At 72.7% G+C, this 112,553-nt stretch carries 109 protein-coding genes, 2 tRNA genes, 1 pseudogene and 1 riboswitch (2 of these 113 cut by a window edge); of the genes and pseudogenes, 87 read left to right on the forward strand and 25 right to left on the reverse strand.

Translation table 11 applies throughout. From position 1 onward, the window contains the following. The 3 genes from cysK to ACFQQL_RS08715 all read right to left on the reverse strand — a co-directional run. Nucleotides 1-777 carry the 5' portion of a cysteine synthase A gene (gene cysK / locus ACFQQL_RS08705; protein ID WP_382393289.1) on the reverse strand. Its footprint begins 159 nt before the window's first position, so the window shows 777 of its 936 coding nt (coding positions 1-777); the start codon lies at nt 775-777; its stop codon lies beyond the left edge, outside the window. A 92-nt stretch (nt 778-869) separates the two neighbouring features. Continuing rightward, on the reverse strand, nt 870-1,904 hold the full coding sequence (locus tag ACFQQL_RS08710; RefSeq protein WP_382393291.1) for a DUF1648 domain-containing protein: 1,035 nt from the start codon (nt 1,902-1,904) through the stop codon (nt 870-872). After that, on the reverse strand, nt 1,901-2,266 hold the full coding sequence (locus tag ACFQQL_RS08715; protein ID WP_382393293.1) for a GntR family transcriptional regulator: 366 nt from the start codon (nt 2,264-2,266) through the stop codon (nt 1,901-1,903). The genes ACFQQL_RS08710 and ACFQQL_RS08715 overlap by 4 nt, the downstream gene beginning before the upstream one ends. Nucleotides 2,267-2,347: 81 nt before the next feature. Continuing rightward, nucleotides 2,348-2,411, forward strand: a riboswitch (guanidine-III (ykkC-III) riboswitch). An 11-nt stretch (nt 2,412-2,422) separates the two neighbouring features. Between ACFQQL_RS08715 and ACFQQL_RS08720 the strand changes: the two genes are divergently transcribed. From ACFQQL_RS08720 to ACFQQL_RS08790, 15 genes are all read left to right on the forward strand, one after another. Continuing rightward, nucleotides 2,423-2,737, forward strand: a complete 315-nt coding sequence (locus tag ACFQQL_RS08720; RefSeq protein ID WP_382393295.1) for a DMT family transporter — start codon at nt 2,423-2,425, stop codon at nt 2,735-2,737. 149 nt (nt 2,738-2,886) lie between these two features. Continuing rightward, nucleotides 2,887-3,054, forward strand: a complete 168-nt coding sequence (gene rpmF / locus ACFQQL_RS08725; RefSeq protein ID WP_382393297.1) for a 50S ribosomal protein L32 — start codon at nt 2,887-2,889, stop codon at nt 3,052-3,054. Between the two features lie 101 nt (nt 3,055-3,155). Then, a tRNA-Gly gene (locus ACFQQL_RS08730) sits at nt 3,156-3,226 on the forward strand. A gap of 114 nt (nt 3,227-3,340) precedes the next feature. Then, a tRNA-Pro gene (locus ACFQQL_RS08735) sits at nt 3,341-3,417 on the forward strand. A 205-nt stretch (nt 3,418-3,622) separates the two neighbouring features. Next, the gene (locus tag ACFQQL_RS08740; RefSeq protein WP_382393299.1) at nt 3,623-4,054 is read left to right on the forward strand and encodes a protein-tyrosine phosphatase family protein; all 432 of its coding nucleotides are present in this window, start codon (nt 3,623-3,625) and stop codon (nt 4,052-4,054) included. A 157-nt stretch (nt 4,055-4,211) separates the two neighbouring features. After that, nucleotides 4,212-5,573 (forward strand): extracellular solute-binding protein, encoded by a 1,362-nt coding sequence (locus ACFQQL_RS08745; protein ID WP_382393301.1) that lies wholly within the window; start codon nt 4,212-4,214, stop codon nt 5,571-5,573. Between the two features lie 16 nt (nt 5,574-5,589). Beyond that, on the forward strand, nt 5,590-6,534 hold the full coding sequence (locus ACFQQL_RS08750; protein WP_382393303.1) for a carbohydrate ABC transporter permease: 945 nt from the start codon (nt 5,590-5,592) through the stop codon (nt 6,532-6,534). Beyond that, complete coding sequence (locus tag ACFQQL_RS08755; protein WP_382393305.1) at nt 6,531-7,442, forward strand: carbohydrate ABC transporter permease; 912 nt, start codon at nt 6,531-6,533, stop codon at nt 7,440-7,442. Before ACFQQL_RS08750 ends, ACFQQL_RS08755 begins: the two co-directional genes overlap by 4 nt. A gap of 43 nt (nt 7,443-7,485) precedes the next feature. Beyond that, nucleotides 7,486-9,006 (forward strand): arabinosylfuranosidase ArfA, encoded by a 1,521-nt coding sequence (gene arfA, locus ACFQQL_RS08760; RefSeq protein WP_382393307.1) that lies wholly within the window; start codon nt 7,486-7,488, stop codon nt 9,004-9,006. Between the two features lie 74 nt (nt 9,007-9,080). After that, nucleotides 9,081-10,091 carry a LacI family DNA-binding transcriptional regulator gene (locus ACFQQL_RS08765; RefSeq protein ID WP_382393309.1) on the forward strand — a complete coding sequence of 337 codons (1,011 nt, stop codon included), beginning with the start codon at nt 9,081-9,083 and terminating at the stop codon, nt 10,089-10,091. 122 nt (nt 10,092-10,213) lie between these two features. Continuing rightward, nucleotides 10,214-11,692 (forward strand): trigger factor, encoded by a 1,479-nt coding sequence (tig, locus tag ACFQQL_RS08770; RefSeq protein WP_382393311.1) that lies wholly within the window; start codon nt 10,214-10,216, stop codon nt 11,690-11,692. A gap of 337 nt (nt 11,693-12,029) precedes the next feature. Beyond that, nucleotides 12,030-12,653: an ATP-dependent Clp protease proteolytic subunit gene (locus tag ACFQQL_RS08775; protein WP_382393814.1), complete on the forward strand. Its 624-nt coding sequence runs from the start codon at nt 12,030-12,032 to the stop codon at nt 12,651-12,653. Between the two features lie 35 nt (nt 12,654-12,688). Beyond that, the gene (locus ACFQQL_RS08780; protein WP_382393313.1) at nt 12,689-13,369 is read left to right on the forward strand and encodes an ATP-dependent Clp protease proteolytic subunit; all 681 of its coding nucleotides are present in this window, start codon (nt 12,689-12,691) and stop codon (nt 13,367-13,369) included. A 107-nt stretch (nt 13,370-13,476) separates the two neighbouring features. Continuing rightward, nucleotides 13,477-14,748 (forward strand): ATP-dependent Clp protease ATP-binding subunit ClpX, encoded by a 1,272-nt coding sequence (gene clpX / locus ACFQQL_RS08785; RefSeq protein ID WP_382393315.1) that lies wholly within the window; start codon nt 13,477-13,479, stop codon nt 14,746-14,748. A gap of 117 nt (nt 14,749-14,865) precedes the next feature. Then, entirely contained in the window at nt 14,866-16,044 is a 1,179-nt protein-coding gene (locus tag ACFQQL_RS08790) for a baeRF2 domain-containing protein (protein ID WP_382393317.1), read from the forward strand. Nucleotides 16,045-16,060: 16 nt separating this feature from the next. On the opposite strand, the gene ACFQQL_RS08795 is transcribed toward ACFQQL_RS08790, so the two are convergent. Beyond that, a complete protein-coding gene (locus ACFQQL_RS08795) occupies nt 16,061-17,029 on the reverse strand; it encodes an SDR family oxidoreductase (protein WP_382393319.1) in 969 nt (322 codons plus the stop codon). Nucleotides 17,030-17,046: 17 nt separating this feature from the next. Beyond that, nucleotides 17,047-17,235, reverse strand: coding sequence for a hypothetical protein (locus ACFQQL_RS08800; RefSeq protein ID WP_382393321.1), 189 nt, complete (start codon nt 17,233-17,235; stop codon nt 17,047-17,049). On the opposite strand from ACFQQL_RS08800, the gene ACFQQL_RS08805 reads away from it, so the two are divergent. Beyond that, nucleotides 17,234-17,578 (forward strand): chorismate mutase, encoded by a 345-nt coding sequence (locus ACFQQL_RS08805; protein ID WP_382393323.1) that lies wholly within the window; start codon nt 17,234-17,236, stop codon nt 17,576-17,578. The two genes, ACFQQL_RS08800 and ACFQQL_RS08805, sit on opposite strands and share 2 nt — an antisense overlap. On the opposite strand, the gene ACFQQL_RS08810 is transcribed toward ACFQQL_RS08805, so the two are convergent. The 4 genes from ACFQQL_RS08810 to ACFQQL_RS08825 all read right to left on the reverse strand — a co-directional run bounded on the left by ACFQQL_RS08810 (nt 17,575) and on the right by ACFQQL_RS08825 (nt 23,985). After that, on the reverse strand, nt 17,575-18,930 hold the full coding sequence (locus ACFQQL_RS08810; RefSeq protein WP_382393325.1) for an LssY C-terminal domain-containing protein: 1,356 nt from the start codon (nt 18,928-18,930) through the stop codon (nt 17,575-17,577). The two genes, ACFQQL_RS08805 and ACFQQL_RS08810, sit on opposite strands and share 4 nt — an antisense overlap. A 104-nt stretch (nt 18,931-19,034) precedes the next feature. Beyond that, complete coding sequence (locus ACFQQL_RS08815) at nt 19,035-20,387, reverse strand: amidohydrolase family protein (RefSeq protein WP_382393327.1); 1,353 nt, start codon at nt 20,385-20,387, stop codon at nt 19,035-19,037. Nucleotides 20,388-20,573: 186 nt separating this feature from the next. Next, on the reverse strand, nt 20,574-23,264 hold the full coding sequence (gene valS / locus ACFQQL_RS08820; RefSeq protein WP_382393329.1) for a valine--tRNA ligase: 2,691 nt from the start codon (nt 23,262-23,264) through the stop codon (nt 20,574-20,576). Between the two features lie 121 nt (nt 23,265-23,385). Continuing rightward, nucleotides 23,386-23,985, reverse strand: a complete 600-nt coding sequence (locus ACFQQL_RS08825) for a TetR/AcrR family transcriptional regulator (RefSeq protein ID WP_382393331.1) — start codon at nt 23,983-23,985, stop codon at nt 23,386-23,388. Between the two features lie 120 nt (nt 23,986-24,105). On the opposite strand from ACFQQL_RS08825, the gene ACFQQL_RS08830 reads away from it, so the two are divergent. Then, nucleotides 24,106-24,792, forward strand: coding sequence for a YqeB family protein (locus ACFQQL_RS08830; RefSeq protein WP_382393333.1), 687 nt, complete (start codon nt 24,106-24,108; stop codon nt 24,790-24,792). Between the two features lie 31 nt (nt 24,793-24,823). Here ACFQQL_RS08830 and ACFQQL_RS08835 read toward each other — a convergent pair whose 3' ends face one another. Then, entirely contained in the window at nt 24,824-25,930 is a 1,107-nt protein-coding gene (locus ACFQQL_RS08835; protein ID WP_382393335.1) for a carbohydrate kinase family protein, read from the reverse strand. Between the two features lie 40 nt (nt 25,931-25,970). On the opposite strand from ACFQQL_RS08835, the gene ACFQQL_RS08840 reads away from it, so the two are divergent. From ACFQQL_RS08840 to cofE, 4 genes are all read left to right on the forward strand, one after another. Beyond that, nucleotides 25,971-27,317 (forward strand): family 4 glycosyl hydrolase, encoded by a 1,347-nt coding sequence (locus ACFQQL_RS08840; protein ID WP_382393337.1) that lies wholly within the window; start codon nt 25,971-25,973, stop codon nt 27,315-27,317. Between the two features lie 44 nt (nt 27,318-27,361). Next, nucleotides 27,362-27,763, forward strand: coding sequence for a cupin domain-containing protein (locus ACFQQL_RS08845; protein WP_382393339.1), 402 nt, complete (start codon nt 27,362-27,364; stop codon nt 27,761-27,763). Nucleotides 27,764-27,824: 61 nt separating this feature from the next. Next, a complete protein-coding gene (locus ACFQQL_RS08850; RefSeq protein WP_382393341.1) occupies nt 27,825-28,823 on the forward strand; it encodes a TIGR03557 family F420-dependent LLM class oxidoreductase in 999 nt (332 codons plus the stop codon). After that, on the forward strand, nt 28,820-29,605 hold the full coding sequence (gene cofE, locus ACFQQL_RS08855; protein WP_382393343.1) for a coenzyme F420-0:L-glutamate ligase: 786 nt from the start codon (nt 28,820-28,822) through the stop codon (nt 29,603-29,605). The genes ACFQQL_RS08850 and cofE overlap by 4 nt, the downstream gene beginning before the upstream one ends. Before the next feature lie 31 nt (nt 29,606-29,636). Here cofE and ACFQQL_RS08860 read toward each other — a convergent pair whose 3' ends face one another. From ACFQQL_RS08860 to proC, 5 genes are all read right to left on the reverse strand, one after another. Then, nucleotides 29,637-30,473 carry an ABC transporter ATP-binding protein gene (locus ACFQQL_RS08860; RefSeq protein WP_382393345.1) on the reverse strand — a complete coding sequence of 279 codons (837 nt, stop codon included), beginning with the start codon at nt 30,471-30,473 and terminating at the stop codon, nt 29,637-29,639. Further along, a complete protein-coding gene (locus tag ACFQQL_RS08865) occupies nt 30,470-31,513 on the reverse strand; it encodes an iron chelate uptake ABC transporter family permease subunit (protein WP_382393347.1) in 1,044 nt (347 codons plus the stop codon). Before ACFQQL_RS08865 ends, ACFQQL_RS08860 begins: the two co-directional genes overlap by 4 nt. Beyond that, nucleotides 31,510-32,529: a putative F420-0 ABC transporter substrate-binding protein gene (locus ACFQQL_RS08870; protein ID WP_382393349.1), complete on the reverse strand. Its 1,020-nt coding sequence runs from the start codon at nt 32,527-32,529 to the stop codon at nt 31,510-31,512. The genes ACFQQL_RS08865 and ACFQQL_RS08870 overlap by 4 nt, the downstream gene beginning before the upstream one ends. A gap of 148 nt (nt 32,530-32,677) precedes the next feature. Continuing rightward, on the reverse strand, nt 32,678-33,913 hold the full coding sequence (locus ACFQQL_RS08875; RefSeq protein WP_382393816.1) for an endonuclease/exonuclease/phosphatase family protein: 1,236 nt from the start codon (nt 33,911-33,913) through the stop codon (nt 32,678-32,680). Nucleotides 33,914-33,987: 74 nt separating this feature from the next. After that, on the reverse strand, nt 33,988-34,794 hold the full coding sequence (gene proC / locus ACFQQL_RS08880) for a pyrroline-5-carboxylate reductase (protein ID WP_382393350.1): 807 nt from the start codon (nt 34,792-34,794) through the stop codon (nt 33,988-33,990). Nucleotides 34,795-34,864: 70 nt separating this feature from the next. Here proC and ACFQQL_RS08885 point away from each other — a divergent pair, with 70 nt between their 5' ends. Then, nucleotides 34,865-35,635 (forward strand): SDR family oxidoreductase, encoded by a 771-nt coding sequence (locus ACFQQL_RS08885; RefSeq protein WP_382393352.1) that lies wholly within the window; start codon nt 34,865-34,867, stop codon nt 35,633-35,635. 27 nt (nt 35,636-35,662) lie between these two features. On the opposite strand, the gene ACFQQL_RS08890 is transcribed toward ACFQQL_RS08885, so the two are convergent. The 4 genes from ACFQQL_RS08890 to ACFQQL_RS08905 all read right to left on the reverse strand — a co-directional run bounded on the left by ACFQQL_RS08890 (nt 35,663) and on the right by ACFQQL_RS08905 (nt 38,917). Continuing rightward, the gene (locus ACFQQL_RS08890) at nt 35,663-36,613 is read right to left on the reverse strand and encodes an AEC family transporter (RefSeq protein WP_382393354.1); all 951 of its coding nucleotides are present in this window, start codon (nt 36,611-36,613) and stop codon (nt 35,663-35,665) included. Then, a complete protein-coding gene (locus ACFQQL_RS08895; RefSeq protein WP_382393356.1) occupies nt 36,610-37,140 on the reverse strand; it encodes a CGNR zinc finger domain-containing protein in 531 nt (176 codons plus the stop codon). The genes ACFQQL_RS08890 and ACFQQL_RS08895 overlap by 4 nt, the downstream gene beginning before the upstream one ends. Then, nucleotides 37,137-38,057, reverse strand: coding sequence for a ketopantoate reductase family protein (locus ACFQQL_RS08900; RefSeq protein WP_382393358.1), 921 nt, complete (start codon nt 38,055-38,057; stop codon nt 37,137-37,139). The genes ACFQQL_RS08895 and ACFQQL_RS08900 overlap by 4 nt, the downstream gene beginning before the upstream one ends. Nucleotides 38,058-38,158: 101 nt before the next feature. Beyond that, entirely contained in the window at nt 38,159-38,917 is a 759-nt protein-coding gene (locus ACFQQL_RS08905) for a PepSY domain-containing protein (protein WP_382393360.1), read from the reverse strand. A 369-nt stretch (nt 38,918-39,286) separates the two neighbouring features. On the opposite strand from ACFQQL_RS08905, the gene ileS reads away from it, so the two are divergent. The 6 genes and pseudogenes from ileS to ACFQQL_RS08935 all read left to right on the forward strand — a co-directional run bounded on the left by ileS (nt 39,287) and on the right by ACFQQL_RS08935 (nt 47,194). Continuing rightward, the gene (gene ileS, locus ACFQQL_RS08910) at nt 39,287-42,595 is read left to right on the forward strand and encodes an isoleucine--tRNA ligase (protein WP_382393362.1); all 3,309 of its coding nucleotides are present in this window, start codon (nt 39,287-39,289) and stop codon (nt 42,593-42,595) included. Continuing rightward, entirely contained in the window at nt 42,592-43,983 is a 1,392-nt protein-coding gene (locus ACFQQL_RS08915) for a bifunctional folylpolyglutamate synthase/dihydrofolate synthase (RefSeq protein ID WP_382393364.1), read from the forward strand. The genes ileS and ACFQQL_RS08915 overlap by 4 nt, the downstream gene beginning before the upstream one ends. 133 nt (nt 43,984-44,116) lie before the next feature. Then, nucleotides 44,117-45,078: pseudogene (locus ACFQQL_RS08920) on the forward strand (NAD(P)-dependent oxidoreductase). Further along, nucleotides 45,071-46,114, forward strand: coding sequence for a D-alanine--(R)-lactate ligase (gene vanA / locus ACFQQL_RS08925; protein ID WP_382393366.1), 1,044 nt, complete (start codon nt 45,071-45,073; stop codon nt 46,112-46,114). The pseudogene ACFQQL_RS08920 and the gene vanA overlap by 8 nt, the downstream one beginning before the upstream one ends. After that, nucleotides 46,111-46,716, forward strand: a complete 606-nt coding sequence (gene vanX / locus ACFQQL_RS08930) for a D-Ala-D-Ala dipeptidase VanX (protein WP_382393368.1) — start codon at nt 46,111-46,113, stop codon at nt 46,714-46,716. Before vanA ends, vanX begins: the two co-directional genes overlap by 4 nt. A gap of 43 nt (nt 46,717-46,759) precedes the next feature. Next, the gene (locus tag ACFQQL_RS08935; RefSeq protein WP_382393370.1) at nt 46,760-47,194 is read left to right on the forward strand and encodes a GNAT family N-acetyltransferase; all 435 of its coding nucleotides are present in this window, start codon (nt 46,760-46,762) and stop codon (nt 47,192-47,194) included. Nucleotides 47,195-47,203: 9 nt separating this feature from the next. Here the strand turns inward: ACFQQL_RS08935 and ACFQQL_RS08940 are convergent, their stop codons facing one another. Next, nucleotides 47,204-48,325 (reverse strand): sensor histidine kinase, encoded by a 1,122-nt coding sequence (locus ACFQQL_RS08940; RefSeq protein ID WP_382393372.1) that lies wholly within the window; start codon nt 48,323-48,325, stop codon nt 47,204-47,206. Beyond that, on the reverse strand, nt 48,318-48,998 hold the full coding sequence (locus tag ACFQQL_RS08945) for a response regulator transcription factor (protein WP_382393374.1): 681 nt from the start codon (nt 48,996-48,998) through the stop codon (nt 48,318-48,320). Before ACFQQL_RS08945 ends, ACFQQL_RS08940 begins: the two co-directional genes overlap by 8 nt. A gap of 85 nt (nt 48,999-49,083) precedes the next feature. Here ACFQQL_RS08945 and ACFQQL_RS08950 point away from each other — a divergent pair, with 85 nt between their 5' ends. The 32 genes from ACFQQL_RS08950 to ACFQQL_RS09110 all read left to right on the forward strand — a co-directional run bounded on the left by ACFQQL_RS08950 (nt 49,084) and on the right by ACFQQL_RS09110 (nt 80,101). Further along, on the forward strand, nt 49,084-49,698 hold the full coding sequence (locus ACFQQL_RS08950) for a M15 family metallopeptidase (RefSeq protein WP_382393376.1): 615 nt from the start codon (nt 49,084-49,086) through the stop codon (nt 49,696-49,698). A gap of 133 nt (nt 49,699-49,831) precedes the next feature. Further along, nucleotides 49,832-50,833, forward strand: a complete 1,002-nt coding sequence (dhaK, locus tag ACFQQL_RS08955) for a dihydroxyacetone kinase subunit DhaK (protein ID WP_382393378.1) — start codon at nt 49,832-49,834, stop codon at nt 50,831-50,833. 98 nt (nt 50,834-50,931) lie between these two features. Beyond that, nucleotides 50,932-51,570 (forward strand): dihydroxyacetone kinase subunit DhaL, encoded by a 639-nt coding sequence (gene dhaL, locus ACFQQL_RS08960; RefSeq protein WP_382393380.1) that lies wholly within the window; start codon nt 50,932-50,934, stop codon nt 51,568-51,570. Next, nucleotides 51,570-52,319 carry a dihydroxyacetone kinase phosphoryl donor subunit DhaM gene (dhaM, locus tag ACFQQL_RS08965; protein WP_382393382.1) on the forward strand — a complete coding sequence of 250 codons (750 nt, stop codon included), beginning with the start codon at nt 51,570-51,572 and terminating at the stop codon, nt 52,317-52,319. The genes dhaL and dhaM overlap by 1 nt, the downstream gene beginning before the upstream one ends. A 120-nt stretch (nt 52,320-52,439) precedes the next feature. Then, the gene (locus ACFQQL_RS08970; protein WP_382393384.1) at nt 52,440-52,871 is read left to right on the forward strand and encodes a DUF4233 domain-containing protein; all 432 of its coding nucleotides are present in this window, start codon (nt 52,440-52,442) and stop codon (nt 52,869-52,871) included. 11 nt (nt 52,872-52,882) lie between these two features. Continuing rightward, nucleotides 52,883-53,311 carry a nucleoside-diphosphate kinase gene (gene ndk / locus ACFQQL_RS08975; protein ID WP_382393386.1) on the forward strand — a complete coding sequence of 143 codons (429 nt, stop codon included), beginning with the start codon at nt 52,883-52,885 and terminating at the stop codon, nt 53,309-53,311. Nucleotides 53,312-53,380: 69 nt separating this feature from the next. Then, on the forward strand, nt 53,381-56,932 hold the full coding sequence (gene smc, locus ACFQQL_RS08980; RefSeq protein ID WP_382393388.1) for a chromosome segregation protein SMC: 3,552 nt from the start codon (nt 53,381-53,383) through the stop codon (nt 56,930-56,932). Nucleotides 56,933-57,115: 183 nt separating this feature from the next. After that, nucleotides 57,116-57,421 carry a hypothetical protein gene (locus tag ACFQQL_RS08985; RefSeq protein ID WP_382393390.1) on the forward strand — a complete coding sequence of 102 codons (306 nt, stop codon included), beginning with the start codon at nt 57,116-57,118 and terminating at the stop codon, nt 57,419-57,421. Nucleotides 57,422-57,491: 70 nt separating this feature from the next. After that, nucleotides 57,492-58,634 (forward strand): signal recognition particle-docking protein FtsY, encoded by a 1,143-nt coding sequence (gene ftsY / locus ACFQQL_RS08990; protein ID WP_382393392.1) that lies wholly within the window; start codon nt 57,492-57,494, stop codon nt 58,632-58,634. 192 nt (nt 58,635-58,826) lie between these two features. After that, a complete protein-coding gene (locus tag ACFQQL_RS08995; RefSeq protein ID WP_382393394.1) occupies nt 58,827-60,104 on the forward strand; it encodes an ammonium transporter in 1,278 nt (425 codons plus the stop codon). Next, complete coding sequence (locus ACFQQL_RS09000; protein ID WP_382393396.1) at nt 60,101-60,439, forward strand: P-II family nitrogen regulator; 339 nt, start codon at nt 60,101-60,103, stop codon at nt 60,437-60,439. Before ACFQQL_RS08995 ends, ACFQQL_RS09000 begins: the two co-directional genes overlap by 4 nt. Next, nucleotides 60,436-62,283 (forward strand): [protein-PII] uridylyltransferase family protein, encoded by a 1,848-nt coding sequence (locus ACFQQL_RS09005; protein WP_382393398.1) that lies wholly within the window; start codon nt 60,436-60,438, stop codon nt 62,281-62,283. Before ACFQQL_RS09000 ends, ACFQQL_RS09005 begins: the two co-directional genes overlap by 4 nt. Before the next feature lie 39 nt (nt 62,284-62,322). After that, nucleotides 62,323-63,897 carry a signal recognition particle protein gene (ffh, locus tag ACFQQL_RS09010; protein WP_382393400.1) on the forward strand — a complete coding sequence of 525 codons (1,575 nt, stop codon included), beginning with the start codon at nt 62,323-62,325 and terminating at the stop codon, nt 63,895-63,897. Beyond that, nucleotides 63,894-64,985 carry an amidohydrolase family protein gene (locus tag ACFQQL_RS09015; RefSeq protein WP_465253998.1) on the forward strand — a complete coding sequence of 364 codons (1,092 nt, stop codon included), beginning with the start codon at nt 63,894-63,896 and terminating at the stop codon, nt 64,983-64,985. The genes ffh and ACFQQL_RS09015 overlap by 4 nt, the downstream gene beginning before the upstream one ends. Before the next feature lie 182 nt (nt 64,986-65,167). Next, nucleotides 65,168-65,527, forward strand: a complete 360-nt coding sequence (locus ACFQQL_RS09020) for a GntR family transcriptional regulator (protein WP_382393402.1) — start codon at nt 65,168-65,170, stop codon at nt 65,525-65,527. Further along, a complete protein-coding gene (locus ACFQQL_RS09025) occupies nt 65,524-66,432 on the forward strand; it encodes an ABC transporter ATP-binding protein (protein ID WP_382393404.1) in 909 nt (302 codons plus the stop codon). The genes ACFQQL_RS09020 and ACFQQL_RS09025 overlap by 4 nt, the downstream gene beginning before the upstream one ends. Then, nucleotides 66,429-67,208 (forward strand): hypothetical protein, encoded by a 780-nt coding sequence (locus tag ACFQQL_RS09030; protein ID WP_382393406.1) that lies wholly within the window; start codon nt 66,429-66,431, stop codon nt 67,206-67,208. The genes ACFQQL_RS09025 and ACFQQL_RS09030 overlap by 4 nt, the downstream gene beginning before the upstream one ends. Before the next feature lie 14 nt (nt 67,209-67,222). Beyond that, nucleotides 67,223-68,155 (forward strand): ABC transporter ATP-binding protein, encoded by a 933-nt coding sequence (locus ACFQQL_RS09035; RefSeq protein ID WP_382393408.1) that lies wholly within the window; start codon nt 67,223-67,225, stop codon nt 68,153-68,155. After that, nucleotides 68,152-68,949: an ABC transporter permease gene (locus tag ACFQQL_RS09040; protein WP_382393410.1), complete on the forward strand. Its 798-nt coding sequence runs from the start codon at nt 68,152-68,154 to the stop codon at nt 68,947-68,949. The genes ACFQQL_RS09035 and ACFQQL_RS09040 overlap by 4 nt, the downstream gene beginning before the upstream one ends. Before the next feature lie 232 nt (nt 68,950-69,181). Then, nucleotides 69,182-69,667, forward strand: coding sequence for a 30S ribosomal protein S16 (gene rpsP / locus ACFQQL_RS09045; protein WP_382393412.1), 486 nt, complete (start codon nt 69,182-69,184; stop codon nt 69,665-69,667). A 1-nt stretch (nt 69,668) separates the two neighbouring features. Next, on the forward strand, nt 69,669-69,908 hold the full coding sequence (locus ACFQQL_RS09050; RefSeq protein ID WP_382393414.1) for an RNA-binding protein: 240 nt from the start codon (nt 69,669-69,671) through the stop codon (nt 69,906-69,908). Between the two features lies 1 nt (nt 69,909). Next, nucleotides 69,910-70,512 (forward strand): ribosome maturation factor RimM, encoded by a 603-nt coding sequence (gene rimM, locus ACFQQL_RS09055; protein WP_382393416.1) that lies wholly within the window; start codon nt 69,910-69,912, stop codon nt 70,510-70,512. A 1-nt stretch (nt 70,513) separates the two neighbouring features. Next, nucleotides 70,514-71,893, forward strand: a complete 1,380-nt coding sequence (gene trmD, locus ACFQQL_RS19170) for a tRNA (guanosine(37)-N1)-methyltransferase TrmD (RefSeq protein WP_465253999.1) — start codon at nt 70,514-70,516, stop codon at nt 71,891-71,893. A 215-nt stretch (nt 71,894-72,108) separates the two neighbouring features. Next, nucleotides 72,109-72,465, forward strand: coding sequence for a 50S ribosomal protein L19 (gene rplS, locus ACFQQL_RS09070; RefSeq protein WP_382393418.1), 357 nt, complete (start codon nt 72,109-72,111; stop codon nt 72,463-72,465). A gap of 144 nt (nt 72,466-72,609) precedes the next feature. Continuing rightward, entirely contained in the window at nt 72,610-73,377 is a 768-nt protein-coding gene (lepB, locus tag ACFQQL_RS09075) for a signal peptidase I (protein ID WP_382393420.1), read from the forward strand. After that, nucleotides 73,374-74,240: a ribonuclease HII gene (locus tag ACFQQL_RS09080; RefSeq protein WP_382393422.1), complete on the forward strand. Its 867-nt coding sequence runs from the start codon at nt 73,374-73,376 to the stop codon at nt 74,238-74,240. The genes lepB and ACFQQL_RS09080 overlap by 4 nt, the downstream gene beginning before the upstream one ends. A gap of 46 nt (nt 74,241-74,286) precedes the next feature. After that, nucleotides 74,287-74,589, forward strand: a complete 303-nt coding sequence (locus ACFQQL_RS09085) for a DUF2469 domain-containing protein (RefSeq protein ID WP_382393424.1) — start codon at nt 74,287-74,289, stop codon at nt 74,587-74,589. A gap of 141 nt (nt 74,590-74,730) precedes the next feature. Continuing rightward, nucleotides 74,731-75,093, forward strand: a complete 363-nt coding sequence (locus tag ACFQQL_RS09090) for a YraN family protein (RefSeq protein ID WP_382393426.1) — start codon at nt 74,731-74,733, stop codon at nt 75,091-75,093. Beyond that, entirely contained in the window at nt 75,094-76,638 is a 1,545-nt protein-coding gene (locus ACFQQL_RS09095) for a YifB family Mg chelatase-like AAA ATPase (protein WP_382393428.1), read from the forward strand. Continuing rightward, nucleotides 76,631-77,776: a DNA-processing protein DprA gene (gene dprA, locus ACFQQL_RS09100; RefSeq protein WP_382393430.1), complete on the forward strand. Its 1,146-nt coding sequence runs from the start codon at nt 76,631-76,633 to the stop codon at nt 77,774-77,776. The genes ACFQQL_RS09095 and dprA overlap by 8 nt, the downstream gene beginning before the upstream one ends. A 103-nt stretch (nt 77,777-77,879) precedes the next feature. Continuing rightward, the gene (locus ACFQQL_RS09105) at nt 77,880-79,082 is read left to right on the forward strand and encodes a glycerophosphodiester phosphodiesterase family protein (protein WP_382393432.1); all 1,203 of its coding nucleotides are present in this window, start codon (nt 77,880-77,882) and stop codon (nt 79,080-79,082) included. A 68-nt stretch (nt 79,083-79,150) separates the two neighbouring features. Then, nucleotides 79,151-80,101 (forward strand): tyrosine recombinase XerC, encoded by a 951-nt coding sequence (locus ACFQQL_RS09110; RefSeq protein WP_382393434.1) that lies wholly within the window; start codon nt 79,151-79,153, stop codon nt 80,099-80,101. A 6-nt stretch (nt 80,102-80,107) separates the two neighbouring features. Here ACFQQL_RS09110 and ACFQQL_RS09115 read toward each other — a convergent pair whose 3' ends face one another. Beyond that, the gene (locus ACFQQL_RS09115) at nt 80,108-80,770 is read right to left on the reverse strand and encodes a YdeI/OmpD-associated family protein (RefSeq protein WP_382393436.1); all 663 of its coding nucleotides are present in this window, start codon (nt 80,768-80,770) and stop codon (nt 80,108-80,110) included. A gap of 34 nt (nt 80,771-80,804) precedes the next feature. Beyond that, the gene (locus tag ACFQQL_RS09120) at nt 80,805-81,494 is read right to left on the reverse strand and encodes a murein hydrolase activator EnvC family protein (protein ID WP_465254000.1); all 690 of its coding nucleotides are present in this window, start codon (nt 81,492-81,494) and stop codon (nt 80,805-80,807) included. Nucleotides 81,495-81,872: 378 nt separating this feature from the next. On the opposite strand from ACFQQL_RS09120, the gene rpsB reads away from it, so the two are divergent. The 10 genes from rpsB to ACFQQL_RS09170 all read left to right on the forward strand — a co-directional run bounded on the left by rpsB (nt 81,873) and on the right by ACFQQL_RS09170 (nt 91,749). Beyond that, nucleotides 81,873-82,949 (forward strand): 30S ribosomal protein S2, encoded by a 1,077-nt coding sequence (gene rpsB / locus ACFQQL_RS09125; RefSeq protein WP_382393440.1) that lies wholly within the window; start codon nt 81,873-81,875, stop codon nt 82,947-82,949. Nucleotides 82,950-82,980: 31 nt separating this feature from the next. After that, a complete protein-coding gene (tsf, locus tag ACFQQL_RS09130; protein ID WP_382393442.1) occupies nt 82,981-83,820 on the forward strand; it encodes a translation elongation factor Ts in 840 nt (279 codons plus the stop codon). Between the two features lie 98 nt (nt 83,821-83,918). Then, nucleotides 83,919-84,683 (forward strand): UMP kinase, encoded by a 765-nt coding sequence (gene pyrH / locus ACFQQL_RS09135; protein WP_382393444.1) that lies wholly within the window; start codon nt 83,919-83,921, stop codon nt 84,681-84,683. Continuing rightward, nucleotides 84,680-85,237, forward strand: coding sequence for a ribosome recycling factor (gene frr, locus ACFQQL_RS09140; protein ID WP_382393446.1), 558 nt, complete (start codon nt 84,680-84,682; stop codon nt 85,235-85,237). Before pyrH ends, frr begins: the two co-directional genes overlap by 4 nt. Before the next feature lie 12 nt (nt 85,238-85,249). Beyond that, nucleotides 85,250-86,176: a phosphatidate cytidylyltransferase gene (locus tag ACFQQL_RS09145; protein WP_382393448.1), complete on the forward strand. Its 927-nt coding sequence runs from the start codon at nt 85,250-85,252 to the stop codon at nt 86,174-86,176. A gap of 103 nt (nt 86,177-86,279) precedes the next feature. Further along, nucleotides 86,280-86,918, forward strand: coding sequence for a cell division protein DivIVA (locus tag ACFQQL_RS09150; protein WP_382393450.1), 639 nt, complete (start codon nt 86,280-86,282; stop codon nt 86,916-86,918). 19 nt (nt 86,919-86,937) lie between these two features. Beyond that, entirely contained in the window at nt 86,938-88,143 is a 1,206-nt protein-coding gene (dxr, locus tag ACFQQL_RS09155) for a 1-deoxy-D-xylulose-5-phosphate reductoisomerase (RefSeq protein WP_382393452.1), read from the forward strand. A gap of 117 nt (nt 88,144-88,260) precedes the next feature. Beyond that, nucleotides 88,261-89,577: a M50 family metallopeptidase gene (locus tag ACFQQL_RS09160; protein WP_382393454.1), complete on the forward strand. Its 1,317-nt coding sequence runs from the start codon at nt 88,261-88,263 to the stop codon at nt 89,575-89,577. 142 nt (nt 89,578-89,719) lie between these two features. Continuing rightward, the gene (ispG, locus tag ACFQQL_RS09165) at nt 89,720-90,877 is read left to right on the forward strand and encodes a flavodoxin-dependent (E)-4-hydroxy-3-methylbut-2-enyl-diphosphate synthase (RefSeq protein ID WP_382393822.1); all 1,158 of its coding nucleotides are present in this window, start codon (nt 89,720-89,722) and stop codon (nt 90,875-90,877) included. Nucleotides 90,878-90,885: 8 nt separating this feature from the next. Then, entirely contained in the window at nt 90,886-91,749 is an 864-nt protein-coding gene (locus tag ACFQQL_RS09170) for a GNAT family N-acetyltransferase (protein ID WP_382393456.1), read from the forward strand. Nucleotides 91,750-91,759: 10 nt separating this feature from the next. Here ACFQQL_RS09170 and ACFQQL_RS09175 read toward each other — a convergent pair whose 3' ends face one another. Beyond that, nucleotides 91,760-92,620 (reverse strand): Fpg/Nei family DNA glycosylase, encoded by an 861-nt coding sequence (locus ACFQQL_RS09175; RefSeq protein ID WP_382393458.1) that lies wholly within the window; start codon nt 92,618-92,620, stop codon nt 91,760-91,762. A gap of 87 nt (nt 92,621-92,707) precedes the next feature. Here ACFQQL_RS09175 and ACFQQL_RS09180 point away from each other — a divergent pair, with 87 nt between their 5' ends. From ACFQQL_RS09180 to ACFQQL_RS09200, 5 genes are all read left to right on the forward strand, one after another. Next, nucleotides 92,708-93,130 carry a hypothetical protein gene (locus ACFQQL_RS09180; protein ID WP_382393460.1) on the forward strand — a complete coding sequence of 141 codons (423 nt, stop codon included), beginning with the start codon at nt 92,708-92,710 and terminating at the stop codon, nt 93,128-93,130. A gap of 115 nt (nt 93,131-93,245) precedes the next feature. Next, a complete protein-coding gene (locus tag ACFQQL_RS09185; protein WP_382393462.1) occupies nt 93,246-93,893 on the forward strand; it encodes an RNA polymerase sigma factor in 648 nt (215 codons plus the stop codon). Next, nucleotides 93,890-95,074 carry a serine/threonine-protein kinase gene (locus ACFQQL_RS09190; protein WP_382393464.1) on the forward strand — a complete coding sequence of 395 codons (1,185 nt, stop codon included), beginning with the start codon at nt 93,890-93,892 and terminating at the stop codon, nt 95,072-95,074. The genes ACFQQL_RS09185 and ACFQQL_RS09190 overlap by 4 nt, the downstream gene beginning before the upstream one ends. A 459-nt stretch (nt 95,075-95,533) precedes the next feature. Then, nucleotides 95,534-95,989: a hypothetical protein gene (locus tag ACFQQL_RS09195; protein ID WP_382393466.1), complete on the forward strand. Its 456-nt coding sequence runs from the start codon at nt 95,534-95,536 to the stop codon at nt 95,987-95,989. 52 nt (nt 95,990-96,041) lie between these two features. Further along, nucleotides 96,042-97,817, forward strand: a complete 1,776-nt coding sequence (locus ACFQQL_RS09200) for a proline--tRNA ligase (RefSeq protein ID WP_465254001.1) — start codon at nt 96,042-96,044, stop codon at nt 97,815-97,817. A 220-nt stretch (nt 97,818-98,037) separates the two neighbouring features. Here the strand turns inward: ACFQQL_RS09200 and ACFQQL_RS09205 are convergent, their stop codons facing one another. After that, nucleotides 98,038-99,063 (reverse strand): DUF4439 domain-containing protein, encoded by a 1,026-nt coding sequence (locus ACFQQL_RS09205; RefSeq protein ID WP_382393468.1) that lies wholly within the window; start codon nt 99,061-99,063, stop codon nt 98,038-98,040. A gap of 83 nt (nt 99,064-99,146) precedes the next feature. On the opposite strand from ACFQQL_RS09205, the gene ACFQQL_RS09210 reads away from it, so the two are divergent. From ACFQQL_RS09210 to ACFQQL_RS09265, 12 genes are all read left to right on the forward strand, one after another. Further along, nucleotides 99,147-99,632: a ribosome maturation factor RimP gene (locus ACFQQL_RS09210; protein WP_382393470.1), complete on the forward strand. Its 486-nt coding sequence runs from the start codon at nt 99,147-99,149 to the stop codon at nt 99,630-99,632. Nucleotides 99,633-99,640: 8 nt separating this feature from the next. Next, nucleotides 99,641-100,672: a transcription termination factor NusA gene (nusA, locus tag ACFQQL_RS09215; RefSeq protein ID WP_382393826.1), complete on the forward strand. Its 1,032-nt coding sequence runs from the start codon at nt 99,641-99,643 to the stop codon at nt 100,670-100,672. Nucleotides 100,673-100,701: 29 nt separating this feature from the next. Next, the gene (locus tag ACFQQL_RS09220) at nt 100,702-101,067 is read left to right on the forward strand and encodes a YlxR family protein (RefSeq protein ID WP_382393472.1); all 366 of its coding nucleotides are present in this window, start codon (nt 100,702-100,704) and stop codon (nt 101,065-101,067) included. 50 nt (nt 101,068-101,117) lie between these two features. Beyond that, the gene (gene infB, locus ACFQQL_RS09225; protein WP_465254002.1) at nt 101,118-103,961 is read left to right on the forward strand and encodes a translation initiation factor IF-2; all 2,844 of its coding nucleotides are present in this window, start codon (nt 101,118-101,120) and stop codon (nt 103,959-103,961) included. Nucleotides 103,962-104,141: 180 nt separating this feature from the next. Then, a complete protein-coding gene (gene rbfA, locus ACFQQL_RS09230) occupies nt 104,142-104,621 on the forward strand; it encodes a 30S ribosome-binding factor RbfA (protein ID WP_382393476.1) in 480 nt (159 codons plus the stop codon). Then, nucleotides 104,618-105,589 (forward strand): tRNA pseudouridine(55) synthase TruB, encoded by a 972-nt coding sequence (truB, locus tag ACFQQL_RS09235; RefSeq protein ID WP_382393478.1) that lies wholly within the window; start codon nt 104,618-104,620, stop codon nt 105,587-105,589. The genes rbfA and truB overlap by 4 nt, the downstream gene beginning before the upstream one ends. A gap of 58 nt (nt 105,590-105,647) precedes the next feature. Further along, a complete protein-coding gene (locus ACFQQL_RS09240; RefSeq protein ID WP_382393480.1) occupies nt 105,648-106,307 on the forward strand; it encodes a TetR/AcrR family transcriptional regulator in 660 nt (219 codons plus the stop codon). Further along, nucleotides 106,304-107,425, forward strand: a complete 1,122-nt coding sequence (locus ACFQQL_RS09245) for an acyltransferase family protein (RefSeq protein ID WP_382393482.1) — start codon at nt 106,304-106,306, stop codon at nt 107,423-107,425. Before ACFQQL_RS09240 ends, ACFQQL_RS09245 begins: the two co-directional genes overlap by 4 nt. A 135-nt stretch (nt 107,426-107,560) precedes the next feature. After that, on the forward strand, nt 107,561-109,036 hold the full coding sequence (locus ACFQQL_RS09250) for a NupC/NupG family nucleoside CNT transporter (protein WP_465254035.1): 1,476 nt from the start codon (nt 107,561-107,563) through the stop codon (nt 109,034-109,036). 60 nt (nt 109,037-109,096) lie between these two features. Continuing rightward, nucleotides 109,097-110,110 (forward strand): bifunctional riboflavin kinase/FAD synthetase, encoded by a 1,014-nt coding sequence (locus ACFQQL_RS09255; RefSeq protein WP_382393486.1) that lies wholly within the window; start codon nt 109,097-109,099, stop codon nt 110,108-110,110. Nucleotides 110,111-110,276: 166 nt separating this feature from the next. Next, a complete protein-coding gene (rpsO, locus tag ACFQQL_RS09260; protein ID WP_382393488.1) occupies nt 110,277-110,546 on the forward strand; it encodes a 30S ribosomal protein S15 in 270 nt (89 codons plus the stop codon). A 218-nt stretch (nt 110,547-110,764) separates the two neighbouring features. Then, nucleotides 110,765-112,553: the 5' portion of a polyribonucleotide nucleotidyltransferase gene (locus ACFQQL_RS09265; protein WP_382393490.1), read on the forward strand. It continues 569 nt past the right edge of the window; only the first 1,789 of its 2,358 coding nucleotides appear in the window; it begins with the start codon at nt 110,765-110,767; its stop codon lies off the right edge, out of view.

The following is a 112,553-nucleotide window of genomic DNA, read 5'->3' on the forward strand; positions in this document are numbered from 1 at the left end:
CTCGGTGGCGGCGCGCCGCGCCCACTGGACGGCGGTCTCGGCGTCGACGTCGAGCACCTCGTCGTAGATCGACGTGTCGAGGATCTCCGGCACGAAGTTCGCACCGATGCCCTGGATCTTGTGCGGGCCGGGGTCGCCGCCGTTGAGGATGGGAGACTCGGCCGGTTCGACGGCGAACATCTTCACCTCGGGCTTGCGCTCCTTGAGCACCTGGCCCACCCCGGTGATGGTGCCGCCGGTGCCGATGCCCGACACGACGGCGTCGACCGCCCCGTCGGTGTCCGTCCAGATCTCCTCGGCCGTGGTCTCCCGGTGGATCTTCGGGTTCGCCTCGTTCGCGAACTGGCGGGCCAGCACAGCCCCCTCACGCTCGGCGGCGATCTCGTCCGCCTTCTGCACGGCGCCCTTCATGCCGAGCGCCGGGTCGGTCAGGACGAGCTCCGCGCCGAACGCGCGCAGGAGGGTCCGGCGCTCCTTCGACATGGACGACGGCATGGTCAGCACCACGGAGTAGCCGCGGGCCGCACCGACCATCGCCAGCGCGATGCCGGTGTTGCCGGACGTCGCCTCCACGATCGTGCCGCCGGGGGGCAGCTCGCCCGAGGCCTCGGCGGCGTCCACGATGGAGACGCCGATCCGGTCCTTGACCGAGCTGGCCGGGTTGTAGAACTCGAGCTTCGCGAGGACCGTCGCACCCGCCCCGTCGGTGATCTTGTTCAGGCGCACCAGGGGGGTGCGGCCGATGAGCTGGGTGACGTCGTCGTAGATCGTGGCCATGTGTCCCGTCCTCGAGAGTTTCTTGAAGCGTCAACAAACAACCCAAGCCTACCGCGCCGACGGGCGCATCGCACCAGGCCGGGGCCCTCGTCTCACGCCGTGTCCGGCCTGGCGCGTGATCGCTCGGCGAAGGTGTTCAGCAGGGCCGCCCCGGTGGCGGCGTCGTCGACGGTGACGACGAGCCGTCGTCCGCCCGTCCGCTCGACGGCGATCGCCTCGCCGGAGCGGATGACGACGCCGACCGTGCCGTCCACCGCGGTCCGCAGGCCCCAGCCGCCGAACTCCCGGAACGGGGAGACCGTCGCCGTCCTCGCCTCGACGACCTCCCGGGCGGGCACGTGCTGACGGGGCCAGCCGAGGGTGCCGCGTGCGGTCAGGCCGGAGGCGTCCACGCGCACCTCCCAGACGAGCATCGTCATCGGGAGGGTCGCGGCCGCCCCCATGATCACCAGCACGAACCAGCCGCCCGAGATCAGCGCGAACCACAGGCTGAGGCCGAGGTACACCGCGGCGAGGACGCCGCCCCAGCGCAGGAACGGACCTGAGGGTGCGACGCGCCGCAGCCACACGGCGCGCTCCTCGTCCTCCAGGTGGGCCCGGGGTGCGGTCGCCGGCAGGGGGCCGGTGGCCGGCCGGTCCGGATCGCGGCCGGCCAGGGCGCCGGCGAGGATGCCGGCCAGGACGGCCACGACGACGCTCAGCGTGAAGCCGCCGTTCGGCACCGGCGTGGCCGCCGGGTCGGTGACGTCGAGCTGGGCGGCGACCAGCGTGACGTGCAGGCCCGCGAAGAAGGACGCCGACCCGGCGGCGAGCCCCAGCAGCATGCGGCGGGTGAACGAGGTCCGGCCGAGGAGCACCGAGCAGAGCCCGAGCACCACCAGGCTGACGCCGCCCATGACGCCGCTCGTCACGAGCATCTCGTGGACGCTGCCGAGGCGGTCGACACGCCCGTCGGCGCCCCAGTGGAGTGCGACCTCCTCGGGCAGGCGCGGGATCCACCGGGCGGTGAGCCCCCACGCCGCGCCGGTGACGAGCACGGGAAGCGCCACCCCGAGCAGCCAGGCGCGGCCGCGATGCGGCGCTCGCCCGTGGGGCTGGCCGGTCGGTGCCGACAGGTTCCGGGTCATCGAGGGCCGTCCTTCTCTGGTCGGTCGATCATGGTCGCGACGGCGGACAGCGGGAGTCCGAGGCGCCTGGCCTCCCTGCGCACCTGCTCGACGGCCCGGCCGAGCGGCTCGTACCGCTCCGCGGCGTGGGCGGTCACGACGGCGCCACGTCCGCGGCGCAGCTCGACCAGGCCTTCGTCGCGCAGCAGCTGGTAGGCGTGCAGCACCGTGTGCTGGTTGATGTCGAGCGAGCGGGCGAGGTCCCGCGCGGAGGGGAGGCGCTCGCCGCGCCGGAGCTCACCGGAGACGACGGCGAGTCGCACCTGAGCCGCCAGCTGCTCGAACAGCGGCCGGGCGGACGACGCGTCGATCCTGAGCAGCACACAGCCATCCTAATTGTTCTAGTGGAATTAGAGCAATGCTGCGTCCGGCGGCGGGTGCCGGGTGCCCGGCTACCCTTGGCCTCAGGATCCGACCGGACCTCCGGACGAGGTGCGCCGTACCCGGCCAGCGACAAGACGGCGCGGGAGGGCTGTGCCATGTCCTGGTTCGTTCTCGTCGTCTCCGGCGTGCTCGAGGCCGTCTGGGCCACCGCGCTCGGCCGGTCCGAGGGCTTCACCCGTGTGGTGCCGAGCGTCGTCTTCGCCGTCGCGCTGCTGCTCAGCATGGGCGGACTGGCCCTCGCCATGCGCGAGCTCCCCACCGGAACGTGCTACGCCGTCTGGGTCGGCATCGGCGCGGCGCTCACGGTGGGGTACGCGATGGTCACCGGTGAGGAGCCCGCATCGGTGCTCAAGGTGCTCCTGGTCCTCGGCATCGTCGGCTGCGTGGTCGGGCTCGAGCTGCTGGACTGAGGGCCGGGCGTGGCGGGCGTCACGTGGGGGTCGGGCGCGGGCAATGTCACACCGCGAGTACACTGCACAGGTTGGCCAGACGGGCCTCCCGCATGGGAAGGTGTACGTCGGCACAGATTCCCACGACGTTACGGAAGGAGCGGCAGGGCATGGCAGTTCCCAAGCGCAAGATGTCCCGCAGCAACACCCGCTCTCGCCGGTCCCAGTGGAAGGCCGAGCTCACCGAGCTCGTCACCGTCCGCGCCCAGGGCCGCGAGGTGAAGGTGCCGCGGCGGCTCGCCAAGGCTTACAAGAAGGGTCTGATCGTCGCCGACTGAGCGACGTCCTCTCGTCAGGAGCCCCTCGCCGTCGGGTGAGGGGCTCCGGCGTCGCAGGGCCGGTGTTCCTCGACCGATAGGATCGACTCGGCACTGCCGCTGCGGGTGTAGCTCAATGGTAGAGCCTCTGCCTTCCAAGCAGATGGTGCGGGTTCGATTCCCGTCACCCGCTCGACACGGACGCCCCGTCCCGCCGAGGACGGGGCGTCCCGCCGTGCAGGGCCTGGCCCGCCGCCGGTCCGCTCGCCCGTAGAATCGACCACTGCGTCGGCGGGTCCGGCGCCGACGGGATGTGGCGCAGCTTGGTAGCGCGTCCGCTTTGGGAGCGGAAGGCCGCGGGTTCAAGTCCCGCCATCCCGACCAGCTCATCCCGTGACCGACCGGCTCACGGCTCGGTGCGCGCGGTCACGGGCCACCGCCGCGCAACCGTGCACGCGACGGCGACCCGCGTCCTCGGACGTCCCGACCCGGCCGGCCCCGGGACCCGGCTCGTGAGTCACACGTGCCGCAACGATCCCGAGCGGTCCGTCCGGCTACGCGGGGTCTGCCGCGGTTCTACCGTGGTGCGGTGAGCACGTGGGACGCGGTGCCCGGCGTCGTCGAGCTGCCGGACGGACGGCGCGTCCGGGGTACCGGCCGTCGGCAGCCGCGCGGCGAGGCGGAACCTCCCGAGTACGCGGTCTACCTCCTCGGCCGCGATCCCGGGCCGCAGCCCTGGCCGCACCGCTGGGTGCGATGGCGGGACTTCGGCCTGCCGGCCTGCGGCGAGGACGCCCTCGCGGCGCTCCGCGAGGCGTACGAGCGGTCCGCCGTCGAACGCGTCGAGATCGCCTGCGACGGCGGAACCGGCAGGACCGGCACGGCGCTCGCCGTGCTCGCGACGATGGGCGGCGTGCCGCCGGGGGAGGCGGTCGCATGGGTGCGTGCGCGCTACCGTCCGCGCGCCGTCGAGACGCCGGCGCAACGGCGCTGGATCCGCCGCGTCGCGGCGCATCACTGACCGCGCCTCGGCGACCGGCCGGCCCTGGTGCGTGGCCGCCCCGAGCCGCGCGTGACGATCGGCGTCCGTTCTCGTTGACCGCTTGCTTACATCGATGTACATTTCGGCGCCAAGGGCCGCTGGAAGCGGCTCCGGTCACGACGACGAAGGGGTCGACATGGACCTGTCAGGCGGACACGGATCTCGCCTCACCCCCGGTGCCCGCGGGGCGCCACCAGGCGTCTCGAGACGCAACTTCCTCCTCGGCGCCGGTGCGCTCGGCGGGACTGCCGCACTCGGTCTGGCCGGCTGTTCGGGGCAGGCCACCGCGGCCTCCGGCACGACCATCGACTTCTGGCACCTGCTCACCGGTCCGGACGGCGCGATCCTGACCGGGATGCTCGACGAGTACATGGCCGACAACCCCGACGTCTCGGTCAACCAGACGGTCCTGGCGTGGGGTGCGCCGTACTACACCAAGCTCTCGATGGCGTCCGTCGGCGGCCGCGCTCCCGACGTCGCCGTCATGCACGTGGCCCGGATGCCCGGCTACGCACCCGGCGGGCTCATGGACAGCTGGGACCTCGACCTCCTCGAGGAGCTCGGCGTGGGGCCGGACACGTTCCCCGAGGCGGTCTGGCAGAAGGGGGTCTACGACGGCGAGGTCAAGGCGATCTCCCTCGACATGCACCCCTTCGTCCTCTTCTACAACACCGACATCGCCGAGCAGGCCGGTGCTCTCGGGTCCGACGGCCTGCTGGAGGGCATCGACACCGAGGAGGGCTTCCGCGACGTCGCGCTCCGCATGGCCGAGGTGACCGGGGGGCACGGCCTCGCCTGGGGCTTCCTGGACGACAACGTCAACCAGTGGCGGATGTTCAACACCTGGTACAGCCAGATGGGTGCCACGATCAACCTGCCCGAGGGCGGGCCGATGGAGATCGACACGGACGCCGCCGTCCGGTCCCTGGAGTGGATCCGTTCCCTCCTCGACGACCAGGTGGCCTCCAGCAGCAACCTGGGCAGTACCGCCATCGCCGAGTTCGGCACCCAGCGGGCGGGAATGTACATGGGCGGTGTCTGGGAGATCGCCAGCTACCGCGACTCCGGGGTGCCGTTCGGGATGCAGATGGTTCCGCCGATCTTCGGCAGGCCGGCCGCCTACTGCGACTCGCACTCCTTCGTGCTGCCGCACCAGTCGAATCCCGATCCCGGCAGACGCCGGGCCGTGCACGAGATGGTGGCCGCAATCCTCAAGGCCTCGGTGCAGTGGGCCGACGCCGGCCACCTTCCGGTCTACCTGCCCGTGCTCGAGAGCCCGGAGTACGCCGCGCTCGACCCGCAGGCGAACTACGCCGAGGCGGCCGACTACGCCGTCTACGACCCGCCGGCCTACTTCACCGGGTCGGGTGCCGACTTCAGCGAGTTCTTCGGCGAGGAGATGCTCCGCGTGCTGACCGGCGCCATCCCGCCGGAGCAGGGCCTGGAGCGCTTCACGAACCGCATCAACCAACTGCTCGCCAAGCCGAGCCCGCTGTGAGGCGGAAGGGATTGCGATGACCACGACAACCGAGCCGCGGGAGCCGGTCGCCAAGGGCGGCACCGTCACCGCGCCTCCGCAGAATCCGAGCCGTCGACCGGACGCCGTGCGCGGCTGGCTCTACATGGCCCCGTTCGCGATCGCGTTCGTCCTGTTCCTCATCTGGCCCACCGTGTACGGGCTGTGGATGAGCTTCACCGGTCGCAGTCTGACGGGAGCGAACGCCGACCCGATCGGCTTCGCGAACTACAGCGAGGCGTTCGCGGACCCGCAGGTCTGGAGCTCGCTGTGGAACACGATCTGGTTCACGATCCTCAGCACGGTCCCGCTGGTGATCCTCCCGCTGCTCTTCGCGGTCCTGGTCAACAGCGGGGTCCGGGGACAGTGGCTGTGGCGGCTGTCCATCTTCATGCCGTACCTGCTGGCCTCCACCGTCATCTCGCAGATCTGGATCTGGCTCTACAACCCGGAGCTGGGCCTCGTCAACGAGGTGCTCCGTTGGTTCGGCGTCGGGTCGATCGCCTGGCTGCAGGACCCGAACACGGCCATGCTCGCCATCGTCATCGCCACGGTGTGGTGGACGATCGGCTTCAACTTCCTGCTGTACCTGTCCGCCCTGCAGGCGATCCCGGACCAGCTGTACGAGGCGGCCGCGCTCGACGGCGCCGGCACGTTCCGGCAGTTCTGGTCCATCACCGTCCCACAGCTGGGACCGACCACCGTGCTGGTGGTCATCCTGCAGATCCTGGCGTCGCTGAAGGTCTTCGACCAGATCTACCAGATGGCCGGCGGCGGTCCGGGCGGCGCCACCCGCCCGATCCTGCAGTACGTCTACGAGGTGGGCTTCACGGGCTACCGGCTCGGCTACGCCTCCGCGATCTCCTACCTGTTCTTCTTCCTCATCATCCTCGTCTCGATCGTCTACATGGTGATCAACAGCCGTAGAGGAGTCCGCTCATGACCACGGCAGCCCCCACCACCGCGATGACGTCCGGGGCGTCGGCCGACCTGCTCGCCGACCGGCGCGTGCCGCAGAACAGGCGGAAGCTCCGGCCGGTCACGGTCGCGGCTTACGTGCTCCTCACGATCATCGCGATCACCTGGCTGATGCCGATCATCTGGGCGGTCATCACCTCGTTCAAGCCGGAGACCGAGGCGGCCGCGTACCCGATCACCATCGTGCCGGAGTCCGGGTTCACCGCCGAGGCCTACCGGGACGTCCTCGTGGCCGGCCTGCTGCCGCGCTGGGCGTTCAACAGCCTGCTCACGTCCGCCGCGATCACCGCGATCACGGTCGTCATCAGCGCGCTCGCCGGCTACGCCCTCTCACGGATGGACTTCCCCGGCCGGCGGATCTCCCTCGCGGTGATCGTCGCCTCGATCCTCATCCCGGCGCAGATCCTCATTGTCCCGCTGTTCCAGCAGATGCTCGACTTCAACCTCGTCGACACCTACTGGGCGATCATCCTCCCGCAGGTGGTCGCGGCACCGATGGTCTTCATCCTCAAGCGGTTCTTCGACGCGATCCCGCACGAGCTGGAGGAGGCGGCGATGATCGACGGCGCGAGCCGGATGCGGATCTTCCTGCAGATCGTCCTGCCGCTGTCCCGTCCGATCCTCGGGGCGGTGTCGATCTTCGTGTTCATCGGCGCCTGGAACAACTTCCTCTGGCCGTTCATCGCGACGAACGACGCGAACATCATGACCCTGCCGGTCGGGCTCCAGACGGTGCTGACCTTCTACGGCATCCAGTACGCCCACGTCATGGCGCAGGCCGTGCTGGCAGCCGTGCCGCTGATCATCGCCTTCCTGTTCTTCCAGCGGCAGATCATCAAGGGCATCGCCACCTCCGGCATCACCGGCACCTGACCGCGCACCACCACCTCCCACCGGTACCCCACGAAGGAGAACCATGCTCACTGCCTCAGCCGTCCTCGACCGCGCCTTCGTCGTGGGCCCGGTACGGCCCCGCACGTTCGGCACGTTCGTCGAGCACCTGGGCCGGTGCGTCTACCAGGGTGTCTACGAACCGACGCACCCGACGGCGGACGAGGCGGGGTTCCGCACCGACGTGCTCGAGCTCGTCCGCGAGCTCGGCACCTCCACGGTGCGCTACCCCGGTGGCAACTTCGTCTCCGGGTACCGGTGGGAGGACGGTGTCGGGCCGGTGGGGCAGCGTCCCGCCCGCCTCGACCTCGCCTGGCACTCGACCGACCCGAACACCTTCGGCGTCGACGAGTTCATGGCGTGGGCGAAGAAGGCGGGCGTCGAGCCGATGATGGCCATCAACCTCGGCACCCGGGGGGTCCAGGAGGCGCTCGACCTGCTCGAGTACTGCAACGTGCCGGGCGGGTCGCACTTCGCGGACATGCGCCGGGCGAACGGCGCCGAGGACCCGTACCGCATCAAGATGTGGTGCCTCGGCAACGAGATGGACGGGCCGTGGCAGATCGGCCACAAGACCGCCCACGAGTACGGGCGGCTCGCCGCCGAGACCGCACGGGCCATGCGCATGATCGACCCCGACCTGGAGCTCGTCGCGTGCGGCTCGTCCAACGCCCACATGCCGACCTTCGGCGAGTGGGAGGCGACCGTGCTGCGGGAGGCCTACGAGCACGTCGACTACATCAGCGCCCACGCCTACTACTACGAGGACGACGGCGACCTGGCCAGCTTCCTGGCCTCCGCCGTCGACATGGACTACTTCGTGGACTCCGTGGCCGCGACGGCGGACTACGTGCGGGCCGCCCGCAAGCAGTCCAAGCGGGTCCACATCTCCTTCGACGAGTGGAACGTCTGGTACCAGCGTCGCGCCGAGTCCCGCCCGCCGACCGGTGACGACTGGCCGGTGGCGCCGGTGCTGCTGGAGGACCGGTACAACGTGGCCGACGCGGTGGTGGTGGGCAACCTCCTGATCTCCCTGCTGCGGCACACCGACCGGGTGCACGCGGCGAGCCTCGCCCAGCTGGTCAACGTCATCGCGCCGATCATGACGGAGAGCTCCGCGGGCACGGCCGGGCGCGCCTGGCGGCAGACCACCTTCCACCCGTTCTCGCTGACCGCGCGCCACGCGACCGGCGAGGTGCTGCAGCCCGCCGTCACCGCACCCCCGGTCTCCACGGCCCGGTTCGGTGACGTCCCCGCCGTCGACCTCGTCGCCACGCGCGAGCCGGAGACCGGCGAGGCGGCGCTCTTCGTCGTCAACCGCTCGACCACCGAGCCGGTCGGGCTGGAGGTCGACGTGCGGTCCCTCGGGTCCGCACGCCTCGTGGAGGCGCTGACGCTCTCGAACCTGGACCACACCTGGCAGGCCAGCGCCGACGACGCCACGTCCGTGCTGCCGCGGCCCAACGGGACGGCCGCGCTGGCCGACGGCGGCCTGAGCGTCGAGCTGCCGCCCGTCTCCTGGACCGTGGTGCGCCTGGCATCCTGACCTGAGCGCGGGCCCCGCCCGGGGGCACGGGGCCCGCACCGGCGAACGCTGGCCCCGGTGAGGAGCATGGTCCCGTGGCCACCACGATGCAGGACGTCGCCCGGCTCGCGGGCGTCTCCGTGAAGACCGTCTCCAACGTGGTCAACGACTACCCGTACGTGCGCCGGGAGACCCGCGAGCGGGTCATGGCGGCGATCAACGAGCTCGGCTACCAGATCAACGCCTCGGCGCGGAACCTGCGCCGCGGCCGGACCGGCATGATCGGGCTCGCCCTGCCGATGCTGTCGCTGCCGTACTTCGCCGAGCTCGCCGAGTCGGTCATCGCCGCCGCCGAGGAGCGCGGTCTCGTCGTCGTCATCGAGCAGACGGGCGCGGACCGGGCGCGGGAGCTCGACGCGCTGCACGGGTCCCGCCGCACGATGACCGACGGGCTGATCTACTCGCCGCTCGCGCTCGGCCCGGAGGACGAGGAGCGGCTGCCGGACAGCCCGCCGCTGGTGCTGCTCGGCGAACGGATCTTCTCCGACCGGGTCGACCACGTGACGATGCGGAACGTCGAGGCGGCGCGGGCCGCGACCGCGTACCTGCTGGGCCTCGGCCGGCGCCGCATCGCCGTGGTCGGGGTGCACCCGGGGGAGCGGGTCGGGTCGGCCGCCCTGCGGGTCCAGGGGTACGAGCAGGCCCTGCAGGATGCCGGCCTGCCGCTGGACCGTGCGCTGTACGGGGAGGTCGGGCCGTGGGGCCGGGCGGCCGGCGCACAGGCCATCGGCAGGCTGCTGGACTCCTCACCCGACGGGCTGCCCGACGCCGTGTTCGGCCTCAACGACACCCTGGCGATCGGTGCCATGCACGAGCTGCAGGTGCGCGGCATCCGCGTCCCGGAGGACGTCGTCGTGATCGGGTTCGACGACATCGAGGAGGCGCAGTACTCCCGGCCGACCCTCACCTCCGTCCACTTCGACCGGGACGAGATCGCCCAGGGCGCGGTCGAGCTGCTCGAGGCGAGGGTCACCGGCCGGGCGCGGGCTCCGCGCCGCGTCGAGGCCGCGTTCCGGATCGCCGAGCGGTCCTCGACCGGCGGGTGAGGAAGATCGCGGCCCTTCCGGCCAGGACCGGCGTGCCCGTGGGCGCCGCCGTGGCCTACGATTGATCGGTCTGTGCGCGCCGCTTCACGGCTGCGCCCCCCTGACCTATGGAGAGCACCACAGTGAAGAGCGCCGTCGAGAACCTCGAGCCGACCCGGGTCAAGCTGACCGTGGAGGTGGGGTACGACGAGCTGAAGCCCAACCTCGACCACGCCTACCAGCACATCGGTGAGCAGGTGAACGTCCCGGGCTTCCGCAAGGGGAAGGTGCCGCCGCGCGTGCTCGAGCAGCGTGTCGGGCGCGCCGCCATCATCGAGCACGCGGTGAACGACGCCGTCCCCGGGCTGTACAGCCGGGCCGTGACCGAGGAGTCGCTGCGGCCGATGGGGCAGCCCGAGATCAACGTGACCGAGCTGCCGAACCTCACCGGCACGGCCGGCGGCCAGCTGGTGTTCACCGCCGAGGTGGATGTCCGGCCGGAGATCGAGCTGCCGGACCTGTCCGGTCTGTCGCTCAGCGTCGACGGCGCGGAGGTCACCGACGCCGACGTGGACGCCAAGCTCGACGAGCTGCGCGAGCGCTTCGGCACCCTCGCCGGCGTCGAGCGCGCGGCGCGGGACGGGGACTTCGTCGTCATCGACCTCAAGGCCACCATCGGCGAGGACGAGGTCGACTCGGTCTCGGGGATCTCCTACCAGGTCGGTGCGGGCACGATGCTCGACGGCCTCGACGAGGCGCTCACCGGGCTCTCCGCGGGGGAGACCACGACCTTCACCGCCCCGCTGGCCGGCGGCGAGCGCGCCGGCGAGGAGGCCGAGGTCACCGTCACCCCGACCGCGGTCAAGGAGCGCGAGCTGCCCGAGGCGGACGACGACTTCGCGCAGATGGCGTCCGAGTTCGACACCATCGAGGAGCTGAAGGACGACCTGCGCGCCCAGGCCGCCAAGGACAAGGGCGCCGACCAGGCCGTCGCGGCCCGCGACGCGCTCCTGGAGAAGTTCCGCACGGACCTGGACATCTCGGTTCCGTCGGGCGTCGTCGACGCGGAGATCGCGCGGCACCTCGAGGCCGAGGGCAAGGAGGCGGACGACGCGCACGGCGAGGAGATCCGCGAGGAGATCACCGGCCTCGTCCGCGACCAGATCCTCCTCGACACGCTCTCCGAGAAGCTCGAGGTCCAGGTCACCCAGAACGAGCTGCTCGAGTACCTCGTGCAGTCGGCCCAGCAGTACGGCATGGAGCCCAACCAGTTCATCCAGGCGGCGTCCCAGACCGGGCAGATCCAGGCGTTCATGGGGGAGATCGCCCGGAACAAGGCGCTCGCCGTCGCGCTGCGCCAGGTGACGGTGACCGACGCCGCGGGCAACGAGCTCGACCTCACCGAGTACATCGGCTCGGACGAGGCGGACCAGGAGGCGGCCGAGGGCGCCGGTGCCGAGGCCGCCGAGGCCGGGTCTGCCGACTCGGGCGAGTCGGCGGACAGCCCGGAGAGCCCGGACAGCCCGGACAGCCCGGACAGCCCTGACTCGCCGGAGTCTGCCGACAGCGCCGACGAGGCCGACGAGAGCGACGAGGACGAGACGGACGCCGAGAAGAAGTAGGCGCCGCACACCCGAGGGCCCGGAACTGTCACGGTTCCGGGCCCTCGTGCGTCCGGGCTCCCGCCACGGCCCGGATCCGCTCTGCTGGTACCTCTGTCGGTACCGGTGCCGCATCGGTCGTGCCGGGGAGAGGGCAGGGGCGCGGTGGCCGACCACGCGCGTCACTCGGGCCGGTCCCGCGCCGCGCTCCGCCCGGGGCAGTGCGCCGTGAGCGAAAAGGGCAGGGTCGGGGGAAGGTCGTGCCGCGCGCGGCGTTAGTGTCGGCAGGACGCACCATCATCAGCCGTGACGGCCGAGGACGCGGGGCCCGGCCACGTAAGGAGCACCAGTGAGCGAAATGCCGCAGGCGAGGACCGAGACCGCCGGCATGAACCTGAACGAGAGCATCTACAACCGGCTGCTGCGCGAGCGGATCATCTGGCTCGGCTCCGAGGTGCGGGACGAGAACTCCAACGCCATCTGCGCCCAGATGATGCTGCTGGCCGCGGAGGACCCGGACAAGGACATCTTCCTGTACATCAACTCCCCGGGCGGCTCCATCACCGCGGGCATGGCGATCTACGACACCATGCAGTTCGTCCAGCCCGACGTCGCGACGGTCGCGATGGGCATGGCGGCCTCGATGGGCCAGTTCCTGCTCTCGTCCGGGGCCAAGGGCAAGCGCTACGCGACGCCGCACGCGCGGGTCATGATGCACCAGCCCTCCGGCGGGATCGGCGGCACGGCGACGGACATCCGCATCAACGCCGAGCTCATCCTGCACATGAAGCGCGTGCTCGCCGAGCTCACGGCCGAGCAGACCGGCAAGACCGTCGAGCAGATCAACCGGGACGCGGACCGCGACCGGTGGTTCACCGCCCCCGAGGCGCTCGAGTACGGCTTCGTCGACCACGTGGTCGAGCACGCCGCCTCGGTGCCCGGCGGCGCCGGGACCACGAGCGACGACAACGACACCAAGTGACCCAGCCGGCCCGAGACCATTCCAGGAGAGCACCGATGAGCACCAACTTCCTCGCCCAGGCCGGTCAGCTGCCGGGCGGCGTGGCGCCCGCCTCGCCGTCGTCCCGCTACGTGCTGCCGCAGTTCGAGGAGCGCACGGCCTACGGCTACAAGCGTCAGGACCCCTACACCAAGCTCTTCGAGGACCGCATCATCTTCCTCGGCGTGCAGGTGGACGACGCCTCGGCCGACGACATCATGGCCCAGCTCCTCGTGCTGGAGAGCCAGGACCCCGACGGCCTGATCACCATGTACATCAACTCGCCCGGCGGCTCCTTCACGGCCATGACGGCGATCTACGACACGATGCAGTACATCAAGCCGCAGATCCAGACCGTGTGCCTCGGCCAGGCCGCGTCCGCCGCGGCCGTGCTGCTCGCGGCCGGCTCGCCGGGCAAGCGGCTCGCGCTGCCGAACGCCCGCGTCATGATCCACCAGCCGTCCATCGAGGGTGGCGGCTACGCGCAGGCCTCGGACATCGAGATCTACGCCGACGAGATGCTGCGGATGCGCTCCTGGCTCGAGGAGACCATCTCCAAGCACTCCGACACGCCGGTGGAGCAGGTCCGTGAGGACATCGAGCGTGACAAGATGCTGACCGCCGAGCAGGCGCAGGAGTACGGGCTTGTGGACCAGGTTCTGGAGTCGCGGAAGGCCCCGGTCCTCACCCAGGCCTGACTCGCCGTCAACAAGAAGCAGGACAGGACCACGCCTCGTGGTGTGGAATGGGAACTGGCCGTCGGAACGTCCGGCGGCTCGCCTAGCGAACGAGACGGTGGTGGAGCGTGGCACGTGGTGAGGGAGCAGACCTGCTCAAGTGCTCGTTCTGCGGCAAGAGCCAGAAGCAGGTCAAGAAGCTCATCGCCGGTCCCGGCGTGTACATCTGCGACGAGTGCATCGACCTGTGCAACGAGATCATCGACGAGGAGCTGGCCGAGGCCAGCGAGCTCGGTCTGGTCGACCTGCCCAAGCCACGCGAGATCTTCGAGTTCCTCGAGGACTACATCGTCGGCCAGGAGCGGGCCAAGCGTGCGCTGGCCGTCGCGGTCTACAACCACTACAAGCGGGTCCAGGCCGCCGAGTCGGGCGAGCGTGACGAGTCGACCGTCGAGATCGCGAAGTCGAACATCCTGCTGATCGGCCCCACCGGCACCGGCAAGACCTATCTCGCCCAGACGCTGGCGAAGATGCTCAACGTGCCCTTCGCCATCGCGGACGCGACCGCGCTGACCGAGGCCGGCTACGTGGGCGAGGATGTCGAGAACATCCTCCTCAAGCTCATCCAGGCCGCCGACTTCGACGTCAAGAAGGCCGAGAAGGGCATCATCTACATCGACGAGATCGACAAGATCGCCCGCAAGAGCGAGAACCCGTCGATCACCCGGGACGTCTCCGGCGAGGGTGTGCAGCAGGCGCTGCTGAAGATCATCGAGGGCACGCAGGCGTCGGTGCCGCCGCAGGGCGGGCGGAAGCACCCGCACCAGGAGTTCCTGCAGATCGACACCACGAACGTGCTGTTCATCGTCGCCGGGGCGTTCGCCGGGCTCGAGGAGATCATCTCCGCGCGCGTCGGCCGCCGCGGCATCGGTTTCGGCGCGCCGCTGCGCTCCGCCGACGACGAGGTGGACCTGTTCTCCGAGGTCCGGCCCGAGGACCTGCACAAGTTCGGCCTCATCCCGGAGTTCGTCGGCCGGCTGCCGGTGGTCGCGACGGTGCCCAAGCTCGACCAGGAGGCGCTGGTCCGGATCCTCACCGAGCCCAAGAACGCCTTCGTCAAGCAGTACGAGCGCATGTTCGAGATCGACGGCGTCGAGCTGGAGTTCACGGACGACGCGCTCGAGGCGATCGCCGACCAGGCCCTGCTGCGCGGCACGGGTGCCCGCGGCCTGCGGGCGATCATGGAGGAGGTGCTCCGCGACGTGATGTTCGAGGTGCCCTCCCGGGACGACGTCGCCCGCGTGGTGGTCAACCGCGAGGTCGTGCTCGAGAACGTCAACCCGACCCTGGTGCCGCGGTCGAAGGCCAAGCGGCGCACCCCTCGCGAGAAGTCCGCCTGACCCCTCGCGTCCCACACCTCCTCGGAGCCTGTCCGTGCCCTGCCTGGCGCGGCGCCCTCGTGCGGTGCACAGTGGACGGACGACGCAGTCCGACCGCAACCCCACGCGAGGTGACCGATGCGACTGGACCGGATCACAGCGGATCTGCCCACCGACGTCCCCGTGACCACCGTCGTGCTGGACGCGACGCGCGAGTCCGAGTCCGGGGTCCAGGCGGTGCTGACGCGGTGGAAGGACGTCCGCCGCGGCCTGGAGGGCCGGATCGACGCGGAGACGCTCGAGGCCGTCGACGAGCAGGTCCGCACGATCAGCAACGCCGCCGGCAAGCACGGACGGGTGATCGTCGCGGGCGGCGGGGCGGTGCTGCTCGACTGCGTGCTGCGTGACCCGCCGCCCGGCGACGAGGCGATCGTCGGCCTCAACGCCCTGGTGCTGGCTCGCGCTGCCGACGAGCACGTGCGCTACCTGCTGGCCGCCGTGGACCGGTCCGGGACCGACGTGACCTTCCACATCTCCCCGACGGCGGCCGTCTCCGACGGCGGAGCGAGCATCGAGGGTGGGCACGACGAGCTGAGCAAGGCCCACGCCGGGGGCCTGTCCCAGCGCCGCTACGAGGCCCGGGCCGAGGACTCCTGGGAGCGCAACGCCGAGGCGGTCGCCGCCGAGCTCGACCGGCTGGTGGCCGAGCACCGCCCGGAGCTGCTCGTCCTCGCCGGGGACGTGCGCGCCCGGGCGCTCGTCGCGGACGAGCTGGGGCATGCGAGCCGGGAGATCCTGGTGACGCTCGAAGGTGGCTCGCGTTCCTCGGGCGCGAAGCAGTCGGCGTTCGCGACGCACCTCGCCGAGACGCTCGCCCAGTACCGTCTCCGGCGACGCGAGCAGGTCCTGGACACCTTCCGCGAGCGGCACGGCCAGGACGGCGACGCGGTGACCGGACGCGACGGGGTCCTGGACGTGCTGCGCCGCGGCCAGGTGGAGGAGCTGGTGGTCACCGAGTCGGTGACCGGCCCGCCGTCCTCCCTGGCCCGGGAGCGTGTGTGGGCCGGCGACCACCCGCTGCAGCTGGGCTCCCACGCCGACGTGGTCGAGATGGGGGCGAGCGCGCCGCACGAGGAACGCCTCGACCTGGCGCTCGGCCGGGCCGCGCTCGCCCAGGGCGCCGGCATCACGGTCGTCGACGACGCCGCGGCCCGGATGGTCGACGGCGTCGGTGCGCTGCTGCGCTGGTCCGACCCGGCGACGCCGGACGAGCAGGTCTTCGCGCTCAGCTCGGACACCCGCCGGCAGAGGCCCTGAGCCGACGCGGTGGGTCTCAGCTGAACCGCTCGATGAGCCGGTCGAACGCCTCGTCGAGGTCGCCGTCCACCCGTCGGCGCGCCGGCTCCGCGAGGTACCAGGCGGCGACCTCGCGGGCCCCGTCGACGAACGGTGTGGTCGCCACCCAACCAGGCACGAGCTGCTTGATCCGGGTGTTGTCGAAGAGCACGGAGTGCGCCTTGTCCCCGACGAGCCCGTCGCCCAGCTGCGGGATCTCGCGGGCGATCACGTCCGACGCCACGTGCACGATCTCGGGCTCGCGGCCGAGCGCCGATCCGAGGAGCCGGGCGATCTGGTCCCAGGTGAGCGACTCGTCGCTGGTGATGTGCACCGCCTGCCCGAGGGCGTGCGGGTTGCCGAGCAGCCCGACGAACGCCGCGGCGAAGTCCCGCGAGTGGGTGAGCGTCCACCAGCTGGTCCCGTCGCCGTGGACGACGATCGGCCGCCCTTCGAGAATGCGCTGGAGCGTCGTCCAACCTCCCTCGAGCGGGATCAGCGACGGTCCGTAGGTGTGGCTCGGCCGCACGATCGTGACCGGGAAGCCCGAGTCGCGGTACGCGGCGACGAGCAGGTCCTCACTGGCGATCTTGTCGCGCGAGTACTGCCAGAACGGGTTGCGCAGCGGGGTCGACTCGACGATCGGGAGCTGCGCGATCGGCTTCTGGTACGCGGACGCGCTGGAGACGTAGAGGTACTGGGCGGTGCGCCCGGCGAAGATCCGGACGTCGTCGGCCGCCTGCCTCGGGGAGAAGCTGCGGAAGTTGGCGACGGCGTCGAACGTCTCGTCGCCGATCGCGGCCTCGATCGATGCCGCGTCCCCGGCGTCGCCGACGAGCCCACGGACGCCGTCGGGCAGGGTGCTACGGCCCCGATTGAGCACCGTCACCTCATGGCCACGTTCGACGGCGAGTGCCGTGACGTAGGAGCTGATGTTGCCGGTGCCGCCGATGAGGAGGATGCGCATGACGTCACGCTAACCGGTCACGCCACACCGTCAGGACGGAGCGCCTCGGTCGTGTCGATCGAGGCCGCCCACGCGGCCAGCCGCTCCCGGATCGTCTCGTGGCAGCTTCCGCAGCCTGTGCCCGCCCGGGTCGCGCCGCCGGCCGAGCTCTCGAAGTGGTCCTCGAGCGCTTCGGCGCCCGAGGCGCCCGTAGGATCGGGGACCATGAGCAGTCCCGGCGCCCACCGCAGCGACGAGCCGGTCGACGTGCCCGACCAGCTCCGCGCCGCACGGCAGACCATCGACAACATCGACGCCGCGCTTGTGCACATGCTCGCCGAGCGGTTCCGATGCACCCAGCAGGTCGGCCACCTCAAGGCCGACCTCGGGCTTCCGCCGTCGGACCCGGAGCGCGAGCAGCGACAGGTGGCGAGGCTGCGGACCCTCGCGCAGGAGGCCGGCCTGGACCCGGTGTTCGCCGAGAAGTTCCTCGGGTTCATCGTCGAGGAGGTCATCCGGCACCACGAGGACATCGCGGCGCGGCGCCCGGGGACGGCCGCCTCGCGCTAGCTGCCCGACGGGGTCTGGCCCCGTGCCTCGCGCCGAAGCGCGCGCTTCGCCTCGACGTAGGTGCGCACCGAGGTCGAGGACAGCGCCAGCAGAGCGAGGATCGCGAGCGACCACAGCCCGAGCAGCGCCGGTTCCTCCCGGATGCCGCTCACGCCCATGACGAGGATGAGGGCCGTGAGCACGAACAGCATCACCGTCCGTGTCCACACCACCCCGAGCGCCGTCGCCAGCGCCAGCGCCGTCAGCGTCAGGACCGTGACCACGATGAGCGCGATGAGGACCGCAGGCCGGGACATGGCGGTCACGAGCGCGGGGCCCTGCTCGGCCTCGACCACCGGCTCGGCGTCCAGGCTGGCCACGATGCCCACGACCGCCGGCCCGATGCTCATCAGCAGGATGAGGGCGCAGCCGAGGATCAGCGAGCTGGGTCGACGTGGCGGCCCGTCGCTCAGATGGGGCTGCGGATCGTTCTGCACGGCGGCCGAGACGTCGACGATGGGCAGGTCACCGTCGGTCTTGATCTGGTCCCCGCCGCCGTTGCGGTGGTGATAGCCGGTGGAGAACTTCTCGATGACCTCGACCGGCACCTCGGGGTGGTGGTGCTCGATCGTGGAGACGATGTAGTTGCGCTCGATGTCGATGTCCGCGTCGATGCGGTGGGTCACCTGCAGAGTGAAGAGCGACAGGCCGACCGACCGGTCGTAGGTGCCGGCGGCCAGCCAGTCGGCCTGGTGACCGCCCGGGAGCAACCATCCCTCCGGCGTACGCCAGAAGCGCACGTGGTGCCGCTGGTGGGGGTTGCCGTCCACCTCCTGCTGGTAGGCGAAGTCGTGGCGGCGCCCGAACAGGTGCAGCGGGCTCACCGGTGCGGTCGGGTAGGACCGCCTCAGCAGGGAGGACACGACCATGCGCCAGGCGCTCCGCGGTGTGATCTCCTCTGCCAGCGACCAGCCCGAGTCCCGCATGACCTGGTGGATGTCCTCCTCGGTGCCCCGGAACCCGAGGTTCACCGGGTCGCCGAGCAGGCCGTCGGACGTGCGCGCCCGGCCGATGAAGTAGTCCGGCACGTAGATCCAGGTGAGGATCCGGTGGACGCGGGGGAGAGCGATGTAGGTGAGCACGACCCAGAACGGGATCCAGTACCACAGACGGCTCAGGCTGAACCCGTCCGCCGCCAGCAGCCACGTGAGCCACACCGAGGCGAGCGAGCCGAAGACGAAGAAGCCGACGTCGAGCATCGTCGAGAGGTAGCGCGGGCGAACCGTGTCCGCGTGCACCTTCGCCGGCGGGTGGTCGTAGACCGGCATGGGCTTGTGCGGCGGCGCCTTCGGCGCGGGCTGGGACGGCGACATCGTTCACATCATGACGGATCGCGGCACACGGGCGTGGCCTCCTGGCCCACCCGTGAGCGTCCGTGCGCCCGGGCGCGGCGCGGGACCGTCAGGCGTCCGGGCCGTCAGGCGCCCGGGTCGTCGGCCAGCAGCAGGTTCTGCGCCAGGGCGTCCCGGTCGATCGTGACACCGTCCTTGAGCACGGCGACGATCGAGCGGTAGCTCTCCGGCGCGGCCAGCGGGTCCGCACCGAGGACCACGAGGTCTGCGGCCTTGCCGGGCGTGACGGTCCCGTACCGGTCGGCCTTCCCGTAGGCCTCGGCGATGTGGGCCGAGGAGGAGCGGAGGATCTCCATGGGGTCCATGCCGCGCTCCCACGCCGCCTGGATCCACAGGAAGTGCCCGCGGCCGATCTGGGTGGGCATGTCCGGGACGTCGTCGGTGAGGAGCCCGGGCCGGAACCCTGCGTGGTTCTTGACCCGCTGGCCGTAGGCGAAGGCGTCCGTGGTGTTCAGGACGCGGGCGCCGCGCTCGACGAAGGCCCGGTTGTTCCGGTCCGCGACCCGGCGGACCGCGGCCTGCTGCGGCTTGTGCTCGTCGAGCCACTCGAGGTACCGCTCCGTCACCATCAGGGACATGCAGGGCAGCTGCCGGTCGACGATCGCCTCGAGCAGCGCCTCGGGGATCGGCGTGGGCCCGGTGATGTCCGGGTGCTGGAGCAGGTCCGCCCCCGCCTGCACCTCCATCCGCAGTGACTCCACGGTGGTGGTGTGCGCCTGGACCAGGAGGCCCTTGTCGTGGCACACCTCGACGATCCTGCGCTGGGCGGCCTCGGAGAAGAGCAGGAACCCTTCTGCACGGTGGTCGGAGGCGGCGTACTTGATGAAGTCGACGCCGGTGGAGTCGATGTAGCGCCCGACGGCCTCGCCGATCTGGTCGACGGTCATCGAGATGAGGTCCGTGCCGCAGCCGACCTCCCAGATCGCGTTGATCCGGTCCTTCGTCTCCGGCTCGAACGTCAGCCCGGTCTTGAAGAAGTCCTCGGACATCGGCCCCTCGAGGCCCAGGATGTTGCCGGCGCAGAAGAAGCGGGCGCCCACACGCTCGCCGGAGTCGATCTTCTCGCGGGCCGCGAGCAGCGGTGCGGCCGGGCCCCAGGTGTCGAAGACCGTGGTCAGGCCGTACTTCAGGGCGATCTCGGCGGCCTCGAGGGCGAGCTCGTCGTAGCGACCCTCGAACTCCAGCAGCGTGTCCGGTGTGCGTGCCGAGACCAGGTGGATGTTCGCGTCCATCAGCCCCGGGATGACCCACGTTCCGCTCAGGTCCCGCACCTCGGCGTCGGCCGGCACCTCGACGGAGGCGCTCGGACCGGCCGCGGCGATCCGGCCGTCCTCGATGAGGACCGTCGCGTCCGGGACCGGGTCGGCCCCGGTGCCGTCGAGAAGGGTCGTGCGGGTCAGAGCCGTGACGGTCGGCATGGGGTCTCCATCTGTGGACGCGGGTGATGTGTCACACAGTCAACACCACGTGCCCGACCGGCGGGTGCGCCCCATCCGCGGCTCAAGACACCACCGTGTCCCGAATGCACCACCGGATCCGGTGGTGCATTCGGGACACCGTGGTGCCCTTGCCGGGCCGGACGCCAGGTACAGCCCGGTCGGGCCCTACCGCCGGGGCTGCGGCTCGTCCAGCTCGCTGTCCACCACCGCGGCGGGCTCCGCGTCACCGGCCGGCACGATCTCCAGATCGCCGCGGATGCGGCCCGCGGCCCGCAGGTCGCCCAACGCCTGCTGCACCTGCGCGACGGACGAGGACGGCAGCGAGAGCCGGACCCGCGCGAACGTGGTCCGCTGGGAGACCTTGGACTCCGACTTGACCTTGCGGAGCGCGGCCAGCGCCGCACCGGTCGCGTGGATCAGCTCGACGTCGCCGTCGCGATCGCCGCCGGCCGGACGCAGCGGCTCCGCCGTCGGCCACGCCGCGCGGTGGACCGAGCCGGTGCGGTACCAGCTCCAGACCTCCTCGGTGGCGAACGGCAGGTACGGGGCGAAGAGCCGTAGGAACGTGTCGACGGCGATGGCCAGCGCGGCACGCGCCGAGGCGGCGTCGGCCTCGGGGACCGTCCCGTCGCGGTTGTAGGCGCGGTCCTTGACGAGCTCGAGGTAGTCGTCGCAGAACGTCCAGAAGTACGTCTCGGTGGTCTCCAGGGCGCGGGTGTGGTCGTACCGCTCGAGGGCCGCCGTGGCGGTCTCGACGACGTCCGCGAGCCCGGCCAGCATCGCCCGGTCGATGGGCGCGGTGACCAGCTCCGGGTCGAGGACCAGGTCGGCGTCGCCGCCCATGGTGAGGGCGAACTTCGAGGCGTTGAGGACCTTGATGGCGAGCCGGCGCCCGATCTTCATCTGGCCGACCTCGAAGGCCGCGTCAGTCCCCAGGCGCGCCGAGGCTGCCCAGTACCGGACAGCGTCGGAGCCGTGCTCCTCCAGCAGCGCCATCGGGGTGACGACGTTGCCCTTCGACTTCGACATCTTCTTGCGGTCCGGGTCGAGGATCCAGCCCGAGATCGCGGCGTGCTTCCAGGGCAGGGCGCCGAACTCGAGGTGCGCGCGAAGCACGGTGGAGAACAGCCAGGTGCGGATGATGTCCTGGGCCTGCGGACGCAGGTCCATCGGGTAGACGCGCTCGAAGAGGTCCTGGTCCCGCAGCCAGCCGCCGGCGATCTGCGGCGAGAGCGACGAGGTGGCCCAGGTGTCCATGATGTCGGCCTCGCCCACGAAGCCGCCGGGCCGGCCGCGCTGGTCCTCGGTGTAGCCGGCGGGGACGTCGATGCTGGGGTCGACCGGCAGCGCGGCCTCGTCCGGGACGATGACGTCGCCGTAGTCGGGCTCCTCGCCGCCCTCCGGGATGCGGTACCAGACCGGGATCGGGACGCCGAAGAACCGCTGCCGGGAGATCAGCCAGTCGCTGTTCAGGCCGTTCACCCAGTTCTCGTAGCGGACCCGCATGAAGTCCGGGTGGAAGTCGAGCTCCTGGCCGCGGGCGATGAGGTTCTCCCGCAGCTCGTTGCCGTTGGCCTCGACATGCGGGCGGCCGCCGTTGCGGATGTACCACTGTCGCGAGGTGACGATCTCCAGCGGCTTGTCGCCCTTCTCGTAGAAGTTCGCCTTGCGCTGGGTGGGCTTCGGCTCGCCGAGCAGGTCCCCGGACTCGGTGAGCCTCTCGACGACGGCGGCGCGCGCCGAGAACGTCGTCTTGCCGGCCATCTCGGCGTACGTGAGCCGTCCGGTGTCCGTGGTGATCCAGTCCGGGACCTCGCGCAGCAGCCGGCCGTCCTTGCCGACGACGGGACGGGTCGGCAGGTCCAGCTCGCGCCACCACACCACGTCCGTGAGGTCACCGAACGTGCAGCACATCGCGATGCCGGCGCCCTTGTCCATCTCGGCGGCCGGGTGCGCGAGGACCGGGAGCTCGACGCCGAAGAGCGGCGAGGTGACGGTCGTGCCGAAGAGCGGCTGGTACCGCTCGTCGTCGGGGTGGGCGATGAGGGCGACGCAGGCGGGCAGCAGCTCCGGGCGCGTCGTCTCGATCGTCACGGTGCCGCCGTCGGGCTTGTGGAACGTGACCTCGTGGAAGTGGCCCGGGTAGTCCCGCGCCTCGAGCTCGGCCTGCGCGACGGCGGTCTGGAAGGTGACGTCCCACAGGCCCGGCGCGGCGGCCTGGTAGGCCTCGCCGCGGGCCAGGTTCCGCAGGAACGCCGTCTGCGCAACGGCCTGGGCGTCCCGCCCGATCGTCTGGTAGTGGTGCGTCCAGTCCACCGACAGGCCCAGGTGGCGCCACAGCGCCTCGAACTGCTGCTCGTCCTCGCGGGTCAGCCGCTCGCACAGCTCGATGAAGTTGCGCCGGCTGACCGGGACCTGGTCGGCCGGCTTGACGGACTTTCCCTCGGTGCCGTCGTGCGGCGGGGTGAAGTCGGGGTCGTAGGGCAGCGACGGGTCGCAGCGGACACCGAAGTAGTTCTGGACGCGCCGCTCGGTGGGCAGGCCGTTGTCGTCCCAGCCCATCGGGTAGAAGACGTGCTTCCCCCGCATGCGCTGGAATCGGGCGACGACGTCGGTGTGGGTGTAGGAGAAGACGTGCCCGACGTGCAGCGACCCGGAGACCGTGGGGGGCGGGGTGTCGATCGAGTAGACCTGCTCGCGGGATGCCGAGCGGTCGAACGCGTAGGTGCGCTCCTGCGTCCACCGCTCCTGCCAACGGTCCTCTAGGCCGTCCAGGCTGACCTTGTCCGGTACCGACGGCGAGGAGAGGGTCTCGGCGTTCGGTGTCCGGGTCTCGATCAGCTGGGTGTCGTCCATGGTCGCCGATTGTTCCAGACACGCCGCACGCCTGGCGTCGGCAATCCGCCGTCGCGGACCGGTGTGGCCGGTGCCACGTCGGGGCGCCCGCCGGCGGGCGCGGACGCACCGGCGTGAGGGCTCACGCGGTGAGGTACGCCCGCACCGTGTGCCGCAGCTGACCGAGGCGAACGCTGGTGTCGCCGTCCTCCTGGAGGGCTCCGTCGAGGTAGACGGCCCCGACCAACGTCGACAGCCATGCCGCCGTATCGGCCGGGTCGAGGTCGGCGCGGGCCTCGCCGGCGTCGACCGCCCGCCGTACCAACGCGGCCATGCCGTCACGTTCGGCGGCGTCGGCCTCCTCGAGGACGACGGCGATCTCGGGGTCCCGGTGCGCCTGGAGCAGGGCCTCGAGCACCAGCTTCGGAACGGCGGGGTGCGCCGCGGCGGGTGCGGCGAGATGGTCGACGAACTCCGTCAGCGCCTCGAGCGGCCGGTCGCTGCGGAGCAGATGCTCGAGGAGGTCGGCCGTCTCGGCGTCGTCGTCGGTCAGCACCGCGACGAAGACCTGCTTCTTGCTGGCGAAGTAGTGGTAGAGGTTGCCCGGGCTGATGCCCGCCGCGCGGCAGATCTGCGCCGTGGTCGTCCGGTCGTAGCCGTGCTCGGCGAAGAGCGCGGCGGCGCTGTCCTGGATGTGCCGGCGCCGGGCGGCGTGCCGTGCGGGGTCGAGCGTCCGGGCCATGATCCTCCTGCCTCGCGCACCTCGCGCCGCCCGTTCGACGAGCTCGAGCATTAATAGATTGAGCGCTCGGTCTTAGGATACGCTGACGTAGAATCGCCCGTCGCAGAAGGGTCGGAGGCCGTGCCCGAGAGCAGCATCACGGTGACGCTGGACAAGCGGCTGGCCCCGGTCTTCGCCGCGGTCGGCGCGGCGCTCGGGCTCGCCTGCTCGCTCGCCGTCGGTCCGGTGGTCGGTTGGCTCCTGCGCACCGTGGACGGCGCCCCCGCCCCGCTGCGGCTGATCGACCAGCTCCCGCTCGTCTGGGCGATGCCGCTGCTGACGGTGGTCGGGCTCGTGGGTGGCTGGATCGTGTTCGGCATCTGGGGCGAGGAGGTCGGCCAGGTGACGGTCGATGCCCAGGACGTGGTGCTGACGAGCGGCAAGCGCCGCGCGACCTATGCGCGCGCGGAGATCGCCGGGATCTTCCTGGACAAGGACGAGCTCGTCCTGCTCGATCACCAGTCGCACGAGCTGTCCCGCACACGTTCGGACAGCGGCCTCGCCGGCCGGCTCGAGAGGGCTTTCGGACAGTTCGGCTACCCGTGGATGGGTACGACCGACCCGCACGACGCCCGGTTCACCACGTGGGTGGACCGCAGCCGGGACCTCGAGCCCCGTGCGCACGAGCTGCTGCGCGGACGGGCGCGGGCCCTGGCGGACAAGCGGCCGGGCGCCGCGGAGGAGGCCCGTGAGGAGCTCATGCGGATGGGCGTCGTCGTCCGGGACCGCGGCGAGGAGCAGGAGTACCGACGGGTCGAGCCGGGCTGAGACGTCGGCAGCACCGTCTCACCGGCCACGCCTAGGTCCGCACGGTGGGCGCTGGGCCCGCCCCTCCGGGGTCGACGTCGGAGAACCGGGCGATCGTGGCGTCCGCCCGGCGCACCCGGGCGAGCGGGTGGCCGGGGATCGCGTCGTCGAGGAACTCGTACCGGTCCGCCGTCTCGCGGGCCGACCGTTCGCCCGTCTGGGCCGCCGCGACCGTGGCGTTCCACCAGTCCGCGATGTCGCCCCAGCCCGGCGCCGCGAGGGAGCCGCCGAAGTGGCGCACGGCCAGGGCCGAGCACAGCACCGCGAACCGTAGGCGCCGCTGCAGGTCCCAGTTGTTCAGCGTGCCGGTGACCAGGGCGGCCGCGAAGACGTCGCCGGCGCCGGTGGCGTCCAGCGCCTGGACGTGCAGAGGGTCCACCCGGACCTCCTCGCCGGAGCCCGAGTCGACCGCGAGGGCGCCCTCGCCGCCCATGGTGACCACGGCGAGCGGGACGTGGCCCGCCAGCACGCGGGCGGCGTCGGAGGCGGTGTCCGTGCGGGTGTAGGCCATCGCCTCGGCGGCGTTCGGCGTGAAGGCGTGGCACCCGTCGAGCAGGGTCAGCCGCGCGGGGTCCCAGCGCTCCGCGGGATCCCAGCCGGCGTCGGCGAAGACGAGGGACCCGGTCTCGCTCACGCGGCGCCACCACGGGTCGGTACCCGGCCCGGTGAGCTCGGCGACGACGGCGCGGGCCGGGCGCGCGGCGTCGACCAGGGTGCCGACCGGCTCCGGGTCGGCGTGCCCGTGACTGACCATGGCGCGGTCGCCGTCCAGGGCGAGGGAGACCGTCACGGAGGTGTGCCAGTGCCGGTACCGCCGGGAGGCGGTGAGGTCCACGCCCTCCTGCTGGCCCAGCACGGACCACAGCCAGTCGGCGTAGGCGTCGTCCCCGAACGCGGCGGCCAGCCCGGTGCTCAGCCCGAGCCGGGACGCCGCGACCGCCAGGTTGGCGATGCCACCCGGTGCGGAGCCCATGCCGTCCGCCCAGACCTCGGTGCCGGCCACGGGACCGTGGTCCAGGCCGGTGAAGACGAGGTCGAAGAAGACAGGTCCGGTGACGAGGAGGTCGAGCTCGGCCGGTGCGTTCGCAGGCACGGTCATGATGGCCACGATCCTGCCATCCGCCAGTACCGTGCTGAAGGTGATTCTGACGATTCTCGGTGGCGGCGGTTTCCGCGTCCCGCTCGTGCACCAGGCAGTCCTCGCGGCGTCGGACCGGGTCGCGGTGGACGAGGTGGTCCTGCACGACGAGGATCCCGGACGCCTCGAGGTGATGACGCACGTCCTGCGCGGGCTCGGCGAGGGCGGGCCGGTGGTGCGGGCGACGACGGACCTGGACGACGCGGTCGCCGGCGCCCACGTGGTGTTCTCCGCGATCCGGGTCGGCGGGACGGCCGGCCGCACGCGCGACGAGCGGGTGGCGCTTGGGGAGGGCGTGCTCGGGCAGGAGACCGTCGGCCCGGGCGGGCTGGCGTACGCGCTGCGCACCGTGCCGGTGGTCGACCACGTGGCCGACCGGATCGCCACGCTCGCGCCGCAGGCCTGGACGATCAGCTTCACGAACCCGGCCTCGATCGTGACCGAGGCGATGCGGGACCGGCTGGGCGAACGGGTGGTCGGAATCTGCGACACGCCCATCTCGCTCGTGCGGCGCGTGCTGCGCGCACTCCGGCGGGACCCGCGGGCCTTCGACTCCGGGCTGGTCGAGGTGGACTACGCGGGCCTGAACCACCTGGGGTGGCTGATGGGTCTGCGCGCCGAGGGTTCCGACCTGCTCGCGGACCTCCTCCGCGACGACGCCGCGCTCGGAAGCCTCGAGGAGGTCCGGCTCATGGGGGCGGACTGGGTGCGCACGCTCGGGGCGGTACCGAACGAGTACCTGTACTACTACGACTTCGCCCGGGAGGCGCTCGCCGGTATCGCCGCCGGCGGACGGACCCGGGGGGAGTTCCTCGACGCGCAGCAGAGCGCCTTCTACACGCGTGCGGCGGCCGAGCCGGGGCGGGCACTGGACCTGTGGCGCGAGACGCTCGCCGAGCGGGAGGCCACGTACATGGCCACCGAGCGGGACACGCAGGACGCGGGGGAGCGGGCGGAGGAGGACCTCGGCGGCGGCTACCACGAGGTCGCCGTGGACCTCATGGCGGCCCTCCTCGGCGGCGAGCAGCACCGGATGATCCTCGACGTGGCGAACACCGGTCCGGACGGCGAGCCGCTGATCGACGGGCTGCCGGGGGACGCGGTCGTCGAGGTGCCGGTGCTCGCCGACGGCGGCGGGATCCGTCCGCTGCCTCCGGCCCGCCCGCTGGCACCGGTGATGCTGGCCCGGGTCCAGGCGGTCAAGGCCTGCGAGCGGCTGCTGATCGAGGCGGCCCGCACCGGCGACCGGGACACGGCATGGCGTGCCTTCGCGGCGCACCCGCTGGTGGACAGCACCGCCGTGGCCCGGCGGCTGGTGGACGCCTACCGCGGGTGCACGCCCGCCTGACGTGCGAGAAGGTGGCCCCAGCAGGTTCCGACGAGGAGGAGCAGATGAGCATCCATCACTGGTCGCCCGACGACGCGAGGGCGACGTCCGACTACCGGCGCGTGCTGTGGACCGGCGAGCACAGCCAGGTGGTCGTCATGACGATCGCCCCGGGTGACGACATCGGTGAGGAGACCCACCCGGACAACGACCAGATCCTCAGCTTCGTCTCCGGCTCCGGCAAGGCCGTGGTCGACGGTGAGGAGCAGTTCGTCGCGGCCGGCGACATCGTGGCCGTCGCCGCGGGGCAGCGGCACAACTTCATCAACGTCGGCAAGAGCCCGCTCGTGCTCTACACGGTCTACGGTCCGGCTCATCACGCCGACGGCGCCGTCCACCCCACCAAGGAGGCGGCCGAGGAGGCCGAGGAGTCCGGCGAGGACGAGCCGCCGGCGTACGCCCGGTGACGTTGCCGGGACTGCCGGCACCGCCCGTGTCGTCAGCCGCCGGACCTGAAAGGATGGCGTCATGACACTGACGATCGGTTATGCCGCCGCCCTCGAGCAGTTCTCCCCGACCGAGGCCGTCGAGTACTCCGCGCTCGCGGAGGAGCACGGGTTCTCGGGCGTGATGGCGGCGGACCACTTCCAGCCGTGGACGCCGACCCAGGGGCAGGCGGCGTTCGTGTGGAACGTGCTGACCGCCGTCGGGGAGCGCACCCGCGGTGACCTCGGGCCGGGAGTCACGGCGCCGACGTTCCGGTGGCACCCGGCCATGGTGGCCCAGGCCTCGGCGACCCTCGCGGCCATGTACCCCGGCCGGCACTGGCTCGGTCTGGGCTCGGGCGAGGCACTCAACGAGCACATCGTCGCCGGGTACTGGCCGGAGGCGCCGGAGCGCATCAACCGGATGTTCGAGGCGATCGACATCATTCGGAAGCTGTTCACGAACTCCCTGGCCGGCAAGGACACGAAGCACGCCGGGCAGTACTACAAGCTGGAGTCGACGCGGCTGTGGACCATGCCCGAGGAGGCTCCGCCGATCCTCGTGGCGACCGGCGGCCCGGTCACCGCTCGCCGGGCCGGCAAGCACGCGGACGGTCTCATCACGGTCGGCGCGCCGCTGGAGAAGATCTCCGGCCTGTTCGAGAAGTTCGCCGACGGGGCCCGTGAGGCGGGCAAGGACCCGGAGGCGATGCCCAAGGTGCTCCAGCTGCACATGTCGTGGGCGCCCACGGACGAGGAGGCCCTGGCGAACGCCATGGACCAGTGGCCCAACGGCGGGATGAAGTTCCCGAAGGCGGACATCCGCTCGCCGTTCGACTTCGCGGCGATGGCCAAGCTGGTCCGCGAGGAGGACTTCGCCGGCCGCATGGTGATCTCCGCCGACCCGGACGAGCACCGCGCGGAGATCCAGCGGTACGTCGACCTCGGGTTCGACCGGATCTACCTGCACAACGTCGGCCGCAACCAGGCGGAGTGGGCCGAGGTCTTCGGTCGCGACGTCCTGTCGAAGCTCAGTCGGTGAGCGGGGACGCAGACGCGGCGGTCGGCACGTCCCTCACCGCCGTCGCACCCGACGGCGTGCCCGTGGTGACGAAGGGTGACGACCTCGCCGCCGTCCTCACCCCGGCGCTCGAGGGCGTCGTGTGGCCGGACGGCACGCGCGGGCTGGCCGAGGGGGACGTCGTGGTGGTCTCCTCCAAGATCGTCTCGAAGGCCGAGGGGCGCCTCGTGGCGGCGCGCGACGAGGCCGAGCGCGAGCGGGTGATCGCGGACGAGACGGTGCGGGTGGTCGCGCAGCGGCCGAAGCCCGACGGCGGGATGCTGCGGATCGTGGAGAACCGGCTCGGCCTGGTCATGGCCGCTGCCGGCGTCGACACCTCGGACGTGCCCGCCGGCACGGCACTGCTGCTGCCGGAGGACCCGGACGCCTCCGCCCGCCGGATCCGCCGTGGCCTGCACGCCCGGACCGGGGTGCGGCCCGGCGTCATCGTCACGGACACCGCCGGCCGGCCCTGGCGCCGTGGTGTGGTGGACATGGCGATCGGGGCCGCCGGGGTGCGCGTGCTGTCCGACATGCGTGGGGCCCGCGACCGGTACGGCCGTGCGCTGCAGACGACCGTCATCGGCGTGGCCGACGAGATCGCGGCGGCTGCGGAGCTCGTCAAGGGCAAGGTCTCCGGCCGTCCGGTGGCGGTGGTACGGGGTATGGGCCACGCCGTCACCGAGGACGACGGCGAGGGTGCCGCGTCGCTGGTCCGCCCGCCTGAGGAGGACATGTTCCGCAAGGGCGTGGACGAGCCGTGACGCCACCGGTCGAGCACATCCCCGGCCCGCGCTAGCGGCCCGCCCGGACCTCCCGGTCCGTCCGGGCCGGAGTCACCGGCATCGCGGCCCCCGGCTCCCGGTCCATGACCAGCAGCTCGTGGTCGCCCGCACTGACACGCCGCGCACGCACCCGGTAGACCTCGCTCACCAGCTCGCCGGTGAGCACCTGCTCCGGCGGTCCCGCGGCCACGGCGCGGCCGGCCGACAGGACGACGACGTGGTCGGCGTAGCGCAGCGCGTGGTTGAGGTCGTGCAGTGCCGCCAGCACGGTGACGCCGTCGTGCCGCAGGTCCCGGGCGAGCGCGAGCACGTCGAGCTGGGCCGCCACGTCGAGATGGTTCGTCGGCTCGTCGAGCAGCAGCAGCCGCGGCTCCTGCGCCAGCGCCCGTGCCAGGTGCACGCGCTGGCGCTCGCCGCCGGACAGCGTCGCGAAGTCCCGGTCCCGCAGCCATGCCGCCCCGGCTCGCTCCAGCGCGGCGTCGACGATCGCCAGGTCGTCCGCGGAGTCGGCGCCCCAACGCGGCCGGTGCGGCGTGCGGCCCAGCAGCACCACGTCGAGCACGCGGCGGGACACGGCGGCCGGCGCGTCCTGCTCCACGAGCGAGATCTGGCGGGCGCGACTCCGGCGCGTCATCCGGACGAGGTCCTCCCCGTCGAGCAGCAGCGCACCGTCCAGGGGCACCGCACCGACGATCGCCCGCAGCACCGTGGACTTGCCCGCCCCGTTCGGCCCGACGAGCGCCGTCACCGACCCGGCCGGTACCTCGGCGTCGACCCCGTCCAGCACCCGCACGCCGCCGAGCCGGACCGCGAGCCCGGCGATCCGCAGCTCGGCCCCGCCCCTCATGCGGCACCTGCCCGACGCCGCAGCAGCAACGCGAAGACCGGCGCACCGACCGCGGCCGTCATGATCCCCACCGGCAGCTCACGGGTCTCGAACAGGCTCCGCGCCCCGGTGTCCGCCAGCAGCAGGAACGACGCCCCGGCCAGCGCGGCCACCGGGAGCAGCCGGTGATGGCGTTCACCGACGACCAGCCGGACCGCGTGCGGCACCACGAGGCCGACGAAGCCGATGGCGCCGGCGACCGACACCAGCACGCCCGTGAGCAGCGCCGACGCCCCCAGCAGCAGCCACCGCGTCCGGGTCACCGCGACGCCGAGCGCCGCGGCCGCGACGTCACCGAACGTGAACGCGTCCAGCGTCCTGGCCTGGAGCAGCAGGAAACCCCCGACGGCCGCGCATGCGGCCAGTGCCACGAACGCCTCGCTCCACACCGCCCCGCCGAGCGAGCCCATGAGCCACGTGAGGATCTCCCGGTAGGAGTCGCCGGTCGAGGACCAGAACAGCACGAAGCTCACGACCGCGGACGCTGCCTGCGCCACGGCCACGCCCGCCAGCACCGTCCGGACCGGGCTCAGCCCGCCGCCGCGCCCGCTGGCGAGTGCGAGGGTGAGCACCAGCGCGCCTAGGCCGCCGAGGAAGGCGGCCAGGGGCAGCGCGGTGCCCAGCCCGAGCACCAGGACGAGCACCGCGCCGACCGACGCGCCCGAGGAGACGCCGAGCAGGTAGGGGTCGGCGAGCGGGTTGCGGGTCAGCGCCTGCATGACCGCCCCGCACAGCGCGAGCCCGGCGCCCACCGCGGCGGCCCCCACCACGCGCGGGGCCCGGCCCTGCCAGACGATCGCGTCGTCGATCCGGCCGAGCGGGTTCGCCGGACACGTCTCGAAGACGGCCCCGCAGACGTGGTGCCAGGCCGAGGTCCACACGCCCAGCACGCCGATGTCCGCCTGCCCGAGCGTGAGGGCCCACCCGGCGAGCAGCACCAACAGGGCGACGAGCATCACCAGGGTGAACCCCAGCGCTGCGGTCGACCGGACGATCCTCACTGCGGCACCTCGGCCAGCTGCGCCGAGAGGTCCGCCGCGGCCGGCACGTTCCGCACGCCGGCCTCGGTCGCCGGGAACGGGATCACCACGTAGCGGCCGTCCTGGACCGCCGAGAGGCGCCGGGTCACCGGGTTCGACTCGAGCATCTCGATCTTGGACTCCGCCGTGTTCCAGGCGGAGTCCACCAGGACGATGACGTCGGGGTCCGCGGACGCGACGGCCTCCCAGCCCATCGACGTCCACGTGTCCGGCACGTCCTCGGCGACGTTCTGCAGCCCGACAGCGTCCATGATCATCTGCGGCGCCCCGATCCCGGCGCCGACGTACGGCACGTCGTTGCCGGAGGAGTACCACAGGGCCGTGCGCCCCTCACCCGTCGGCCGGACGTCCTCGAGCGTCGCCCGCTGCTCCGCGACGAGCCGCTCCGCCGCGTCCACGGAGTCCCCGCCGAGGATCCGGCCCACCTCGGTGATCTCCTCGAAGACGAGGTCGAAGGTCAGCCGTTCCGGCTGGTGATCAGCCTCGCGGCAGGCCGACGGCGAGACGTAGGTCGCGATCCCCAGGTCGTCGAACATCGACCGCTCGCCGGCTCCGTCGCTGCTGAGGTTCGACTCCCACCCGGCGTAGACCAGGTCCGGCTCGAGCTCGAGCACCGCCTCGGCGGAGGGGTTCTGCTCGGCCAGCACCGGAACGTCCTCGGCCTGGCCGGCGAGATCCTCGGGCAGCGGCCCGTCCGAGAACGCCGTGCCCACCAGCCGGTCGCCCGCGCCGAGCGCCAGCACCATCTCGGTGGCGGAGGACTTGATCGTCACGACGCGCTCCGGCGGGGTCTCCAGCGTCGTCTCGACCCCGCACGAGCTCACGGTCTGCGAGTCCTCGCCCGACGGCGCGGCGGACCCCTCCGGCGTCGAGGACGCGGTGCTCGAGGTGCCCGGCCCGTCGACGGCGGTCGCGCCGCACCCGGCCAGCAGGACGGCGGTGAGGAGCGCGAGCGGGGCGGTCCGACGGCAGGGCACGGGTGAACTCCGAGGTCGACAACTGGTGCTGTCGCCGCAGTCACTGCGCTGCAGCCGGGACCGGCAGGTCCAGGTCGGGACCTGCGCACCGGAGACCTCCGGGGCCGAGAGGCAGTCTACGAGGCCGTCGCCGAGCCCGCAGCCGGCGTCAGCGCAGGCCCGGCACGAGCACGTCGACCCAGACCGAACGGTGGTCCGAGGTCGGGAACGGTTGCTCGCCCGTCAGCTCCGACCCCGGCTCGTCGGCCGCCGGCCAGTACACGCCGGAGTCGCGGACCGGCAGGTTCTTCGACGGCAGCACGTAGTCCACCCGCAGGTTGCCCGGTGCCTGGTCGTCGAAGTCGGCCGTGTCCAGGGCCGCCGCGCCGTCGTGCTGGGCGTTCGCGCCACCCTGCAGCTCGGCCGCCTCCACGGCGCCGCTGGAGACCGGTTCCGGGTCACGGACCCGTGGATGGTCGAGCAGCTGGGTGATGGCCTCGTCCACCGAGTCCCCGTCGACGGGGTCGGCGTTGTAGTCGCCGGCGATCACGAAGCGGCTGCCGGGGCGCAGCCCCCCGCGCTCGCCGTCGTCGTCGTAGATGTAGGAGCTCTGGCGTGGTGAGCCGACGTAGTCCGCCCAGAAGCGGATCTCGTCGTGGTTCCGACGCCCGTTGCGGTCCTCGGCGCCGTCGAAGCTCGGGGGGGTCGGGTGTGCGGCGAGGACATGGACGGTCGTGGAGCCGACGCGCACGGGCACGTCCCAGTGGGACTTGCTCGACAGGGGCAGCGCGCCCAGCTCCTCCTCGCTGTACCAGTCACCCGCGGCGGCTGTGGCCGGGTCGTCCGGCAGGAGGGCGCCCGGCATGTCCTGCCAGCGGAAGTCCTGGAAGGTCCGGACCTGCTCCGTGGCGATCGGGTGCCGGGAGAGCACGACCATGCCGTACTGGCCGGGGAACTCGCCGAAGCCGAGGGCGTCGTCCGCCGTCCCGGTCTGGCCGTCGTTGTTGAGGTCGAGGCCCGAGTCCACGCCGGTGTTGACCGGGGCGGAGTACGCGTAGGGGTACTCGATCGGCTCCTCGCCGTGCTGGCTGACCTCGAGGTAGTCGGACCGGAAGAGGTCCACCGCCTGGCCCTCGTCGTCGTGGTCGAACTCGTTCAGGAGCACCACGTCCGGCCGGGTCGTCTGCAGCACCTGGGCGATGTTCGCGGCCTGCTCGTCGTCCGAGCGCAGGTCGCTGACGAGCTGGCCGGGCTGCGCACGGTTGAGCGACACGTTGTACGTCGCGACCCGCAGCGGCGTGCGCCCGCCGTCGCCCGCGGGCGCCGCGGCGGCCGGTGACGCGACGGCGATCGCAGCCGCCCACGCACCCGCAACGGCCACAGCAAGGCCCACGAGACGTCCCATACGCATGTCTCAACCGTAACAACGGCGCGTGACACCAGGAAGGGGATGCGCGTCCGAAACGCGCGGAACGGGCCTCAGGCGAGCTCGCGGTCCCGGTCGATCGCCGCCTGCACGCACCGCGCCACGGCCGCCGAGAAGCCTGCGTCCTCCAGCGCGACGGTGCCCGCGATGGTGGTCCCGCCGGGCGAGGAGACCATGTCCGCGAGCTGGGTCGGGGCCGTGTCCGTCTCCAGCAGGGTCCGGGCGGTGCCGAGAAGCATCTGCGCGGCGATCGAGACCGCCTGCGCCTTCGGCATGCCGTTCTTCACGGCCGCGCGCGCGAGGGCCTCGACGAACAGCGCCGACCACGCCGGCGCCGACCCGGCCACCGCCGCGTAGGCCGGGAAGAGGCGCTCCGGCAGCACCGTGGCGGCACCGACCGACTCGAACAGCGCGACGACGGACCGGACCTGGTCCTCGGTGGTCGCCGCGTTGCCACACACCGCGGCCATCCCCGCCCCGACCAGCGCGTTGACGTTCGGCATCACCCGCACGACCGCCTGGCCGTCCGGCAGCAGCGACTCGAGCGTCGGCAGCGTCAGGCCCGCCGCGAGCGAGGCCACCAGACTGCCCTGCGCGGCGAGCGCGTCGCGCAGCGGCGGGACGACCTCCGCCACCAGGTGCGGCTTGACGGCGAGCACCACGAGCCCGCCCGGGCCCACCCGCTCGACGACCTCGAGGTTGTCGGACGCCGCGGCGACGCCCGTCTCCGCGGCCAGCGCCTGCGCGCTGCGTCCGTGCAGGGAGGAGACGACCACGTCCTGGGGAGCGACGGCCTTCCCCGCCGCGCCCCGCACGATCGCGCCGGCCATGTTGCCCGCCCCGATGAACCCGACCTTCATCTGTCCGCTCCTTGACGTCGACGTGCGGACGATCGTGTCACGAGGTCCACGCACACGGCATGATCGACCCATGGCCGAGACGACACCGCAGAACCCAGCACCACGTGCCCTCGTCACCGGCGCCTCCAGCGGCATCGGCGCCGCCACGGTCCGGCGCCTGCGGCGGGAGGGGTGGGAGGTGCTCGCCACGGCCCGGCGGGCGGACCGGCTGGCCGCCCTCGCCGAGGAGACCGGCTGCGAGACGTATACCGCCGACCTCACCGACGAGAGCGACGTCCAGGGCCTCGTCGAGCGGGTCCGCAGCACCGGTCCGCTGCGGTCCCTGGTCAACAACGCCGGAGGCGCGCTCGGCACCGACCCGGTCGAGACCGGGGACGTGGACGAATGGCGGCGGATGTACGAGATCAACGTCGTCGCCACGCTGCGGCTCACCCAGGGGCTGCTGCCCGTGCTTCGGGCCGACGGCGGGGGCGACGTCCTCGTGGTGACCTCGACCGCGGCACACGGCACCTACCCGGGAGGAGGCGGGTACACGGCCGCCAAGCACGCCGAGCGGATGATCGCGGACACCCTGCGCCTCGAGCTCGTCGGGGAGCCGGTCCGGATCCTCGAGGTCGCGCCGGGGATGGTGAAGACCGAGGAGTTCTCCCTCAACCGGCTGCACGGCGACGCCGCGGCCGCGGAGGACGTCTACGCCGGTGTCGCCGAGCCGCTGGTGGCCGAGGACGTCGCGGACGTGATCGTGTTCGCCCTGACCCGCCCGGCGCACGTCAACCTGGACCGGATCATCATGCGGCCGCGGGCCCAGGCCAGCAACACGGTCGTGCACCGCGAGCGCTGAGCCGCCAGGGCCGCGCGGCGACGTCCGTCACGGCAGCAGCAGGGCGGCCACGAGCGGGATCGTCAGCATCGCGGCGAGGGTGCTGGCGGCGATGGTGGCCGCCGCGGTGCGGCCGTCGCCGCCGTACTCCCGTGCCAGCACGAACGCCGTCGTCGAGGTCGGCATCGCGGCCATGAGCACGAGCGTGCCGGTCCAGGTCGCGTCCAGCCTCGGGGCGAGCAGCGCGAGCGCACCCCACGTGGCGACCGGCAGGAGCAGCAGCTTCGTCGTGACGGCCGCGCCGACGTCGAGCACCCGCACGCCACCGGAGGTCAGGGCACGCAGCGACGGACCGAGCGTCAGCCCGACCGCGACCAGAGCGCCCGGCACCGCGGCCCCGGCGAGCAGGTCGATGCTCGCGGTCAGCGCGTGCGGCGGCCGGATCCCGAGATGGGCGACGAGCAGCCCGGCCGCGACGCTGATCGTCACCGGGTTGAGCAGGATCGCCCGCCGCGTCGTCTCCCACAGTGCGGGCCCGAGCCCTTCGCCGCGACCGCGGCGGGCGATCGCGAGCACCGGGTAGCCGACCATGAAGACGACGTTGTGCGCCAGCTGCGCGAGGCCCGCGGCCAGCCCGGCGCCCTCGCCGAGCAGCCCGACGGCGACCGGGATTCCGAGGTAGCCCACGTTCGCGTACCCGGCGGCCAGGGCGACCTCGCTGCCGGCGCCGCGGCGTCGCCCCCGCCCGAGCGGCAGCGCGAGGGCGGTGGCCACCAGCGCGGCGACCGCCACCGCCACGGCCAGCATCCCGACCGGGACGCCCGACCCTGCCGGGTCGGTCCCGGCGAGCGTGTCGAAGAGGAAGCAGGGGAGCGCGACGTAGAAGACGAACGCCGTGAGGATCGGCTCGGCGTCGCGGAACCGCGCGAACCGGCCCAGCACCAGCCCCACGCCGAGGAGGACGAAGAACGGCAGCAGCGCGCCGACCGCGGCCCTCACCCGCGCCTCCTGTCAGCACGGTGGGCCCGGTGGGCCCGCACACGCTCACGGCCCTGGCATCGCACCGAGCAGAAGCGCCGGTTCTGCGCCGGGGAGCCGTCGAGGTAGACGTCGGCGCAGTCGGCGGCCGCGCAGACGCCGAGGCGGTGCCCGGCGTCCACGGCGCGCACGAGGGTCGCGACCATCGCACCGACGAGCATCTCGGTGCGCCGGCCCGTGCTCCAGCCGCGGGCGGAGGGCAGCAGCAGCGGCTGCAGGTCGACCCGCTCGACCAGGCCGTTCAGCAGGTTCCGGCGCTCCTCGACGCCGGCGGCGAACACCGGGTGGACGGCGTCGGAGGCCCGGGCGATCTCGGCGTCACCCGGCGCGGCGTCCGGCCATGCGGCCTCCAGCGCGCGCCGCCACGGGGCGGTCGGCTCCGGGAAGCCGGTCCAGGGCCGGCTCGAGACCCGGGCCGGCACGGTGCCCCACTCGTTGACGAGATCGGTGACCAGGCTCGCGGGCAGGTCGGGCAGCGGGTGCCTCACGCCGTGCCCCGGGCGGAGCGCTCGCGGGGCAGCTGCGAGGCGAAGATCGTCTCGTGGACCGGGGTGTCGACGCCGAGCAGGCGGCCGTGCGCCACGACCGCGCCGTTCTGGTCCGCCAGCTCGGACGGCCGGCCCTCGGCCAGGTCACGCTGCATGGATGCGGTGGTCTCCGGCGCGAAGCCGTCGTAGACCGCGAGGACGTCGGCGAGGTCGTCGTCGGTGAGCGGGACCTCGTGGGCGCGGGCGACGGCGAGGACCTCCTGCACCGCCCGCTCGACGAGGGCGCGGGCCTCGGGGACCGCGCGGGTCTCGCCGACCGTGGCGCCGGACAGGGCGCCGACACCTCCGTAGGACGCGACGAGCGCGAGCTTCTTCCACAACGCCACGTCGACCCGGGCGGTCCACGAGGCCGAGATCCCGGCGGCCGCGAGGCCCTCGAGGACGACGGCGGCACCCTCGTCGACGTCGCGGTGGTCCAGGTAGCCCAGCGTGATCGAGGCGTCCGCGCCCACGAGCTCGACCGCCGACGGCGCGAGGCGCCGCGCGATGACCACCACCGTGCCGGCCAGCGTGGCCGCCGTCCCTGCCACGCCCCGGACGTGCTCGGGCGCGTCGACGCCGTTCTGGACCGTGAGGATGCGGCCAGGGCCCGGCCGCAGCACCGGGACGATCTCCCGGGCCGCGTCCGTCACCTGCCACGCCTTCGTCGCCACGATCGCCCAGTCGAACGGACCATGGCCCGCGAGGTCGTCGACGATCCGGACGTCTCCGACCTCCTCGTGGCGTTCCCCGCGGACCAGCGTCAGCGGGTCGGCGGAGGCGGACCGTGCCTTGAGGGTGACGGGGACGCCCCCGCGCGCCAGAGCCGCGGCCGTGTAGAGGCCGACGGCGCCCGCACCGTAGACGAGGCAGTGCATGGCGACCTTCCCGGAAGACGACGATGCCGTAACGCACAGGCGGCGTCCTGTGCGTTACGGCATCCTGTCGTCAGCCTGGCGCCGGGTCAAACCGGCCGTGCTCAGTCGTCGCGGTCGTCGTCCCGGTCGTTGTCCCGGTCGTCCCGGTCGTCGTCCCGGTCGTCCCGGTCGTCGTCCCGGTCGTTGTCCCGGTCGTTGTCGCGGTCGTCGTCCCGGTCACGCGTCAGCTCGCCGGAGGCCGGGTCGACCCGGTACTCGACGTCCTGACGGTCCTGGGTGTCCACCGTCACGGACCAGAAGTAGCGGTTGTTGTCCTCGTCCAGCTCGGCGTCGTCGATCGCGCCACCGGCGTCGGCCACGGCGAGCTCGATCGCCTGCCCGAGGCCGGTCGAGGCGTTCTGCAGTGCCCGCCGGTCGTCGTTGTCCAGGTCGTCGTTCTCGCTCCGAAGGACCTCGGTCCCGTCGGCGCTGACCTCGACCTCGACCGAGCGGTTCCCGGCAGCGACGTCGACCTCCCACGTGCCGTCGTCGTCGGAGTCGTCGAGGGCGTAGGCCGTACCGCCCGCGTCCTCCTCGGCGGTGGTGATCGCCTGCAGGGCCGCGGCGGTCGTGTCGTCCGGGGCGCTCCCACCGCCGCTCTCACCGGTGGGCGAGGACTCGTCGGCGCCGTCGTCCGTGGCGCCGTCATCGGTCGTGTCGTCGGCCGAGTCGTCGGTCGTCTCCTCGGTGGTGGGCTCCTCCGCGGGCGGTGCCTCGCCACCGGTGTCCTCGCCGCCGGAGCCCCCGCCACAGGCGGCGAGGGTGACGGCGAGGGCAGCGGCCAGGGCGGGAACGGCGGTGCGTCGTGTCGTTGTGCGCATGACTCCAGCATGCGGTGCTCGGATGAGATTCGCATGAGCGGCCGATGAATGTTCTCTCACCTTCCGGACGCGGGAGCACCTCGTCACGGCCGCCGCCCGGCGCGCTAGACTGCGGCGCACAGGCGTCGACCCGGCCATCACCGGTGAGCCTCCGGAAGAACGGGGCCGGACCTCCCGCGCGAGGCCCTCAGTAGAACCGGACGGGGAGGGCCCGTCACAGCCCGCTCGAGTGGTCACGTCCCCCGCCAACGGTGGGGTACGGGGCAAGCGAGGTGGTACCGAGGTCGCGCAGACCGACGGCCCGTCAGGGGACGGGTCCGGCGTGCGCGGTCTCCCTCGCAGCAGTTGCCGACGACCCGAGGAGCGACGTTGACCGGCGAGCCCACGCCCTACCCCCTGCACCGTCCGGGCACTCAGGTGCCCGCCTCCCCGCGCTTCCCCGACATCGAGCGCGAGGTGCTCGAGCACTGGGAGCGGGACGGCACGTTCGCCGCCTCGGTCGCGGGCCGTCCGGCCGGGCAGGACGGGCAGAACGAGTTCGTCTTCTACGACGGTCCGCCCTTCGCCAACGGCCTGCCGCACTACGGCCACCTGCTCACCGGGTACGTCAAGGACGTCGTGCCCCGCTTCCAGACCATGCGCGGCAAGCACGTCGAGCGCCGGTTCGGCTGGGACACCCACGGCCTGCCCGCCGAGCTGGAGGCGATGAGCCAGCTCGGCATCAAGACCAAGGAGGAGATCCTCGAGCTGGGGATCGAGACCTTCAACGCCGCCTGCCGCCGGTCGGTCCTGAAGTACACGGACGAGTGGCGGGACTATGTCACCCGCCAGGCCCGCTGGGTGGACTTCGACCACGACTACAAGACGCTCAACCCCGACTACATGGAGTCGGTGATCTGGGCGTTCAAGTCGCTCTACGACAAGGGCCTGGTCTACGAGGGCTTCCGCGTCCTGCCGTACTGCTGGAACGACCAGACGCCGCTGTCGAACCACGAGCTGCGGATGGACGACGACGTCTACCAGATGCGTCAGGACCCGGCCGTCACGGTCGGCTTCCGCCTCGCCCCGGCCGACGACCAGGGCGCCGCCGACCCGCTCGCCGGCGCGCTCGCGCTGATCTGGACCACGACGCCGTGGACCCTGCCGTCCAACCTCCTCATCGTCGTCGGGGAGGACATCGACTACGTCGTCGTCGAGGCGCCCCACCCGGGCGAGGCGGGACGGACCGAGCGGTACGTCCTGGCCGAGGCGCGCCTGGAGGCCTACGCCCGCGAGCTGGCCGGCGGCGACGCCGAGGAGCTGCGCTCCCGCGTGGTCGCCCGGCTGACCGGCGCCGACCTCGTCGGCCGGAGCTACACCCCGCCGTTCTCCTACTACGCGGGGCACCCCGGCGCGCACCGCATCGTCGCCGACGACTACGTCACGACGACGGACGGCACCGGGCTCGTGCACTCCGCCGGCGCCTTCGGTGAGGACGACAAGGCGACGAGCGACCGGGAGGGCATCGAGTCGGTCATGCCGGTGGGTGCGGACGGCTGCTTCACCGTCCCGGTGGCCGACTACGAGGGCCTGCAGGTCTTCGACGCGAACCCGCTGATCATCGACCACCTCAAGGCCCGCACCCGCCGGGAGGGCGCCGTCGGCTCGGTCACCGAGGGCACCGTGCTGCTGCGCCGGGAGACCTACGACCACTCCTACCCGCACTGCTGGCGCTGCCGGCAGCCGCTGATCTACCGCGGGGTGAGCTCGTGGTTCGTCGAGGTCACCGCCTTCAAGGACCGGATGGTCGAGCTCAACCAGCAGATCCACTGGGTGCCGGAGCACATCAAGGACGGGCAGTTCGGCAGGTGGCTGGAGAACGCCCGCGACTGGTCCATCACCCGGAACCGGTTCTGGGGCAGCCCGGTGCCGGTGTGGCGCTCGGACGACCCGGCCTACCCGCGCATCGACGTCTACGGCTCCCTGGCCGAGCTCGAGCGGGACTTCGGTGAGCTGCCCCGGAACGCCGACGGCGAGGTGGACCTGCACCGGCCGTACATCGACCGGCTCACCCGGCCCAACCCCGACGACCCCACCGGCCGGTCCACGATGCGGCGCGTCGAGGACGTGCTGGACGTGTGGTTCGACTCCGGGTCGATGTCCTACGCCCAGGTGCACTACCCGTTCGAGAACGCGGACTGGTTCGAGCACCACTTCCCGGGTGACTTCATCGTCGAGTACATCGGGCAGACCCGCGGCTGGTTCTACACCCTGCACGTCCTGGCCTCGGCCCTCTTCGACCGGCCGGCCTTCTCCGCGTGCGTGTCCCACGGCATCGTGCTCGGCTCCGACGGGCAGAAGATGAGCAAGTCGCTGCGCAACTACCCGGACGTGCGCGAGGTCTTCGACCGCGACGGTGCCGACGCGATGCGCTGGTTCCTCATGGCCAGCCCCATCCTGCGCGGAGGCAACCTGGTCGTCACCGAGCAGGGCATCCGGGACGCCGTGCGGCAGATCCTGCTGCCGCTGTGGAACACGTGGTACTTCTTCGCGCTCTACTCCGGCACGGTCGATCAGGGCCGGGGCTACCGGTACACCCCGCTCGACCTGACCGACCGGGCGCGCCTGGCGGACCTGCACGTCATGGACCGCTACCTGCTTGCCCACACCCGTGACCTCGCACGCACCGTCGCCGAGCAGCTCGAGGCCTACGACATCGCGGCCGCCTGCCAGTCGGTGCGTGAGTACCTCGACCTGCTCACCAACTGGTACGTGCGCACCTCCCGCGACCGGTTCTGGGAGGAGGACCGGGGCGCCTTCGACACCCTCGGCACCGCCCTGGAGGTCCTGTGCCGCGTCATGGCGCCCCTCGCGCCGCTGGTCACCGAGGAGGTCTGGCGCGGCCTGACCGGCGGGCGCAGCGTCCACCTCACCGACTGGCCCGAGCTGCCGGACACGGTCGCCGACCCCGGGCTGGTCGCCGCCATGGACGCCGCGCGGGACGTCGTGTCGGTCACCCACGGGCTGCGCAAGGCCGCCAAGGTGCGGGTCCGTCAGCCGCTGCGGACGCTGACGGTGGTCCTCACCGACCCGGCGGGCGTCAGCCAGTTCGCCGACCTGGTGGCCAGCGAGGTCAACGTCAAGGACGTCCAGGTGCGCGGCCTGGACGACGGCGCCGCCGCCGAGTACGGCATCGTCACCCGGCTGACGGTCAACGCCCGCGCCGCCGGGCCACGCCTCGGCAAGGACGTCCAGCGGGCCATCCGGGCCGCCCGGGAAGGTCGGTGGGAGCAGGCTGGGCCCGACAGGGACGGCGTGGTGGTCGACGGCATCGCGCTGCAGGACGGCGAGTACGACCTCGTCACCGAGGTGGACGCCGCCGTGGTCGGCGCCGAGAGCCGGGCCGCGCTGCTGCCCGGCGGCGGTTTCGTGGTCCTCGACCTCACCGTGGACGAGGAGCTCGCGGCCGAGGGGTACGCCCGCGACCTGGTCCGGCAGGTCCAGGACGAGCGCAAGGCGGCCGGGTTGTACGTGGCCGACCGGATCCGGCTCGAGCTGCGGGTGCCCGCCGAGAAGGTGGCCTGGGTCGAGGCGCACCGCGACCTCATCGCCCACGAGACCCTGGCCCTCGAGCTCGACGTCTCGGCCGGCGCGGACGGCACCGCCGAGGTCTCGGTCGCGAAGGTGGCCACCCCGTGAGCGCCGGGCACGGCGGTGGCGCGCAGGACGAGGGCGCCGTCGAGCGGGAGGTCCGCCGCATCTACCAGGAGGTGCTCGCGCGCGCTCCCGAGCACGAGGTCCAGCCCAGCCTGGACCGGGTCCGCGACGTGCTGGAGCTGCTCGGCGACCCGCAGCGGGCCTACCAGGTCATCCACCTCACCGGCACCAACGGCAAGACCTCCACGGCCCGCATGATCGAGGCGCTGCTGCGCGAGTCCGGGCTGCGCACCGGGCGGTTCACCTCACCGCACCTGCACACCGTGCGCGAACGCATCGCCCTGGACGGTGAGCCGATCTCGCCCGAGCGGTTCGTCGAGACCTGGGAGGACGTGGCCCCCTACATCGCCATGGTCGACGAGCGCAGCCAGGCGGCCGGCGGCCCGCCGCTGAGCTTCTTCGAGGTGTACACGGTCATGGCCTACGCCGCCTTCGCGGACACCCCGGTGGACGTGGCTGTCGTCGAGGTCGGCATGGGCGGCCGGTGGGACGCCACGAACGTCGCGGACGGCACGGTCGAGGTCATCACCCGCGTCGAACGCGACCACGAACGGTGGCTCGGGTACGGCCTCACCCAGATCGCCTCCGAGAAGGTCGGCATCATCACCGACGGTTCCGCCGTCGTCTCCGACGCCCAGCACGAGGAGGTCGAGGGCGTGCTGCTCTCCGCCGCCGCGCAGCACGGCGCGCGTCTGGTGCGGGCGGGGGAGGAGCTCGAGGTCCTGGAGCGTCAGGTCGCCGTCGGCGGGCAGATGCTCACCCTGCGGACCCCGGCCGCGGTCTACGCGGAGGTGTTCCTGCCGCTGCACGGCGCGCACCAGGCCACGAACGCGCTGCTCGCGCTCGCCGCCGTGGAGGAGCTCTTCGGCGGTCGCGCGCTCGCCGGGGACGTCGTGGAGCAGGCCTTCGCGGGCGTGAGCTCTCCGGGCCGCCTCGAGCTGGTGCGCTCCAGCCCCACCGTGCTGGTCGACGCCGCGCACAACCCGGCCGGGGTGGTCGCGCTGCACGCGGCACTGGAGGAGGCCTTCGCGTTCTCCCGCCTCGTCGGCGTCGTCGGCGTCATGGGGGACAAGGACGCCGAGGGCATCCTGGCCGAGCTCGAGCCGATGCTGGACGAGGTCGTCGTGACGCGTGCGCGCAACGAGCGCGCCATGCCGGTCGAGGACCTCGCCGAGGTCGCGCGGGAGGTGTTCGGCGAGGACCGGGTGCATCTCGCGGAACGGCTCGACGACGCGCTCGACCGGGCGGTGACGCTCGCGGAGGCCGGCGGCGAGGAGGCCATGACCAGCACGGGAGTCCTCGTGGTCGGCTCCGTGCTGCTGGCCGCCGACGTCCGGGCGCTGTTGAAGCCCACCGAGCGGAGCGCGTAGCTGCCAACGGCGACCTATCGTCGGCGTATCGAGAACCACATACGACGCGGCAACACCGCACTGCCTTGGCTGGCAGGCATGACCCCTGGCGAAGCATCACGCACTCTCGTCCGGCCCCGGCCCCTCGCACCTCCTGCCGGCACCGGCATCACGGTCTACTCGTGCGAGCCGGACGAGGCGGCGGCGTTCCGGCAGATCGCGCCCCGCCTCGGCATCGCGGCGACCTTGACCGACCAGGCCGTCTCGTCATCGAGCGCCTGGCTGGCATCGGGGACGCGGTGCATCAGCATCGGGCACAAGACCGCGGTCTCCGGTCGCGCGCTCCGCGACCTCGCTCGCGCCGGCGTGGAGTACATCTCCACGCGGAGCATCGGGTGCGACCACGTCGACGTCGACGTCGCGGCGAACGTCGGCATCACGGTCGAGAACGTCCTCTACCCACCGGACGGCGTGGCCGACTACACGCTCATGCTCATGCTCATGGCGGTCCGGCACGCGCGGTCCATCATCACTCGGACGGACGCCCACGACTACCGGCTCCACGACGGCCGCGGGAGAGACCTGCGCGACCTGACGGTGGGGGTCATCGGGACCGGGCGCATCGGCACAGCCGTCATCGACCGGCTCCGGGGATTCGGCTGCCGCGTCCTCGCGCACGACAGGCGACTCCTCGCCGCCGGCGGTGCCGGCCTCGACGAGCTGCTACAGCGCAGCGACGTCGTGACACTCCATGCTCCGCTCACGGCCGAGACGCACCACATCTTGAACCGGCGACGTCTCGCCCGGATGAGACCCGGAGCGATCGTCGTCAACACCGCGCGCGGAGGATTGGTCGACACCGAGGCGCTCGTCCAGGCGCTGGAGAGCGGACGGCTGGGCGGTGCCGCCCTCGACGTGATCGAGGGCGAGGAAGGAGTCTTCTACGCCGACCGGAGAGACGGTCCGATCGCATGCCCGTCGCTCGATCGCCTGCAGCAACTCCCGAACGTGCTCATCTCTCCGCACACCGCCTACCACACGGAGCGCGCCCTGCACGAGACCGTCGAAGGCTCCCTGGTCAACTGCCTGAGGTTCGAGGGCGAGCGCCATGGATAGATTGCGAGTCGGGATACTGTTCGGCGGGCGCTCGGAGGAGCATCGGGTCTCGGTCAAGTCGGCACGGGAGGTCGCGAAGCACCTCGACGCACGGAGATACGAACCGTTCTACGTCGGAATCACCCAAGACGGTGCGTGGCGGCTGTGTCGCGGTCCGCACGTGGGCTGGGAGCACGACGGCGCCCGTCCGGCCGTCCTCTCACCGGACCGGAGCGTGCACGGGTTGGAGGTCCAGGACCGCCACGGACGTGTCGCGACGGTCCACCTCGACGTGGTGCTGCCGGTACTGCACGGCAGGCAAGGCGAGGACGGGGCGATCCAGGGCCTGCTGGACCTGTCCGGCATCCCCTACGCGGGCTGCGACATCCAGAGCTCGGCGCTGTGCATGGACAAGTCCCTCGCCTACACCGTCGTTGGCAGTGCGGGAGTCGCGACGCCGGTCTTCCGGACCGTCACGAGGGATGAGCTTCTCGATCCCGGCCTGTTCGCCTACCCCGTCTTCGTCAAGCCGGCGCGCTCCGGATCGTCCTTCGGTGTCGGCCGTGTCGATCGGGAGGGCGACCTTTCGGCCGCCGTCGAAGCGGCCCGCCGTTACGACTCGAAGGTCCTGATCGAGGAGGCGGTCGTCGGCAGCGAGGTGGGCTGCGCGATCCTGGGGTACAGCAGCGACCTCGTCGTCGGTGAGGTCGATCAGGTCCGGCTGTCGCACGGCTTCTTCAGGATCCACCAGGAGTCCGAGCCCGAGCACGGCTCCGAGAACTCCACCGTCGTCGTCCCCGCGGACATCTCCCGGCGGGCGCGTGCCCGTGTTCGGCAGACGGCGCTGGCCGTGTACCGCGCTCTCGGGTGCCGGGGACTCGCACGGGTCGACATGTTCCTCACGAGCGACGGCGGCGTCGTGCTCAACGAGGTGAACACGCTGCCGGGCCTGACCTCGTACAGCCGCTTTCCGCGGATGATGGCGGCCGCGGGCCTGACGCTCGGCGACCTGATCGACCGGGTGGTGTCGGACGCGCTCGACGGAGCGGGTCGATGAACGACGGCTTCGCCTTCGTGGACGACATGGTCCCCGGCATCAGGTGGGACGCCAAGTACGCCACGTGGGACAACTTCACCGGCAGGCCGGTGGACGGCTACCTGGTGAACCGGGTCGTCGGCACGATGGTGCTGTGCACGGCCCTGGCGAACGCACGTGACGAAGCCGCCTCACGTGGCTTCGGTCTCCTGCTCTGGGACGGTTACCGCCCCCAGCACGCCGTGGACTCCTTCGTGCGCTGGTCGACGCAGCCGGAGGATGGCCGGACGAAGCCGCGCCACTATCCGCGCATCGACAGGTCGGAGATGTTCGATCTCGGGTACGTGGCAGTGAGATCAGGTCACAGCCGGGGAAGCACGGTCGACCTGACCCTCTATCACCTCGACACCGGTGAGCTCGCTCAGATGGGCGGTGGGTACGACCTCATGGACCCGGTCTCGCACCACGGGTCGGCGGTCGGTCGCGTCGAGTCGCGAAACCGGCGGCAGCTCCGATCCGTCATGGAGGTCTGCGGGTTTCGCTCCTACGAGCTCGAGTGGTGGCACTACACAATGGAAGACGAGCCATATCCGGACACCTACTTCGACTTCCCGATCGTCTGAACGCGGGAAGGCAGCGACGGGATCCGCCCAAAGGGAGTCGGGGATGATCCAGATCCGCCCGATCCGTGCCACGGACGCCCGGCAAGTCACCGGGCTGCTCGCACAGCTCGGGTACCCGACCGAGTTCGATGAGGTGACCAGCAGGCTCTCGGGGATCCTGGGGTCGCCCTGGCAACACGTCCTGGTCGCGGTGGCTGCCGACGGCTCGCGCCTCGACGGCTACGTCAGCGTCGAACGGCGGTTGTCACTGTCAGGGGGAGAGCGCGTCGAGATCACGGACTTGGTGGTCGACTCGCAGGTGCGCCGATCCGGGCTCGGCCGCGCGCTCGTTGCCGCCGCCGAACGATGGGCGTTGCAGGAGGGGCTCCATACGGTCCTTGTTCGTTCGAACGTCGCGCGCGGAGAGTCCCACCCGTTCTACGCGGGCATCGGGTACCAGCGGACGAAGACCTCGCACACGTACCGCAAGGAGATCTGAGCCGTCGGGTCACCTGTCGGTGAGCGGGTGCGCCGCTGGAAGTCTCACGGTGACGACAAGCCCGCCGCCGGCACGAGGATTGAGCCCGAGCGAACCGTCGTGCGCCGCCGCGATGCTCTTGACGATCGCCAGGCCGAGACCGACGCCCGCGTGGTCGGTGCGGATCCGCCGAGTGCCGCGCTGGAACGGCTCGGCGAGTGTCGAGACCAGCCGCTCGGGGAGCTTCTCGCCGCTGTTCTCCACGGTGAGGACGACGTGCTCGTCGTCGCCGGCGACGGAGATCTGCACCATGCCGTGGGTGCGGAGATTGTGGACGATCGCGTTGTGCACGAGGTTCGCCGTCATCTGGAGCAGGAGCGCGTGCGACCCAACGGTGGGCGTCACGTCCCCGGCGGTCTCGATGGTGACACCGTGCTTCTCGGCGAGCGGAAGCAGAGTCTCCGCGGCCTCCTCGACAACGAGGGACAGATCGACCGGCTCTCGGGTGAAGGATCGCTGGTCGGCCCGGCTGAGCACCAGCAGCGCCTCGGTGAGATCGATCGCGCGATCATTGACGAGCCGGAGGCGGTCGATGAGCTCGCGCGGGTCACGGTCCGCATCGTTCCGGGCGACGTCGAGCATGGTCTGCGTGACCGCCAACGGGGTCCGCAGCTCGTGGGAGGCGTTCGCGGCGAACCGCTGCTGCTCCGCGACGTTCGCCTCGATCCGCGCCAGCATCGCGTCGAAGGCGTCGGCGAGCTCACGGAACTCGTCCTTCCGGCCCTCGAGGTGGATCCGGTGGGAGAGGGAGCCGTCCGCGACTCTGCGAGTGCCAGCGGTGATGCGTGTCAACGGCGCGAGCATCCGGCCCGCCAGCACCCACCCGCCCACGAGACCGAACACGAGCAGGACGCCCAGCACCATGACTGCCGCCGGGACGAAGACGGACGGACCAAAATTGGTGGGGTTGAGGGCGCGCAGGAAGTCGGACAGATCGGGGACGCGTAGACCGTCCGACCTTCCGCGCAGCAGGAACACCCACACGACCGCGAGCAGCAGAGCTCCCGCGACCATGAGGAAACCCGCATAGCTGAGGGTGAGCTTGATCCGGACGCTCAGGCCGGGAGCCCGCTCCGGCGCGGGCTCACTCATGTCCGGCACCGGGGCCCGTGTCGATCCGGTAGCCGACGCCCGGCACGGTCGCGATGACCCACGGCTCGCCGAGCCGCTTGCGCAGGGCGGAGACCGTGATGCGGACGGCGTTGGTGAACGGGTCGGCGTTCTCGTCCCAGGCCCGTTCCAACAGCTCCTCGGCGCTGACGACGCCGCCCTCGGCGTCGACGAGCACCTCGAGCACCGCGAACTGTTTCCGGGTGAGCGCCACGTACCGACCGTCCCGGTAGACCTCGCGGCGGAACGGGTCCAGCCGCAGCCCAGCGATCTCCCGCACCGGCGGCCGGCTGCGGGCGCGCCGGCGGTCCAGTGCGCGCAACCTGAGCACGAGCTCCCGGAGCTCGAAGGGCTTCGTGAGGTAGTCGTCCGCGCCCAGCTCGAAGCCGGAGGCCTTGTCGTCGAGCCGGTCGGCCGCCGTGAGCATGAGGATCGGCATGCCGCTGCCGGACGCCACGATGCCTTGGGCGATCTCGTCACCGGAGGGCCCGGGGATGTCGCGGTCGAGGACGGCGATGTCGTAGCTGTTGACGCTCAGCAGCTCCAGCGCGGTGTCGCCGTCGCCGGCGATGTCGGCCGCGATCGCCTGCAGGCGCAGGCCGTCGCGGATGGCCTCCGCCATGTAGGGCTCGTCCTCGACGACCAGGACACGCATGGCTCGATGCTACGAGCGGCGCATATCGTCGGCGTATCGCCTGCGGCATACGGCCCGGCAACATCGCCGCGCCTTGACTGGCGGCATGACTCGGACCACAGCAGCAGGCAGAACGCACCGCGGGACCCTCTCGCCGCTCGCGGCCGGCCTCGTGGTCGTCGCGATCCTCGGCGGTCTCGTCCTGCAGTCCGTGACGGCATCGTCGTCCGGCGACGCCCGCGTCGATCCGACGTCCGACGGCACCGTCACCGAGGCGGACGGGGTCCTCCCCGACGGCGCGACGGCCTTCGACGAGCAGTACCCCGGCGTCGCCAACCTCGGTGCCGATCTGCTGAGGGCCCTGCAGGACGCGTCGACCGACGCCGCGGACGAGGGCGTCGTGATCGTCGCCAACAGCGGCTGGCGCTCGGCGGAGTACCAGGACCAGCTCCTCCGGGAGACGGTCTCGGCGTACGGCTCGGAAGCCGAGGCGGCCCGCTGGGTCGCCACTGCCGAGACGTCGTCCCACGTGTCCGGTGACGCCGTCGACGTGGGAGGCCAGGCGGCCACCGTGTGGCTGGCGGAGCACGGGGCCGCGTACGGGCTCTGCCCGGTCTACGCCAACGAGCCCTGGCACTACGAGCTGCGCCCCGAGGCCGTGGGGCGCCGGTGCCCGCCGACGTACGCCGACCCGACGGACGACCCGCGGATGCAGCAGTGACCCCTGCCCCGGGCGCGGGGACCTGCGCTCGCGGCCGGGCCGGGGAGACAATCCGTCAGCGGATCGCCCTGTGACGTAGCAGACTGTGGCTGCGGCCGCTCCGGCCGGTCCGACTACCCGAAGGAGCACGTCGGTGAAGAAGCTCATCAACGACCCGCACGACGTCGTCATCGAGTCCGTCCGGGGCTTCGGCCTGGCCCACCCGGACGTCGTCACGGTCCACGAGGACCCGCTCTACGTCGGCCGGGCCGGGGGCGCGGTCGCCGGGAAGGTCGGCCTCGTCTCCGGCGGCGGAAGCGGCCACGAGCCCCTGCACGCCGGCTACGTCGGCCACGGCATGCTCGACGCGGCCGTGCCCGGCGCCATGTTCACATCGCCGACGCCCGAGCCGATCCTCGAGGCCACCAAGGCCGCCGACGGCGGGGCCGGCGTGCTGCACATCGTGAAGAACTACACCGGCGACGTGCTCAACTTCGAGACGGCCGCAGAGCTCGCCGAGGCCGAGGACATCACCGTGCGCTCCGTCGTCGTCAACGACGACGTCGCCGTCGAGGACTCGCTGTACACCGCGGGCCGGCGTGGCGTCGCCGGCACCGTTCTGGTGGAGAAGATCGCGGGCGCGGCTGCCGAGCGGGGCGACGACCTCGAGTCGGTCGCCGCCGTCGCCGAGCAGGTCATCGAGAACGTCCGGTCGATGGGCGTCGCGCTGAGCGCCTGCACCGTCCCGCACGCCGGCAAGCCGTCGTTCGACCTGGGCGAGGACGAGATCGAGATCGGCATCGGCATCCACGGCGAGCCCGGCCGCCGGCGCATCCCGATGGCGTCCGCGAACGAGATCACCGACCTGCTCCTGAACCCGGTGCTGGAGGACCTGGGGCTGTCCTCGGGCGAGCGGGTGCTGCTCTTCGTCAACGGCATGGGCGGCACGCCGCTGTCCGAGCTGTACCTCGTGTACGACCACGCCCGGCAGGTGCTGGAGTCCCGAGGCGCGCAGGTCACCCGCTCGTTGGTCGGGAACTACATCACGTCCCTGGAGATGCAAGGCGCCTCGATCACGGTGCTGCGGCTCGACGACGCGCTGACCGACCTGTGGGACGCCCCGGTGAGCACCGTCGCGCTGCGGCGCGGCATGTGAGCAGCAGCTGATCGGCCGAGAGCGAGGAGAATGGACGGGATGAACCCCGCTTGCGACGAGCGCGGGCGAAGGACGAGCGGAGAGCGAGGAGACTGCGCATGAGCACCACCGGACTCGGGGCCAGCTGGGCCGTGGACTGGATGCAGCGGGCCCAGGCGGTGGTCTCGGCCAACCGGGTGGACCTCATCGACCTGGACCGCGCCATCGGGGACGGGGACCACGGGGAGAACATGGACCGTGGCTTCACCGCGGTGAGCGGCAAGCTCGCCACCCTGGCGCCGCAGACGCCCGCCGAGGTGCTCAAGACGGTCGCCACGACCCTGATGTCGACCGTCGGCGGGGCCGCCGGCCCGCTCTACGGCACGGCGTTCCTCCGCGCCTCCAAGGCCGCCGACGGCGAGCTGGACGGCGCGGGGGTGGCCGCGGCCCTCGAGGCCGCCGTCGAGGGCATCCAGGCGCGTGGCAAGGCAGAGCCGGGGGAGAAGACCATGGTCGACGCGTGGTTGCCTGCGGCCCGGGCTGCCCGCGCCGCGGCGTCCGACGGCGCCGCCCCCGCGGCCGTGCTGAGGGCCGCCGCCGACGCCGCGGCGTCCGGTGCGCAGGCCACCGAGCCGATGGTGGCGACGAAGGGTCGTGCGAGCTATCTCGGGCAGCGGTCGGCAGGGCACCGCGACCCGGGGGCGCAGTCCAGCGCCTTGCTGCTCGCAGCCGCGGCCGAGGCCGCCGAGGCGCCGTGATGGCCGCGAGCGGGCAGGTGCGCACCGGCCTGGTCCTCGTCTCGCACTCCGCACGCCTCGCCGACGGCGTGGTCGAGGTCGCGGCCCAGATGGCGCCGGACGTGCGGATCGTCGCCGCCGGCGGGCTCGAGGACGGCGCGATCGGCACCAGCTACGCGCTGGTGGAGACGGCCATCTCGGACCTGCTCGGCACCGACGGCCTCGACGGCGTCGTGCTCCTGACCGACCTCGGCTCCGCCACCATGACGGCCGAGTCCGTCCTCGAGGCGCTCGAGGGCGACAGCGGCGTCGTGCTCGCCGACGGCCCGCTCGTCGAGGGCGCCGTCGCGGCCGCGGTGGCGGCCCAGGGCGGCGCGGGTGCCGCGGACGTGGCACGGGCGGTGCGTGACGCCGGAGCCGCCTTCGGTGGTGCGGCGGACCTGTCCGCGGAGGCTGGCGACACCGGCAGCGGCACCGCCGGGGCGCCCGCGACCGGCGACGATGTCCTGACCAAGGACTTCGTCCTGGTCAACGAGGTCGGCCTGCACGCCCGGCCGGCCGCCACACTGGCGCGCCTGGTCTCCGGGTACGACGCGACGGTCACGGTGAACGGCGTGGACGCCACCAGCGTGCTGGCCCTCATGGCCCTCGGCCTGCGCAAGGGCGACGAGATCCACGTCGCGGCCTCGGGCACGCAGGCCGCGGAGGCGCTGGACGGCGTCGCCGGGAGCGTGGCCGACGGCTTCGGGGAGGGCGCGGCCGCCGGATAGCACCGCGGGAGGGGGCGGCGCCGCACGGCACACACCTGTCCCGCGAGGACCGCCGTATCCGTGGGTGCGTTCGGGAGAGCTGTGTGTCTCCTCGGTGGTCGCGGGACCTAGCATTGACCGGTGAGCACCGGCAGCGCTGAGCCCCCACCGCCCAGGAAGCCCGGCTCGGCCCGGGCGATGTTCGCCGTCTCGGTGCTCGCCTCGGAGTTCCTCGTGGTGCTGTTCGCGACGCTGGTCGCGCACGGCCTGCAGCTGGCCGACCGCCCGCTGGTGTGGACCGCAGGTGGTGCGGTCATGCTGCTGTGCCTGCTCGGCTGCGGGCTCGTGCGCCGCGGCAGGGCCGGTGTCGTGGTCGGGTACGTGGTGCAGGTGCTGCTCCTGGCGGCCGGCGTCGTGCTGCCCGCCATGCTCGTCGTCGGGGCGCTCTTCGGCGTGCTGTGGGTGGTCTCCCTGCGGGTCGGCGCGCGTATCGACCGCGAGCGTCAGGAGCGCTACCAGGCGGAGCTGGAGCACCGTGCGCAGCAGGCAGGGACCGACGCCGCAGACCGGTAGGCTGCCTGCACGTGACTACTTCCCTCGAACGCACCCTGGTCATCGTCAAGCCCGACGGCGTCGCCCGCCGGCTCACCGGCGAGGTGCTCCGCCGCGTCGAGGCCAAGGGCTACACGATCGTCGCTCTCGAGCAGCGCACCGTGTCCCGGGAGCTGCTCACCGAGCACTACGCCGAGCACCAGGGCAAGCCCTTCTTCGAGCCGCTGCTGGAGTTCATGACGTCCGGTCCCGTCGTCGCCGCCGTCGTCGAGGGCCACGGCGTCATCGAGGGCTTCCGGTCGCTCGCCGGCGCCACCAACCCGACCTCCGCCGCCCCGGGAACCATCCGTGGCGACCTCGGGCGCGAGTGGGGCACCACCGTGGTGCAGAACCTCGTCCACGGCTCCGACAGCCCCGAGTCCGCGGCACGGGAGATCGGGCTCTGGTTCCCGATCCTCTGACGGCCCGGCCGTCCACAACTCCGGCCCACCTCACGGATCGGCGGCACCTGAGGCCTTAGGCTGCCTCGCGTGCACCTGAAGACGCTGACGCTGCGAGGGTTCAAGTCCTTCGCGTCCGCGACGACGCTGCACCTGGAGCCGGGCATCACCTGCGTCGTCGGTCCGAACGGCTCGGGCAAGTCCAACGTCGTCGACGCCCTGTCCTGGGTCATGGGTGAGCAGGGCGCCAAGACGCTGCGCGGCGGCGCGATGGCGGACGTCATCTTCGCCGGCACCGCGAACCGGGCACCGCTCGGGCGGGCCGAGGTCTCCCTCACGATCGACAACACCGACGGCGTGCTGCCGATCGAGTACACCGAGGTGACCATCTCCCGGACCCTGTTCCGCTCCGGCGGCTCGGAGTACGCCATCAACGGCGAGGCGTGCCGGCTGCTGGACATCCAGGAGCTGCTCTCCGACACCGGCATGGGCCGGGAGATGCACGTCATCGTCGGCCAGGGCCGGCTGGACTCGGTGCTCCAGGCCACCCCGGAGGACCGGCGTGGCTTCATCGAGGAGGCCGCGGGGGTCCTCAAGCACCGGCGCCGCAAGGAGAAGGCGCTCCGCAAGCTCGAGGCGATGTCCGCCAACGTCGCGCGCGTGACCGACCTGACCACCGAGATCCGCCGCCAGCTGGGTCCGCTCGCCCGCCAGGCCGACGTCGCCCGCCGCGCGCAGGTGGTCCAGGCGGACCTGCGCGACGCGAAGGCCCGCCTCCTCGCGGACGACCTCGTCCAGCTCAGCTCCACGCTCGCCCAGGACGAGGCGGACGAGACCGCCCTCAAGCAGCGCCGCGCCGCGGTCGAGGCGGCCCAGGAGGACGCCCGGGCACGGCTGACCGCTCTGGAGCAGGCGGCCGCGGCCGCCGCACCCCGGCTCGGGCGTGCCACGGACACCTGGTACAAGCTCTCGGGGTTGCGCGAGCGGCTCCGGACCCTGGAGCACGTCGCCGCCGAGCGGGTGCGTCTCCTCGGCACGACGACGAGCGAGGAGCCGGCGAGCAGTAACGAGCCCGACGAGCTGGAGGCCCAGGCCGCGGAGGTCCGCGAGCAGGAGGCCGCGCTCGGCGCCGACGTGGACGCCGCACGCAGCGCGCTCGAGGAGGCGGTCGCCGCTCGGGGTGAGGCCGAGGACGCCGAGCGGGAGGCCGAGCGAGCGCTGGCCGCGGTCCACCGCGGCGTCGCCGACCGTCGGGAAGGGCTCGCCCGCCTCACCGGCCAGGTGGGCGCCCGGCGCGAGCGCCTCGAGGCCGCCGAGGCCGAGATCGGGCGGCTGCGGGAGGCCCTCGCCGCGGCGGAGGAGCGGGCCCGCACGGCACAGTCGGAGTTCACCAAGCTCGAGCAGCAGGTCGCCGGCGTCGAGGAGGGCGAGGAGGGCCTCGACGAGGCCCACGAGCAGGCCACGGCCGAGCTCGAGGAGGCCGAGCGCACCGTCGCGCAGCTCGTCGAGGACGAGCGGTCCGCCCAGGCGGACCGGACCACCTGGACGACGCGACGCGACACGCTGGAGATGTCGCTGCGCCGCAAGGACGGCACCGGCGCCCTGCTCGAGACCGGCATGGCCGGTCTGCTCGGGCCGGTCGCGGACCACCTCACCGTCGAGCCGGGTTGGGAGAACGCCGTCGCCGCCGCGCTCGGCGAGTCCGCCGACGCGGCGCTGGTCGAGTCGGTCGACGTCGCCGTGGACGCCGTGCGGCGCGCCCGCGACGACGACAGCGGACAGGTGCGGCTGCTCGTCGCGGGCGACGGTGCCGACCCGGACCGCGGGGACGCACCGACGGGAGTCTGGGCCCTCGACGTCGTGCGGGCCGCAGACGCCGTCGGTGCTGCGCTGGCCCGCCTGCTGGCGGACGTCGTGCTCGTCGACGGGCTCGCCGAGGCGCGGTCCGTCGTCGCCGGGGATGCGAGCCTGACCGCGGTGACCCGCGACGGCGACCTGCTCTCCGCCGTCGCGGCGCACGGGGGGACGACCGGCGCACCGAGCGTCCTCGAGCTGCACGCCGCGCACGAGGAGGCGACCCGCGAGATCGAGGCGGCGACGGCCCGGCAGGAGCAGGCGCGGTTCGCGCTCGGCCCGGCACAGGACCGGGTCAAGGCCGCGCAGTCCCGGGTCGCGGAGACCCTGGACGCCTTGCACGCCTCCGATGCCCGGCACGCCGCGGTGGCCGAGCAGCTGGGCCGTCACGCGTCCGCGCTGCGCGGCGCCGAGGCCGAGGCCGAGCGCGCCCGGCCCGCGATCGAGCGCGCCGAGGCGGAGATCGCGGAGCACACGGCCGAGCTCGAGACCCTCGCCGAGCGGCTGGAGATCGCGCAGCGGGAGCCGGAGCGGACCGAGGAGGACCTCACCGGCGCCACCGAGTCTCGCGACGCCGCCGCGGCGGCGGCCCGGGAGGCACGCGGCAAGGAGACCGAGGCCCGGCTCGCGCTGCGCACGCTCGAGGAGCGCGCCGGCGCCCTGGCGGGTCGCGCCTCGTCCCTGGAGGCGGCCGCGCAGGAGGAGCGCGCCGCACGACGCCGCGCGGCCGAGCTCGCCGCGCGTCGCGCCGCCCAGGCCGACGTGGCGGCGGAGGTGCGCGCCGGTGCCGCACGGGCGGCCGCCGCCGTCGAGGCGTCGGTCGCGGCGGCGGCCGACGAGCGTGAGCAGGCCGAGACCGAGCGCAGCGAGCGGGAGCAGCAGCTCACCGAGGTCCGGGCGGAGCTGGACGAGCTGAGCGCCCAGGTGTCCGCGCTCACCGACGCGGCGCACCGGGACGAGGTGGCACGCGCCGAGCAGCGGCTGCGCGTCACCCAGCTCGAGGAGCGCGCGGTCGCCGAGCTCGGACTGGACCCGGCCGTGCTCGTCGACGAGTACGGGCCGGACACGATGGTGCGGGTCGCCCCCACCGAGGACGAGCCGGAGCCCGAGCCGCGACCCTACGTGCGCGAGGAGCAGGAGAAGCGCCTGAAGCGTGCGGAGCGTGACCTGGCGCGGCTCGGCACCGTCAACCCGCTCGCCCTCGAGGAACACGCCGCCCTGGCCGAGCGCCACAAGTTCCTCACCGAGCAGCTCGCCGACCTGGAGAAGTCCCGCAAGGACCTGCTGGAGATCGTCCGGGAGATCGACGAGCGCGTCCAGCGCGTCTTCGCGGACGCGTTCGAGGACACCGCCCGGGAGTTCGAGGGAGTCTTCTCCCGGCTCTTCCCCGGCGGCGAGGGGCGGCTCGTGCTGACCGACCCCGAGGACATGCTCACCACCGGCATCGAGATCGAGGCGCGCCCCGCCGGGAAGAAGGTCAAGCGGCTCTCGCTGCTGTCCGGGGGCGAACGGTCGCTGACCGCCGTCGCGCTCCTGGTGGCGATCTTCAAGGCCCGGCCCAGCCCGTTCTACGTCCTGGACGAGGTCGAGGCCGCCCTCGACGACGTCAACCTCGGCCGCCTGCTGGAGATCTTCCGCGAGCTGCGCGACTCCTCCCAGCTCATCGTCATCACCCACCAGAAGCGCACCATGGAGGTTGCCGACGCCCTCTACGGCGTGACGATGCGCGGCGACGGCGTCACCACCGTCATCTCCCAGCGGCTGGAGCGCGAGGTCGAACCGGTGTGAACGCGCCTCGAAGGGGGCGCCGTCGTGCTCTCCCGGTGGCGGGTCCGCGAGGAAGACGTCGAGCACCTGCGGAGTCGGATCGGGGCCGCGCGGGCGGCCGGGTGAGCGACGTCACCGACCGCTCGCCACGCAGACATCCCGTGTAACCAGCGAATTCACAGTTTCGGGGTGATACTGAGTCACATGACCGGAGCGATCGTCTACGGGTTCGTCGCGGTGCTGTGCGCCGTGGCGATCTTCGCCGCGCTGCTCTCCGGGCGCCGGCCGGAGAAGGGCTTCGTGGCCTGGGTCCAGGACTCCTTCGCCGCGTGGCGGGCCGATGAGCTGAAGAAGGACAAGCTGCCGCAGACGAAGGTGCAGGACGCGGACCTCGAGGACCTGTTCTCCCTCGGCGTGCCGGACGACCGACCCGCGTACACCCGGCCCGAGGAGATCGTCGCCCGCTGGGACGACGTGCGCGAACGGGCCCGCCAGCTCACCAAGCACTGATCGCCGGCCACCGAGGCCGCCGGCACGCACGATTGCCCGAGGCTCGCCCCGGTAGGTCAAACTGGGCGTCGTGACCGAACAGATCGCCCTCCTCCTCGCCGTCGTCGTCGTCCTCCTCATTGCCGTCGGGATCGGCGCGACCGCACTCCTGCGGCGTCGCCGTGGCGGTCCGCCGCCCACGCCGGACCCGGACCAGGCCGAGGTGCTCGACCCGGACGTCGAGGCGGCCGCCGCGACCGCTCCGGCGGCTGCTCCCGCGCCGACGCTGGAACGCCCGGAGCCCGTCGCCACGCGCATGCAGCGCCTGCGTGCGCGCCTCGCCCGCTCCGGCTCCGTCGGGCAGGCCCTGCTGTCCGTCCTCTCCCGCGGCGACCTCTCCGAGAGCGACTGGGAGGAGATCGAGGACACGCTCCTGCTCGCGGACGTCGGCGTCGGCCCCACGACCGAGCTGATGGACACGCTGCGGACCCGGACCAAGGTCATGGGCACCACGGAGCCCGAGGCCGTCCGCGCCATGCTGCGGGAGGAGCTCCTCGCCCTCGTCGGCACCACGGCCGACCGGCGCCTGGCCGCGACGCCCGTGCTCGGTGACGACGGCGAGCCCCACCCGGCGACCGTCCTCGTCGTCGGCGTCAACGGCACCGGCAAGACCACCACGGTGGCCAAGCTCGCGCGGGTGCTCGTCGCCGAGGACAAGGACGTCGTGCTCGGCGCCGCGGACACCTTCCGGGCCGCCGCCGCGGACCAGCTCGGCACCTGGGGCGCGCGAGTCGGCGTCGAGGTGGTCCGCTCCGACCGCGAGGGCGCGGACCCCGCCTCCGTCGCCTTCGACGCCGTGCGCCAGGGGCGCGAGAGCGGCGCCGACGTCGTGCTCGTGGACACCGCCGGCCGACTGCAGAACAAGCAGGGCCTCATGGACGAGCTCGGCAAGATCAAGCGCGTCATGTCCCGGCAGGCGCCGGTCGGCGAGGTGCTGCTCGTCCTGGACGCCACGACCGGTCAGAACGGGATGCGCCAGGCGCAGGTCTTCGCCGAGGCCGTCGACATCACCGGCATCGTCCTGACCAAGCTGGACGGCACGGCCAAGGGCGGGATCGTCGTCGCCGTGCAGCGCGAGCTCGGCGTCCCGGTGAAGTTCGTGGGCCTCGGCGAAGGCCCGGACGACCTCGCCCCGTTCGTGCCCGAGGAGTTCGTGGAGGCCCTGCTCTCCTGAGCGCGGGCTGAGCACGGGCGCACCGAGGACGGCCTGCGCATCTCGCATGGCGGGACGGCGCGGCGTCGGCAACAGGATCGTCATCCGGCCGCCCCACTTGTCACATCCAGGAAACACCGGTGTTCGCGGGGCGAAACGCGGACCCAGGACCGTGGTGCCTGGCCAGCCGTACGCGCTGGCGAGGGAGGAACCATGGAGCTCGACACCGGAGCCACCGCGTGGATGCTGATATCCGCGTCGCTGGTGCTCCTCATGACCCCCGGGCTGGCGCTCTTCTACGGCGGCATGACCCGGTCCAAGTCCGTGCTGAACATGATGATGATGTGCTTCGGCGCGATGGCCGTCGTCGCCGTCATCTACGTGCTGTGGGGCTGGTCGATGTCCTACGGCTCCTCCATCGGGGGGATCGTGGGCAACCCGTTCGACCAGTTCGGCCTCGCCGGGGCCGTCTACGACGAGGCCGGTGAGTTCCTGCTCGACGATTACGGCGTCCCCGGCATCGTCGGGGTCGGCTTCCAGTCGACGTTCGCCATCATCACCGTCGCCCTCATCGCCGGCTCGATCGCGGACCGCGTGAAGTTCGGCACGTGGCTCGCCTTCACGGCGCTGTGGGCCACGCTCGCCTACTTCCCGATGGCCCACATGGTCTGGGGCGGCGGCCTGCTCAGCGGCGACGGCCCGTTCGCCTCGATCGCGGCACCGATCGACTTCGCGGGCGGCACGGTCGTGCACATCAACGCCGGTGCCGCCGGCCTGGTGCTCGCGCTGGTCATCGGCAGGCGCCGTGGTTTCGGGACGGTCCCGATGAAGCCGCACAGCCTGCCGCTGACCATGCTGGGTGCCGCCCTGCTGTGGTTCGGCTGGTTCGGGTTCAACGCCGGCTCCGCCTTCACGGCGGACGGGTTCGCCGGCCTGGCCTGGGTCAACACGACCTCGGCGACGGCCGCCGCCATCATCGGCTGGCTCATCACCGAGAAGATCCGTGACGGCGCCGCCACGTCCCTGGGCGCGGCCTCCGGCGTCGTCGCCGGCCTCGTCGCCATCACACCCGCTGCGGGTGCGCTGCACCCGCTCGGGTCGGTCGTGCTCGGCCTGGTCGCCGGGGTGCTGTGCGCGCTCGCCGTCGGCCTGAAGTACCGGTGGGGCTACGACGACTCCCTCGACGTCGTCGGCGTCCACCTGGTCGCCGGTCTGTGGGGAACCGTCGGCATCGGGTTCCTCGCCACCGACACCGGGCTGTTCTACGGAGGCGGTGCCAGCCAGCTCGCGGTCCAGGTCATCATCGCGGTCGTCGCCGTCGCCTTCTCGCTCGTGGTCACCGCGGTCATCGCGCTCGTGCTCAAGGTCGTGACGGGCTGGCGCGTGAGCGAGGATGTGGAGGTCACCGGCATCGACCAGACGGTCCACGGTGAGTCGGCGTACGAAGGCATCGGGGCCGGGCGGTTCACGACTCAGGAGGCAAGGGCATGAAGCTCGTCACCGCGATCGTCCAGCCGCACCGGCTCGACGACGTCAAGAAGGCCCTCGAGGCCGCGGGCATCCACGGCATGACCGTGTCCGAGGCCAACGGGTACGGCCGGCAGCACGGCCATACCGAGGTCTACCGGGGCGCCGAGTACACCATCGAGCTCGTGCCCAAGGTCCGCCTCGAGATCGTCGTCGGGGACCAGGACGCCGACGCGGTGGTGGACGCGGTCGTCGGCGCGGCCCACTCCGGGCGCATCGGCGACGGCAAGGTCTGGACGGTGCCCGTCGAGGACGTCGTCCGGGTGCGCACCGGAGAGCGAGGCCCCGACGCGCTGTGACCCGGGGTGACCTGGGGTCGGCCAACGGGACCCCGGCGGGCCCGGCGCGCCTCCCCCTGCTCGGGGAGCTGCGCCGGGCCCGTCTCGTCCTGCCGCCGCCCGCGCCGGGCGAGTCGGGTGCCACCTACCGGCGCTCCCTCGCCGACCTCACGGACGCGGCGCTCGCGGAGCTGTGGGAGCACGCCCTCGCCACCACGGGGCTCGACGGCGGGTCCGGCGTCGCACTGACGGCGGTCGGGAGCCTGGGACGCCGTGACGGCGGACCGGTCTCGGACCTGGACCTGCTGCTCGTCCACGACGACCGGCTCGACGACACAGAGCTCACGGCGCTCGCCGAGGCGCTGTGGTACCCGGTCTGGGACGCCGGGATCCGGCTGGACCACGCGGTCCGCACCCTCGAGCAGTGCCGGACGGTCGCCTCGGCGGACCTGCCGGCCGCCGTCGGGCTGCTCCACCTGCGCACGGTCGCCGGCGATCAGGACCTGGGGGAGCGGGCGGCACGCGCGGTGCTCGCCGACTGGCGGTCGGGGGCCCGGCGCCGCCTGGAGGACCTGGTGGCCTCCGTGGCCGAGCGTGCCGAGCGGTTCGGCGAGGTGGCCTACCTGCTCGAGCCCGACCTCAAGGAGGCCCGCGGGGGGCTCCGCGACGCCGTCGTCGTCGAGGCGCTCGTCGCGTCCTGGCTCACCGACCGTCCGCACCGGCGCAGCGAGCTCGACCGGGCGTACGCCCACCTGCTCGACGTGCGCGACGCCCTCGCCGCCACCACCCACCGGGCGACCACCACCCTGCGCCTGGCGGACCAGGACGAGGTCGCGGGCCGCCTGGGGTTCCTCGCCGCGGGCGGTGTCGTGGGCACCACCTCGCGCGGGACGTCCGTCTCGGACGCCGCGGACGACCTGCTCGCGTCGATCGCCGGGGCCGCCCGGGTGATCAGCCACGCCCTGGACGAGACGGTGCGGCGCGCGCGAGGGCACAACCGGTCGCGCAGCGCCGTGCCACCGCGGCCCAGGCTGGTCCGCGGCCGCGTGCTCCCGCCCCGGCTCCCCGAGCTCGCTCCGGGGCTGCTCGAGCACGAGGGGGAGATCGTCCTCGCCGGCGGAGTCGACCCGGCTCACGAGCCGCTGCTGACGTTGCACGCCGCTGCCGTGGCGTGCCGGACGGGCCTGCCGCTCTCGCCGGCCATGCTCGACTCCCTCGGCCGGGCGGCGCCGCTGCCGGAGCCGTGGCCGGCGCCCGCGCTCGACCTGCTCCTGGAGATCCTCGCTTCCGGCCCGGCCCAGGTGCCCGTCTGGGAGGCGCTGGACCTCGCAGGCGTCGTGACCACCTGGCTGCCCGAGTGGGCGGCGGTGCGCAACCGGCCGCAACGGAATCCGCTGCACCGCTTCACGGTCGACCGGCACCTGATCGAGACCGCTGCCGGGGTCCCGCATACCGGAGCTGTCGACGGCCGCGATCGCGCCGACCGCCAGCTCCTCCTGGCCGCCTTCCTCCACGACATCGGCAAGCTGCCCGGGCGCGGCCCGCACGCCGAGGTCGGCGCCGAGATCGCCGGCCCGCTCCTCGACCGGATCGGCGTGGACCCGGCGAGCCGCGAGGTCGTCGTCCTCCTCGTGCGGGAGCACCTGCTGCTCCCCGCCGTCGCGACCAGCCGCGACCTGGAGGACCCCGAGGTGGTCGAGGAGGTGGCGGCCGGCGTGGAGCACCGGCCCGAGGTGCTCACGATGCTGCGCCGCCTCACCGAGGCCGACGCCCGCGCCGCGGGCCCGCAGGCCTGGACCTCCTGGCGCGCACGCCTGGTGGACGTCCTCACCGACCGGGTGCGGGCCGCGATCGCGTTACCCTGAGAGGCCTGATCTGCCCGTCCTCCAGTGAGGTCTCCCGACGTGTTCGCCAACCTGTCCGACCGGCTCACCGCCTCCTTCAAGCAGCTCCGTGGCAAGGGGCGGCTCTCCGAGGCCGACATCGACGCCACCGTCTCGGAGATCCGGCGCGCGCTGCTCGAGGCGGACGTGGCGCTCCCAGTGGTGCGCGAGTTCACTGCGAACGTCCGCGAGCGCGCCAAGGGCGCCGAGGTCTCCCAGGCCCTCAACCCCGCTCAGCAGGTCATCAAGATCGTCAACGCCGAGCTGGTGGAGATCCTCGGCGGCGAGTCCCGTGACCTGCACATCGCGAAGCACCCGCCGACCGTCATCATGCTCGCCGGCCTCCAGGGCGCCGGTAAGACGACCCTCGCCGGCAAGCTCGGCATCTGGCTGCGGGAGCAGGGGCACACGCCGCTGCTCGTGGCCTCCGACCTCCAGCGACCCAACGCCGTGACCCAGCTCCAGGTGGTCGGCGAGCGGGCGGGGGTGGCCGTCTGGGCGCCCGAGCCCGGCAACGGCGTCGGCGACCCGGTCGCCGTCGCGCGGTCCGGCGTGCAGCACGCCCGCGACAAGATGTACTCGGTCGTCGTGGTCGACACCGCCGGCCGCCTCGGCGTGGATGCCGAGATGATGCAGCAGGCGATCGACGTGCGCGACGCCACGGACCCGGACGAGATTCTCTTCGTCCTCGACGCGATGATCGGCCAGGACGCGGTCTCCACCGCGCAGGCCTTCGCCGACGGCGTGGGCTTCACCGGCGTGGTGCTGTCCAAGCTCGACGGCGACGCCCGCGGCGGCGCCGCCCTGTCGGTGCGCGGCGTCACCGGCAAGCCCGTCCTGTTCGCCTCGGTAGGGGAGAAGCTCACCGACTTCGAGCGCTTCCACCCCGACCGGATGGCCTCGCGCATCCTCGACATGGGGGACCTGCTCACCCTCATCGAGCAGGCCGAGCGGACCTTCGACGCCGCCCAGGCCGAGGAGATGGCCGCCAAGATCGCCGGCGACGGCGACTTCACGCTCCAGGACTTCCTCGGCCAGCTCGCCCAGCTGAAGAAGATGGGCTCGATGAAGAAGATGCTCGGCATGCTGCCGGGCATGGGCCAGATGCGCGAGCAGCTGGAGAACTTCGACGAGCGCGAGATCAACCGCATCGAGGCGATCGTCCAGTCGATGACGCCGGCCGAGCGGGCCGACCCGAAGATCCTCAACGGGTCCCGGCGCCAGCGCATCGCCCGCGGCTCCGGCACCACGGTGTCCGAGATCAACTCGCTCATGGAGCGCTTCGACCAGGCCAAGACGATGATGCGTCAGATGGCCCGCTCCGGCGGCAAGGGCATGCCCGGGATGGGCGGGGTGCCCGGCATGGGGGCGCTGCCCGGCGGCGGGAAGAAGTCCAAGGGCCGGATGGCCCCGCCGCCCAAGAGCAAGAAGCAGAAGGGCAAGAAGGGCAGGTCCGGGAACCCGGCGAAGCGCGCGCGGCAGGAGCAGGAGGCCGCGCAGCGTGCTGCCCAGCCGCAGGGCTCCTCCTTCGGCGTCGGCCAGTCCTCCGGGCAGCAGGAGCCGGACCTCGAGGAGCTCGCGAAGTTCCTGCGGTGAGCGTGCTGCGGCTGTCCGGTGCCGTGCTCGTCGACGACGAGACGGTGCTCGAGGAGGTCTGGGCGGCCGACGGGAAGCTCAGCCGCACGCGGCCCCCGCGTGCCGACGCCGCCACCGAGCTGACCGGCTGGGTGGTGCCCGGCCTCGTGGACGTCCACTGCCACATCGGTCTGGGCCCCGACGGCGCCGTCACCGTCGAGGACGCGGTGGCGCAGGCCAGGGCCGACCGGGACGCCGGCACGCTGCTGGTGCGCGACGCCGGCTCACCGATGGACAACAGCTGGGTCCACGACCGCGCCGACCTGCCCCGGCTCATCCGCGCCGGACACCACCTCGCCCGGCCCAAGCGGTACCTGAGGAACTACGCCCGCGAGCTCGACGACGTCGCCGAGCTGCCCGCGGCGTGCGCCGAGGAGGCTCGGCGGGGCGACGGCTGGGTGAAGCTCGTCGCCGACTGGATCGACCGCTCTGCGGGCGCCGACGCCGACCTGACGCCCCTCTGGCCGCCCGAGGTGCTGCGTGACGCCGTCGCCGCCGCGCACGAGGCCGGCGCCCGGGTCACCGCGCACACCTTCTCCCACGAGGCGATCGGGCCGTTGCTGGACGCCGGGATCGACGGCATCGAGCACGGCACCGGCATGGACCCCGACCAGATCGCCGAGGCCGCACGCCGCGGCATCCCGGTGACGCCCACCCTGCTGCAGGTGGGCCGGTTCGCCGAGATCGCGGCGCAGGCCGACCCGAAGTACCCCGTCTACGCCGCCCGCATGCGCCGCATGCACACCTGCCGGTACGAGCATGTCGCCCACCTGCACGACGCCGGTGTCCCGCTGCTCATGGGCTCCGACGCGGGCGGCACCATCGGTCACGGCTCGCTCCCGGCAGAGCTGGCCGAGGTGGTCCGCGCCGGGGTGCCGGCCGGGGACGTGCTGGCCGCAGCGTCGTGGCGGGCGCGGGCGTTCCTCGGCGCCCCCGGCATCGACGAGGGAGCCGGCGCCGATGTCGTCGTCTACGACGCCGACCCCCGCCAGGACATCTCGGTCCTGGTGAAACCGACCGCCGTCATCCTCCGCGGCCAGCGCTTCTGACGAAGATCCGGCATGGCGCTTCCGGTGGTCACCTGAGACCGGCACGGAAGGTGACCCGACGGGCCACGGTGACGAGGCGCCTCCGGAAGGCGTGACACGAAGGCACTTGCGCACGGCCACGTTCTATGGTTCATTAGTCGAGTAATGAACCCCTGAAGCAATGAACCTGGCGAGGAGGCAACGTGTTCGAGGGCCCCGAGCCGATCTACCTGCAGATCGCCGAGCAGCTGCGCCGCCAGGTGCTCGACGGCACGTTGGCGCCGGGCGACCAGGTCATGTCGACGACGCAGTACGCCACCACCTACCGGATCAACCCCGCCACGGCCGCCAAGGCCTTCGCGCTGCTGGTGGACGAGGGCGTGCTCTACAAGCAACGAGGACTGGGCATGTACGTCTCCGAAGGCGCCCGGGAGCAGCTGCGCGAGCGGCGTCGGGCCGACTTCTTCACCGAACGCATCGACACCGCCCTCGCCGAGGCCCGCGCGCTGGGCATCACCGAGGACGACGTCGTTCGCTACATCACGAAGGGAGCCCGGCGATGACCGCGGCAACGACCACCGGCCTGGACGTCCGGGCCGAGGGCCTGACCGTCCGGTTCGGCGACACCACGGCGCTGGACGGCGTCGCGCTGAGCGTGCCTGCCGGGTCCATCACCGGCCTGCTCGGCCGCAACGGCTCCGGGAAGACCACCCTGCTGTCCGCGATCGCCTCGTTCCGCCGCCCGACCGAGGGGCGCGTCCTGGTCGACGGTGAGGATCCCTTCGAGAACGAGCGGCTCATGGAGCAGATCTGCCTGGTCCGGGAGAGCGGGGACGTCCTCCACGACGAGCGCCTGACCACGAACCTGGAGTACTTCGCCACGACCCGTCCCACGTGGGACGACGCCCTCGCGGAACGCCTGCTGGAGACCTTCCAGCTCGACGCCGCCAAGAAGGTGAGCCAGCTCTCCCGCGGTCAGCGCTCGGCGTTCGGCATCACCATGGGGCTCGCGTCCCGCGCGCCCCTGACCATGCTCGACGAGGTCCACCTCGGCATGGACGCACCGTCGCGGTACGCCTTCTACGACGCCCTGCTGGAGGACTACGTCGCCCACCCGCGCACGATCGTCCTCTCGAGCCACCTCATCAGTGAGCTCGACCGGCTGCTCGAGCACGTCGTGGTCCTCGACCGGGGCAGCGTGCTGCTCACCTCCGACGCGGACGACCTGCGCGCCCGGGGCGCGACGATCACCGGCCGCACCGAAGACGTCGACGCGACCGTGCGCACCCTGGACGACGTCACGGTGCTGTCCGAGCACACCCTCGGCAGCACCAAGCAGGTCGCCGTCATGGGACAGGGTGCCCGGCTCACCCCCGCCACCACCTCAGCCGTCCGCGACGCGGGGCTGGAGCTCGGTCAGGTCGAGCTGCAGGACCTCGTCGTCCACCTCACCGGGAGGAAGTCGTGAGCACGTCCAACACGTACGAGGCCGCCACGTCGACAGCGGGCACGCTGCGGGGGGCCCGACGGGTGGCGACCACGCGGCCGCAGTGGCGCCGCACCCTCTCCTGGATGCTGCAGATGCAGCTGGCGATGGGGCGCTGGTTCTGGCTCGCCGTCGTCCTGCTGTGGGTGGCCGCCCTGGTCGTCGTCAGCCTGACACCCGCGGGCATCGAGCTGTCCATGCTCCAGTTCGCCGCGCACGGCGCCCTGTGGTTCCCGTTCGCGATGATGATCACCGTGGCGGTCGCCATGATCACCCCGCACGTCGCGGGCGGCATGACCCGTCGCTCCTTCAGCATCGCGAGCCTGGTCTCCGTCGGCTGCGTCGCGGCGGGCAACGGCCTGCTGCTGGCCGTGGGGCTCGAGCTGGAGGGGGTCCTGTACGGCGCCCTCGGCTGGGACCACAGCCACGTCGCCAACGCCACCGACAGCGCCGGCGTCTGGGAGCCGTGGAACGAGGGCTTCGGGGTCTCCTGGCTCTCCTACACCAGCCGCACCGCCGGCGGGGCCGTCTCCGGGCTGCTCGTCGGTGCGACGTACTACCGCTACGGCGGGCTGCGCGGCACGTTCGCGCTCCCGCTCACCGTGGCCCCGGCCATCCTCGGGCAGGACTATCTCGCAGGAGTCGTCGGAGACGCGTTCGACGTCTCCCTCCTCGGCCTGTCCCTCGCCGCGCTCGCGCTGCCCGTGCTGGCGGGCGTGGCCTTCCACCGCATGATCCGCACCGTCCCGGTCCGCTAGCTCTGGAGCCGAACATGTCCGTCATCGAGATCACCAACCTGCGCAAGACCTACGGCGAGAAGGTCGCCGTCGCCGATGTCAGCCTCGCCGTCGAGCGAGGGGAGATCTTCGGCATCCTCGGCCCCAACGGAGCCGGGAAGACCACGACCGTCGAGCTGCTCGCGGGACTTCGCCACGCCGACGGCGGCACCGTCCGGGTGCTCGGCGCCGACCCACAGTCCGAGCCGGCCGCGATCCGGGACCGCCTCGGCATCCAGCTGCAGGAGTCCCGGCTCCCGGCGAAGATCCGTGCCCGGGAGGCGCTCGAGCTGTACGCCTCGTTCTACCCGGACCCGGCCGACCCGAACGAGCTCCTCGAGCTGCTCGGGCTCACCGAGAAGGCCGGCACCCTGTTCAAGGACCTCTCCGGCGGCCAGCAGCAACGGCTGTCGATCGCCCTGGCGCTCGTCGGCAACCCCGAGATCGCGGTCCTCGACGAGCTCACCACCGGCCTGGACCCGCAGGCGCGCCGGGACACCTGGGCGCTGATCGAGCGGGTCCGCGACTCTGGCGTCACGATCGTCCTCGTCACCCACTTCATGGACGAGGCCGAGCGACTCGCCGACCGGCTCGCCATCATCGACTCCGGTCGCGTCGTCGCCGAGGGTACGCCGGCCGAGCTCATCGCCGCCGGCACCGACCGGCGCACCTTCCGGATGCGGCTGCCCGCGGACGCGCCAGAGGACGTCCTCGACGTCGTAGCAGCCCTCCCGGAGGTCGACGCCGTGACCCGGGTCGCCGCCGAGCACGAGGTGACCGGCGGGCCGCGCGTGCTGCCGGACGTGGTCCTCGCACTCGCCCGTCGCGACGTCGTCCCGGACGAGATCCGCACCGTCACCCGGAACCTCGAGGACGTCTTCGTCGAGGTCACCGGCTCCCGTCCCGAGACCCAGGAGGCCCTGGTATGACCACCGCAACCGCTCCACGCGTGTCCCGACCGTCGTTCATGGGTCGCGGGCTGGGCAAGCTCGTCGGCACCGAGACCCGGATGTTCCTCCGGGAGCCCGGGGCGATGTTCTTCTCGCTCGCCTTCCCGTCCGTGCTGCTGCTCGGTGTCGGATTCCTCATCCCAGGGCTGCGCGACCCGATCACGGAGCCCGGCCCCATGCAGGGCATGCAGGGTGTCGTCTACATGCTCCCGTCGGTGCTCGCCGCGGCGATCGCCGCGCCCGCCCTGACGACCCTGCCCGTCTCGATCGCCGGCTACCGGGAGCAGGGGGTCCTCAAGCGGCTCTCCACCACGCCCATGCGCCCCCAGGGGCTGCTCGTCGCCCACGTGGTCCTCGGCGTCGCGTGCTTCCTGGTCGCTGCCGCCGTCGCGGTCGCGCTGGCGATGCTCGCGTTCGACGTCCCGGCACCGCGACAGCTCGGAACCGTCCTGCTGGGCGCCGTGCTCGCCGCTGCCGCCACCTTCGGGGTCGGCCTGGTGATCGCCGCCGTCGCACCGCGCGGCAACGCGGCACAGGGGATGGGGATGCTGCTGTACTTCCCGATGCTCTTCCTCGCCGGGCTGTGGACCCCGGGTCCGGTCATGCCGGACGTGGTCGAGTCGATCGCCACCTGGACACCGCTCGGTGCGGCCAGCCAGGCGTTCGAGGACGGATGGTTCACCGGCGACTTCCCGGTCGTCCAGCTGCTCGTGATGGCCGCGTACGTCGCAGTTCTCTACCCGATCGCGGCCAAGCTCTTCCGCTGGAGCTGACCGCACCGAGGTCCGGCGGGAGCGCGGCGGAGGGGACGTGTCCAACGGCACGTGCCCTTCGCCGCCGGCGGTGTTGGGGCCGGGCGCGGGATCTGGCAGAATGGCGCGCTGTACTCGGCCCGGCTGGTCCCTCTCACCGCCGCGGCCGCGTCCTGCGACACTCCGGCGGAGCCGACGCCCCCACGCGGCTCCCGGTGAGGTCCACCCGAACGAACTCAGGAGTACCACTTCAGTGGCAGTCAAGATCCGACTCAAGCGCATGGGCAAGATCCACGCGCCGTACTACCGCGTCGTCGTCATGGACTCGCGCAAGAAGCGCGACGGCAAGGCGATCGAGGAGATCGGGAAGTACCACCCGACCGAGGAGCCCTCGTTCATCGAGATCGACTCGGACCGCGCGCAGTACTGGCTCTCCGTGGGCGCCCAGCCCACCGAGCAGGTCGCCGCGCTGCTCAAGGTCACCGGCGACTGGCAGAAGTTCAAGGGCCTGCCGGGCGCCGAGGGCACCCTGCGCACGAAGGACACGGCCGCGGCCTCCGACCAGCGTGCCGCCGCTGTGAAGGCCGCCGAGGACGAGGCCGAGCAGGCCAAGGCCCGCGCCTCCGAGGCCAAGGCCGCCGAGCCCGAGGCCGCCGAGCCCGAGACCTCCGCCGAGGAGGAGACCAGCGCCACCGAGGCGGACGAGCCGGCGGACGCCAAGCCCGCCGAGGGCGCCTGAGGTGCTGGCCGACGCGCTCGAGCATCTCGTCCGTGGCATCGTCGACCACCCGGACGACGTGCAGGTGAGCGCCAGGTCGCTGCGGCGCGGCGAGCTGCTCGAGGTGCGCGTGCACCCCGACGACCTCGGCCGGGTCATCGGCCGGTCGGGGCGCACCGCCCGGGCGCTGCGCACCGTGATCGGCGCCCTGTCGACGTCCGGACCGGTCCGGGTCGACGTCGTGGACACCGACCGCCGCTGACGTGCTCCTGACCGTCGCCGTCGTGGGCGCCCCGCACGGGCTGCGCGGCGAGGTGCGCCTGGACGTGCGCACCGACGACCCGGCGCGCCGGCTCGCGGTCGGGAACAGCCTCGAGGCCGACCCCGCCGACGCCGGTCCGCTGACGGTCGCCCGCACCCGTGTGGCACCCGACGGCGCGACGTACGCGACCTTCGCCGAGGCGCCCGACCGCACGGCGGCCGAGGCGCTGCGCGGCGTGCGGCTCGTGGTGGAGACCGACGAGGAAGACCCGGCGGACGTCTCCGACCCGGCCGACGAGGGCTGGTACGCCCACGAGCTCGTCGGCCTGCGTGCCGTGCACGCCGACGGCCGCGAGCTCGGCGAGGTGACCGGCCTGGAGCACCTGCCCGCGCAGGACGTGCTGGTGGTGACCGAGCCGGGCGGGGGAGAGGTCCGCGTGCCGTTCGTCGCCGAGCTCGTCCCGGAGGTCGATGACGACGGCGGCACGGTCACCCTCGACCCGCCGCGCGGCCTGTTCACCGGTGACCCGGCGGACTGGGATGACGACGACGGCGACGACGGCGACCACAGTGGCAAGTACGTGGCCGAGCCCGGGCGGGGCTGACGTGCGCATCGACGTCGTCACGATCTTCCCGGCGTACCTCGACGCGCTGGAGCTGTCCCTGGTCGGCAAGGCCCGTCGCGACGGCGTGCTGGACCTGCGCGTGCACGACCTGCGCGACTGGGCGCAGGACCGGCACCGCACGGTCGACGACACACCCTTCGGCGGCGGCGCGGGCATGGTCATGCGCCCCGACGTGTGGGGCCGGGCCCTCGACGACGTCCTCGCCGACGAGGTCCACGGACGTCGCGTGCTGCTGGTGCCCACCCCGTCCGGCGAGCGTCTCACCCAGCGGCTCGTCGAGGACCTGGCGGGGGCCGACCACCTGGTCGTCGCCTGCGGCCGCTACGAGGGCATCGACGCCCGGGTCGCCGAGCACTACTCGGTCGGGCCGTCGCTCGAGGTCCGCGAGGTCTCCCTCGGCGACTACGTGCTCAACGGCGGCGAGGTCGCCGCGCTGGTGGTCGTCGAGGCCGTGGCCCGGCTGCTCCCCGGCGTCGTCGGCAACCCCGAGTCGCTCGTGGAGGAGTCGCACGCCACCGGGCCGCAGGGCGGCCTGCTCGAGTACCCCGTGTACACCAAGCCCGCCGAGTGGGCCGGCCGCGCCGTGCCCGACGTCCTGCTCTCCGGGCACCATGCCCGCGTCGCCAGGTGGCGACGGGACCAGGCGCTGGAACGGACCGTCCGCCGTCGTGCCGACCTCGTGCGGGCGCTGGACCCGGACGGCCTGGACCGCGACGACCGTTCCGTGCTCGCCCGGCACGGCTGGTTCGTCCCGCCGGGCGAGCCCCCCGTACCGGTCACCGTCCGTGCCGGCCGCCCGCCGGACTCCGAGGCACTCGCCCGGCTCGCGGCGGCCACCTTCCCGCTCGCCTGCCCGCCGCACCTGTCGCAGGCGGACGTCCAGGAGTTCATCGCCACCCACCTCTCGCCCGAGCGGTTCGCGGAGTACCTCGCCGACCCGGACCGGTACCGGGTGCAGGTCGCCGAGACCGCGCAGGGTCTCGTCGGCTACACCCTCGTCGTCCTGCCGCGGACCGCGCAGGAGGCGCCGTACGCCGCCGACGTCGCCGCCCTGGTCCACGCCCGGCCCGCCGCGGAGCTCAGCAAGATCTACCTGCTGCCGAGGTTCCACGGCAGCGGTGTGGCGCGTGCCCTGCTGGAGGCCGCCCGCGCGGAGGTCGCCGACGTCGTGGTCGACGGGCGGCCCGTCGGCGTGCTGTGGCTCGGCACCAACGCCACGAACCGCCGTGCCCAGGCGAGCTACCGCAAGGCCGGCTTCGCTCCTGTCGGGCGACGTCGGTTCCAGGTCGGCGGGAGCCTCGAGGACGACGTCGTCATGGCGGTCGACCTCACGGGCGGCACCGCCGGCCACGGCCGCTGACGTGCCGCAGACCACAGCGGAGCCGGGCCTCGCGCGGTAGGCGGCGCCGGTGCCGCTGTGGCAGACTGGTGCGGCGCCGCGTCCCGGCACGCGCCGTCGGACCTGCCGCAGGGGGTCCACCGGCCCGCGGACGCCGCGATCACGAACCACGACCGGCGGCACCGGCTGCCCTGAGAATCGCGCGTGACCTGTGGCACGGGCGGGAAGAGATCACCATGCAGACCCTGGACACCGTCGACGCCGCCTCGATGCGCGACGACATCCCGGCGTTCCGTCCCGGCGACACCCTGAAGGTCAACGTCAAGGTCGTCGAGGGCAACCGCTCCCGCGTCCAGGTCTTCCAGGGCGTGGTGATCGCCCGCTCCGGCGCCGGGGTGCGTGAGACCTTCAAGATCCGCAAGGTCAGCTTCGGCGTCGGCGTCGAGCGCACCTTCCCCGTCCACTCGCCGTCCATCGACTCGATCGAGCTCGTCGCGCGCGGCGACGTGCGGCGCGCCAAGCTGTACTACCTCCGTCAGCTGCGCGGCAAGAAGGCGAAGATCCGCGAGAAGCGCGAGACCACGGCCGGCTGAGACCGGCAAGGCGCGTGCCCGGTGCCGTCACGGCGCCGGGCACACGTGTTCCGACCGCCGGTACCGGCCGGTCTTGTTAAGGTGCGTCCAGGTCTGTCGGAGCGCGCGGGCCGCCTGGTATGACGTGTGCCCGAGGAGGATCGCTTGACCACCGACAGCACCGAACGCGGTGATCGCCCCGCGGGCGAGTCGATGCCGCCGAGCTTCCCGCCGCCGCAGCGGCGTCCGGCCGCGAAACCGGCCCGGAAGGGCGGCTGGTTCCGCGAGACGCTCACCGTGATGGTCTCGGCGCTGGTGCTGTCCATCGTCATCAAGACCTTCCTCGCGCAGGCCTTCTACATCCCGTCCGGATCGATGGAGAACACCCTCGAGCTCGGCGACCGGGTCATGGTCAGCAAGCTCGCTCCTGGACCGTTCGACCTCGAACGCGGCGACGTCGTCGTGTTCGTCGACCCCGGCGGCTGGCTGGCCGAGCTGCCCGAGGACCGCCGGCCCGGCTGGCAGCGGACGCTGACCGAAGCCCTCACTTGGATCGGGCTGCTACCCCAGGACGCGGGCCACCATCTCATCAAGCGCGTCATCGGGCTGCCGGGGGACCAGGTCGCCTGCTGCGACGACCAGGGACGCCTCACGGTCAACGGCGAAACGGTGGACGAGCCCTACCTGTACCCCGGCGCGGCGCCGAGTGAGATGCCCTTCGAGGTCACCGTGCCTGAGGGCCGGGTCTGGGTCATGGGGGACAACCGCGGGAACTCGGCCGACTCCCGCGCCCACATGGGCGACCCGGGCGGGGGCACCGTCCCGATCGAGAATGTGGTGGGCCGTGCGTTCGTCTTGCTCTGGCCGGCCGACCGGATGACACTCCTGCACAACCCCGAGGAGACGTTCGCCGACGTGCCGGAGAGACCGTGACCACCAGCGCCACCAGACGCCCGACCCGAGGACGCCGTCGGCCCAAGCCGTCGCGTAGCGTCGAGAACGCGCTGCTGGCCGAGCTGGGCCACGGTGGCTGCGTCGTCGGCATGGACGAGGTGGGGCGCGGCGCGCTCGCCGGGCCGGTCAGCGTCGGGGTGGCGGTCGTGAACGCCGGGACCTCCCGCCGTATGCCGCGGGGCCTGGCCGACTCCAAGCTGCTGACCGCCGGCGCCCGGGAGGCGCTCGTGGCGCCCGTGCGTACCTGGTGCGTGGCCGCGGCCGTCGGTCATGCCGAGCCGGCGGAGATCGACGCCTACGGGATCATGGCCGGCCTGCGCCTGGCCGGGCGCCGTGCCCTCGCCCAGGTCGTCGCGCTCGGGGTCGAGCCGGGGTTGGTGCTGCTCGACGGCAACCACGACTGGCTGGCGTCCCCCGTACAGGCCGACCTGTTCGCGGCGGAGCCGCCGCCCGTCCACGTCCCCGGCACGACGACGGAGGTCGCCGTCCCGCCGGTGCGGACCCAGATCAAGGCCGACGCGACGTGCGCCGTGGTCGCCGCGGCGAGCGTGGTCGCCAAGGTCGAGAGGGACGCGCGGATGGTCGAGCTGGACCCGACCTACCCCCGGTACGGCTGGGCCGGCAACAAGGGTTACTCGGCCCCGGAGCACCTCGCGGCCCTCCGCGAGCACGGCCCCTGCGAGCTGCACCGCCGATCCTGGAACCTCCCCAGCCAGGGCCAGGATCCGTACGGCGCGGCACTCGATGAGTTCGCGGGCGACCCCGATGACCTGGCGGAGGTCGCCGAGGCGCAGGAGCTCGCGGACGCCGAGGAGCTGCCGGTCCTGCTCGACCGCGCCTGAGCGGTCCAGGTCTCGCTCGGCGCCCTCCACGGGGCATGATGGGGGTGTGAGTGCGGAGGACCTGGAGAACTACGAGACCGAGCTCGAGCTCGACCTGTACCGCGAGTACCGCGACGTGGTGGGCCTCTTCGCGTACGTGGTCGAGACGGAGCGACGCTTCTACCTCGCCAACAACGTCGACGTGCAGGTACGCCAGGCGGGCGGCGAGGTCTTCTTCGAGCTGACCCTGACGGACGCATGGGTGTGGGACGTCTACCGCTCCGCCCGGTTCGTGAAGTCGGTGCGCGTCGTGACGTTCAAGGACGTCAACATCGAGGAGCTCGCCAAGCGCGAGCTCGACCTGCCGTAGCAGTCCACCACTGCCGCGCCGTCCACCGCGGCGCTCCGGTGACGTGATGTCCACAGCACCGCCGCGTCTTCCCCGGCGGCCGGGCCACGGGCCACGTCGCGCACCCGGCTCCGGGGAGGGTGAGCCCGGAGGTGGTGGCCCGTGCGGGCGAAGGACGCGGTCGGCAGGTACGGCGAGCGGGTGGTGGCGCAACGGTTGACCCGGCGCGGCTGGAAGGTCCTGGACCGGAACTGGCGCTGCGTGCACGGCGAGCTGGACCTCGTCTGCCGTGACGCCGCAGGCGCCCTGGTGTTCGTCGAGGTCAAGACGCGCCGGTCGACCGTCTTCGGCGACCCCGCCGAGGCGGTCACGCGGCAGAAGCTGGGCCGGCTGCGCCGGCTCGCCGCGGCATGGCTGTCCGACCATTCCGACGTGCGCGCCCCGAGCATCCGCATCGACGTGGTCGCCGTGCTCGTGCCGCGGTCGGGAGCAGCCGAGATCCGCCACGTCGAGGCGGTGGGCTGAGTGAGTCTCGGACGCACCTGGACGGTCAGCCTCCTCGGGCTGAGCGGGCACCTCGTCGAGGTCGAGGCCCAGATGAACCAGGGCCTGCCCGCCTTCGCACTGGTCGGCCTGCCGGACACCGCCGTGAACGAGGCACGCGAGCGCGTCCGCGCCGCGGTGACGAGCTCCTCGGTCACGTGGCCCCAGCAGCGGATGACGGTCAACCTCTCGCCGGCCTCGCTGCCGAAGACCGGGACGGGGCTCGACCTCGCGATGGCGGTGGCCGTCCTCGTCGCCGCCGGGCTCCCCGCACGCGAGCGCGCGGCCCGCACGGTGCACCTCGGGGAGCTCGGCCTGGACGGCCGGCTGCACCCTGTGCGCGGCATCCTCCCCGCCGTCTCGGCGGCCGTCACCGCCGGCCGCCCGGAGGTCGTGGTCCCCACCGGTAACGCGGACGAGGCCCGGCTCGTCCCGGGCGCCGAGGTGCGGGCCGTGGACCATCTCGCGGAGCTGATCGTCGACTACGGCGGCGAGGCGACCCGCCCGGACGGGGCGGCGCCGGAGCCACCCGTCGACCCCCGCCCACCCGCACCGCTCGTGGTGCCGGACCTGCGCGACGTGCGGGGACAGGAGGAGGCGCGCTTCGCCCTCGAGGTCGCCGCCGCCGGCGGTCATCACCTGTTCCTCCTCGGAGCGCCGGGGACGGGCAAGTCCATGCTCGCCGCGCGGCTGCCCGGGATCCTGCCGGACCTTGCCGAACCGGACGCCGTGGAGGTCTCGGCCGTGCACAGCATCTCCGGCACCCTCGACGCCGCCGCGGGGCTGCTGCGCAGACCGCCGTTCGAGGATCCGCACCACACCGCGACCGCCGCCGCGGTGGTGGGTGGCGGGAGCGGCTTCCCCCGACCCGGGGCGGCGAGCCGCGCGCACCGCGGCGTCCTGCTGCTGGACGAGGCGCCGGAGTTCGCGCCACGAGTGCTGCAGACCCTGCGGCAGCCGCTGGAGCACGGTGAGCTCGTGCTGCAGCGCGCCACGGGCTCCGCGCGGTACCCGGCACGGTTCCAGCTCGTCCTCGCGGCCAACCCGTGCCCGTGCGGCAAGGCGACCGGCAAGGGGCTGGACTGCCGCTGCACGCCGCTCGAGCGGCGCCGCTACGTCGGACGGCTCAGTGGCCCGTTGCTGGACCGGATCGACATCCAGGTGGATGTGCCCGCGGTGACGCGGGCGTCGCTGGCGATCGCCGGACCGTCCGAGCCTTCCGCCGCCGTCGCAGCCCGCGTGGCCGCGGCCCGGGATCGGCAGCGTGAGCGGTTGGCGGGGACCGGGTGGCGCACCAACGCCGAGGTGCCCGGATCCTGGCTCCGCGGCGACGACGGCGGACTTCCGCCCGACGTCCGACTCGCCCTCGAGCGGGCCCTCGACCGGGGAGCGCTGAGCATGCGGGGCCTGGACCGGGTGCTGCGCCTCGCCTGGACGCTCGCAGACCTCGCCGAGCAGGATCGCCCGACCGTCCAGGACGTCGGAACCGCCCTGGCCCTGCGGCACCGCGGGGGCGGAGATGGCTGACCTGCCCTTCGACCTCGCCGACGTCCGCCTCGCCGCCGCGGCGTGGAGCCGGATCGTCGAGAGCCCCGACCCGGCGGCCGGTGCGCTCGTGGCCGAGCTCGGACCCGGCGCGGCCCTGGACTGGTTGTGCACCGTCGCGGACGGGCGCCACGACGCCGGCGACCCTCGGTGGCGCCAGGCGGTGGAGCGCTGGGCGCCGCGGCTGCACCGGCTGGACGTGCGTCGCGAGCTGGACGTGCTCGACCGGCTCGGCGGGACGCTCGTGGTGCCCGGCGACGAGCGGTGGCCCGGCGGCCTGGACGACCTCGGCGCGGAGCGGCCGTTCGCCCTGTGGATCCGCGGAGACCCGGCCGTCCTGCGCCGGCGTGGCGTCGCCGTCGTGGGCGCGCGGGCCGCGACGAGCTACGGCCAGCACGTGGCCGCCGAGCTCGCGGGCGGGATCGCCGAGGCCGGCCTGAGCGTCGTCTCCGGCGGGGCGTACGGGATCGACGCATCCGCGCACCGCGGGGCCCTGGCGGTCGACGGCACCACCACGGCGTTCCTCGCCGGTGGGATCGACCGGCTCTACCCGGCTGGGAACGCGGCGCTGCTGGAGAGCGTGGCGAAGGCCGGTGCGGTCGCCTCCGAGGTCCCACCGGGCTCGGTCCCGACGCGGAACCGCTTCCTGGCGCGCAACCGCCTCATCGCGGCGATCTCGGCCTCGACCGTCGTGGTCGAGGCCGCCTGGCGGTCCGGCGCGCTGAGCACCGCCGGGCATGCCGCCGCGCTGTCCCGGCCGGTCGGCGCCGTCCCCGGTCCGGTGACCTCGATGGCCTCGGCCGGGTGCCACCGGCTCATGCGCGAGCAGTCCGCCGTCTGCGTCACGGACGCGCAGGAGGCGCTCGAGCTCGCCGGGGGAGCGGGGGAGCACCTGCCCGACGGGCGCGCGGCGCCCCTGGGCCTGCTGGACGGCCTGGACCAGGTGGCGTCCCGGGTGCTGGACGCGCTGCCGGCCCGCGGGTCGGCTCCGGTCGCCAACGTGGCGCGTGCGGCCGGCCTGTCGGTGGCGGAGGTCCGGTCCGCGCTCGGGCGCCTGGACCTCGACGGCCGGGTGGGCCGCGACGGCAGCCGGTGGCGGCGACGTCGCGGGCAGTCGTGACGGCCGGGCCGGGCGCAGGAAGCCGTTCCGGTCCCGGCGCACGACCCGTAGGGTGCAGTGGTCAGCGGACCCGTGACACCAGCACTCGAGGAGGAGCTGACGCATGACCGTACGACACCTCCGTACGGCCGCGACGATCGCCGCGGCGGCGCTCGCGACCGCGACGCTCGCGGCACCGTCGGCCGCCGAGGACCTGCCCGACATCATCGGGCACCGCGGGAGCGCCGGTACGGCACCGGAGAACACGGTGCCTTCGATGCGTGACGCCCGGACCGCGGGGTCGGAGCTGTTCGAGATCGACCTCCAGCTCAGCAGCGACGGCGTGCCGTTCCTCTTCCACGACGCCACACCCGGCCGGACCACCGACGTCGAGGACGTCTTTCCGGAGCGGGCGGACGACCACATCACGTCCTTCACCTGGGACGAGCTCTCGCGGCTCGACGCCGGCTCGTACTTCGGCACGCCCTTCGACGGGACGCGGATCCCGCACCTCGATGCGGCGGCACGTCAGGCTCGGGGATCCACCGGCGTCAACATCGAGGTCAAGGAGCCGGCGGCCTCCCCAGGGGTGGAGCAGGTCCTCGCCGAGTCGCTCGCGACGGACCCCGACTGGCAGCGGCTGCTGCGGCAGGACAAGCTCGTCGTGAGCTCCTTCGACGTCGGTTCGCTGGAGGCCTTCCACGAGCTGGCGCCGCACGTCCCGGTGCTGCCGATCGTCAGCGAGCTGCCCGACGACGAGACGCTCGCGTCCTGGGCGGAGTACGCCGGCGGTGTGGTGACCGACTACCGCAACCTGGAGGCCGCCGACGTCGACCGGGTGCATGCTCTCGGGCTCGACCTCGCCACGTACACGGTCAACGACCCGGAGTCGATGCAGCACCTCACCGACCTCGGTGTCGACCGCATCATCACCGACTTCCCGCGGGTCCTCGCGCGCATGCAGGCCGGCCAGGACCCGGTGCCCGCGGCCAACGGCATCGAGGTGGCCGACGTCGTCGCGGACGTCCCGGGCGCGGACCTGCAGCCCGAGACCGGAGAGCACGTCGTGCTCACCAACACCTCGGACGAGCCCGTCGACGTCAGCGGCTACCTGCTGCAGGACGCAGCGATCAACCGTCTCACCGTCGGTGAGGGGTACGTGCTCCGGCCCGGCGCGGAGCTGCGGGTCTACACCGGACCAGGGACGAACGCGGAGGACGCCTACTACAACGACCTCGACGCCAACGTGCTGAACAATGCCGGCGACTCGATCGCCGTCCTCAGCCCAGACCCCGCGCGCGTGCTGCTGGACCTCTACGGGTACTGAGCGGCGGCGACGCGCGTAGGCGGGCGTGGCTCGGCGGCGGGGGACCTGCACCGGCGTACCGTGGCCGTGTGAGCAGGGACGACGCCGCTGAGCTCGGACCCCGGAGCGGACTCGGGGACGAGGCCGACGAGCACGTCCTCGACGCCTTCGCGCGTCATCTCGCCCTGCAGCGCAACCTCAGCGAGCACACGGTCCGGGCCTACCTCGGGGATGTCGGGTCGCTCGTCGCGCACCTGCAGGAGTCCGGCGCCCGGCTCGCCGAGCTCGACCTCACCCGGCTGCGCGCCTGGCTGGTGGGCCAGCAGCGCCGCGGCATGGCCCGTGCGACCCTGGCCCGGCGGGTGGCCGCGGTCCGGACCTTCTGCACCTGGGCGGCGCGCGCCGGCCACCTCCCGGTCGACGTGGGCGCACGGCTGCGCAGCCCACGCCCCGACCGGCATCTGCCGGCCGTCCTGGACGTCGCGGGCGCGGCGGCCCTGCTGGAGTACGCGCAGGTCCGCGCGGCCGACGACGAGCCGGAGCACCTGCGCGACTGGGCCGCGCTGGAGCTGCTCTACGCCAGCGGTGTGCGCGTCAGCGAGCTGGTCGGCACCGACGTCGGGGACCTCGACCTCGGCGAGCGCACCGTGCGGGTGACCGGCAAGGGCGACAAGGAGCGCGTCGTGCCGTTCGGCATCCCCGCGGCCCGGGCCCTGGACCGGTGGGTCGAGCGCGGCCGGCCGCAGCTCGTCGAGCCGCGGACCGGGTCCGCCCTCTTCCTGGGCGTGCGCGGCGGGCGGCTCGACCCGCGCACGCTGCGGGGCGTCCTGCACCGGCTCGCCGCCCAGGCCGGGGTGCAGGACCTGGCCCCGCACGGGCTGCGCCACTCGGCCGCCACCCACCTGCTCGCGGGCGGGTCGGACCTGCGCACCGTCCAGGAGGTCCTCGGGCACGCGTCCCTCGCGACCACGCAGCGCTACACGCACGTCACACCCGAGCGGCTGCGTGCGGCCTACACCCAGGCGCATCCGCGCGCCTGAGCTCGCCTACCCCTCGGCGGCCGCCGCCGCAGCGGCGGCCGCCCGCTCCAGCCAGGCGGGTCGTCGGCCCCACCGCGCCGGCGGGATGGGCCGGCCCTGGGCGGACTCCTGGACCACCGTCGCCATGCGCCGGTCCCGGGTCGCCTCCTGCTTGGCGCTCGCCACCCACCGCACGCAGGTGCGGCGGTACGACGGCGAGGCGGCCTCCCAGAACGCCGTGGCGGCGGGCGAGGCCGCGAGCAGCTCCGCGTGCTCAGGCCGCAGCAGGATCTCGTCGCCCTGCTCGTAGGAGTAGACGGCGGTGCGCTCGGGGTCGCGCGCCTCGAAGGCGGCGAGCCCGGCCGGACGCATCCGGCCCTCGGCGATGAGGCGCTCGACCGCCTCCACGTTGATGCGGCTCCAGGAGCTGCCACGCCGGCGCGGGGTCCAGCGCTGCCGTCTGCGGTCGGCGTCGACCGGCTGGGAGAGCGAGTCGATCCAGCCGAAGCAGAGCGCCTCGGGCACCGCCTCGACCCACGTCAGCCCACGCTCCGGCACATGCTTCTTCCGCAGCTCCATCCAGAGCTCGTCGGCGGTGTCGTGGTTCTCCTCGAGCCAGGCCCGGAACTCCTCGGGCCCGCGGAAGAACACCGCGGGTCGATCGGCGCTGCCGCCCGGTGTACCAGCCACGGGTCCGAGCGTGCCACGCACTCCTTCCCGGTGGCTACGGGCCGCGCGGCCCGAACGGCAGCAGCCGGATCACGACGTCGGCTCCCAGCAGGGTCAACGGGTCGATGTAGCTGTCCGCGCCCGTCCGTGCTCCCAGATGCAAGCACGCCGGAGAGCGCGGTGCGCAGTGGCCGGCCTCGAGGTGACCGAGCACGTCGCCGGCCGAGACGCGGTCGCCGGCCGAGACCGTCGGCGCGACGGGCTCGTACGTGGTGCGGATGCCGTCGGCGTGCTGGACCGAGACGACGGGCCGGTCGACGACCGTGCCCGCGAACACCACCACCCCGTCCGCCGCGGCCAGCACCACAGCGCCCACGCTCGCCTGGAGGTCCACGCCGCGGTGGCCCGCTCCCCACACCACGAGCGGTGCGTCGAACTCTCGCAGGACCGGGACCTCCCCGCCCGTCGGCCACCGGTAGCGTCCGGTTGGCGTCGCGCGGGCCGGGCCGAGGCCGGTGCCCGCTGGTGGCTCCGCCCGGCCCACCGGCCAGGGCCCCGGCGGCCCGGGTGCGGCCGCAGTCGGTCCGGGGTCGGGCACCCGCACCGTCGTCGCGCCTGCCGGGAGGGCGGACGCCGCGGCGCAGAGCATCGCGCACGCGAGTCCGAGCGCGCGCAGGGGGGACGGGACGTGTGCCGGCCTTCCGGTCGCGTCATTCGGTGGGCGGGCTCGTCGTCGCGCTGTCATGGCGGCAGCATGCGACGGCCGGGGGACGAGGCGCTCGGTGCGTGACGGCGCCTGTGGACGGCGTGGCATCGGACGTGACCGGTCCCGCAGGAAATGCCCGCCGACCAGCGCGCCGCATCGGCTAGCATGGGTCCCGCAGCCGGCGGAAGTCGGCTGACATCGCGTGCCCGCACATCGCCGCACCAGCCCGTCCACCGTGTCGGGACCCAGGTCGGCGAGGCGAGAAGCAGCGGTCCCGGGGCCACGCCCCGGGTGCTCGCTCGTCGCAGGCACCAGGGCTCGACACGAGCAGACAACCGGAAACCGGGCCACGACGGGCGGGCGAGAGCACGCCCCGGCCCCCTCTGCGCGGGCGACCGCGCCGGAAAGGACAGCCCCATGGCCGTCGTCACCATGCGCCAGCTCCTCGAGAGCGGCGTGCACTTCGGGCACCAGACCCGCCGTTGGAACCCGAAGATGAAGCGGTTCATCTTCACCGAGCGCAACGGCATCTACATCATCGACCTGCAGCAGTCGCTGAAGGACATCGACCGCGCCTACGAGTTCGTCAAGGAGACCGTCGCGCACGGCGGCACCATCCTGTTCGTCGGCACGAAGAAGCAGGCGCAGGAGGTCATCGCCGAGCAGGCCCAGCGGGTCGGCATGCCGTACGTCAACCAGCGTTGGCTCGGCGGCATGCTCACCAACTTCGGCACCGTCCACAAGCGTCTGCAGCGCCTCAAGGAGCTCGAGCAGGTCGACTTCGACGACGTCGCCGCCTCCGGCTACACCAAGAAGGAGCTGCTCATGCAGCGCCGCGAGAAGGAGAAGCTGGAGCGCACCCTCGGCGGCATCCGGGACATGAACAAGGTCCCGTCCGCCGTGTGGATCGTCGACACCAAGAAGGAGCACCTCGCCGTCTCCGAGGCGCGCAAGCTCAACATCCCGGTCGTGGCCATCCTGGACACCAACTGCGACCCCGACGAGGTCGACTACCGCATCCCGGGCAACGACGACGCCATCCGCGCCGTCTCGCTGCTCACCCGCGTCATCGCGGACGGCGCCGCCGAGGGTCTGGTGACCCGGCACGGCGGTGGCGGCAGCACCGAGACCGACGAGGAGCCGCTGGCCGAGTGGGAGCGTGAGCTCCTCGAGGCCCAGGGCGAGCAGCAGCAGACCACGTCGGCCCCGGCCGCCGCCGAGGCGACGGACACCACCGCGCAGGCCGCGGCGGCCGCCGAGCAGACCGCCGGCAGCACCCACGACGCGGCCGAGGTGGCAGACGCCGCCGAGGCTGCCGAGGAGACCCCCGGCGCGGCGAGCACGGTCGAGGAGTCCACCGCGGACGCCGACACGACGCAGGTCGCCGACAACGCGCCTGCGGCGCAGGACGCCGCGGAGGCCGCCCAGCCGGAGGCCGCCCAGCCCGAGGCCGCGCAGCCCGAGGCCGACGCCGACGCCGAGCAGCAGTCCTGACCCACCACCGCTGATCTGGAGAGGATCGTTCATGGCGAACTACACCGCCGCCGACATCAAGACCCTGCGTGAGAAGACCGGCGCGGGCATGCTCGACGTCAAGAAGGCCCTCGACGAGGCCGACGGCGATCAGGACAAGGCGCTGGAGATCATCCGGGTCAAGGGCCTGAAGGGCGTCGCCAAGCGCGAGGGCCGCACCGTCGCCGAGGGCCTGGTGGCGGCCGAGGTCGTCGCCGAGGGCGACGGTGAGTCGGGCGTCATCGTCGAGGTCAACTCGGAGACGGACTTCGTCGCGAAGAACCAGACGTTCATCGACTTCGCCAACAGCGTGCTCGCGGCGGCCGTGTCCTCCGGCGCGGCCGACGTCGACGCCCTGCTGGCCGCCGAGGTCGACGGCGAGACCGTGCAGTCGAAGCTCGACAACATCGCCGCCACGCTCGGCGAGAAGATCGTCGTCCGCCGGGTCGCCCGCGTCAGCGGCGAGAAGGTGGCGCTGTACCTGCACCGCACCGCGAAGGACCTCCCGCCGTCGGTGGGCGTGCTCGTCGCCTCCGACGCGGCCGGTGCCGCCGTCGCGCGCGACGTCGCCATGCACGTCGCGGCCTACTCGCCGAACTACCTCACCCGCGAGGACGTCCCGGCGGACCTGGTGGAGAACGAGCGGCGCATCGCCGAGGAGACCGCCCGCAACGAGGGCAAGCCGGAGCAGGCGCTGCCGAAGATCATCGAGGGGCGCCTGGGCGGGTTCTTCAAGGAGAACGTGCTCCTGGACCAGGCGTACGCGAAGGAGCCGAAGAAGAGCGTCGGCTCGATCGTGGCCGAGGTCGGTGGCACGATCAGCGGTTACGTCCGCTTCCGCGTCGGTTCCTGACGCATCCGGGTGGCCCCGGTCCGGCGACGGGCCGGGGCCACCGCCGCACCCGGGCACGCCGCGATGGCTCGGCCCAGCCGTCCAGCAGGAGGTAGAAGATGACCGACGGAGTCACCGACCGCCCCGGTTCCCGGCGCGTGCTGCTCAAGCTCTCCGGGGAGGTGTTCGGCGGCGGTGCCGTCGGCCTCGACCCGGACGTCGTCGCCGGCATCGCCCGGCAGATCGCCGTCGCGGCGGCGGACGGCGTCCAGGTGGCCGTCGTGGTCGGGGGCGGCAACTTCTTCCGCGGCGCCGAGCTCTCCCGCCGCGGCCTCGACCGGTCCCGCGCCGACTACATGGGCATGCTCGGCACGGTCATGAACGCCCTCGCCCTCCAGGACTTCCTCGAGCAGGCCGGCGTGCGCACCCGCGTGCAGACCGCCATCACCATGGGCCAGGTCGCCGAGCCGTACATCCCGCTGCGCGCCATCCGGCACCTCGAGAAGGGCCGGGTGGTCGTCTTCGCCGCCGGCGCCGGCATGCCGTTCTTCACCACCGACACCGTCGCCGCCCAGCGCGCGCTGGAGACGCACTGCCAGGAGGTGCTGGTCGGCAAGAAGGGCGTCGACGGGGTCTACACCGCGGACCCGAAGGTCGACCCCACCGCGACCCGCATCGACCACATCACCTACGCCGACGCCCTCAGTCGAGGCCTGCGCGTGGCCGACGCCGCCGCCTTCAGCCTGTGCATGGACAACGGCTTGGCGATGCGCGTGTTCGGCATGGAGGGGGACGGCAACGTCACGCGGGCGCTGCGCGGTGAGAGGATCGGAACGCTCGTGACCACCGAACCGCAGATGCAGACCACCGAGGAGCGACCGTGATCGATGACGCCATGCTCGAGGCCGAGGACAAGATGGACAAGGCGGTGGAGGTGGCGCGCGAGGAGCTCGGACACATTCGGTCCGGACGCGCCAACGCCGGGATGTTCGCCCCGATCCTCGTGGACTACTACGGCTCCCCGACACCCCTGCAGCAGCTGGGCTCGGTGACCATCCCCGAGGCCCGCACCGTCCTCATCAGCCCGTACGACCGCACCGCGTCCGACGCGATCGTGCGCGCCCTGCGTGACTCCGACCTCGGCGTGAACCCCACCGACGACGGGAACGTCATCCGCGTCGTGCTGCCCACCCTCACCGAGGAGCGGCGCCGCGACTACGTCAAGCTCGCCCGCTCCAAGGGGGAGGACGCCCGGATCGCGATCCGGGCGGTGCGCCGCAAGGCCAAGGAGGAGCTCGACCGGATCAAGAAGGACGGCGAGGCCGGGCAGGACGAGGTGGAGCGCGCCGAGAAGGAGCTCGAGGCGCTCACCAAGAAGCACGTGGACGTCGTCGACGCGCTCCTGGAGGGCAAGGAGAAGGAGCTGCTCGAGGTCTGAGCAGGCGGATCGATGGACAGTCCCACCGACCCGATCACCGGTGCGATCCGGCGACTGAACGACGCGCGCCGGCGTGCCACGACGGCGCTCGTCGAGCCGGCCCCGCCGCGGCCGGCACCGCTCGCCCCGACCGGTCGCGCAGGACGCAACCTGCCGGCCGCCATCGGCGTCGGGGTGGGACTCCTGGCGCTCGTCGGGGCGTCCTTGTTCATCCGCCGCGAGGCGTTCGTCGTGCTCGCCACGCTCGCGGTGTGCGCGGCGCTGTGGGAGCTCGCCGGCGCGGTCTCCCAGCGGCGTGTGCGCATCCCTGTGCTGCCGCTGTGGGTCGGTGCGGTCGGGATGCTCGTCTCCGCCTGGGTCGCCGGCGAGGAGGCCCTCTTCGTGGCCTTCACCCTCACGGCCGGCGGCGTGTTCGTCTGGCGGGTCATCGACGGCGGGGGCATGGACGCCGTCCGGGACGCCGCGGCGGGCATCTTCGCGGCCGCGTACGTCCCGCTGCTCGGCGCCTTCACCGTCCTCCTGCTGCGCCTCGAGGACGGTCCGTGGCTGGTGCTCGCCGTCCTCCTCGTCGCGGTGGCCAACGACACCGGCGGGTACGTCGCCGGCGTGTTCTTCGGCCGCACCCCGATGGCACCGTCGATCAGCCCGAAGAAGTCCTGGGAGGGCGCGGCCGGTTCACTCGTGCTCGCCTGCGCGGTCGGGATCGCCGTCGTCGCCCTCACCCTCGACGGGCCGTGGTGGGCCGGCGCGGTGCTCGGCGCCGCCGCCGTGCTGTCCGCGACCACCGGCGACCTCGCCGAGTCGCTGCTCAAGCGTGACCTCGGCCTGAAGGACATGGGGTCCCTCCTGCCGGGACACGGCGGAGTGATGGACCGCCTCGACTCGATCCTCGTCTGCGCGCCCGTGTGCTACGCGGTGCTGCGGCTGCTGGTCGTCTGACGGCGTGGCGCCTGGCCCGACCCGGGCCGGCGCGGTGAGAGGATGGGCCCGCAGCCGCAGAGGGTGCGCCATACTCGCAGCGACGGACACGGAAGGAGCTGGGATGACGCCGATGTTCCCGACGGCGGGTCGCTGGCGCACGGGGTACGACCGTGAGCAGGTGGAGGAGTTCTTCGCCCGTGCGCGGGCCTCCTACGAGGCCGACGACGCCGACGGAGCAGCCGGGCCGGAGGGGGCGCCACCGCCGCCGGCACCGCCCGAGGGCGAGGACGACGAAGCGCAGGCAGCGCCCGCGCCGACGGGCCCCATCGACGAGCACGACGTGCGCGGTGCCGCCTTCGACCTCGTGCGTGACGGGTACGCCACCGCCGCCGTCGACGCCGCGCTCGACCGGCTGGAGGCCGCGTTCGTCCAGCGCCGCCGCGCCGCCTTCATCGCGGAGCAGGGGGAGTCCGCGTGGATGGACCGCGTCGCGGACCTCGCGACCACGCTCTACCCGCGACTGCTGCGGCCGGCGGGGCGCCGGTTCCGCGCTCCGGAGAAGGGGCGGGGGTACGACCGCGAGTCCGTCGACCAGCTGATGGACCGGCTCATCGCGTACTTCGACGAGGGCGGCGAGATGACCTCGGCCGAGCTGCGCTCGACGACGTTCCCGTCCGTGCCCGCGCGGCGCGCGTACCACGAGGGCACGGTCGACGCGTACCTCGCGCGCGCCGTCGAGGTCCTCGTCGCCGTCGAGTGAGCCGGCGCGGCCCGATCTCGTGACCACGGATCTCGTCCTCCTCGGCTCCACGGGGTCGATCGGCACCCAGGCCCTCGACGTCGTCTCCGCCCACCCCGGCCGCTACCGGGTCCGGGCGCTTGCGGCGGGTGGAGGGAACCCCGAGCTGCTGGCCCGGCAGGCCGCCACGCACCGGCCGGACGTCGTCGCGGTCGCCGACGCCGAGGCCGCGTCCGCGGTGCGTGAGGCGCTGGCCGCACACGGCGTCCCGGCGGAGCTGCTCGCCGGCCCCGGCGCCCAGGCCGACGTCGCCGGCATGCTGGACGAGTCCGGCGTCGTGCTCAACGGCATCACAGGCTCGGTCGGGCTCGCGCCGACCCTCGGTGCACTGCGCTCCGGTGCCACGCTCGCGCTCGCGAACAAGGAGTCCCTCGTCGTCGGTGGCGCGCTGGTCCGGGCGGAGCAGGTCCGGCCCGGACAGGTCGTGCCGGTGGACTCCGAGCACAGCGCCATGGCCCAGTCCCTGCGGTCCGGCCGGCACGAGAAGGGCATGACCAGCCCGGTCGTGAGCGGCCGCAGCGAGGTCCGCCGCCTGGTGCTGACCGCGTCGGGCGGGCCCTTCCGCGGCCGGCGCCGCGAGGAGCTCACCGACGTCACCCCGGAGCAGGCGCTCGCGCACCCGACCTGGGCGATGGGGCCCGTGGTGACGATCAACTCCTCGACCCTGGTCAACAAGGGCCTGGAGCTCATCGAGGCGCACCTGCTGTTCGACGTTGCGGCCGAGGACATCGTGGTCGTCGTGCACCCGCAGTCGGTCATCCACTCGATGGTCGAGTTCCACGACGGCTCCACGATCGCGCAGGCGTCTCCGCCGGACATGCGGCTGCCGATCGCGCTCGGGCTGAGCTGGCCGGAGCGCCTCTGGGACGTGACCACCCCGTGCCGGTGGGACGAGCCGGCGTCATGGACCTTCGAGCCGCTGGACGAGTCGGTCTTCCCCGCGGTCGCCCTGTGCAGGTCCGCCGCCGCGGCCTCCGCCACGCACCCGGCAGTCCTCAACGCCGCCAACGAGCAGTGCGTGGCCGCGTTCCTCGCCGGGCGGCTCCCGTACCTGGCCATCGTCGACGTGGTCGCGCAGGTGCTCGGCGAGCACGACGGCGTCCGTGAACCCGTCCTCGACGCCGTCCTCGACGCCGAACGGTGGGCCCGGCGGCGGGCCGACGAGCTGGTGCGGTCCACCCACTGACGGACACGTCGGGGCAGGCGTGCGGGGAACCGACGGGCGCGGTCCCGCGTTGAGCCTCACCGGCGGGCATGATGGAGGCCGTGGCCCGGCCGGCCGCTCGGAGATGAAGGAGATCGTGTGGACTTCGCTGTGGGCGTCCTCATCCTCGTGGTGGGGCTGATCGTCTCGATCGCCCTGCACGAGATCGGACACCTGGTGCCTGCGAAGCGGTTCGGGGTCAAGGTCCCGCAGTACATGGTCGGCTTCGGGCCCACCCTGTGGTCCAGGACCGTGAACGGGACCGAGTACGGCGTCAAGCTGCTACCCCTGGGCGGGTACGTGCGGCTGGTCGGGATGTTCCCGCCGGCGCGCGCGGGTGCGCGGGTCCGGACCCGGCGCGACGGGCGCCCGACGATGGTCGAGGAGGCCCGTGCGGCCGCCCTGGAGGAGATCGGGCCGGGGGAGGAGCACCGCGCGTTCTACCGGCTGAGCGTGCCGAAGAAGCTCGTCGTCATGTTCGGCGGACCGCTGATGAACCTGGTCATCTCGGCGGTGCTGCTCGCCGTGGTCGCCGTCGGCCTCGGTGTCGGTGCCTACACGACCACGCTGGCCAACGTGCAGCAGTGCGTTCCCGAGGACCCGCAGGCGACCGAGTGCGCGGCGTCCGACCCCGCGGCACCCGGGGCGGAGTCCGGTCTGCAGCCCGGCGACCAGGTGCTGTCCTGGGGCGGGACACCCGTCGAGACGTGGGAGGAGGTCTCGGCGGCGATCGAGGGCGGCGGGACCGGACCCACGCAGGTCGAGGTGCGCCGCGACGGTGAGGTGGAGACCCTGACCGTGACGCCCACGCTGGCCGAGCGGCCGGTGGTGGACGACGACGGTCAGCCGCGCGTGGACGCCGCCGGCGACCCGGTGACCGAGGAACGCCCGTACGTGGGGATCGGCCCCACCTTCGAGCTCGTCCGGCAGCCCGTCACCGAGGTCCCGGGGATGGTCTGGGACCTGTTCGTGCGGACCGGGGAGATCGTGCTGACGCTTCCGCAGCGGCTGGTCGACGTCGCGCAGGCTGCGTTCGGCACGGGTGAGCGGGACGGGTCCGTGGTCGGCCTCGTGGGTGTCGGCCGGTTCGCGGGCGAGATCGCCTCGCTCGAGGGGCAGGGCTACGGCCTGGCCGAGCGGACCGCCGACATGACGAGCCTGCTGATCTCGCTGAACATGGCGCTCTTCGTCTTCAACCTCATCCCGCTGCTGCCGCTCGACGGCGGGCACATCGCCGGTGCGCTGTGGGAGGGCACCCGCCGTCGGTTCGCCCGGTGGCGCAGCGCGCCCGACCCCGGCCCGGTGGACACCGCCAAGCTGCTGCCCGTCACGTACGGCGTGGTCGCGGTCATGCTCGGCATGAGCCTGCTGCTGGCGTACGCGGACATCGTGCGTCCGGTGAGCCTGGGCGGTTGAGGCCCTCGGACTCCGGGGGAACGGGGGTGCCGGAGACGTCCGGTCGCGGGCCTGCCGGTCCGCGTGGCGGTCCTCACGTCGTCGGCCCTCGTCGCGGGGACCGGCCTACACTGGCCGGGTGAGCAGCCCCATCTCTCTCGGCATGCCGACCGTCAAGGAGGCGCCCCCGGTTCTCGCGCCGCGCCGGAAGACGCGGAAGATCCGGGTCGGCGCCGTCGAGGTCGGTGGCGACGCGCCCGTCTCGGTGCAGTCGATGACCACCACCAAGACCCACGACATCAACGCGACGCTGCAGCAGATCGCCGAGCTCACGGCCTCGGGCTGCGACATCGTCCGGGTGGCGTGCCCGACGGACAAGGACGCCGAGGCGCTGCCGATCATCGCCAAGAAGTCCCAGATCCCGGTGATCGCCGACATCCACTTCCAGCCGCGGTACGTCTTCGCGGCCATCGAGGCGGGCTGCGGCGGTGTCCGGGTGAACCCGGGCAACATCCGGAAGTTCGACGACCAGGTCGGAGAGATCGCCAAGGCGGCCTCCGACGCGGGTGTGTCGCTGCGGATCGGCGTCAACGCCGGGTCGCTGGACAAGCGGCTGCTGGAGAAGTACGGCAAGCCCACCGCCGAGGCGCTCGTCGAGTCGGCCGTCTGGGAGGCCTCCCTCTTCGAGGAGCACGACTTCCACGACTTCAAGATCTCGGTCAAGCACCACGACCCGGTCGTCATGGTGCAGGCGTACGAGCTGCTCAGCGAGCGGGGCGACTGGCCCCTGCACCTCGGAGTCACCGAGGCGGGGCCGGCGTTCCAGGGCACCATCAAGTCGGCGACCGCGTTCGGGGCGCTGCTCAGCAAGGGCATCGGCGACACCATCCGGGTCTCGCTCTCCGCCCCGCCGGCCGAGGAGGTCAAGGTCGGCGCCCAGATCCTGGAGTCCCTGAACCTGCGCCCGCGCAAGCTGGAGATCGTCTCCTGCCCCTCGTGCGGACGCGCGCAGGTCGACGTGTACGAGCTCGCGGACTCCGTGACGGCGGGACTGGAGGGCATGACCGTGCCGCTGCGGGTCGCCGTCATGGGCTGCGTGGTCAACGGACCGGGTGAGGCGCGCGAGGCCGACCTCGGAGTCGCCTCCGGCAACGGCAAGGGGCAGATCTTCGTCAAGGGCGAGGTCATCAAGACCGTCCCCGAGGACCAGATCGTCGAGACCCTGATCGAGGAGGCCAACCGGATCGCCGCCGAGATGGACCTCGATGGTGAGGGAGACGGTGCCGGCGCCTCCTCGAGCCCCGTCGTCACCGTCGGCTGAGAGTCCCCGTGGCGTTGTGGCGCCGGTCCTCGGCAGCGGTCCGTCCGCTGGACGGTCGTGACCGCGACGCGGCGCTCGCGGTGTGCGCGCTCGACCCGGTCGGTTCGGTCGTGGCGGCCGTGCAGGCGGAGCGGCTCGGGGAGCGGGGCGCCGGCGGCACCGAGATGCTGGGCATCTACGGCACCGACGCCGCCCGGCCGGAGGCGCTGTGCTGGGCCGGCGCGAACCTCGTCCCCGTGCAGGTCCGGGAGCGGCACCTGGACCACCTTGTCGACCACGTGCGCAAGCGCGGTCGGCGGTGCTCCTCGATCGTCGGACCTGCCGAACAGGTGCTGCCGCTGTGGAACCGGCTCTCCCCGGTGTGGTCACGCCCGCGCGAGGTCCGGGCCGACCAGCCGTCGATGGTGATCGACCACGGTCCGGCGAGTGCGACCGACCCCCGCGTGCGGCTCGCCACCGTCGAGGACGTCGAGATCGTCGTGCCGGCCTCGGTCGCCATGTTCACCGAGGAGGTCGGCTACGACCCGACGACGGTCGGGGGCGCCTACGCCGCGCGCGTCGCCGAGCTCGCGGTGGCGGGGCGCACGTACGTGCGCGTCGAGGACACCGGCGACGGTCCCGAGGTGATCTTCAAGGCCGACGTCGGAGCGCTGGCGCTCGGGGTCGCCCAGATCCAGGGCGTGTGGGTCCACCCGGAGCACCGCGGCCGGGGCCTGGGCAGCAGCGGCATGGCCGCCGTCGTCGAGGACGTGCGGGCCCGGCTCGCGCCCACCGTCTCGCTGTACGTCAACAGCTACAACACCGCCGCCATGGCCACCTACCGCCGGGTGGGCTTCCACCGCGTCGGCACGTACGCGACAGTTCTCTTCTGAGTCCGTAGCGTCAGCGCAGGAGCTTCGACATGCGCCGGTCGGCCAGGATCTTGCCCTCGGTCTGGCACGTCGGGCAGTACTGCAGCGAGGAGTCGGCGAACGACACCTCCCGCACGATGTCACCGCAGACCGGGCAGGGCTCGCCGGTGCGGCCGTGCACCTTCATGCTGCGACGCTTCGAGTCCTTCAGCTCCTTGGCCGGCTTCCCGGCCGCCTCGTCGACGGCGGCGGACAGCACGGCGCCGATCGCCTCGAGGAGGCGCTCGGTCGCCGCGGCGTCGAACGACCTGGTGAGCGCGAAGGGGCTCATCCGGGCGGCGTGCAGGATCTCGTCGGAGTAGGCGTTCCCGATCCCCGCGATCACGGACTGGTCGCGCAGCAGGCCCTTGATTTGCTGGTTCTTCGCCGTCAGCAGCTCACCCAGCTTCTGCGCCGTCAGCTCCTCGGGCTCGATGCCGAGCGTCTCGATCGCCCGGACCTCCTCGGGCCGGGTCACGACGTGCACGGCGAGGCGCTTCCTGGTTCCGGCCTCCGTCAGGTCGAAGCCGCTGTCGTCGTCCAGCCGGACGCGTAGCGCGATCGGGCTCTTGCCGGGCCGGAGCATCGCCGCCGGGACGGCGTCGTACCAGCGCAGCCAACCCGCCTTGGCGAGATGGAAGACCAGGTGGGGCCCGTCGTCGCCGGTCGCGAGGTCGAGCCACTTGCCGTGCCGCGCGACAGCCGCCACGGCGCGGCCCACCAGGTCCGTCGGGGCAGGGGAGAAGGTCTTCAACGCGCTGATCGCGCCGACCTCGACGCCGGTGAGGGCGCGGCCGACCGCGCGCTCGCGCAGGAACTGCGCGAGTCCCTCGACCTCGGGCATCTCGGGCACAGGCTCATGCTGCCACGCACCGAGGGGATGGGGAGTTCTTCCCGCCGGCGGACGGAACGCCCGGCGCGCCGGTGCGTTGAAGGCGACATGAGCCACGACTCGCGTCCCGGCGTCCGTCATGTCCTCCCGCTGCTCGCTGTCCTGATCGGACTCGCCGCCTGTTCGGCCGAGCCCGAGCCCGACCCCGTCGAGGTCAGCGTCGAAGTGCGTGACTGGACCGGTTGGAGCAGGGAGCAGCCCGAGCCCGAGCACACAACGGTGGAGCTCTCCGACGGCGCCACGTTCCAGGTGGAGACCGTCTCCGGCACGGTCACCTTCACCGCCACCGACGTCTCGGTGGAGGACATCGAGCTGGAGACCGACCAGGACCTGGTGGTGCCGAACCCGGGCGGCGGCATCGACCTCGACGGCGGCGAGAGCCGGTTCACCCTCACCCCGGACCCGCCGCTCGAGCTCGTGACGCCGACCATGGACGCCGGCACCCGGGTCATTCTCACCGTTCGCCGGTAGCCGCCTCGGTGCGCCGTCAGGCCCCGGACCTGGCACGCCCGCCTGGCCGGGCGCGCTACCATCCGCCACGAGTGGAAGGCTCGGCCCGCTGCTCGGCGGGCGGCGAGGGGGACGAATGCCGGACGGTCTCGAGGACCTGGGGCGTGCACTCGCAGCCCCGGACCCGGACTCGGCTCGGCGCCTCGTCCGAGAGGCGCCCGCCGGGGACGCCGACGACGTCCTGGGTCGCCTCGCCTCCGACGCGGCCCGGGGATCAGCACTGGCGACCGAGCTTCTTCTCGAGCAGCTCGACTCCTCGGGGGTGGTCAAGCGGTTCGTGCGCGGCGCCCTCCTCGACGAGGCCGCGGTCGACGACGTCGCGCAGGATGCCCTCATCTCCGTCGCCGGGTCGATCGGGTCGTTTCGCGGCGGGTCCAAGGTGACCACGTGGGTGCACCGGATCGTGCGCAACCGCGTCGTCGACCACCTGCGGCGTCAGCGCGCCACCGCACCCCTGCCGGCCGACGACCTGGGGCCGTCCGAGCGGATCAGCTCGATGATCGCGACGCGGGCCACCGTGCGGGAGGCGGTCGCCTCACTGCCCGACCTGTACCGCGAGCCGGTCACGCTGCGTGACCTGGAGGGCCTGCCCTACGCCGACGTCGCGGAGCGTCTGGGCCGCAGTCTCGGCACCGTGAAGTCCCAGGTGGCGCGCGGGCGTGCCCTGCTCGCCGCGGCGATCGGCGGGACCGGCGCCGGCGTGGCGGGCGAGGAGTGGCGGTGACGCGCCTGGGCCGCTACCGCCTCGAGGACGTCATCGGGGTGGGCTCGTTCGCCACCGTGCACCGCGCCGTCGACGAACGGCTCGACGGCACCGTGGTGGTGAAGGTGCTCGCCGAGAACCACAGCCTGAACCCGGAGATCCGGGAACGGTTCATCGCCGAGGGCCGGAGCCTGCGCCGGGTCCGGAGCCCGCACGTCATCACGGTGCACGACCTCGGCGAGACGGACCGGCAGCAGCCGTTCCTGGTTCTCGAGCACGCCGACCGGGGCACGCTCGCCGACCGCGTCTCGGCCCTCCGCTCCCGGGGCTGGACCGCCACCCCCGGTGACGTGCTCGTCGTCGCGCGGGCCCTGGCCGCGGCCCTCGAGGCCGTCCACGACGCCCGGATCGTGCACCGGGACCTGAGCCCCGGCAACGTCCTGCTCACCACCGTGGCGGCGGGTGAGGCCGACGGACTCTCGACCGAGGGCTCCGCCGTCGTGCGGGCGGGCGAGCGGCTCGTGGTCGCCGACCTGGGCATGTGCAAGGACCTGGCCCTCAGCTCGGGTCTCACCGTCGCCGGCGGCACGTCCGGTTTCCGTCCGCCGGAGCAGAGCGGTGGCCCGGCGGTGGTGGACACCCGGGCCGACCTGTGGTCGCTGTCCACGCTGGTGCTCTGGATGTGCGAGGGCGCCGATCTGCCGCCGTCGCTCATGGCCGCGCTGCGCCGGAGCACGGCCGAGGACCCGGCGGACAGACATCGCGACGTGCGTGCCTGGCTCGCCGACGTCGAGGCGTCCCTGGAGCCGTACCCGCCGGGGAGGCTGCCCGGCCGCAGGGCGGGCCGGCCACCCCGGAGGGGCGCCATCGCGCTCACGGCGCTCCTCGCCCTCGTGCTGGGAGCACTGGGCGGCTATCTCGCGACGACGTGGCTGGACCGGCCGGTGGCCCGGAGCGGCGACGCCTCGATCGCGATCGAGGGGCCGGCGCGGACAGCGGTGGGCGAGGAGGCCGTCTTCCGGGCGACTGTCGCCGGGCCGGAGTCATGGGTGTGGACCCTGCCGACCGGGGAGCACGTCGTCGACTCCGACGAGGTCGCGTTGACGGCGCGGAGCGCCGGGCAGGCGGAGGTCGTGCTGCGTGCCCGGGCCCCGGACGGCACCGAGCTGGAGACGGTGCACCGGTTCGTCGTGACCGACTAGGTCCAGCACGGACGCACCCGGGCGGCACCCGATGTCGACGTACCGGTCACCGTGGTGACGAGGCGGTGCAACTTCTGCGTGACGGCGACCGACTCACGAGTGACGAATCATGAGAACAGGCGAAATGGGGGAATCGTGGTATCTGTGGTCCGGCGCCTTCTGGCGCCCGTGATAGTGGCCCTGGTCCTCGTCGTGTCGGCATGCGGGAGCGAGGCAGACGATCCTCCGGCCGAGTTCGAGAGCCAGGATCCGAGCCCGACGACGGAGCTGAGCCACGGTGGTGGAGGTGACGCGGAGCTGGAGAGGCTCCGCAGTGATTGCGCAGGGGGCAGCGGGGAGGCGTGCGAGCGTCTCTACTGGGAGGCCGACCCGCACACCGAGGACGAGACCTTCGGGCTCACGTGCGGCGATCGCTTCGAGCCCGAAGAGGGCCACGTCCGCGTCCCGTGCATCGTCCGGATGGGCGGACCGAGCTCGTACGGCGACGAGGCATCGCTCGATGCCATGTGGGACGCGTGCGACGACGGCGTCGGCGAGGCCTGCGACAGCCTGGCCGAGGAGGCCGCGTGGACATCCGAGTACGCGGCCTTCGCGATGAGTTGTGGTGACCGAGTCACCGACCGGACGGCCGCGTCGTGCGCCGTCGAGCTGGGCCAGGAGACCTCGAACGAGCTGTACACCTACGGCGACGACGCCGTCCTCGATACTCTCTGGGACGACTGCGAGGCCGGTGACCCGATGGCCTGCGACCGGCTCTTCCAGGCGGCGCCCGAGGACTCCGCCTACCAGTCCTACGGCTACTACTGCGGCGGCCGGGCGCCCGTGGGTGGCAAGGTCGACGTCTGCACGCACCATGCCGCCGCGGAGCCGTCGGACCGGTGGACCGTGGGCATCACCGCGCCGGAGGATCTCTAGGCCGGCCCGCTCCGGAGCGGCCAGCAGCTGCGGACCAACTACTCTTGCCCGCGTGCTCATGAAGATGTCGTCCCTGTTCGTCCGTACCCTCCGCGAGGACCCCGTCGACGCCGAGGTGGCCAGCCACCGCCTCCTCGTGCGGGCGGGTTACATCCGCCGCGCCGCGCCGGGCATCTACACGTGGCTGCCGCTGGGGCTGAAGGTGCTCGGCAAGGTCGAGCAGATCGTGCGCGAGGAGATGGACGCGATCGGTGCGCAGGAGGTGCACTTCCCGGCGCTGCTGCCCAAGGAGCCCTACGAGATCTCCGGCCGCTGGACGGAGTACGGCGACGGGATCTTCCGCCTCACGGACCGCAAGAAGGACGACTACCTCCTCGCCCCGACCCACGAGGAGATGTTCACCCTCCTGGTGAAGGACCTGTACTCCTCGTACAAGGACCTGCCGCTCGCGCTCTACCAGATCCAGACCAAGTACCGCGACGAGGCGCGGCCGCGCGCCGGCCTGCTCCGTGGCCGCGAGTTCATCATGAAGGACGCCTACTCCTTCGACGTCGACGACGAGGGCCTCGACGCCAGCTACGCCAGGCAGCGCGGTGCGTACCAGCGCATCTTCGACCGGCTCGGCTTCGAGTACGTCATCGTCTCCGCCCACTCCGGCGCCATGGGCGGGTCGAAGTCCGAGGAGTTCCTCGCCAAGTCACCCATCGGCGAGGACACCTACGTCGAGTGCAAGGCATGCGGCTACACGGCCAACGTCGAGGCCGCCCGGGCCTTCGTCCCGCCCCCCGTCCCCTACGACGACGCACCAGCCGCACACGCGGAGGACACGCCGGGGACGCCCACGATCGAGACGCTCGTCGAGCACCTCAACGCGCGCTTCCCCCGCGCGGAGGGGTCCTGGACGGCGAGTGACACCCTCAAGAACGTCCTGTTCGTGCTCACCCATCCCGACGGCACCCGCGAGCCCGTCGCGGTCGGCGTCCCGGGTGACCGTGAGGTGGACGCCAAGCGAATGGAGGCGGCCTTCTACCCGGCCACCTTCGCCCCGTTCACGGACGAGGACTTCGCCGCGCACCCGGGCCTGGCCAAGGGGTACATCGGCCCCGGCGCGCTCGGGGAGGACAAGCCCGCGAAGATCAGGTACCTGCTCGACCCGCGGGTCGTCGAGGGAACCCGATGGGTGACCGGTGCGGACGAGCCGGGCAGGCACGTCCTCGACCTCGTCGCCGGCCGGGACTTCACCGGGGACGGCACGACCGAGGTGGCCGAGGTCTGGCCCGGCGACCCGTGCCCCAACGGCGACGGCGTGCTCGAGACCGCTCGCGGCATCGAGATGGGCCACGTCTTCGCGCTCGGGCGGAAGTTCGCCGAGGCGCTCGACCTGCGTGTGCTCGACGAGAACGGCAAGTCCGTCGTCGTCACGATGGGCTCCTACGGCATCGGCATCACGCGCGCGGTCGCGGCCATCGCCGAGTACAACAACGACGACAAGGGCCTGAGCTGGCCGATGAACGTCGCCCCGGCCCATGTGCACATCATGGCCGCGGGGAAGGGCGAGGAGATCTTCGCCACCGCCGAGCGGCTGGCCCGCGAGCTCGAGGCGGCCGGCGTCGAGGTGCTGCTCGACGACCGCGCCCGGGTCAGCGCCGGGGTGAAGTTCGCGGACGCGGAGCTCATCGGCGTCCCGCTCGGCCTGGTCGTCGGCCGCGGCCTGGCCGACGGCGTCGTCGAGATCCGCACGAGGCGCACAGGGGAGCGCGAGGAGATCGCGCCCGACCTGGCCGTGGACCGAGTCCGCGAGCTCGTCGACGCGGCTCTGGAGGGCTGACGAGCGCGAGCGGACGGTGGGGCGAGGGACGAGGCGCGCCGGGAGCGGAGTGCGAGGAGGCCCGACCATCAGGCTGGAGGGCTGACGAGCGCGAGCGGACGGTGGGGCGAGGGACGAGGCGCGCCGGGAGCGGAGTGCGAGGAGGCCCGACCATCAGGCTGGAGGGGTGACGAGCGCGAGCGGACGGTGGGGCGAGGGACGAGGCGCGCCGGGAGCCGGCTCAACCCTCCGGCAGGCCCGGAAGGGCCGGGGGCGAGCCGCCCCAGGCGCGCACCCGTGCCGCGGAGTCGGCGGCCGCGTCGAGCAACGCACCACGCACCTCGGCGTCGGCGCGGCCCAGGCTGAAGAGCCAGTGCTCGAGGAGCCGCGTCTCCGCATCGACGACGGCGGACTGCTGGGCGCTCAGCCCCGCCTCCTCGTCCGCGCCGGGCAGCCCGTACACCCCGGCGCGCTCGTCCGGTGCGCCCGCACCGATCGCGGTGTCGACGAGCGCCTGGAGCTGGGCGACACGACTCTCCGCCGATTCCCGGCTGCTCCCGTCGGTCCGGGCGGCGACCGTCTCGTAGGCGTAGCGCGCCTGGTCCAGCACACGGACGGTCGGCCCATCGACGCCGCGCTCGAGCAGCGTCTCCGGTGACATCGGCGCCGCGGGCGGTTCGGCGGGAGGGGCGTCCAGCGCCGCCGCAAGGTCCGCGGCCGCCCGGGCACGTGCCAGGGAGATCGACCCCAGCAGCGCGGCAAGATCCTCGTCCGGTGCGGCCAGCGCGGCCTCACGTGCCTGCGTCGCCCCGGTGGTGAGGAGCTCGAGCACGTCACCCGGGGCGGCGTCGGCCACCGGCGCGGTCGCTGCCGGCTCCGGTGGCGTCGCGCCCTCCGGGGCGCCGTCGGGCCACGCCTCCCACACCCCGCCGAGCGCGTCGAGGTGCGCCTCGGCCTCCGCCGCGACCCGCTCCAGCGCCGGGCCGCCGTCCTGCGGTTCCGAGCGTTCCGTCAGCGCGGCCACCGTCGCGGCGAGCCGCGCGCTGCTCGCCGCGGTCTCCTGGCGCAGCTCCTCGGCCGGTCCGGGCGTCGGAGCCTCCGGCGGAGGCGTGTCGAGACGCAGCCCGCATCCGGCCAGCACCAGGACGCACAGGACCGTGGCGACGAGGCACCGCACCGCGGGACGACGAGGGACGGCGCGACCGGGCGTCGGCCTACCTCCGGCCGGCGGTGTCGGGTGGGCGATCATCGACGACGATCCTGCCACGGCGGCACGCCAGGTCGGCGTGCCCGACGGGTCGGCCGGATCGGTAGAGTCAGCCTCTGACCATGCGAAGGAGTGACGCCACCATGACCCGGCCCCGCCCCACCGAGCTGCACGACCGCCTCCGTGGCGCCGTCGGTCCGGTCGTCGACGCCGCCGGCCTGCTCCTGGAGGACGTCACCGTCGCCGCGGCCGGCCGCCGGAAGGTCGTGCGTGCCGTCGTCGACCTGCCGGACGGGCCCGGCGGGGTGGACTCGGACCGCCTCGCCGAGGTCTCGCGCGACATCTCCCGCGTCCTCGACGACGTCGACCTCGTCGAGGGTGCCTACACCCTCGAGGTCTCCACCCCAGGCGCCGACCGGCCGCTCAGCGAGCCCAGGCACTTCCGCCGCGCCGTCGGACGGCTCCTGCGGCTGCGCACGACGGACGGCAAGGACGTCACGGGCCGCCTGCGAGAGGCGGACGAGTCGGGCCTCGTGCTCGACGTCGACGGCACCCGCCGGGAGCTGACCTACGACACCGTCTCGAGCGCCCGCGTCGAGATCGAGCTGTCCCGACCCGAGGAGGCATGAGAGGGCCCATGGACATCGACATGACGGCTCTCCGTCTGATCGAGAGCGAGCGGGGCATCAGCCTCGAGGTGCTGGTCCGCGCGATCGAGGAGGCCCTCCTCCTCGCCTACCACCGCACCCCCGGCGCGGTGGAGCAGGCCCGCGTCGAGGTCGACCAGCGCACCGGCCGCGTCACCGTCTACGCCACCGAGGTCGACGAGGAGGGCAACGCCGTCGGCGAGTTCGACGACACGCCGTCCGGTTTCGGCCGCATCGCCACCGCCACCGCCCGCTCGGTCATCGTCCAGCGCCTGCGCGACGCCGAGGACGAGCAGGTCATGGGCAACTACCGGGACAAGGCCGGGGAGATCCTCTCCGGCATCGTCCAGCAGGGCCGGGACCCGCGAGTCGTCCTGGTGGACGTCGGCGACATGGAGGCCGTGCTCCCCTCGCACGAGCAGGTGCCGACCGAGACCTACGCCCACGGCGACCGGCTGCGCGCCTACGTGGTGGACGTCAGCCGCGGCTCGAAGGGCCCCTCGGTCACTCTCTCGCGGACCCATCCCAACCTCGTCAAGAAGCTCTTCGCGCTCGAGGTTCCCGAGGTCGCGGACGGCTCCGTGGAGATCGTCGCGCTGGCCCGGGAGGCCGGGCACCGCACCAAGATGGCGGTGCGTGCCACGGTCCCGGGTCTCAACGCCAAGGGCGCGTGCATCGGACCGATGGGGCAGCGGGTGCGGGCCGTGATGGCCGAGCTGGACGGCGAGAAGATCGACATCGTCGACCACTCCGAGGATCCGGCCACGTTCGTGGCCAACGCCCTGTCCCCGGCCAAGGTCTCCAGCGTGGAGGTGATCGATGCCGAGGCGCACGCGGCCCGGGTCGTCGTCCCGGACTTCCAGCTCTCCCTCGCCATCGGCAAGGAGGGACAGAACGCCCGGCTGGCGGCACGGCTGACGGGGTGGCGGATCGACATCCATGCCGACACCGAGGGCCCCGCGTCCCAGATCACAGGCTCCGAGGCGGAGCCGGGTGAGCGTACGGCAGGCGCGCCGGGGTAGAGTGTCCGGTGGGCACGCGCCCGGAATCCATGACACCACGCAGCGATCCACCCACGCCCACGGGCCCGGTGAGGACCTGCACCGGATGCCGGAGGCGCGCTCCGAGGTCCGTCCTGGTCCGACTGGTCCTGGTCGATGCCACGTCCCGCGTGGAGGTCGACCCGGGCAAACGGGCACCGGGACGAGGCGCCTGGCTCCACCCGAGCCGGGAGTGCCTGGACCTCGCCCTACGACGCCGAGCGATCGGCCGGGCGCTGCGAGCAGCGCGCCCGGTGGACACCGACGCCGTGGCGGCGTGGTTCGACGGGCAAATATCTGTAAAGTCTCCGGACGTCATGCACGCCCGTGTGACATCGACCGAGAAGGCGGGTTGGAAGCCGATGGGCACCCGATGAGTACCCAGCGATGAGCTGCCAGCACTAGCACGGTCTGTCCCTGTCTCGGGATGGGCCGAGACAGGAGAGTTGTGGCAAAGGTCCGCGTCCACGAGCTCGCGAAAGAGCTCGGCGTCGACAGCAAGACGGTGCTCGCCAAGCTGCGCGAGCAGGGTGAGTTCGTGAAGTCGGCGTCGTCGACCATCGAGGCCCCCGTCATCCGACGGCTGCGCGAAGCGTTCCCCGCCGCGCCCGCGGAGGACACCACCAAGAAGAAGAGCAAGGCAACCGGCGCCAAGCCCGCGGCGAAGGCGGCTCCCAAGGCGGAGCCGGCTCCCGAGGTGGAGGCCCCGTCACCCGCCGAGCCGACCGCGCCGGTCGAGCAGGCCGCTCCGGCGGAGGCTGCTGCCCAGCCGGACGAGCAGGCGAAGCCCGCCGCTCCCGAGCAGGCCGCGCCGGCAGCAGAGGAGGCCGAGCCGTCGGCTCCCGCGGCGGCCTCGACCGATGCCCGGCCGAGCCCGCGCCCGAAGCCTGCGCAGCCCGGCCGGCCCGGCCCGGCTTCCGACCGTCCGGGTCCGAAGCCCGGGGCGCCGCGTCCGGGGAACAACCCGTTCGCGACGTCGCAGGGCATGCCGCGTCCGGGCGGCTCCGGTGGCCCGCGCCCGGGCGCGCCGCGTCCGGGGAACAACCCGTTCGCGACGTCGCAGGGCATGCCGCGTCCGGGCGGTGGCCAGCGTGGCGGCGGCCAGGGTGGCGGTCAGCGCACGGGTGCCGGCCCGCGTCCCGGACCGCGTCCGGGCGGGCAGCGCCCGAACCCGAACATGATGCCCGGCCAGAGCGCGGTCGGCCGTCCCGGCGCCCCGGCGCGCGGCGAGCGGCGCGGTCGTCCCGGCGGCGGTCCCGGCGGCCCGGGTGGTCCCGGCGGCGGCTTCGGTGGCCGTCCGGGCGGCGGCGGTCGCGGTCGCGGAGGCCGCGGCGGCACGCAGGGCGCGTTCGGCCGTCCCGGTGGCAAGCCGGCGCGCGGGCGGAAGTCGAAGCGCGCGAAGCGGCAGGAGTTCGAGCAGCAGTCGGCGCCGAGCCTGGGCGGTGTGCAGGTCCCGCGTGGTGACGGCAGCACCGAGGTGCGCATCCGTGCCGGTGCCTCGCTGGCCGACTTCGCCGAGCGGATCGACGCGAACCCGGCGGCACTCGTGACCGTCCTGTTCCACCTGGGTGAGATGGCCACGGCGACCCAGTCGCTCGACGAGGACACCTTCCAGGCCCTCGGCGCCGAGCTGGGCTACGTCGTGAAGATCGTGTCCCCGGAGGACGAGGACCGCGAGCTCCTGGAGAGCTTCGACATCGACCTCGCGGCCGAGGAGGCCGCGGAGTCGGACGAGGAGCTCGCCCCGCGCCCGCCGGTCGTCACCGTCATGGGTCACGTCGACCACGGAAAGACGAAGCTGCTGGACGCGATCCGGTCCACGGACGTGGTCGCCGGCGAGCACGGCGGCATCACCCAGCACATCGGTGCGTACCAGGTCTCCGCCGAGCACGACGGTGCCGAGCGGAAGATCACCTTCATCGACACCCCGGGCCACGAGGCGTTCACCGCCATGCGTGCCCGTGGTGCCGACGTCACGGACATCGCGATCCTCGTGGTGGCCGCGGACGACGGTGTCATGCCGCAGACGATCGAGGCGCTGAACCACGCGCAGGCCGCCAACGTGCCGATCGTGGTCGCCGTCAACAAGGTGGACAAGGAGGGGGCCAACCCCGCCAAGATCCGCCAGCAGCTGACCGAGTACAACCTGGTGGCCGAGGAGTACGGCGGCGACACCCTGTTCGTCGACGTCTCGGCGCTGCAGCGGATGGGCATGGACGACCTGCTCGAGGCCGTCCTGCTCACCGCCGACGCCGCCCTCGAGCTGCGGGCGAACCCCGACAAGGACGCCCGTGGTGTGGCCATCGAGGCGAACCTCGACAAGGGCCGCGGCGCCGTCGCGACCGTGCTGGTCCAGTCCGGCACGCTGCACGTCGGTGACGCCATCGTCGCGGGCACCGCCCACGGCCGTGTGCGCGCGATGTTCGACGAGCACGGCGCGACGATCGACGAGGCGGGCCCGGCGCGTCCGGTGCAGGTCCTCGGTCTGCAGTCGGTCCCGCGGGCGGGTGACACCTTCCTCGCGGCGCCCGACGACCGCACGGCTCGGCAGATCGCCGACAAGCGGGAGGCCGCCGAGCGTGCCGCCACGCTGGCCAAGCGCCGCAAGCGCGTCAGCCTCGAGGACTTCACCCAGGCCCTGGAGGAGGGCAAGGTCGAGAACCTCAACCTCATCCTCAAGGGTGACGTCTCCGGTGCCGTCGAGGCGCTCGAGGACGCCCTGCTCAAGATCGACGTGGGCGCCGAGGTCGCGCTGCGGATCATCCACCGCGGTGTCGGTGCGATCACGCAGAACGACGTCAACCTCGCCACCGTCGACAACGCGGTGATCATCGGCTTCAACGTGCGCCCCGCCGAGCGGGTCGCCGAGATGGCCGACCGCGAGGGCGTGGACCTGAAGTTCTACTCGGTGATCTACGACGCGATCGACGACGTGGAGAACGCCCTGAAGGGCATGCTCAAGCCGGAGTTCGAGGAGGTCCAGCTGGGCTCCGCGGAGATCCGCCAGATCTTCCGCTCCTCGAAGGTCGGCAACATCGCCGGCTCGATCGTGCGGTCCGGGATCATCCGCCGGAACGCCCAGGCCCGCCTGGTGCGCGACGGCGTCGTGGTCGAGGACAACATCACGATCACCTCGCTGCGGCGCGAGAAGGACGACGTCACCGAGGTCCGCGAGGGCTTCGAGTGCGGCATCGGCCTCGGCAAGGGCATCGACATCGCCGAGGGCGACACGATCGAGACCTTCGAGATGCGGGAGAAGCCGCGCGAGTGATCCTCGGTCCCGTAAGGGAGGTCCCTGTCGGGCGTCGCCAGGCTGGTTGGGTCTGGCGACACTCCGGCAGGGACCTCCTGGGACCCGCCGATCGCATCGCCATCGAGCCCAAGGGGCCGGACGCCTGGCGGCGCCTCGCCGCCGCCCGCGACGACCTCGGTAACGAGTAGGGAGAGACGAATGGCTGACGCACCCCGGGCTCGGAGGTTGGCCGAGCGCATCCAGCAGGTCGTGGCGCGCATGCTCGACACGCGGATCAAGGACCCGCGGCTCGGGTTCGTCACGGTCACCGACGTGCGCGTGACGGGCGACCTGCAGCACGCCACGGTCTTCTACACGGTCTACGGCAGCGACGAGGAGCGGGCCGGGTCCGCCGCGGCGCTGGAGTCCGCCAGGGGACTCATCCGGTCCGAGGTCGGCAAGCAGACCGGCGTCCGCCTGACCCCGACGCTCGAGTTCGTCCCCGACGCGCTGCCGGAGACCGCCGCGAGCCTGGAGGAGGCGCTGCGCACGGCGCGCGAGCGGGACGCCGAGCTCGCGGCGCTGGGTGCCGGCGCGAGCTACGCGGGTGACGTCGACCCGTACAAGCGGCCCGCCGAGGACGAGCCTGACGAACTCGCCGACGAGCCGGCCGACGGCGAGGCGACCCAGGAGCGGTGAACGTCCCGCGCGGCGCCGTCACGGCCGCCGACGGCCTCGTCGTCGTCGACAAGCCCCAGGGCTGGACCAGCCACGACGTCGTCGCGCGCACCCGGCGACTCGCGGCCACCAAGAAGGTCGGGCACGCCGGGACGCTGGACCCGATGGCCACCGGCGTCCTCGTGCTCGGGGTCGGACGTGCGACCCGGTTGCTGACCTACCTGGTCGGTGCCGACAAGGAGTACACCGCCACGGTGCGGCTCGGCCAGCGGACGGTCACGGACGACGCCGACGGCGAGGTCACCGAGGCTGCCGGCGCCGACGGCCTGCTGGGGGAGACGGGCAGCGCCCAGAAGGACCGGCTCGAGGAGGCGATGGCCGCGCTGCGGGGCCCGATCGAGCAGGTGCCCAGCGCCGTCTCGGCGATCAAGATCGACGGCAGGCGCTCCTACGCGCGGGTCCGCGCCGGCGAGGACGTCGCGCTCGCCGCGCGGCCCGTCACCGTCCGCCGCTTCGAGACGACCGCCGACCCGGTGGTCCGCGCGGTGGACGGCACCACCGTGGTGGACCTCGACGTCGTCGTCGGGTGCTCCTCGGGCACCTACGTCCGGGCGCTCGCGCGCGATCTCGGTGCGTCACTCGGCACCGGCGGGCACCTCATCGCCCTGCGACGCACCCGGGTGGGCCCCTTCGGGCTCGAGGACGCACGGACCTTGGACACCCTCGTCGCCGCCGTCGAGGCCGACGCCGCTGCCGCAGAGCCTCGGGGCCTGCCGGTGACGTCGCTGACCGACGCGTCCCGGGCGGCGTTTCCCGTGCGTCACCTCGACGCGGACGAGACGGCCGCCATCCGCGTCGGCAAACCGCTCCGGCCGACCGGGGGCGAGCAGCGGACGGTGGCCGCGCTCGCTCCCGACGGGCACGTGGTGGCGTTGCTGACGGACGACCGCGGCCGCGCGCGCCCCGCCGTCGTCCTCGACCCGGCCTGAGCAGGCAGACCGACTCGGGCACTATCCAGGTTCTGTCCGCTGAGGCTAATATCTGACCATGCGGTCAGATTCCGGGTCGACCGGTCAGCGGCGTCGGCCCGAGGCACATCGAAGCTTCATCGAGCAGGCGCGGCGGGCACAGCTCATCGAGTGCGCGATCGAGGTGGTCTGCGAGCTGGGCTACGGCGGAGCGTCGCTGAGCCGGATCGCCGAACGTGCGGGTGTGAGCAAGGGGGTCGTCTCCTACCACTTCGTGGGCAAGGCGGAGCTGATCGAAGAGGTCGTGCACGACGTCCTTGCACGCGGCGAGGCGTATGCCGCGCGCGAGTGGTTCGACAGGCTGCCGGACGACGCCGGTGCCTGGGACCTGCTGAGCACCTACCTGCGGAGCAACCTGACCTACATCGCTGCGCACCCGCGCGCTTTGCAGGCTCTCGTCCAGATCATCGGCAACCATCGCGACGGCGAGGGCCGTCGCATCTTCGGCCCCGCGTGGTCGGCGAAGCTGCGCGCGCCGATCGAGTCGATCTGTCGAGGCGGGCAGGAGGCCGGCGAGTTCCGCGGCTTCGACGTGCACGTGATGGCGATCGCGGTGCGGCGCGTGATCGACGGGTTCGTCTTCGAGCTCCTCGACCACCCGGACCTCGACGCCGCCGCCTTCATCGAGGAGGTGGTCGATATGTTCGACCATGCGACCCGGGCTGAGCGGGCGCGATGAGCGCCGCCTCGGTCGCAGCGCCGGTCACGACGCGCCTCCACTTCGTCGACAACCTTCGCGTCTACCTGACCTTCCTCGTAGTGGTGCACCACGTGGTCTTCGCGTACGGCGACATCGGCGGGTGGCCGAACGGGCCGCAGCAGCCCGAGCCGGACGGCTTCACGTCACTGCTGGACCTGGTGGCGATGCTGAACCAGACGTTCTTCATGGGGCTCTTCTTCCTGCTGTCCGGGTACGTCAGCCCACGCTCGCTGGACCGCAAAGGACGGGCGCGCTTCGCGGCGGACCGCACGTTGCGGCTCGGTGCCCCGTTCGTGATCTCGTACGTGCTGCTCCGCCCGCTGTTCACCTTGCCGATCTACCTGGGCATCCCGGCGGCGGACCGGCCGCCGTACTGGCGCTTCTACGTCACCGAGCTCGATCCCGGGATCGCCTGGTTCCTCGCGCTGCTGCTGGTCTTCGCGCTCGCGTACGCGGCGATCGGCGCACGACCGGCCACGGACCGGCAAGCGGCCGGGCGACCAGTGCATCCCCTGCTGGTGCCGGCGTTCGCCGTCGGGCTGGGTGTCGTCACCTGGCTGTGGCGCATGGTGGTGCCCTACGGCGAGGAGGTGCTCGAGCTGCCGAGCCTGTTCTACCTTCCCCAGTACCTCACCCTGTTCGTGGTCGGCATCTGCGCCTTCCGCCAGGGGTGGATCGCATGCCTCGGCCCGCGGACCGGGCTGCTCGGCTGGTTGCTGGTGGCGGTCTCCCTGGTGCCCATGGTGCTCGGCGGGCACGAGGTGCTCAGCGAGTCGATGCCACCGCCGGCGGCCCTCTCCCAGCTCGGCTTCGCCCTCTGGGACGCCCTCTTCGCCACCGGGGTGATCCTCGTCCTCCTGCGGTTCTTCCAGCGGTTCGTCGACGTCACCGGACCGTTGGCGAGATTCCTGTCCGCCAACGCGCTGGCCGTGTACATCCTGCACGCGCCGATCATCGTCGGTGTGGTGGCCGCACTGGAGGGTCTGGGCGCGACGCCGGCCGCGAAGTTCGCCATCGCGCTGCCCGTCAGCATCATGCTCAGCTGGGCCGCCGCGGCACTGGTCCGCGCGATACCGGGCGTGCGCCGCCTGCTCTAGGACGTCGTCGGGTGCGACGGGACCGATCGGTCGGGGCCGGCCTCGTTCGCCCGTCCACGGTCCGCTGTGCCAGGCTGCACGGTGCGGCACCGCCCGAACGACCGAGGGGGAGACGTGCTCGACGTGCTGTGGGGGATGGGCGGGATGGCCCTCGTCCTCGTCATCGCCTGGTTGCTGTCCGTGGACCGCCGCCGGATCAGCGTGCGCACCGTGGCCCTCGCGCTGCTCATCCAGGTCCTGTTCGGCGTGCTCGTGCTCTACGTGCCTGCCGGCCGGCGCGTGCTCACCGCCGTGTCCGCCGGCGTGCAGGGCGTCATCGACGCCTCGGCCGCCGGCATCGACTTCCTCTTCGGCGGCATCCTGCCCGAGGACGGCTCCGTCTTCGCCTTCCAGGTGCTGCCCGTCATCGTCTTCTTCGCCTCGTTGACCGCAGTCCTGTACTACCTCGGCGTGCTGCAGGCTGTCACCCGGTGGATCGGCGGCGGGCTCGCCAAGGCGCTCGGCACCACCAGCCCCGAGTCCATGAACGCGGCCGCGAACATCTTCGTCGGGCAGACCGAGGCGCCACTGGTCATCCGGCCCTACATCAAGCACATGAGCCCGTCGGAGATCTTCGCCGTCATGTGCGGCGGGCTCACGACCGTGGCGGGCTCCGTGCTGGCCGGCTACTCCCAGATGGGGGCGAGCCTGGAGTACCTCATCGCGGCGAGCTTCATGGCGGCGCCGGCCGGGCTCCTCATGGCCAAGATGATCGTCCCGGCCGGGGCGCTCGCCGACCTGCGCGGCGGCGAGCCGGACCCGGCAGCCCCGGGAGGGGGCGACGTCGCGCGGTCCGACGGCGATGCGCCGGCGGGGGAGCAGCGCGACGGCGAGGCGCCGGCCGGGGAGCAGCGCGACGGTTCCGAGGGGCGGGGGAGTCTCGGGCGGCGGGCGGCCGCCGTGCTCCGCCGCGGCGCGCGGCGCGGCAACACCCAGGCCGCGCGCGACGAGCTGGTCCGCCGTGCCGAGCTCGGCACGGATCGTGGCGAGCCGGAGCCCGCCGACCGCCCGCCGTCGCGCGCCGACGAGGACGACGAGGCCGCGGAGGACGACGGCCCGGTCAACGTCATCGACGCCGCGTCCAGGGGTGCTTCGGACGGGCTGGCCCTCGCCCTGAACGTCGGCGCCATGCTGCTCGCCTTCGTCTCCCTCATCGCGCTCGCCAACCTCGCACTCGGTGCCGTCGGTGGCCTCTTCGGGCAGCCGGAGCTGTCCGTCGAGCAGATCATCGGCTACGTCTTCGCGCCGATCATGTCGGCGGTCGGGGTGCCCTGGCACGAGGCGGTCCAGGCCGGCAGCTTCCTGGGCCAGAAGGTCATCCTCAACGAGTTCGTCGCCTTCGCGGACTTCGCCCCGCAGGCCGCGGAGTTCACCGCCAAGACCCAGGCCGTCGTGACCTTCGCCCTCACCGGGTTCGCCAACCTCGGCTCGCTCGCCATCCTCCTCGGGGGCCTCGGCGGGATCGCCCCGAGCCAACGCGGCGTCATCGCCAAGCTCGGGATCCGGGCGGTGGCCGCGGGCACGCTCGGCAATCTCATGTCCGCCGCGATCGCGGGCGTCCTCATCGGCTGAGCAGAGGTAGTGTCGAGGACGGTCGCGCGGACCGCCGAGACGTCAGAAGGGAGCCATCGGGTGCAGGTGTGGAACGGCGCCGGCGATGTCCCGGAGAACCCCGGTCCGTCGGTCGCGACGCTCGGCATCTTCGACGGCGTGCACCGCGGTCACCAGGTGGTCCTCGCAGCGACCGTGGCCGAGGCCGAGAACGCGGGGCTGAGCTCCGTGGCCGTGACGTTCGACCCCCACCCGGCGACGGTGCACCGGCCGGAGCAGGACCTCGCCCTGATCGCTTCCCTGACCGACCGGCTGGAGCGGCTGGAGGCCACCGGGCTCGACGCCGTGCTGGTGGTCCCGTACACCCTCACCTTCGCCCGGGCCAAGCCCGAGGAGTTCGTCCGCGAGTACCTCGTCGAGCTGCTGCAGGCCCGGACCGTCGTCGTGGGAGAGGACGTGCGGTTCGGGCGGGACAACACCGGGGACCGGGCCACCATGGTCGAGCTCGGCCGGCAGCTGGGCTTCTCCGTCGAGATCGTCCGCGACATCACCTCGGACACCGGGCGTCGCTGGTCCTCGACCTGGGTCCGCGAGCTCCTCGCCGCCGGTGACGTGGCCGGGGCGGCGCACGTGCTGGGCCGGGCCCACCGGGTCCGCGGCGTCGTCGTGCACGGTGCCCGGCGCGGACGCGAGCTCGGATACCCGACGGCGAACCTGCGTGCCGACGACCTCGGCGTCGTGCCGGCGGACGGCGTGTACGCCGGGTGGCTCATCCGGCCGGACCTCGAGCGGCAGCCGCACGACGCCAGCGTCTCCAAGCGCCTGCCTGCGGCCATCTCCGTGGGCACCAACCCCACTTTTCACGGCGTGGAGCGCACCGTGGAGGCGCATGTGCTCGGGCGGACCGACCTCGACCTCTACGACGAGGAGGTCGTCGTCGAGCTCGTGGAGCGGCTGCGACCACAGGTCGCGTTCGACGGCGTGCCCGCCCTGCTGGACCAGATGGCCGACGACGTCGCCAAGGTCGCCGGCATCCTCGAGGTCCCGGCACCGGCGCGCCCCACCGTCCCCGCGCACCCTGGCGCGGCGTCCTGAGGCGGGTGCGGGTGTGGCGAACGCCGCTCCCCGCCTTGCCGACGCGTCTCGCTGCTGCGGCTCCGTGACTGATAGTCTGAGCGCTGCCGTTCAAGCCGGCCACGGATGAGTCATGCCCGGGAGAACATGCCCCGGCGCTCCGTGCAACGACCTCAGGAGAACCCGTATGGCCCTCGCTGCCGACGTCAAGCAGTCCATCATCGCTGAGTACGCCACCCACGAGGGTGACACCGGTTCGCCGGAGGTCCAGGTGGCGCTGCTCACGCAGCGGATCAAGGACCTCACCGAGCACTTCAAGACCCACAAGCAGGACCACCACTCCCGCCGTGGTCTGATGCTGCTCATCGGCCAGCGCAAGCGTCTGCTCGCGCACCTCGCCGACGAGGACATCGAGCGCTACCGCAGCCTCATCTCGCGGCTCGGCCTGCGCCGCTGAACCACCGACCGGCCCGGACCTGAAGTCCGGGCCGGTCGTGCGTGACGGGCGCGGGTGGTACGCCACCCGGCCCGGCACGAACCCATAACCGAACACCATGCCAACTCCGCCCCGGTGCGTCCGGTCCTCGGTAGTGGCCTCCGGAACACCCTGGGTGTCCGTGGGCCTCGATCGAAGGCCGTCGGCCGTCGGGCGGACCGACACGAAGGAGGGCACCCGTGGAGGGTCCCGAGATCACGTCCGCCGAGGCCGTCATCGACAACGGCCGCTTCGGCACCCGTACCGTCCGCTTCGAGACCGGCCGGCTGGCCCGCCAGGCCGCCGGGTCCGCCGTCGCCTACCTCGACGAGGAGACGATGGTGCTGTCCGCCACCTCGGTGGGCAAGCACCCCCGGGAGGGCTTCGACTTCTTCCCGCTGACCGTCGACGTCGAGGAGCGGCAGTACGCCGCCGGCAAGATCCCCGGCTCGTTCTTCCGTCGCGAGGGCCGGCCGTCCACCGAGGCGATCCTCGCCTGCCGGCTCATCGACCGCCCGCTGCGCCCGTCCTTCGTCAAGGGCCTGCGCAACGAGGTCCAGCTGGTCGAGACGATCCTGTCGATCCACCCGGACGACAGCTACGACGTGCTGGCGATCAACGCCGCGTCCATGTCCACCCAGATCTCCGGCCTGCCGTTCTCCGGCCCGATCGGCGGCACCCGCGTGGCGCTGATCGACGGGCACTGGGTCGCCTTCCCGCGGTACAGCGAGCTGGAGAAGGCCGTCTTCTCGATGGTCGTCGCGGGCCGCGTCGTCGGTGACGACGTCGCGATCATGATGGTCGAGGCCGAGGCCACCGACAACGCCTGGGACCTCATCAAGAACCACGGCGCGACGGCGCCCACCGAGGAGGTCGTCGCCGAGGGCCTGGAGGCCGCCAAGCCCCACCTGCGCATCCTGTGCGAGGCGCAGTCCGAGCTGGCCGCCGCCACCGCCAAGCCGACCGCCGAGTTCCCGCGCTTCCTCGACTACGAGGAGGACGTGTACGCGGCCGTGCAGGAGCACGTGCAGACGGACCTCTCGACGGCGATCGCCATCGCAGACAAGCAGGAGCGCGAGACCAAGCTCGAGGAGATCCGCCACGCCATGCTCGAGGCGCTCGCCGAGCGTTTCCCCGAGCGGGACAAGGAGCTCTCCGCGGCCTACCGGTCCGTGACGAAGGCCGCCGTGCGCCAGCGCGTCCTCAAGGACGGCGTCCGCATGGACGGCCGCGGCCTGAAGGACATCCGGACCCTCTCGGCCGAGGTCGAGGTGCTCCCGCGAGTGCACGGCTCCGCGCTGTTCGAGCGCGGCGAGACCCAGATCCTGGGCGTGACCACGCTGAACATGCTGCGCATGGAGCAGCAGCTGGACACCCTCAGCCCGGTGACCCGCAAGCGCTACATGCACAACTACAACTTCCCGCCGTACTCGACCGGTGAGACCGGCCGTGTCGGCTCGCCGAAGCGCCGCGAGATCGGCCACGGCGCGCTCGCCGAGCGGGCGCTCGTGCCGGTCCTCCCCACGCGCGAGGAGTTCCCGTACGCGATCCGGCAGGTCTCCGAGGCCCTCGGGTCCAACGGGTCCACCTCGATGGGCTCGGTCTGCGCGTCCACCCTGTCGCTGCTCAACGCCGGTGTGCCCCTGCGCGCCCCGGTCGCGGGCATCGCGATGGGTCTCATGAGCGACGAGGTGGAGGGCGAGACCCGCTACGCGGCGCTCACCGACATCCTCGGTGCCGAGGACGCCTTCGGCGACATGGACTTCAAGGTCGCCGGCACGCGTGAGTTCGTCACCGCCATCCAGCTCGACACCAAGCTCGACGGCATCCCCGCCTCGGTGCTGGCCGCCGCGCTGACCCAGGCCCGTGACGCGCGCCTGTACATCCTCGACGTGATGAACGAGGCGATCGACGCCCCGGACGAGATGGCCCCGACCGCCCCGCGGGTCATCACCGTCCAGGTGCCCGTCGACAAGATCGGCGAGGTCA

It is taken from the genome of Georgenia alba (genome assembly GCF_042665525.1).
Lineage (GTDB): Bacteria > Actinomycetota > Actinomycetes > Actinomycetales > Actinomycetaceae > Allobogoriella > Allobogoriella alba.

What these genes read in the sequence shown, in the direction of transcription:
- ACFQQL_RS08710 (WP_382393291.1), bottom strand. Translation starts at nt 1,904, where the DNA reads ATGACCCGGAACCTGTCGGCACCGACCGGCCAGCCCCACGGGCGAGCG.
- ACFQQL_RS08720 (WP_382393295.1), top strand. Translation starts at nt 2,423, where the DNA reads ATGTCCTGGTTCGTTCTCGTCGTCTCCGGCGTGCTCGAGGCCGTCTGG.
- rpmF (WP_382393297.1), top strand. Translation starts at nt 2,887, where the DNA reads ATGGCAGTTCCCAAGCGCAAGATGTCCCGCAGCAACACCCGCTCTCGC.
- ACFQQL_RS08745 (WP_382393301.1), top strand. Translation starts at nt 4,212, where the DNA reads ATGGACCTGTCAGGCGGACACGGATCTCGCCTCACCCCCGGTGCCCGC.
- ACFQQL_RS08750 (WP_382393303.1), top strand. Translation starts at nt 5,590, where the DNA reads ATGACCACGACAACCGAGCCGCGGGAGCCGGTCGCCAAGGGCGGCACC.
- ACFQQL_RS08755 (WP_382393305.1), top strand. Translation starts at nt 6,531, where the DNA reads ATGACCACGGCAGCCCCCACCACCGCGATGACGTCCGGGGCGTCGGCC.
- arfA (WP_382393307.1), top strand. Translation starts at nt 7,486, where the DNA reads ATGCTCACTGCCTCAGCCGTCCTCGACCGCGCCTTCGTCGTGGGCCCG.
- ACFQQL_RS08775 (WP_382393814.1), top strand. Translation starts at nt 12,030, where the DNA reads ATGCCGCAGGCGAGGACCGAGACCGCCGGCATGAACCTGAACGAGAGC.
- ACFQQL_RS08780 (WP_382393313.1), top strand. Translation starts at nt 12,689, where the DNA reads ATGAGCACCAACTTCCTCGCCCAGGCCGGTCAGCTGCCGGGCGGCGTG.
- ACFQQL_RS08790 (WP_382393317.1), top strand. Translation starts at nt 14,866, where the DNA reads ATGCGACTGGACCGGATCACAGCGGATCTGCCCACCGACGTCCCCGTG.
- ACFQQL_RS08795 (WP_382393319.1), bottom strand. Translation starts at nt 17,029, where the DNA reads ATGCGCATCCTCCTCATCGGCGGCACCGGCAACATCAGCTCCTACGTC.
- ACFQQL_RS08805 (WP_382393323.1), top strand. Translation starts at nt 17,234, where the DNA reads ATGAGCAGTCCCGGCGCCCACCGCAGCGACGAGCCGGTCGACGTGCCC.
- ACFQQL_RS08800 (WP_382393321.1), bottom strand. Translation starts at nt 17,235, where the DNA reads ATGGTCCCCGATCCTACGGGCGCCTCGGGCGCCGAAGCGCTCGAGGAC.
- ACFQQL_RS08810 (WP_382393325.1), bottom strand. Translation starts at nt 18,930, where the DNA reads ATGTCGCCGTCCCAGCCCGCGCCGAAGGCGCCGCCGCACAAGCCCATG.
- ACFQQL_RS08815 (WP_382393327.1), bottom strand. Translation starts at nt 20,387, where the DNA reads ATGCCGACCGTCACGGCTCTGACCCGCACGACCCTTCTCGACGGCACC.
- valS (WP_382393329.1), bottom strand. Translation starts at nt 23,264, where the DNA reads ATGGACGACACCCAGCTGATCGAGACCCGGACACCGAACGCCGAGACC.
- ACFQQL_RS08825 (WP_382393331.1), bottom strand. Translation starts at nt 23,985, where the DNA reads ATGGCCCGGACGCTCGACCCCGCACGGCACGCCGCCCGGCGCCGGCAC.
- ACFQQL_RS08835 (WP_382393335.1), bottom strand. Translation starts at nt 25,930, where the DNA reads ATGACCGTGCCTGCGAACGCACCGGCCGAGCTCGACCTCCTCGTCACC.
- ACFQQL_RS08845 (WP_382393339.1), top strand. Translation starts at nt 27,362, where the DNA reads ATGAGCATCCATCACTGGTCGCCCGACGACGCGAGGGCGACGTCCGAC.
- ACFQQL_RS08850 (WP_382393341.1), top strand. Translation starts at nt 27,825, where the DNA reads ATGACACTGACGATCGGTTATGCCGCCGCCCTCGAGCAGTTCTCCCCG.
- ACFQQL_RS08860 (WP_382393345.1), bottom strand. Translation starts at nt 30,473, where the DNA reads ATGAGGGGCGGGGCCGAGCTGCGGATCGCCGGGCTCGCGGTCCGGCTC.
- ACFQQL_RS08875 (WP_382393816.1), bottom strand. Translation starts at nt 33,913, where the DNA reads ATGGGACGTCTCGTGGGCCTTGCTGTGGCCGTTGCGGGTGCGTGGGCG.
- proC (WP_382393350.1), bottom strand. Translation starts at nt 34,794, where the DNA reads ATGAAGGTCGGGTTCATCGGGGCGGGCAACATGGCCGGCGCGATCGTG.
- ACFQQL_RS08885 (WP_382393352.1), top strand. Translation starts at nt 34,865, where the DNA reads ATGGCCGAGACGACACCGCAGAACCCAGCACCACGTGCCCTCGTCACC.
- ACFQQL_RS08900 (WP_382393358.1), bottom strand. Translation starts at nt 38,057, where the DNA reads ATGCACTGCCTCGTCTACGGTGCGGGCGCCGTCGGCCTCTACACGGCC.
- ACFQQL_RS08905 (WP_382393360.1), bottom strand. Translation starts at nt 38,917, where the DNA reads ATGCGCACAACGACACGACGCACCGCCGTTCCCGCCCTGGCCGCTGCC.
- vanA (WP_382393366.1), top strand. Translation starts at nt 45,071, where the DNA reads ATGGATAGATTGCGAGTCGGGATACTGTTCGGCGGGCGCTCGGAGGAG.
- vanX (WP_382393368.1), top strand. Translation starts at nt 46,111, where the DNA reads ATGAACGACGGCTTCGCCTTCGTGGACGACATGGTCCCCGGCATCAGG.
- ACFQQL_RS08935 (WP_382393370.1), top strand. Translation starts at nt 46,760, where the DNA reads ATGATCCAGATCCGCCCGATCCGTGCCACGGACGCCCGGCAAGTCACC.
- ACFQQL_RS08940 (WP_382393372.1), bottom strand. Translation starts at nt 48,325, where the DNA reads ATGAGTGAGCCCGCGCCGGAGCGGGCTCCCGGCCTGAGCGTCCGGATC.
- ACFQQL_RS08945 (WP_382393374.1), bottom strand. Translation starts at nt 48,998, where the DNA reads ATGCGTGTCCTGGTCGTCGAGGACGAGCCCTACATGGCGGAGGCCATC.
- ACFQQL_RS08950 (WP_382393376.1), top strand. Translation starts at nt 49,084, where the DNA reads ATGACTCGGACCACAGCAGCAGGCAGAACGCACCGCGGGACCCTCTCG.
- dhaL (WP_382393380.1), top strand. Translation starts at nt 50,932, where the DNA reads ATGAGCACCACCGGACTCGGGGCCAGCTGGGCCGTGGACTGGATGCAG.
- dhaM (WP_382393382.1), top strand. Translation starts at nt 51,570, where the DNA reads ATGGCCGCGAGCGGGCAGGTGCGCACCGGCCTGGTCCTCGTCTCGCAC.
- ACFQQL_RS08985 (WP_382393390.1), top strand. Translation starts at nt 57,116, where the DNA reads ATGACCGGAGCGATCGTCTACGGGTTCGTCGCGGTGCTGTGCGCCGTG.
- ACFQQL_RS08995 (WP_382393394.1), top strand. Translation starts at nt 58,827, where the DNA reads ATGGAGCTCGACACCGGAGCCACCGCGTGGATGCTGATATCCGCGTCG.
- ACFQQL_RS09000 (WP_382393396.1), top strand. Translation starts at nt 60,101, where the DNA reads ATGAAGCTCGTCACCGCGATCGTCCAGCCGCACCGGCTCGACGACGTC.
- ACFQQL_RS09025 (WP_382393404.1), top strand. Translation starts at nt 65,524, where the DNA reads ATGACCGCGGCAACGACCACCGGCCTGGACGTCCGGGCCGAGGGCCTG.
- ACFQQL_RS09035 (WP_382393408.1), top strand. Translation starts at nt 67,223, where the DNA reads ATGTCCGTCATCGAGATCACCAACCTGCGCAAGACCTACGGCGAGAAG.
- ACFQQL_RS09040 (WP_382393410.1), top strand. Translation starts at nt 68,152, where the DNA reads ATGACCACCGCAACCGCTCCACGCGTGTCCCGACCGTCGTTCATGGGT.
- rplS (WP_382393418.1), top strand. Translation starts at nt 72,109, where the DNA reads ATGCAGACCCTGGACACCGTCGACGCCGCCTCGATGCGCGACGACATC.
- dprA (WP_382393430.1), top strand. Translation starts at nt 76,631, where the DNA reads ATGGCTGACCTGCCCTTCGACCTCGCCGACGTCCGCCTCGCCGCCGCG.
- ACFQQL_RS09105 (WP_382393432.1), top strand. Translation starts at nt 77,880, where the DNA reads ATGACCGTACGACACCTCCGTACGGCCGCGACGATCGCCGCGGCGGCG.
- ACFQQL_RS09120 (WP_465254000.1), bottom strand. Translation starts at nt 81,494, where the DNA reads ATGACAGCGCGACGACGAGCCCGCCCACCGAATGACGCGACCGGAAGG.
- rpsB (WP_382393440.1), top strand. Translation starts at nt 81,873, where the DNA reads ATGGCCGTCGTCACCATGCGCCAGCTCCTCGAGAGCGGCGTGCACTTC.
- tsf (WP_382393442.1), top strand. Translation starts at nt 82,981, where the DNA reads ATGGCGAACTACACCGCCGCCGACATCAAGACCCTGCGTGAGAAGACC.
- pyrH (WP_382393444.1), top strand. Translation starts at nt 83,919, where the DNA reads ATGACCGACGGAGTCACCGACCGCCCCGGTTCCCGGCGCGTGCTGCTC.
- ACFQQL_RS09145 (WP_382393448.1), top strand. Translation starts at nt 85,250, where the DNA reads ATGGACAGTCCCACCGACCCGATCACCGGTGCGATCCGGCGACTGAAC.
- ACFQQL_RS09150 (WP_382393450.1), top strand. Translation starts at nt 86,280, where the DNA reads ATGACGCCGATGTTCCCGACGGCGGGTCGCTGGCGCACGGGGTACGAC.
- ispG (WP_382393822.1), top strand. Translation starts at nt 89,720, where the DNA reads ATGCCGACCGTCAAGGAGGCGCCCCCGGTTCTCGCGCCGCGCCGGAAG.
- ACFQQL_RS09180 (WP_382393460.1), top strand. Translation starts at nt 92,708, where the DNA reads ATGAGCCACGACTCGCGTCCCGGCGTCCGTCATGTCCTCCCGCTGCTC.
- ACFQQL_RS09185 (WP_382393462.1), top strand. Translation starts at nt 93,246, where the DNA reads ATGCCGGACGGTCTCGAGGACCTGGGGCGTGCACTCGCAGCCCCGGAC.
- ACFQQL_RS09195 (WP_382393466.1), top strand. Translation starts at nt 95,534, where the DNA reads ATGGGCGGACCGAGCTCGTACGGCGACGAGGCATCGCTCGATGCCATG.
- ACFQQL_RS09210 (WP_382393470.1), top strand. Translation starts at nt 99,147, where the DNA reads ATGACCCGGCCCCGCCCCACCGAGCTGCACGACCGCCTCCGTGGCGCC.
- nusA (WP_382393826.1), top strand. Translation starts at nt 99,641, where the DNA reads ATGGACATCGACATGACGGCTCTCCGTCTGATCGAGAGCGAGCGGGGC.
- ACFQQL_RS09220 (WP_382393472.1), top strand. Translation starts at nt 100,702, where the DNA reads ATGACACCACGCAGCGATCCACCCACGCCCACGGGCCCGGTGAGGACC.
- infB (WP_465254002.1), top strand. Translation starts at nt 101,118, where the DNA reads ATGGGCCGAGACAGGAGAGTTGTGGCAAAGGTCCGCGTCCACGAGCTC.
- rbfA (WP_382393476.1), top strand. Translation starts at nt 104,142, where the DNA reads ATGGCTGACGCACCCCGGGCTCGGAGGTTGGCCGAGCGCATCCAGCAG.
- ACFQQL_RS09240 (WP_382393480.1), top strand. Translation starts at nt 105,648, where the DNA reads ATGCGGTCAGATTCCGGGTCGACCGGTCAGCGGCGTCGGCCCGAGGCA.
- ACFQQL_RS09245 (WP_382393482.1), top strand. Translation starts at nt 106,304, where the DNA reads ATGAGCGCCGCCTCGGTCGCAGCGCCGGTCACGACGCGCCTCCACTTC.
- ACFQQL_RS09250 (WP_465254035.1), top strand. Translation starts at nt 107,561, where the DNA reads ATGGGCGGGATGGCCCTCGTCCTCGTCATCGCCTGGTTGCTGTCCGTG.
- rpsO (WP_382393488.1), top strand. Translation starts at nt 110,277, where the DNA reads ATGGCCCTCGCTGCCGACGTCAAGCAGTCCATCATCGCTGAGTACGCC.